Origin of the sequence: Paraburkholderia madseniana, assembly GCF_009690905.1 — a bacterium.
Taxonomy (GTDB): Bacteria; Pseudomonadota; Gammaproteobacteria; order Burkholderiales; family Burkholderiaceae; genus Paraburkholderia; species Paraburkholderia madseniana.
Window position 1 is genome coordinate 1 of sequence record NZ_VOSW01000008.1, and the last position, 115,343, is coordinate 115,343.

91 protein-coding genes and 1 tRNA gene (1 of these 92 running past the window's edge) are annotated in these 115,343 nt (G+C 60.9%); 52 read left to right on the forward strand and 40 right to left on the reverse strand.

Going from position 1 to position 115,343, the window contains the following annotated elements; genetic code table 11:
• Nucleotides 1–146: 146 nt before the first annotated feature.
• Genes bioA through bioB form a run of 4 tightly spaced genes read left to right on the forward strand, consistent with a single transcriptional unit; the run spans nucleotide 147 to nucleotide 4,522 of the window.
• Nucleotides 147–1,496, forward strand: a complete 1,350-nt coding sequence (gene bioA / locus FSO04_RS06015; RefSeq protein ID WP_154558814.1) for an adenosylmethionine--8-amino-7-oxononanoate transaminase — start codon at nucleotides 147–149, stop codon at nucleotides 1,494–1,496.
• Complete coding sequence (bioF, locus tag FSO04_RS06020; RefSeq protein WP_154558815.1) at nucleotides 1,496–2,680, forward strand: 8-amino-7-oxononanoate synthase; 1,185 nt, start codon at nucleotides 1,496–1,498, stop codon at nucleotides 2,678–2,680. The genes bioA and bioF overlap by 1 nt, the downstream gene beginning before the upstream one ends.
• Entirely contained in the window at nucleotides 2,677–3,408 is a 732-nt protein-coding gene (gene bioD / locus FSO04_RS06025) for a dethiobiotin synthase (RefSeq protein WP_154558816.1), read from the forward strand. The genes bioF and bioD overlap by 4 nt, the downstream gene beginning before the upstream one ends.
• Nucleotides 3,409–3,442: 34 nt before the next feature.
• Nucleotides 3,443–4,522: a biotin synthase BioB gene (bioB, locus tag FSO04_RS06030; RefSeq protein WP_154558817.1), complete on the forward strand. Its 1,080-nt coding sequence runs from the start codon at nucleotides 3,443–3,445 to the stop codon at nucleotides 4,520–4,522.
• Nucleotides 4,523–4,616: 94 nt separating this feature from the next.
• Here the strand turns inward: bioB and FSO04_RS06035 are convergent, their stop codons facing one another.
• Together FSO04_RS06035 and FSO04_RS06040 are read right to left on the reverse strand one after the other, a co-directional pair.
• A complete protein-coding gene (locus FSO04_RS06035; RefSeq protein WP_154558818.1) occupies nucleotides 4,617–5,642 on the reverse strand; it encodes a sulfate ABC transporter substrate-binding protein in 1,026 nt (341 codons plus the stop codon).
• A gap of 218 nt (nucleotides 5,643–5,860) precedes the next feature.
• On the reverse strand, nucleotides 5,861–6,463 hold the full coding sequence (locus FSO04_RS06040; protein WP_154558819.1) for an RBBP9/YdeN family alpha/beta hydrolase: 603 nt from the start codon (nucleotides 6,461–6,463) through the stop codon (nucleotides 5,861–5,863).
• A gap of 292 nt (nucleotides 6,464–6,755) precedes the next feature.
• On the opposite strand from FSO04_RS06040, the gene FSO04_RS06045 reads away from it, so the two are divergent.
• From FSO04_RS06045 to FSO04_RS06070, 6 genes are all read left to right on the forward strand, one after another.
• A complete protein-coding gene (locus FSO04_RS06045) occupies nucleotides 6,756–7,697 on the forward strand; it encodes a 2-hydroxyacid dehydrogenase (RefSeq protein WP_154558820.1) in 942 nt (313 codons plus the stop codon).
• Between the two features lie 89 nt (nucleotides 7,698–7,786).
• Nucleotides 7,787–8,713, forward strand: a complete 927-nt coding sequence (locus FSO04_RS06050; RefSeq protein ID WP_154558821.1) for a hydroxymethylglutaryl-CoA lyase — start codon at nucleotides 7,787–7,789, stop codon at nucleotides 8,711–8,713.
• Nucleotides 8,714–8,755: 42 nt separating this feature from the next.
• A complete protein-coding gene (locus FSO04_RS06055) occupies nucleotides 8,756–9,277 on the forward strand; it encodes a YbaK/EbsC family protein (protein ID WP_154558822.1) in 522 nt (173 codons plus the stop codon).
• 4 nt (nucleotides 9,278–9,281) lie between these two features.
• Nucleotides 9,282–9,509, forward strand: coding sequence for a DUF1289 domain-containing protein (locus FSO04_RS06060; protein WP_154558823.1), 228 nt, complete (start codon nucleotides 9,282–9,284; stop codon nucleotides 9,507–9,509).
• Nucleotides 9,506–9,991, forward strand: coding sequence for a MaoC family dehydratase (locus FSO04_RS06065; RefSeq protein ID WP_168435581.1), 486 nt, complete (start codon nucleotides 9,506–9,508; stop codon nucleotides 9,989–9,991). The genes FSO04_RS06060 and FSO04_RS06065 overlap by 4 nt, the downstream gene beginning before the upstream one ends.
• Nucleotides 9,988–10,908 carry an MBL fold metallo-hydrolase gene (locus tag FSO04_RS06070; RefSeq protein ID WP_154558824.1) on the forward strand — a complete coding sequence of 307 codons (921 nt, stop codon included), beginning with the start codon at nucleotides 9,988–9,990 and terminating at the stop codon, nucleotides 10,906–10,908. Before FSO04_RS06065 ends, FSO04_RS06070 begins: the two co-directional genes overlap by 4 nt.
• A 332-nt stretch (nucleotides 10,909–11,240) precedes the next feature.
• Here FSO04_RS06070 and FSO04_RS06075 read toward each other — a convergent pair whose 3' ends face one another.
• Complete coding sequence (locus tag FSO04_RS06075; protein ID WP_154558825.1) at nucleotides 11,241–12,140, reverse strand: DMT family transporter; 900 nt, start codon at nucleotides 12,138–12,140, stop codon at nucleotides 11,241–11,243.
• 114 nt (nucleotides 12,141–12,254) lie between these two features.
• Between FSO04_RS06075 and FSO04_RS06080 the strand changes: the two genes are divergently transcribed.
• Nucleotides 12,255–12,725 (forward strand): Lrp/AsnC family transcriptional regulator, encoded by a 471-nt coding sequence (locus FSO04_RS06080; RefSeq protein ID WP_154558826.1) that lies wholly within the window; start codon nucleotides 12,255–12,257, stop codon nucleotides 12,723–12,725.
• Between the two features lie 75 nt (nucleotides 12,726–12,800).
• Here FSO04_RS06080 and FSO04_RS06085 read toward each other — a convergent pair whose 3' ends face one another.
• Nucleotides 12,801–13,691 carry an alpha/beta fold hydrolase gene (locus FSO04_RS06085; RefSeq protein WP_154558827.1) on the reverse strand — a complete coding sequence of 297 codons (891 nt, stop codon included), beginning with the start codon at nucleotides 13,689–13,691 and terminating at the stop codon, nucleotides 12,801–12,803.
• 323 nt (nucleotides 13,692–14,014) lie between these two features.
• Here FSO04_RS06085 and FSO04_RS06090 point away from each other — a divergent pair, with 323 nt between their 5' ends.
• Nucleotides 14,015–14,974, forward strand: a complete 960-nt coding sequence (locus FSO04_RS06090; RefSeq protein WP_154558828.1) for an NAD(P)H-dependent flavin oxidoreductase — start codon at nucleotides 14,015–14,017, stop codon at nucleotides 14,972–14,974.
• A 60-nt stretch (nucleotides 14,975–15,034) separates the two neighbouring features.
• On the opposite strand, the gene icmF is transcribed toward FSO04_RS06090, so the two are convergent.
• From icmF to FSO04_RS06110, 4 genes are all read right to left on the reverse strand, one after another.
• Nucleotides 15,035–18,595: a fused isobutyryl-CoA mutase/GTPase IcmF gene (gene icmF / locus FSO04_RS06095; protein ID WP_154558829.1), complete on the reverse strand. Its 3,561-nt coding sequence runs from the start codon at nucleotides 18,593–18,595 to the stop codon at nucleotides 15,035–15,037.
• 78 nt (nucleotides 18,596–18,673) lie between these two features.
• Nucleotides 18,674–19,612 carry a LysR family transcriptional regulator gene (locus FSO04_RS06100; protein WP_154558830.1) on the reverse strand — a complete coding sequence of 313 codons (939 nt, stop codon included), beginning with the start codon at nucleotides 19,610–19,612 and terminating at the stop codon, nucleotides 18,674–18,676.
• 215 nt (nucleotides 19,613–19,827) lie between these two features.
• Entirely contained in the window at nucleotides 19,828–20,916 is a 1,089-nt protein-coding gene (locus FSO04_RS06105) for a porin (RefSeq protein WP_154558831.1), read from the reverse strand.
• 564 nt (nucleotides 20,917–21,480) lie between these two features.
• Entirely contained in the window at nucleotides 21,481–22,029 is a 549-nt protein-coding gene (locus FSO04_RS06110; RefSeq protein ID WP_168435589.1) for a hypothetical protein, read from the reverse strand.
• 552 nt (nucleotides 22,030–22,581) lie between these two features.
• On the opposite strand from FSO04_RS06110, the gene FSO04_RS06115 reads away from it, so the two are divergent.
• The 9 genes from FSO04_RS06115 to FSO04_RS06155 all read left to right on the forward strand — a co-directional run bounded on the left by FSO04_RS06115 (nucleotide 22,582) and on the right by FSO04_RS06155 (nucleotide 34,935).
• Entirely contained in the window at nucleotides 22,582–23,610 is a 1,029-nt protein-coding gene (locus FSO04_RS06115) for a bile acid:sodium symporter family protein (RefSeq protein WP_154558833.1), read from the forward strand.
• 276 nt (nucleotides 23,611–23,886) lie between these two features.
• Nucleotides 23,887–25,740 (forward strand): EAL domain-containing protein, encoded by a 1,854-nt coding sequence (locus tag FSO04_RS06120; protein ID WP_154558834.1) that lies wholly within the window; start codon nucleotides 23,887–23,889, stop codon nucleotides 25,738–25,740.
• Nucleotides 25,741–25,974: 234 nt separating this feature from the next.
• A complete protein-coding gene (locus FSO04_RS06125) occupies nucleotides 25,975–26,961 on the forward strand; it encodes a LacI family DNA-binding transcriptional regulator (protein WP_154558835.1) in 987 nt (328 codons plus the stop codon).
• Nucleotides 26,958–28,232 (forward strand): AGE family epimerase/isomerase, encoded by a 1,275-nt coding sequence (locus FSO04_RS06130; protein ID WP_154558836.1) that lies wholly within the window; start codon nucleotides 26,958–26,960, stop codon nucleotides 28,230–28,232. Before FSO04_RS06125 ends, FSO04_RS06130 begins: the two co-directional genes overlap by 4 nt.
• Before the next feature lie 5 nt (nucleotides 28,233–28,237).
• Nucleotides 28,238–29,155 (forward strand): carbohydrate kinase family protein, encoded by a 918-nt coding sequence (locus FSO04_RS06135; RefSeq protein WP_154558837.1) that lies wholly within the window; start codon nucleotides 28,238–28,240, stop codon nucleotides 29,153–29,155.
• A gap of 134 nt (nucleotides 29,156–29,289) precedes the next feature.
• Nucleotides 29,290–29,520: a hypothetical protein gene (locus FSO04_RS06140; RefSeq protein ID WP_154558838.1), complete on the forward strand. Its 231-nt coding sequence runs from the start codon at nucleotides 29,290–29,292 to the stop codon at nucleotides 29,518–29,520.
• Between the two features lie 61 nt (nucleotides 29,521–29,581).
• Nucleotides 29,582–29,827 (forward strand): hypothetical protein, encoded by a 246-nt coding sequence (locus FSO04_RS06145; protein WP_074285658.1) that lies wholly within the window; start codon nucleotides 29,582–29,584, stop codon nucleotides 29,825–29,827.
• A gap of 267 nt (nucleotides 29,828–30,094) precedes the next feature.
• A complete protein-coding gene (locus tag FSO04_RS06150) occupies nucleotides 30,095–31,066 on the forward strand; it encodes an ion channel (RefSeq protein ID WP_154558839.1) in 972 nt (323 codons plus the stop codon).
• A 281-nt stretch (nucleotides 31,067–31,347) separates the two neighbouring features.
• A complete protein-coding gene (locus FSO04_RS06155; RefSeq protein ID WP_154558840.1) occupies nucleotides 31,348–34,935 on the forward strand; it encodes an indolepyruvate ferredoxin oxidoreductase family protein in 3,588 nt (1,195 codons plus the stop codon).
• Between the two features lie 121 nt (nucleotides 34,936–35,056).
• Here FSO04_RS06155 and FSO04_RS06160 read toward each other — a convergent pair whose 3' ends face one another.
• Nucleotides 35,057–35,758 (reverse strand): copper homeostasis protein CutC, encoded by a 702-nt coding sequence (locus FSO04_RS06160; RefSeq protein ID WP_154558841.1) that lies wholly within the window; start codon nucleotides 35,756–35,758, stop codon nucleotides 35,057–35,059.
• A 111-nt stretch (nucleotides 35,759–35,869) separates the two neighbouring features.
• Nucleotides 35,870–37,138: a sensor domain-containing phosphodiesterase gene (locus FSO04_RS06165; RefSeq protein ID WP_154558842.1), complete on the reverse strand. Its 1,269-nt coding sequence runs from the start codon at nucleotides 37,136–37,138 to the stop codon at nucleotides 35,870–35,872.
• A 383-nt stretch (nucleotides 37,139–37,521) separates the two neighbouring features.
• Here FSO04_RS06165 and FSO04_RS06170 point away from each other — a divergent pair, with 383 nt between their 5' ends.
• Nucleotides 37,522–39,177 (forward strand): Na+/H+ antiporter, encoded by a 1,656-nt coding sequence (locus FSO04_RS06170; RefSeq protein ID WP_154558843.1) that lies wholly within the window; start codon nucleotides 37,522–37,524, stop codon nucleotides 39,175–39,177.
• Between the two features lie 91 nt (nucleotides 39,178–39,268).
• On the opposite strand, the gene FSO04_RS06175 is transcribed toward FSO04_RS06170, so the two are convergent.
• The 7 genes from FSO04_RS06175 to FSO04_RS06205 form a co-directional block, all read right to left on the reverse strand.
• A complete protein-coding gene (locus tag FSO04_RS06175) occupies nucleotides 39,269–40,576 on the reverse strand; it encodes a solute carrier family 23 protein (RefSeq protein WP_154558844.1) in 1,308 nt (435 codons plus the stop codon).
• A gap of 127 nt (nucleotides 40,577–40,703) precedes the next feature.
• On the reverse strand, nucleotides 40,704–42,269 hold the full coding sequence (locus tag FSO04_RS06180) for a methyl-accepting chemotaxis protein (protein ID WP_154558845.1): 1,566 nt from the start codon (nucleotides 42,267–42,269) through the stop codon (nucleotides 40,704–40,706).
• Nucleotides 42,270–42,698: 429 nt separating this feature from the next.
• A complete protein-coding gene (locus FSO04_RS06185) occupies nucleotides 42,699–43,313 on the reverse strand; it encodes a DUF2239 family protein (RefSeq protein ID WP_154558846.1) in 615 nt (204 codons plus the stop codon).
• Nucleotides 43,314–43,493: 180 nt separating this feature from the next.
• The gene (locus FSO04_RS06190) at nucleotides 43,494–45,005 is read right to left on the reverse strand and encodes a sensor domain-containing diguanylate cyclase (RefSeq protein WP_154558847.1); all 1,512 of its coding nucleotides are present in this window, start codon (nucleotides 45,003–45,005) and stop codon (nucleotides 43,494–43,496) included.
• A 208-nt stretch (nucleotides 45,006–45,213) separates the two neighbouring features.
• Entirely contained in the window at nucleotides 45,214–45,915 is a 702-nt protein-coding gene (locus FSO04_RS06195) for an NAD(P)H-binding protein (RefSeq protein WP_154558848.1), read from the reverse strand.
• Nucleotides 45,916–46,049: 134 nt separating this feature from the next.
• Nucleotides 46,050–46,925 (reverse strand): SDR family NAD(P)-dependent oxidoreductase, encoded by an 876-nt coding sequence (locus tag FSO04_RS06200; protein ID WP_154558849.1) that lies wholly within the window; start codon nucleotides 46,923–46,925, stop codon nucleotides 46,050–46,052.
• A gap of 56 nt (nucleotides 46,926–46,981) precedes the next feature.
• Nucleotides 46,982–47,554: a TetR/AcrR family transcriptional regulator gene (locus FSO04_RS06205; RefSeq protein ID WP_154558850.1), complete on the reverse strand. Its 573-nt coding sequence runs from the start codon at nucleotides 47,552–47,554 to the stop codon at nucleotides 46,982–46,984.
• Between the two features lie 464 nt (nucleotides 47,555–48,018).
• Between FSO04_RS06205 and FSO04_RS06210 the strand changes: the two genes are divergently transcribed.
• Nucleotides 48,019–49,743 (forward strand): methyl-accepting chemotaxis protein, encoded by a 1,725-nt coding sequence (locus tag FSO04_RS06210; RefSeq protein WP_168435582.1) that lies wholly within the window; start codon nucleotides 48,019–48,021, stop codon nucleotides 49,741–49,743.
• Between the two features lie 98 nt (nucleotides 49,744–49,841).
• On the opposite strand, the gene FSO04_RS06215 is transcribed toward FSO04_RS06210, so the two are convergent.
• Together FSO04_RS06215 and FSO04_RS06220 are read right to left on the reverse strand one after the other, a co-directional pair.
• Entirely contained in the window at nucleotides 49,842–52,052 is a 2,211-nt protein-coding gene (locus FSO04_RS06215) for a xanthine dehydrogenase family protein molybdopterin-binding subunit (RefSeq protein WP_154558851.1), read from the reverse strand.
• A gap of 2 nt (nucleotides 52,053–52,054) precedes the next feature.
• Nucleotides 52,055–52,516 (reverse strand): (2Fe-2S)-binding protein, encoded by a 462-nt coding sequence (locus FSO04_RS06220; RefSeq protein ID WP_154558852.1) that lies wholly within the window; start codon nucleotides 52,514–52,516, stop codon nucleotides 52,055–52,057.
• Nucleotides 52,517–52,702: 186 nt separating this feature from the next.
• Between FSO04_RS06220 and FSO04_RS06225 the strand changes: the two genes are divergently transcribed.
• Together FSO04_RS06225 and FSO04_RS06230 are read left to right on the forward strand one after the other, a co-directional pair.
• Nucleotides 52,703–53,647 carry an AraC family transcriptional regulator gene (locus FSO04_RS06225; RefSeq protein WP_154558853.1) on the forward strand — a complete coding sequence of 315 codons (945 nt, stop codon included), beginning with the start codon at nucleotides 52,703–52,705 and terminating at the stop codon, nucleotides 53,645–53,647.
• 357 nt (nucleotides 53,648–54,004) lie between these two features.
• A complete protein-coding gene (locus FSO04_RS06230) occupies nucleotides 54,005–55,369 on the forward strand; it encodes a tyrosine-type recombinase/integrase (protein WP_168435583.1) in 1,365 nt (454 codons plus the stop codon).
• A 23-nt stretch (nucleotides 55,370–55,392) separates the two neighbouring features.
• Here FSO04_RS06230 and FSO04_RS06235 read toward each other — a convergent pair whose 3' ends face one another.
• Complete coding sequence (locus tag FSO04_RS06235; RefSeq protein ID WP_154558855.1) at nucleotides 55,393–55,971, reverse strand: hypothetical protein; 579 nt, start codon at nucleotides 55,969–55,971, stop codon at nucleotides 55,393–55,395.
• A gap of 1,108 nt (nucleotides 55,972–57,079) precedes the next feature.
• Here FSO04_RS06235 and FSO04_RS06240 point away from each other — a divergent pair.
• The 7 genes from FSO04_RS06240 (at nucleotide 57,080) to mcrC (ending at nucleotide 73,731) form a co-directional block, all read left to right on the forward strand.
• Nucleotides 57,080–62,425: an ATP-binding protein gene (locus FSO04_RS06240; protein ID WP_154558856.1), complete on the forward strand. Its 5,346-nt coding sequence runs from the start codon at nucleotides 57,080–57,082 to the stop codon at nucleotides 62,423–62,425.
• An 802-nt stretch (nucleotides 62,426–63,227) separates the two neighbouring features.
• Nucleotides 63,228–64,724 carry a type I restriction-modification system subunit M gene (locus FSO04_RS06245; protein WP_154558857.1) on the forward strand — a complete coding sequence of 499 codons (1,497 nt, stop codon included), beginning with the start codon at nucleotides 63,228–63,230 and terminating at the stop codon, nucleotides 64,722–64,724.
• The gene (locus FSO04_RS06250) at nucleotides 64,721–66,247 is read left to right on the forward strand and encodes a type I restriction-modification system subunit M (protein ID WP_154558858.1); all 1,527 of its coding nucleotides are present in this window, start codon (nucleotides 64,721–64,723) and stop codon (nucleotides 66,245–66,247) included. Before FSO04_RS06245 ends, FSO04_RS06250 begins: the two co-directional genes overlap by 4 nt.
• Nucleotides 66,240–67,403 carry a restriction endonuclease subunit S gene (locus FSO04_RS06255; RefSeq protein ID WP_168435584.1) on the forward strand — a complete coding sequence of 388 codons (1,164 nt, stop codon included), beginning with the start codon at nucleotides 66,240–66,242 and terminating at the stop codon, nucleotides 67,401–67,403. Before FSO04_RS06250 ends, FSO04_RS06255 begins: the two co-directional genes overlap by 8 nt.
• Nucleotides 67,400–70,393: a type I restriction endonuclease subunit R gene (locus tag FSO04_RS06260; protein ID WP_168435585.1), complete on the forward strand. Its 2,994-nt coding sequence runs from the start codon at nucleotides 67,400–67,402 to the stop codon at nucleotides 70,391–70,393. Before FSO04_RS06255 ends, FSO04_RS06260 begins: the two co-directional genes overlap by 4 nt.
• 9 nt (nucleotides 70,394–70,402) lie before the next feature.
• Nucleotides 70,403–72,622: an McrB family protein gene (locus FSO04_RS06265; RefSeq protein ID WP_154558859.1), complete on the forward strand. Its 2,220-nt coding sequence runs from the start codon at nucleotides 70,403–70,405 to the stop codon at nucleotides 72,620–72,622.
• A complete protein-coding gene (gene mcrC / locus FSO04_RS06270; protein ID WP_154558860.1) occupies nucleotides 72,622–73,731 on the forward strand; it encodes a 5-methylcytosine-specific restriction endonuclease system specificity protein McrC in 1,110 nt (369 codons plus the stop codon). The genes FSO04_RS06265 and mcrC overlap by 1 nt, the downstream gene beginning before the upstream one ends.
• A gap of 214 nt (nucleotides 73,732–73,945) precedes the next feature.
• Here the strand turns inward: mcrC and FSO04_RS06275 are convergent, their stop codons facing one another.
• The 4 genes from FSO04_RS06275 to FSO04_RS06290 form a co-directional block, all read right to left on the reverse strand.
• Nucleotides 73,946–74,542 (reverse strand): hypothetical protein, encoded by a 597-nt coding sequence (locus FSO04_RS06275; RefSeq protein ID WP_154558861.1) that lies wholly within the window; start codon nucleotides 74,540–74,542, stop codon nucleotides 73,946–73,948.
• Nucleotides 74,543–74,556: 14 nt separating this feature from the next.
• Nucleotides 74,557–75,540, reverse strand: coding sequence for an ImmA/IrrE family metallo-endopeptidase (locus FSO04_RS06280; RefSeq protein WP_199203014.1), 984 nt, complete (start codon nucleotides 75,538–75,540; stop codon nucleotides 74,557–74,559).
• Between the two features lie 187 nt (nucleotides 75,541–75,727).
• The gene (locus tag FSO04_RS06285; RefSeq protein WP_154558863.1) at nucleotides 75,728–79,228 is read right to left on the reverse strand and encodes a YhaN family protein; all 3,501 of its coding nucleotides are present in this window, start codon (nucleotides 79,226–79,228) and stop codon (nucleotides 75,728–75,730) included.
• Nucleotides 79,225–80,493: a metallophosphoesterase family protein gene (locus FSO04_RS06290; RefSeq protein WP_154558864.1), complete on the reverse strand. Its 1,269-nt coding sequence runs from the start codon at nucleotides 80,491–80,493 to the stop codon at nucleotides 79,225–79,227. Before FSO04_RS06290 ends, FSO04_RS06285 begins: the two co-directional genes overlap by 4 nt.
• A 363-nt stretch (nucleotides 80,494–80,856) precedes the next feature.
• On the opposite strand from FSO04_RS06290, the gene FSO04_RS48245 reads away from it, so the two are divergent.
• The 8 genes from FSO04_RS48245 to FSO04_RS06325 all read left to right on the forward strand — a co-directional run bounded on the left by FSO04_RS48245 (nucleotide 80,857) and on the right by FSO04_RS06325 (nucleotide 86,453).
• Nucleotides 80,857–80,985, forward strand: a complete 129-nt coding sequence (locus tag FSO04_RS48245) for a hypothetical protein (protein ID WP_267905015.1) — start codon at nucleotides 80,857–80,859, stop codon at nucleotides 80,983–80,985.
• The gene (locus FSO04_RS06295) at nucleotides 80,978–81,436 is read left to right on the forward strand and encodes a hypothetical protein (RefSeq protein WP_233464757.1); all 459 of its coding nucleotides are present in this window, start codon (nucleotides 80,978–80,980) and stop codon (nucleotides 81,434–81,436) included. The genes FSO04_RS48245 and FSO04_RS06295 overlap by 8 nt, the downstream gene beginning before the upstream one ends.
• A gap of 172 nt (nucleotides 81,437–81,608) precedes the next feature.
• The gene (locus FSO04_RS06300; RefSeq protein WP_154558865.1) at nucleotides 81,609–82,571 is read left to right on the forward strand and encodes a DUF932 domain-containing protein; all 963 of its coding nucleotides are present in this window, start codon (nucleotides 81,609–81,611) and stop codon (nucleotides 82,569–82,571) included.
• Nucleotides 82,572–82,650: 79 nt separating this feature from the next.
• Nucleotides 82,651–83,655, forward strand: coding sequence for a YqaJ viral recombinase family nuclease (locus tag FSO04_RS06305; protein ID WP_154558866.1), 1,005 nt, complete (start codon nucleotides 82,651–82,653; stop codon nucleotides 83,653–83,655).
• A gap of 47 nt (nucleotides 83,656–83,702) precedes the next feature.
• Nucleotides 83,703–84,662 carry a recombination directionality factor gene (locus FSO04_RS06310; protein WP_154558867.1) on the forward strand — a complete coding sequence of 320 codons (960 nt, stop codon included), beginning with the start codon at nucleotides 83,703–83,705 and terminating at the stop codon, nucleotides 84,660–84,662.
• Nucleotides 84,659–85,636, forward strand: a complete 978-nt coding sequence (locus FSO04_RS06315; RefSeq protein WP_154558868.1) for a hypothetical protein — start codon at nucleotides 84,659–84,661, stop codon at nucleotides 85,634–85,636. Before FSO04_RS06310 ends, FSO04_RS06315 begins: the two co-directional genes overlap by 4 nt.
• A 90-nt stretch (nucleotides 85,637–85,726) precedes the next feature.
• Complete coding sequence (locus FSO04_RS06320; protein WP_154558869.1) at nucleotides 85,727–86,026, forward strand: hypothetical protein; 300 nt, start codon at nucleotides 85,727–85,729, stop codon at nucleotides 86,024–86,026.
• Nucleotides 86,027–86,153: 127 nt separating this feature from the next.
• Nucleotides 86,154–86,453 (forward strand): hypothetical protein, encoded by a 300-nt coding sequence (locus FSO04_RS06325; RefSeq protein ID WP_154558870.1) that lies wholly within the window; start codon nucleotides 86,154–86,156, stop codon nucleotides 86,451–86,453.
• 34 nt (nucleotides 86,454–86,487) lie between these two features.
• On the opposite strand, the gene FSO04_RS06330 is transcribed toward FSO04_RS06325, so the two are convergent.
• A complete protein-coding gene (locus FSO04_RS06330) occupies nucleotides 86,488–86,835 on the reverse strand; it encodes a helix-turn-helix domain-containing protein (protein WP_154558871.1) in 348 nt (115 codons plus the stop codon).
• A 343-nt stretch (nucleotides 86,836–87,178) separates the two neighbouring features.
• Between FSO04_RS06330 and FSO04_RS06335 the strand changes: the two genes are divergently transcribed.
• The 7 genes from FSO04_RS06335 to FSO04_RS49010 all read left to right on the forward strand — a co-directional run bounded on the left by FSO04_RS06335 (nucleotide 87,179) and on the right by FSO04_RS49010 (nucleotide 97,546).
• Nucleotides 87,179–87,859 carry a hypothetical protein gene (locus tag FSO04_RS06335; RefSeq protein ID WP_154558872.1) on the forward strand — a complete coding sequence of 227 codons (681 nt, stop codon included), beginning with the start codon at nucleotides 87,179–87,181 and terminating at the stop codon, nucleotides 87,857–87,859.
• 273 nt (nucleotides 87,860–88,132) lie between these two features.
• Nucleotides 88,133–88,324, forward strand: coding sequence for a hypothetical protein (locus FSO04_RS06340; protein WP_154558873.1), 192 nt, complete (start codon nucleotides 88,133–88,135; stop codon nucleotides 88,322–88,324).
• A gap of 820 nt (nucleotides 88,325–89,144) precedes the next feature.
• Nucleotides 89,145–90,320: a hypothetical protein gene (locus FSO04_RS06345; protein WP_154558874.1), complete on the forward strand. Its 1,176-nt coding sequence runs from the start codon at nucleotides 89,145–89,147 to the stop codon at nucleotides 90,318–90,320.
• A gap of 16 nt (nucleotides 90,321–90,336) precedes the next feature.
• Complete coding sequence (locus FSO04_RS06350; RefSeq protein WP_233464760.1) at nucleotides 90,337–92,226, forward strand: VMAP-C domain-containing protein; 1,890 nt, start codon at nucleotides 90,337–90,339, stop codon at nucleotides 92,224–92,226.
• 5 nt (nucleotides 92,227–92,231) lie between these two features.
• Nucleotides 92,232–93,257, forward strand: a complete 1,026-nt coding sequence (locus FSO04_RS06355) for an AAA family ATPase (protein ID WP_154558876.1) — start codon at nucleotides 92,232–92,234, stop codon at nucleotides 93,255–93,257.
• Between the two features lie 8 nt (nucleotides 93,258–93,265).
• Nucleotides 93,266–96,781: a CHAT domain-containing tetratricopeptide repeat protein gene (locus FSO04_RS06360; RefSeq protein ID WP_154558877.1), complete on the forward strand. Its 3,516-nt coding sequence runs from the start codon at nucleotides 93,266–93,268 to the stop codon at nucleotides 96,779–96,781.
• Nucleotides 96,782–97,141: 360 nt separating this feature from the next.
• Entirely contained in the window at nucleotides 97,142–97,546 is a 405-nt protein-coding gene (locus FSO04_RS49010; protein WP_422662162.1) for a DUF3592 domain-containing protein, read from the forward strand.
• 148 nt (nucleotides 97,547–97,694) lie between these two features.
• Here the strand turns inward: FSO04_RS49010 and FSO04_RS06365 are convergent, their stop codons facing one another.
• The 11 genes from FSO04_RS06365 to FSO04_RS06415 form a co-directional block, all read right to left on the reverse strand.
• Nucleotides 97,695–98,171 carry a helix-turn-helix domain-containing protein gene (locus tag FSO04_RS06365; RefSeq protein WP_233464761.1) on the reverse strand — a complete coding sequence of 159 codons (477 nt, stop codon included), beginning with the start codon at nucleotides 98,169–98,171 and terminating at the stop codon, nucleotides 97,695–97,697.
• Between the two features lie 55 nt (nucleotides 98,172–98,226).
• Nucleotides 98,227–98,427, reverse strand: coding sequence for a hypothetical protein (locus tag FSO04_RS06370; protein WP_154558878.1), 201 nt, complete (start codon nucleotides 98,425–98,427; stop codon nucleotides 98,227–98,229).
• Nucleotides 98,428–98,451: 24 nt separating this feature from the next.
• On the reverse strand, nucleotides 98,452–99,597 hold the full coding sequence (locus FSO04_RS06375; RefSeq protein ID WP_154558879.1) for an MFS transporter: 1,146 nt from the start codon (nucleotides 99,595–99,597) through the stop codon (nucleotides 98,452–98,454).
• 256 nt (nucleotides 99,598–99,853) lie between these two features.
• The gene (locus FSO04_RS06380) at nucleotides 99,854–101,032 is read right to left on the reverse strand and encodes an inovirus-type Gp2 protein (RefSeq protein ID WP_154558880.1); all 1,179 of its coding nucleotides are present in this window, start codon (nucleotides 101,030–101,032) and stop codon (nucleotides 99,854–99,856) included.
• A 1,608-nt stretch (nucleotides 101,033–102,640) separates the two neighbouring features.
• Nucleotides 102,641–102,844: a DNA-binding protein gene (locus FSO04_RS06385; protein WP_154558881.1), complete on the reverse strand. Its 204-nt coding sequence runs from the start codon at nucleotides 102,842–102,844 to the stop codon at nucleotides 102,641–102,643.
• Nucleotides 102,845–103,093: 249 nt separating this feature from the next.
• A complete protein-coding gene (locus FSO04_RS06390) occupies nucleotides 103,094–104,095 on the reverse strand; it encodes a hypothetical protein (RefSeq protein ID WP_154558882.1) in 1,002 nt (333 codons plus the stop codon).
• 579 nt (nucleotides 104,096–104,674) lie between these two features.
• Nucleotides 104,675–104,750, reverse strand: a tRNA-Ala gene (locus tag FSO04_RS06395).
• Nucleotides 104,751–104,838: 88 nt separating this feature from the next.
• Nucleotides 104,839–105,189 (reverse strand): c-type cytochrome, encoded by a 351-nt coding sequence (locus tag FSO04_RS06400; protein WP_154558883.1) that lies wholly within the window; start codon nucleotides 105,187–105,189, stop codon nucleotides 104,839–104,841.
• Nucleotides 105,186–105,980 (reverse strand): BON domain-containing protein, encoded by a 795-nt coding sequence (locus FSO04_RS06405; RefSeq protein ID WP_154558884.1) that lies wholly within the window; start codon nucleotides 105,978–105,980, stop codon nucleotides 105,186–105,188. The genes FSO04_RS06400 and FSO04_RS06405 overlap by 4 nt, the downstream gene beginning before the upstream one ends.
• 26 nt (nucleotides 105,981–106,006) lie before the next feature.
• The gene (locus FSO04_RS06410; protein ID WP_097390968.1) at nucleotides 106,007–106,594 is read right to left on the reverse strand and encodes a phosphoheptose isomerase; all 588 of its coding nucleotides are present in this window, start codon (nucleotides 106,592–106,594) and stop codon (nucleotides 106,007–106,009) included.
• A 228-nt stretch (nucleotides 106,595–106,822) separates the two neighbouring features.
• Nucleotides 106,823–107,266 carry a YraN family protein gene (locus FSO04_RS06415; RefSeq protein WP_154558885.1) on the reverse strand — a complete coding sequence of 148 codons (444 nt, stop codon included), beginning with the start codon at nucleotides 107,264–107,266 and terminating at the stop codon, nucleotides 106,823–106,825.
• A 37-nt stretch (nucleotides 107,267–107,303) separates the two neighbouring features.
• Between FSO04_RS06415 and rsmI the strand changes: the two genes are divergently transcribed.
• Nucleotides 107,304–108,182, forward strand: a complete 879-nt coding sequence (rsmI, locus tag FSO04_RS06420; protein ID WP_154558886.1) for a 16S rRNA (cytidine(1402)-2'-O)-methyltransferase — start codon at nucleotides 107,304–107,306, stop codon at nucleotides 108,180–108,182.
• A 210-nt stretch (nucleotides 108,183–108,392) separates the two neighbouring features.
• Here the strand turns inward: rsmI and FSO04_RS06425 are convergent, their stop codons facing one another.
• Nucleotides 108,393–108,995 carry a septal ring lytic transglycosylase RlpA family protein gene (locus FSO04_RS06425; protein ID WP_414693390.1) on the reverse strand — a complete coding sequence of 201 codons (603 nt, stop codon included), beginning with the start codon at nucleotides 108,993–108,995 and terminating at the stop codon, nucleotides 108,393–108,395.
• Nucleotides 108,996–109,634: 639 nt separating this feature from the next.
• On the opposite strand from FSO04_RS06425, the gene FSO04_RS06430 reads away from it, so the two are divergent.
• From FSO04_RS06430 to FSO04_RS06440, 3 genes are all read left to right on the forward strand, one after another.
• Nucleotides 109,635–110,279, forward strand: a complete 645-nt coding sequence (locus FSO04_RS06430; protein WP_154558888.1) for an MBL fold metallo-hydrolase — start codon at nucleotides 109,635–109,637, stop codon at nucleotides 110,277–110,279.
• A complete protein-coding gene (locus FSO04_RS06435) occupies nucleotides 110,276–110,905 on the forward strand; it encodes a 3'-5' exonuclease family protein (RefSeq protein ID WP_154558889.1) in 630 nt (209 codons plus the stop codon). Before FSO04_RS06430 ends, FSO04_RS06435 begins: the two co-directional genes overlap by 4 nt.
• Before the next feature lie 90 nt (nucleotides 110,906–110,995).
• Nucleotides 110,996–111,454 carry an Lrp/AsnC family transcriptional regulator gene (locus tag FSO04_RS06440; protein ID WP_012431468.1) on the forward strand — a complete coding sequence of 153 codons (459 nt, stop codon included), beginning with the start codon at nucleotides 110,996–110,998 and terminating at the stop codon, nucleotides 111,452–111,454.
• A 14-nt stretch (nucleotides 111,455–111,468) separates the two neighbouring features.
• Here the strand turns inward: FSO04_RS06440 and FSO04_RS06445 are convergent, their stop codons facing one another.
• The 3 genes from FSO04_RS06445 to FSO04_RS06455 form a co-directional block, all read right to left on the reverse strand.
• Nucleotides 111,469–112,713: a cation diffusion facilitator family transporter gene (locus tag FSO04_RS06445; protein ID WP_154558890.1), complete on the reverse strand. Its 1,245-nt coding sequence runs from the start codon at nucleotides 112,711–112,713 to the stop codon at nucleotides 111,469–111,471.
• 257 nt (nucleotides 112,714–112,970) lie between these two features.
• Nucleotides 112,971–113,273 carry an H-NS histone family protein gene (locus tag FSO04_RS06450; protein WP_054037926.1) on the reverse strand — a complete coding sequence of 101 codons (303 nt, stop codon included), beginning with the start codon at nucleotides 113,271–113,273 and terminating at the stop codon, nucleotides 112,971–112,973.
• A 395-nt stretch (nucleotides 113,274–113,668) separates the two neighbouring features.
• Complete coding sequence (locus FSO04_RS06455; protein ID WP_154558891.1) at nucleotides 113,669–114,331, reverse strand: HugZ family pyridoxamine 5'-phosphate oxidase; 663 nt, start codon at nucleotides 114,329–114,331, stop codon at nucleotides 113,669–113,671.
• 125 nt (nucleotides 114,332–114,456) lie between these two features.
• Between FSO04_RS06455 and FSO04_RS06460 the strand changes: the two genes are divergently transcribed.
• Nucleotides 114,457–115,343, forward strand: the 5' portion of a protein-coding gene (locus FSO04_RS06460; RefSeq protein WP_168435586.1) for an MFS transporter. Its footprint extends 325 nt past the window's final position; only the first 887 of its 1,212 coding nucleotides appear in the window; it begins with the start codon at nucleotides 114,457–114,459; the stop codon falls past the right edge of the window.

Consider the following 115,343-nt stretch of genomic DNA (forward strand, 5'->3'; position numbering starts at 1 on the left):
CTAGTGCACAGCGAGAAATAAACCGCTAATCTCGACCCCGCAAGCCTCCCCAAGGCCGCACGCAGCGCAAGAAACAACCGCAGCGCGATTGAAATGGCCCTAAAAAGCCAGCCGTGCAACGGCAAAAAAGCACCTCGGAGTACCTTTTGGAAAAGTCAGCATCCCCTGAAGACTGGATCACCCGCAGCCTGCGTGCCGTCTGGCACCCCTGCACCCAGATGAAGCACCACGAGCGCCTGCCGCTCATCCCGGTCGCACGAGGCCAAGGCGCGTGGCTCTACGACCGCGCAAACAACCGTTATCTGGACGCGATCAGCTCCTGGTGGGTCAACCTGTTCGGCCATGCCAACCCGCGCATCAACGCGGCATTGAAAGACCAACTCGATACGCTCGAACACGCAATGCTCGCGGGCTGCACGCACGAGCCAGCCATCGAACTCGCAGAGCGCCTCGGCGCGCTCACCAACAACATGCTCGGTCACGCGTTCTTCGCGTCCGATGGCGCATCGGCCGTTGAAATCGCGCTGAAGATGAGCTTCCACTCGTGGCGCAATCGCGGCTTCGTGGACAAACAGGAATTCGTCTGCATCGCCAACAGCTATCACGGCGAAACCATCGGCGCGCTCGGCGTCACCGATGTCGCGCTCTTCAAAGACGCCTACGATCCGCTCATCCGCAACGCGCACGTCGTCGCATCGCCCGATGCGCGCCTCGCACAAGCAGGCGAAACCGCCGCCGACGTCGCGCGCCGCGCGCTCGATCAGGTTCGCTCGTTGTTCGAAGCACGCGCCACGAAAATCTCGGCGCTGATCGTCGAGCCGCTCGTGCAATGCGCAGCCGGCATGGCGATGCACGACGCGTCGTATATCGCCGGCTTGCGCGCGCTGTGCGATCAGTACGGCGTGCATCTGATCGCCGATGAAATCGCTGTCGGTTGCGGTCGCACCGGCACGTTCTTCGCGTGCGAACAGGCCGGCATCTGGCCGGACTTCCTCTGTCTGTCGAAAGGGATCAGCGGCGGCTATCTGCCGCTCTCGATCGTGTTGTCGCGCGATGAAATCTTCGACGCCTTCTATCACGACGACACCGCGCGCGGCTTTCTGCACTCGCATTCGTACACGGGTAATCCGCTCGCGTGCCGCGCGGCGCTCGCCACGCTCGATCTGTTCGCGAGCGACAACGTGCTCACCGTCAACGCGCAGAAATCCGCCAGGCTAAAGGCCGCGCTCGCGCCGCTCGCCGAACATAAGCAAGTGCGCAATCTGCGACAGTGCGGCACGATCTTCGCGTTCGATGCAGTGATCGACGACGCTCAGCAAGCCAAAACATTCTCGCGCCGCTTCTTCGAAAACGCGTTGCAGCGCGAACTGCTGCTGCGCCCTATTTCGACCACGGTGTATCTGATGCCCCCCTACATCCTCGACGACGAAGAAATCGCGCTGCTCGCCTCGCGCACACGCGAAACCTTCGAAGCCACGCTCGCGGAGACCCGCTAATGCATTTGCTCGACACACTCACCGAAGGCCTCAAGGAAATCGACGCGCGTGGTCTGCGCCGCCGTCGTCGTACCGCTGACACGCCGTGCGCCGCGCACATGACAGTCGACGGCCGCGCGATCATCGGCTTCGCCAGCAACGACTATCTTGGCCTCGCCGCCCATCCGAAACTGATCGCCGCCATCGCTGAAGGCGCGGAACGCTATGGCGCCGGCAGCGGCGGTTCACATCTGCTCGGCGGCCACTCGCGCGCACATGCGCAACTCGAAGACGACCTGGCCGAATTCGTCGGCGGCTTCGTCGACAATGCTCGAGCGCTCTACTTCAGCACCGGCTACATGGCGAATCTCGCGACGCTCACCGCGCTCGCGGGCCGCGGCACGACGCTCTTCTCCGACGCGTTGAATCACGCATCGCTGATCGACGGCGCGCGTTTGTCTCGCGCTGACGTGCAGATCTATCCGCACTGCGATATGGCAGCCTTGAGCGCGATGCTCGATGCGTCGGACGCCGAAGTCAAAGTGATCGTCTCCGATACGGTATTCAGCATGGACGGCGATATCGCGCCATTGACGCGTCTGCTCGAACTCGCGGAACAGCACGGCGCGTGGCTGATCGTCGACGACGCACACGGTTTCGGCGTGCTCGGTCCGCAAGGCCGTGGCGCGATTGCAGAAGCCGCGTTGCGCTCGCCGAATCTGATTTCGATCGGCACGCTCGGCAAGGCCGCGGGGGTGTCGGGCGCATTCGTCGTCGCTCACGAGACCGTGATCGAATGGCTCGTGCAGCGCGCGCGTCCGTACATCTTCACGACCGCGTCGGTGCCGGCTGCAGCGCATGCGGTGTCGGCGAGCCTGCGCATCATAGGTGGCGAAGAAGGTGATGCACGCCGTGCGCATCTGCAGAAACTGATCGAACGCACGCGCGCGATGCTGAAAGCCACGCCATGGCTGCCAGTCGATTCGCACACTGCTGTGCAACCGCTGATCATCGGCGCAAACGATGCCACGCTCGACATAGCAGCCACGCTCGATCGTGCCGGTCTCTGGGTACCGGCAATCCGACCGCCGACGGTGCCCGTGGGTACGTCGCGGCTGCGCATTTCGCTTTCCGCCGCGCATTCGCAAGCGGATCTGGACCGGCTCGAAGCGGGCTTCCAACAACTCGGTGCGAAGGCGGCATGATTGGCTCGAGTAAAAGCGCGCTGTCGCTATTCGTCACCGGTACCGATACGGAAATCGGCAAGACCTTCGTGTCCGCAGCGCTTCTGCGCGGTTTCGTCAGTGAGGGCCTGCAGGCCGCCGCGATGAAACCGATCGCCGCGGGCGCGTTCGAAGTGAACGGCGTGCTGCATAACGAAGACGCGGATCAACTCGACGCCGCGTCGAGCGTCCTGCTGCCGCCGGAGATTCGCACGCCGTATCTGTTGAAGGAACCGGCCGCGCCACACATCGCAGCCGCGTTGGAAAACGTCACGTTCGATATCGACCACATCGTCGATTGCCATGCGCAGGCTTTGACGCGAGCCGAGATCGTCGTGGTGGAAGGCGTCGGCGGATTTCGCGTGCCGCTGACCGCAACGCAAGATACCGCCGACCTCGCCGTCGCGCTGAAGCTGCCGGTCGTGCTGGTGGTCGGCATGCGCCTCGGCTGCATCAGCCATGCGCTGCTCACCGCCGAAGCGATCGCCGCGCGCGGTCTCACGCTCGCCGGCTGGGTGGCGAACCGTGTCGATCCGGATATGACGTTCCCCGACGAAAACATCGCTTCGATTCGCGAGCATCTTGCGCGTGAATACGACGCCCCCTTGCTCGGCATCGTGCCGCATTTGAGCCCGGCTTCGCCCGAGCTCGCGGCGGATCAACTCGACATCAACCGACTCCTGCAGACGCTGCGCCACGCGCAGCGCTGAAAACCCATCACATCCATCCATGAGGATTGACGACATGACGCAACTGAACATCGCTCCGGCGCCAGCCGACACGGCCACCGCCAACAACAACGCAGCAGCAGGCACCAAGCCGATGGCCAAGTGGCGCGTCGCCGACATCGTCGCGCTGTACGAACTGCCGTTCAACGACCTGATGTTCCGCGCGCAACAAACCCATCGCGAACACTTCGACGCCAACACCGTGCAACTGTCGACGCTGCTGTCGATCAAGACCGGCGGTTGCGAAGAAGATTGCGCGTACTGCCCGCAGTCGGTGCATCACGACACCGGCCTGCAAGCCGACAAGCTGATGCCGGTCGATGAAGTATTGGCCGCCGCCAAGGTCGCCAAGGAAAACGGCGCGACGCGCTTCTGCATGGGCGCGGCGTGGCGCAATCCGAAGGACCGACACCTCGAGCCGATCAAGGACATGATCCGCGGCGTGAAGGCGATGGGCCTCGAAACCTGCGTGACGCTCGGCATGCTGGAGACGCATCAGGCGCAAGGTCTGCGCGAAGCGGGTCTCGACTACTACAACCACAACCTCGATACGTCGCCGGAGTTCTATGGCCAGATCATTTCGACGCGCACGTATCAGGACCGTCTCGATACGCTGGAACGCGTGCGCGATGCGGGCATCAACGTATGCTGCGGCGGGATTGTCGGTTTGGGTGAATCGCGCCGTGAGCGCGCCGGCCTGATCGCGCAACTGGCGAACATGGAGCCGTATCCGGAATCCGTGCCGATCAACAACCTGGTGCAGGTGGAAGGCACGCCGCTGACCGGCACCGAAGCGATCGATCCGTTCGAATTCGTCCGCACGATCGCGGTTGCACGTATCACGATGCCGCGCGCGATGGTGCGTTTGTCGGCAGGCCGCGAGCAGATGGACGAAGCGTTGCAGGCGCTGTGTTTCCTCGCCGGCGCGAACTCGATTTTCTACGGCGACCAGTTGCTGACCACCAGCAACCCGCAAGCCGAAGCGGACCGCAAGCTGCTCGAACGCCTCGGTATTCGCGCAGAAGCTGCGCAGCAGATGCCGTTGGATCAGAGCGGCTGCGAGCATGGCTGCGATAAGCGCGCGGCGCCGAACTAAAGAACTACGCGCACGAAGCGCGTGTGATAAATCGCGCGCAATAAAAAAAGGCCACCTCGTTTCCGAGGTGGCCTTTCTACTTCCAGGCAAAGATTTACTTCTTGTCGACGATGATCTGATCGAACGTCCCGCCATCGGAGAAATGCGTTTGCTGTGCTTTCTGCCAGCTACCGAACATTTCTTCGACGGTGAAGGTCTTGATCGGTTTGAACTCGCCCGCGTGCTTCGCGAGCACGTTCTTGTCACGCGGACGCAGATGATGCTGGGCAATGATTTCCTGCGCAGCCGGCGACCAAAGATAGTCGAGATACGCCTGCGCTTCCTTGCGCGTGCCGCGCTTGTCGACCACCTTGTCGACGATCGACACCGGCGGCGCAGCCAGCAGGCTCACAGACGGATACACCGCTTCGAAATTGCCCGCGCCCACACCCGTGTCGATCAACGACACTTCGTTTTCGAACGTCACCAGCACGTCGCCGATACCGCGCTGCGTGAAGGTCGTCGTCGCACCGCGGCCGCCCGTATCGAGAATCGGCACGTTCTTGAAGATGGCCTTTTCGAAATCGATCGCCTGCGCATCGGTGCCGCCGTGTTGCTTGCGATAACCCCATGCGGCCAGATACGCGTAGCGGCCGTTACCCGAAGTCTTCGGGTTCGCAATCACCACTTGCACGCCGGGTTTGGCGAGGTCGTCCCAGTCCTTGATGTGCTTCGGATTGCCCTTTCGTACGAGGAACACCATAGTCGTCGTGTACGGAGCGCTATCGTCAGGCAGACGCGCGCGCCAGTTGGCGGGTACCAGTTGACCCTTTTCGGCGAGCAGGTCGATGTCGTTCGGCTGGTTCATCGTCACCACGTCAGCCTGCAGTCCTTGCAGCACCGACAGCGCCTGCGCGCTCGACGCGCCATGCGACTGGCGAATCGACACGCTCTCGCCGCCCTTCTCTTTGTATGCCGTGATGAAGCCGGCGTTGATGTCCTTGTACAACTCGCGCGTCACGTCGTACGACACGTTGAGCAGCGACGTGTCGGCGTGCGCCGTCGAGATGCCGCCGAGCGCGAGCGTCATTGCCGTCATGCCGGCTGCCAGCCAGCGCGATGTCCCCGTCTTGCCTGCCATCTTGTCCCCGCCTATCGATGATGAAAACCGGTGGCCGCACAAACGTGCAGCGTGAAGCGGGATTCTAACGGATCGCTTACTGGTTCACTCGCGCTCAACTGCGCATTCAAGTCCTCCTTCGCTTCCTCGCTCAATGACGCGTTCAGTTGCGCGCCCGGGGACTCGATCGCTTGCCGGGCAGCGGTTGCCCAAACGCCAGGCGAAGCACTCGAACCCACTCAAACAAACGCGTGCTGCGCGACCTCGAACGTCTCCTCGCGAAAACGCAGCGGCGCCGCGCAATGCACCAACGTATCGACGAAATACTTGGCACGCGGCCACGGGCCGAATCCCGCCGCGGTGTTGATATGTCCCGCGTCGCCGAGATTGACGAACGCGCTGCCGAAACGCTGCGCGAGATCCCGCGAACCGGCGAGCGGCATCCACGGGTCGGTTTCACTGCCGATCAGAATCGACGGCACGCCGAGACGCCGCGCGTCGAACGGTCCGGCGAAGGCGAATTTCTCCGGGCTTGCAGGCGCGACGAACAGCACGCCGACCACATCGTTCGCATGCGACGCCTGCTGCAACGCGTGCGCAGTCGCGAGGCAACCAAAGCTGTGGGCGGCCAGCACGAACGGCCCGCGTTCGCGCGCGAGCAGATCGCGCAGCGACTTCGCCCAGACGGCGACGTCCGGGGCTTCCCAGTCGGCCTGTTCGACGCGCAGCGAGCGCGCGAATTGCCGTTCGAGCCATGTTTGCCAGTGCGCGCCCTCGCTGCCGTGCAGGCCGGGAACGGTGACGAGCCGCGGCGGCCATGTCGATTTGGTGCATGAAAGCATGTCTGTCCCTCGCTGCCGGAATCCGGGAAATGATTGTCCCGCCGGGCGTCGCAAGGGCGAACCAAGTTTTTGTGCTTTGTTTATCGGGCAAACGCGCGGCCATGTCGCAGGGGCAAATCGCACGCCCGTGCGCAAACGCGCGCGATTCGCGGCGAAAAAGTAGAATGAAGCCTATCCGTAACAGGAGGAGGCCCATGCCGCAAGCGTCGTCTGAAGTGCCGCGGGCGTTGCAGCCGTTCTACCGGGCCTCTCCCGTCATCCGACTCGACAACGCACGCGCCTTCCGGACCGTATGAAAATCCTCTTCTACATGCCGCATTCCGACGCCGCCGCGTGGCTTCACGACTTCGCCCATGCGCTGCCGGAAGCCGATTTGCGCGAGTGGCAACCGGGCGACACCGAACCAGCCGATTTCGCGGTCGTGTGGCGCCCGCCGCGCGAGATGCTGGCCGGCCGCGACAATCTGCGCGCGATCTTCAATCTCGGCGCGGGCGTCGATGCAATCCTCGCGCTCGAACACGAGCAGCCCGGTACGTTGCCGCGCAGCGCCCAGTTGATCCGGCTCGAAGACACCGGCATGGCCCTGCAGATGGCCGAGTATGTGACACATGCGGTGCTGCGTTACCTGCGACGTTTCGACGAATACCAGACGCTGCAAAGCGAACACCGCTGGGAAGTGCTCGATCCGCATCCGCGCGAGACCTTCACGGTTGGTGTCCTCGGCCTCGGCGTCCTCGGTACGCATGTCGCGAAAGCAGTCGCGGCGTTCGGCATGCCGGTACGCGGGTATAGCCGTAGTGCGCGGCAAATCGACGGCGTCACGACCTTCGCCGGTGAATCACAGTTCGATGCGTTTCTCGACGGCGTGAAAGTGCTGGTCAATCTGCTGCCGCATACGCCGGATACAGGCGACGTGCTGAACACGCGCACCTTCTCTAAGCTCGCGAAGAGTGCCTATCTGATCAACGTCGCACGCGGCGGGCATCTGGTCGAACAGGATCTGCTCGAAGCGCTGGCAAGCGGCCAGGTCGCCGCCGCGACGCTGGACGTGTTCCGCGAAGAACCGCTGCCGCCCGATCATCTGTTCTGGCAGGAGCCACGTATCACGATTACGCCGCATATTTCCGCGCTCACCTTGCGCGAAGAGAGCGTCGCGCAAGTCGCACGGAAAATGACGGCGCTGATGCGCGGCGAAACGGTAAGCGGCGTGGTTGATATAGAGCGTGGATACTGAGCAAAAATATCGAGCACGGATTTTGAACACCACCGAATTCATCTGAAGGAGCGCCGCCACGCGCGGGCTCATTGCATGGGAGACTCATCATGGCCTTGCCCCAACGCGTCAAAATCGTCGAAGTCGGTCCGCGTGACGGACTGCAGAACGAGAAAGAATTCGTCCCCACCGGGATCAAGATCGAGTTGATCAACCGCTTGTCGGCGGCCGGCTTTCGCAACGTCGAATCCGCGTCGTTCGTATCGCCGAAATGGGTGCCGCAGATGGCTGACGGCGCCGACGTGATGGCCGGCATCGAGCGCCGCGCCGGTACGATCTACTCCGTGCTGACGCCGAATCTGCGCGGTTTCGAAGGTGCACTTGCCGCGCGTGCGGATGAAATCGTGATTTTCGGTGCGGCCAGCGAAGCGTTCTCGCAGAAGAACATCAATTGCAGCATCGCAGAAAGCATCGATCGATTCGCGCCCGTCGCGCAGGCCGCGAAGGAACATGGCCTGCGGATTCGCGGCAGCGTGTCGTGTGCGCTGGGCTGTCCGTATCAAGGCGAAGTGCCGGTCGCGTCGGTAGTTGATGTGGTCGAACGTTTCGCGGCGCTCGGTTGCGACGAGATCGACATCGCGGACACGATCGGCGTCGGCACGCCGAAGCGCACGCGCGAAGTGTTCGAGGCGGTCACCAGGGTGTTTCCGCGCGAACGTCTGTCGGGGCACTTCCACGACACCTACGGTCAGGCGCTCGCGAACATCTACGCGGCGTTGCAGGAAGGCATCGAGATCTATCACGCGTCGGTGGCGGGGCTCGGCGGCTGCCCGTATGCGAAGGGCGCAACCGGCAACGTCGCGACCGAAGACGTGCTGTATCTGATGAACGGCCTCGGCATCGAGACCGGCGTCGACCTCGCGCAAGTTGTCGCGATCGGTGATTTCATTTCGACGTCGATCGGCCGGCCCAATGTCTCGCGCGCCGGCAAGGCGTTGCTTGCCAAAGCCCGCAGCGAGCAGGCCAACTGCGTTTGACGCAGGCCACACATTTAGCCAAATCATTCAGGACCTGAAACGATGACGGATCACGCCTCCCTCGACTCAGACGATCTCGCCGCATTGCCTGACTCCGCACGCCGCGTCGCGCTGTTGTTGCGCGAACGCGGCCACGCGGGACGGATCGTGATGCTGCCGGAAACCGGCAAGACGTCCGCCGAAGCCGCAGCCGGCCTTGGCTGCTCCGTTGCGCAGATCGCCAAGTCGATCCTGTTTCGCCGCCGCGAAGACGACGCGCCGGTACTGGTGGTCGCGAGCGGCGCGAATCGCGTCGACGAAACGAAGGTCGCGGCGCAAGTCGGCGAGATCGGCCGTGCGGATGCGAAGTTCGTCCGCGAAAAAACGGGTTATGCGATCGGCGGTGTCTGCCCGATCGGCCACGCCACCGAACCTGTCACGCTGATCGATGCCGATCTGCTGGAACTCGACAGCCTGTGGGCCGCCGCGGGTCATCCGCATGCGGTGTTCAATCTGACGGCGCAGGAACTGATTGCGTTGACGGGCGCACCGGCGATCGACGTGGCGCTGCGCGAGACGGCCTGACGCAATGACAGCGGGCATCGATAACGAAGACGACGAGGCTGCCGTGCCGTCACCGTGCATCAGCGTGTGCAGGATGGACGCCTCGACCGGTTGGTGCGAAGGCTGCTTGCGCACGATCGACGAGATCGCCAGTTGGTCTTCGTTCGACGACGACGCGAAGCGCGCCGTCTGGGACGCAATCGAGGAACGCCACGCGGAGTTCATGGCAAAGCAGGCAAAGGCGCAGCGGTGAACGTCGCACCGCGCATCGTAACGATCGGCGAGACGTTCAGCTCGACGCTCGAGCTATCGGCGGAATCGGTGAAGTCGTTCGCCACGCTCGTCAACGACTTCAACCCGCTGCATCACGACGATGCCTACGCCGCGCAAAGCCGCTTCGGCGGTTTGATCGCGTCCGGCACGCAACCCACCGCGTATTTCATGGCGCTACTGGCGACCTATTTCTCCACGTACGCGCAGCCGCTCGGCCTCGAGTTCGATATCAAGCTAAAGAAAGCCGTCCACGCGAACGATACGTTGACGATCAAGTGGCGCGTGCGCGACGCGTACTGGAAGCCGAGTCTGAACGGCGATCTGACGCATCTCGAAGGGAGCGTGGTGAATCAACGCGGCGACACCATGTTGATCGGCACGTCGACAATCCTGGTGATGCCGAAACCCGAACCATCGGCGAATGCGAACGCGAGCACAAACCCGGACACAAGCGCACCATGACCAACCTACCGGCATCGATCCGGGTCTTCGAACGCGGCTGGCTATCGTCGAACAATGTGCTGCTGGTCGATGACGCATGTGTCGCACTCGTCGATACCGGCTACGCGACGCACGCGCCGCAAACCCTCGCGCTCGTACAGCAAGCGCTCGGCGCGCGACCGCTCGATCTGATCGTCAACACGCATCTGCATTCAGATCACTGCGGCGGCAACGCGCTGTTGCAGTCGACGTGGCCGTGCCGTACCGCGATTCCCGCGTCCGAAGCCGACGCGGTGCGCGATTGGGACGAAACCCGTCTGACGTTTCGCGCCACCGGCCAGACCTGCGAACGCTTCACCTTCACCGAGACGATCGCTCCCGGCGCGCAACTGCGGCTCGGCGCGCTCGACTGGCAAGTGCTCGGCGCACCTGGCCACGATCCGCATTCGTTGATGCTGTATTGCCCGGACGAACGCATCCTGATCAGCGCGGACGCGCTGTGGGAAAACGGCTTTGGCGTGATCTTTCCCGAACTGGAAGGTGAAAGCGGCTTCGCCGAAGAACAGGCAGTGCTCGAAGCCGTTGCAAAGCTCGACGTGCGGCTCGTGATTCCCGGCCATGGCTCGCCCTTCACGAACGTCGAGCAGGCGCTGGAACGAGCGTTTTCACGCGTCGCGTGGCTACGGGCCGATCCGGCACGTAATGCGAAGAATGCGTTGAAGGTGTTGATCGTGTTCAAGCTGCTCGAAGTCCGCACGATGAGCTTCGACACCTTGCTGCGGATGCTCGACGATGCCGCCGCGATGCGCGCTGCCGCCACCATGCTCAAGCCGCGTGGCGAATGGTCCACATTGGTGCACGCGATCGTCGAGGAGTTGGCGGCCAAAAACGGGCCATTGGCGATCGATGGCGAGCGCATCGTCGCGCGCCAGGCTTGACGCGCACAGGGCTGGCGGCCGCCAGCAAGCAAGACACCAAAACCGTCGCCCCAAAAAGAAAGCCGCTCGACCATCAAGGCGAGCGGCGGAAATTCTGTCGGACGTGATCAGCGTCGATATGAATGATACGCGTGCCGGTTTTTCGATCGCATCAGTGATTTCCCTACAGAAGCTTGACACCGCCTTTTAAACCCGCATACAGACGACATTACGAAGCTTCGTAGTCGCGCGCGTTGAACGTCATTGGTCCGTCTATATGAACAATGCGACGCGCCAATTGCTCCGGAATCCGTACTATTGCCGGCTGATCCATCGGCATCCCAGCCATTCCATCAGGTCGAAGACAGGCGTTTCTGCGGCACGATCCGCCAGCCGAGGTTCACACCAGCGGCCGCAAGCAGGATCAGCACCGCACCGAGCACCTGAATCCACGCGAGCGTCTGTCCGAACGCAACCCGGTCGACGATGATCGCCACCACCGGATAGATGAAGGACAACGCGCCGGTCATCGAAGTCGGCAGCTTCTGGATCGCGCCGTAGAGCAGCACGTACATGAACCCCGTATTGACGATACCCAGCACGATCAATTCGAGCCACTGCACACCGTTGGTCGGCAGCGCATCGAAGCGCACGAACGGCGCCAGCATCACGACACCGAGCGACACCTGGATCAGCGCGATGAGGTGCGGCGGCGTGCCCTTCAGTCGCTTCGTGATAATCGACGAGACCGCGTACATCGCCGCCGCGCCCACGGCATAGGCGACCCCGACCAGATACTGGCCCGGCACCGCCAACACCGCCGGCTCGACCTTCACCACGAACACGAGGCCGATAAACGCGACCACCAGCCAGGCCACCGTCGACGCGCTGACGCGCTCGCGAAACACCAGCGCGCCAAGCGCGACCAGCATGAACGGCTGCGTGTTGTAGACGGCGGTCGCCATCGAGATCGAAGCCCGTGAATAGGCCGCGAACAGCAACACCCAGTTGATGACGATCGCCGCGCCGCCGAGCAGCGCGAGGCCGAGCATCTTCCATGAAAAGAGCTTGCGCCTGAACAGGCCGAGCACGGCGCACACGAGCGCCAGTGTCGCGCCGCCGAAAATACAGCGAAAGAACACCACATTGAACGGACTCTGCTGCGACGACACCACCAGCCAGCCGATGGTGCCGGACATCAGCATCGCCATGGTCATTTCCGCCGCGCCGCGGCGAATCTCATTTGACGCCATGATTCGACCCTCGAATTGATTCCTGCATGAGAAGCAGTGTAATTAATCCGATCGCCCGAATACAGGGCTAAACTTAAGTCGTCTCGCAAAGAAACCTAATAATCGAAGGCCGTCATGACCAAACGCCTTGCTCCCGCCACACCCGCAACGCTCGATGAAACCGACCGCGCGCTGCTCGCTGCGCTGGCGGCCGACGCCCGCCAGCCGGTCAGCGAACTGGCGCGCCTGGTTGGTCTCTCGGCGCCAAGTACGGCCGAACGCGTCCGCAGGCTCGAAGCGCAAGGCGTGATCGAGCGCTTCACCGTGCAGATCGATCCGCGCGCGCTCGGCTTCACGCTGCAGGCAATCGTGCGCGTGAAGCCCTTGCCCGGGCAGTTGCATCTGGTGGAAGACGTGATCCGGCGGATTCCGGAGTTTGTCGAATGCGACAAGGTGACGGGCGACGATTGCTTCATCTGTCGTCTCTACCTGCATTCGATCGAGCAGCTCGACGAGATTCTCTCGAAGGTGACCGAGCGCGCGGAGACCAGCACCGCCATCGTCAAGTCGACGCCGGTCGCGCGCCGCTTGCCGCCGCTAGGCTGAGCGGAACGCGCGGCCGCGCCGCGTCACCTCGCGCGTGAACGAACGGCGGCAGCGTCGCGCGCTGACCGAAGCCACTTACTGCTCGACCGCCTCGAAGAACGACAGCATTTCCGCTACCAGTTCGTCCGACGCCTCTTCAGGAATGTAATGCCCGCACGGCAATGAACGCCCGCTCACGTCCCGCGCGACGTGACGCCATTCCGCCAGCGCGTCGAAGCACTTCTCGATCACCCCCTGCTCGCCCCACAACACACGCAGCGGACAGCCGATCTTGTGGCCGCGCTCGATGTCGGCACGATCGTGTTCGAGGTCGATACTCGCCGACGCCCGGTAGTCCTCGCACATCGCATGCACGGCGCCGGGTTGCGCCAGCGCGCTGCGATAAGCGTCAAGCGCTTCGGGCGCGAACGGCGCGAGGCCCGCGTGACGGCTGCCCATTACCGCATCGACATACGCGGCCGGGTTCGCGCCGATCAGCGTCTCTGGCAACGGCTCTGGCTGGATCAGGAAGAACCAGTGGAAGTAGTGTGTCGCGAAGGCGCGGTCGGTGGCTTCGTACATCGCGAGCGTCGGCGCGATGTCGAGCAGCATCAAACGCTCGACGGCGTCGGGATGATCGAGCGCCATCCGGTGCGCGACACGAGCCCCGCGATCATGGGCGCACACGAGGAATCGTTCGAAGCCGAAGTTGCGCATCACGGCAACCTGATCAGCGGCCATCGCGCGTTTGGAATACGGTGTGTGGTCAGGGTCGCTGGGCGGTTTGCCCGAGGCGCCGTAGCCACGCAGGTCGGTGGCAATGACGGTGAAGTGCTCCGCCAGTTGCGCCGCGCACCGCTGCCAGATCAGATGCGACTGCGGGTGACCGTGCAACAACAGCAGGGGCGGCCCTGCCCCGCCCTTCACTCCGAAAATATCGACGTCGCCCACGGCGACACGAAAGGGCGTGAAATCCTCGAAGGCCATAGCGAGTCTCTTGTCGTTTGGGAGTCAAACCATTGTAGAAGCGCAATGTGTCGATGCGGGGTGGGATAGCCCACGCAAGCATAGAACCTGAACACTCCTTCCAACTGTTCCAAACGGACACGATCCGCCAGCTTCGCCTATAATCGAACGACCGTTCTTAAATTTCCGGGCGGTCATGGCAAACGCGTGGCAAATGCGTGGTGGGATTGCAGCGGCAGCACGGCTGCTGTTCAGTCTCGACGCACCACAGGCCATGGGCCGCTAAACTCACTATCGCCGGGCGCTCTACACCGCACCGGTCCGTTTATCAGGAGACTCGCACCATGGCATTGCCCGCCGTCCTGCAAAAACTCGCGCTGCCCGTCGTCGCTTCGCCGATGTTCATCGTCAGCTATCCCGAACTCGTGTTAGCTCAATGTAAGGCCGGTATCGTCGGTTCGTTCCCAGCGCTGAATGCTCGCCCGGCCGAACTGCTCGACGAATGGCTGACGCAGATTCAGGCACAGCTCGCCGAGCACAAGGCGGCTAATCCCGACGCGGTCATCGGGCCGATCGCCGTCAACCAGATCGTCCACCAGTCGAATACGCGGCTCGAGCACGACGTGCGTGTGTGCGTCGAACACAAGGTGCCGATTTTCATCACCAGCCTGCGCGCACCGGCGCGTGAGATCGTCGACGCGGTGCACAGCTACGGCGGTATCGTGCTGCACGACGTGATCAACCTGCGGCATGCACAGAAGGCCTTGGAAGCAGGCGTCGACGGGCTGATCCTGGTGGCGTCGGGCGCCGGCGGCCACGCGGGCACGACCTCGCCGTTCGCGCTGGTCGGCGAAGTGCGGCGCATGTTCGACGGCCCAATCGTGTTGTCCGGCTCGATCGCCAACGGCGGCTCGATTCTCGCCGCGCAGGCCATGGGCGCGGACCTCGCCTACATGGGCACGCGTTTCATCGCGACCAAGGAAGCGCACGCGGTCGACAGCTATAAGCAGGCGATCGTCAATTCCACGGCGTCGGACATCATCTACACGAACCTGTTCACCGGCGTGCACGGCAACTACATCCGCGAAAGTATCGTGAATGCGGGGCTGGACCCGGAGGCGCTGCCGGAATCGGACAAGACCGCGATGAACTTCGGCAGCGACAAGGCGAAGGCGTGGAAGGACATCTGGGGCGCAGGCCAGGGCGTCGGTCTGATGGACGACGTGCCGAGCGTTGGTGAGCTGGTTCGGCGTTTGACGCAGGAATATGACGACGCGAAAGCGCGGCTGGGGATCGCGCGGTAAGTGGCTTGTTAAGGTGTTTTGCTGCGGCTCTCGGTTCTGGAGTCGCAGCATGTACGGTACTTACATATTGCGGCGATACTGCCCGCCCACTTCAAACAACGCGTGCGTGATTTGCCCGAGCGAGCAGACGCGCACGACGTCCATCAGCACCGCGAACACGTTGTCGTCGTCGATCACTGCGCGCTTCAAGCGTTCAAGCGCCGCGGGTGCGTCGTCACGGTGTTGCGCCTGAAAATCGCGCAGGCGTTTCAACTGGCTCTGTTTTTCCTCGTCGGTGGAGCGGGCGAGCGCGATCGGCTGCGGCGCTTCATGCGGATGCGCGCTCAAAAACGTGTTCACGCCGACGATCGGATACGAGCCGTCGTGCTTGCGATGCTCGTACAGCATCGACTCGTCCTGAATCCGTCCGCGCTGATAGCCCGTTTCCATCGCGCCCAGCACGCCGCCGCGCTCGGTCAGCCGATCGAATTCCGCCAGCACCGCTTCTTCCACCAGATCGGTCAACTCCTCGATCACGAAGCTGCCCTGATTCGGATTCTGATTCTTCGCCAGCCCCCATTCGCGGTTGATGATCAATTGGATCGCCACCGCACGGCGCACCGAATCTTCGGTGGGCGTGGTGATCGCTTCGTCGAATGCATTGGTGTGCAGCGAATTGCAGTTGTCGTAGATCGCGATCAGCGCCTGCAGCGTGGTGCGGATATCGTTGAAGTCGATTTCCTGCGCGTGCAGGCTGCGGCCCGAGGTTTGCACGTGGTACTTGAGCTTCTGGCTGCGTTCGTTCGCGCCGTAGCGTTCGCGCATTGCAATGGCCCAGATGCGTCGCGCGACACGGCCGAGCACCGTGTACTCCGGGTCCATGCCGTTCGAAAAGAAGAACGACAGATTCGGCGCGAAGTCGTCGATCGACATGCCGCGCGCGAGATACGCCTCGACATAGGTGAAGCCGTTCGCGAGCGTGTAGGCGAGTTGCGAGATCGGGTTCGCGCCCGCCTCGGCGATGTGATAGCCGGAGATCGACACCGAATAGAAATTGCGCACGCCGTGATCGACAAAGTACGCCTGAATATCGCCCATGACTTTCAGGCTGAACTCGGTCGAAAAGATGCACGTGTTCTGGCCTTGGTCTTCCTTCAGGATGTCGGCCTGTACGGTGCCGCGCACGTTTTCCAGCGCTGTGCGGCGAGCGGCGGCGAGTTCGCCCTCCGTGAGCGGACGACCTTGCTCCTGCACCATACGCGCGATCTGTTGATCAATCGCGACGTTGAAGAACATCGCGAGAATCGTCGGCGCCGGCCCGTTGATCGTCATCGACACCGACGTCTCTGGCGCGCACAGATCGAAGCCGTCGTAGAGCGTTTTCATGTCGTCGAGCGTCGCGACGGAGACGCCCGAGTTGCCCACCTTGCCGTAGATGTCGGGGCGCTCGTGTGGCTCTTCGCCGTAGAGCGTAACCGAATCGAAGGCCGTCGAAAGACGTTTGGCCGGCATGCCTTCGGAGAGCAACTTGAAACGTCGGTTGGTGCGGAACGGATCGCCTTCGCCAGCGAACATCCGTGTCGGGTCTTCGTTTTCGCGGCGGAACGGAAACACACCCGCGGTGAACGGGAAGTAGCCGGGGAGATTGTCGAGCATCAGCCAACGCAGGATCTCGCCGTGATCGACGAACTTCGGCAACGCGACTTTGCGGACCTCGGATCCGGATAGCGTCGCGACGGTGAGCGCGGTGCGGATTTCGCGGTCGCGTACGCGGACGATGTGTTCGTCGCCGGAATAGGCGGCCACGGTTTGCGGCCAGGTTTTGAGGAGTTTGCGTTCGCGTTCGCCGAGGGCGGCGGTGCGTTGGGCGATGAGTGTGTCGAGTTGGGTTTGGGGCGTGTACGCGGCGTTTGCAGAGGCATTTGAGTCTGAGCCTGCGGAAGGAGCGGTAGCGGCGTCGAAGGCTGTGCCTGCACCTGCATCAGCTTCGGCGAGCATGCGGCGCGCTTCTGTAAGTTGCCAGCGCTCACGCGCCACCCGTGCTTGCGCGTCGGCACGCTCGCGATACGCGTGAACGGTCTGCGCGACATCCGCCAGATAGCGCACGCGTGCCGGCGGCACGATGGCGTTGCGGCCGCTCGAAAAGCGCAGGTTGTCGAGCACCGGCAGGCGGCCGCCGCCCGAGCGCAGACCGTGCCTGCGCAGCGCCTCGGCCACGTGCTGATACAGCGCGGTCACGCCGTCGTCGTTAAAACGCGAGGCGATCGTGCCGAACACCGGCATCGCGTCGGGCGCCTTCGCGAAGTCACCACGGTTGCGCTGCACCTGCTTCGCGACATCCCGCAACGCGTCCGGCGCACCTTTACGGTCGAACTTGTTGATCGCGACGAAGCTGGCGAAGTCGAGCATGTCGATCTTTTCCAGTTGACTCGCCGCACCGAATTCCGGCGTCATCACATACAGCGATTCGTCGACAAACGGCACGATCGCCGCATTGCCCTGCCCGATCCCGGACGTTTCGACGATGATCAGATCGAAGCCCGCGGCCTTGCACAGCTTGAGCACGTCTTCCAACGAACTCGTGATTTCGCTCGATGCGTCACGCGTCGCCATCGAACGCATATAGACGCGCGCGCCGCCGCCCCAATCACCGATCGCGTTCATGCGGATGCGGTCGCCTAGCAGCGCGCCGCCGGATTTTCGACGCGACGGATCAATAGCCAGCACGGCGATGGTGAGGGCGTCGCCATAGTCGAGTCGAAAACGGCGAATCAGTTCGTCGGTGAGCGAGGATTTGCCGGCGCCGCCGGTGCCGGTGATGCCAAGGACGGGGACCGCGACCGCCTCAGCGAGGACCGATAGTATTTCCTGCTCGGCCGATTTGACGCGGCCCGCTTCGTACGCGCTGACCAGTTGCGCAAGGCGGCGGAAGGTGAAGTCTGCAGGGTCTGGTTGTTCGGAGGTGCTGGCGATGCTGATGGTGCCGTCGATCTGGCTGCCTTGGAGCCCTCCACCCGCCTGCCGCCCCTTGCCGGAAAGATCGCGCGCGTTGGCGTGATCATCAGTCCGTGTCTCGACGTGCGACGCTGCGCGCGGCTCGAAACGCGGCAGCCCACTCGCCGACAAATCGGCCACCCACTCGCCAACCGGACTCTCCCGAACGGCGGCAGTGGCGCGCGCCACTTCAGCGCAGCGCGCAATCATGTCGTCGATCATGCCTTGCAGGCCAAGCCGCTGGCCGTCATGCGGCGAGTAGATCTTCTCGACACCATAACGCTCGAGCTCTGCAATCTCGTCAGGAACGATCACACCCCCACCGCCGCCGAATACCTTGATGCGCTCGCCGCCGCGCGCGCGCAACAGGTCGACGAGATAGCGGAAGTATTCGTTATGGCCGCCCTGATAGCTCGACACGGCGACGCCGTCGGCGTCTTCCTGCAGTGCGGCGGTGGCGACTTCATCTACGGAGCGGTTGTGGCCGAGGTGGATCACCTCTACGCCGCTCGCCTGGAGGATGCGCCGCATGATGTTGATCGACGCGTCGTGTCCGTCGAACAAGGCGGCAGCGGTGACGAAACGCAGGCGCCGACCCGCAGGCAGCTTGTGGCCGCCGGCGCGCTGCGGCGTGGACAGATCGGTCATGTCTCCCCCAGATCGTTACGCGTATGGGTGCTGGCAACCAGTATAGCTAAACGGGTAGGAGCGCCTCGACCGGGCCGCCTACCGCACCGCGAGCGCCTTGATCTGCTCGAGCGAAGGCCACAGCGATTCGTTCGCGAACCGCTCGGCCAGGAAGTCGACAAACGAACGCACCTTGGCCGACAGATGCCTGCGGCTCGCGTACACGACGTGGATCGGCAACTCGCGTGGGGGCACGTCGTCCACCAGCAGCGGCACCAGACGCCCCGTGGCCAGATCGTCGCCGATCACCTCGGTGCCGAGCATCGCGATACCCGCGCCTTGCAGCACGATCACGCGCTGCGCTTCCAGGTGGTTGACGATCAGGTTGCCGGTGAGGCGCACGCGCGGCGTGCCGTTGCCGGTCGCGGTCGCGACTTCCAGGGGAGCCACGCCCGCGTATTGCAGATAGTTGTGACGCGCCAGATCGGCGACGGTCTTTGGCGTGCCGTGCCGGCGCAGATAGGCCGGCGATGCGCACAGCACGAGATGGGCGGTCGCAATCTGACGCGCGATCAGCGAAGACGACTTCAGCCCGCTCGGTGAAGCCCGGATCGCGACGTCGAAGCCTTCGTCGATCAGTTCGACCACGCGGTCGGACAAGGTCATGTCGACGGTGACCTGCGGATACTGCGCGGCGTAGTCGGCCACCGCGGCCATCACATGGCTCAAGCCGAATGCCGACAGCGACGACACCCGCAAGCGCCCTTGTGGCACGACGCTCGCCGCGCCCACCACCTGCTCGGCTTCTTCGAGTTCGCTGAGCACCTGGCTCAAGCGCTCGTAGTATTCGCGACCCGCCTCGGTCGGCGCGACCCGGCGCGTCGTGCGGTTCAGCAAACGCGCGCCGAGTTGCTGCTCGAGGTGCATCACGTGCTTGCTCGCCATTGCCGCCGACATCTCCATCCGCTCGGCCGCGCCGACAAAGCTGCCGACTTCGACCACATGGCGAAACACTTTCATGCTGACAAGGGTATCCATCTCAATCGCTCGTCTCAGGAATCAATCGATGCCATTTTGCCGGGTTTATCAAAGACTGGGCGGCAAATCGGATGGACGGGGGCGCGAAAAACGGACGCCAGAAGCAGTAAAGCCCACCTTCCGGAGAAGGTGGGCTTTACAGGTATTGCCTGGTTCGGCAGGGTTGGCATCGCGCGGTACCTGCTCGCAGGCGCCGCATGCTTTACCCCAGAGGCTTAGAACTTCGCGCGCAGGCCGACGCCGTACGTGTTGCCGCTCGACTGGCTGGTAATCTTGTCGTACATATAAGCCGCGTAGATATCCGTGCGCTTGGACAGCGGATAGTCGTAGCCGACTGCAGCCGTCTGGCGGGTCTGGTCGAAGCCGCCGCCGTCGCGCGAATAGGCGTACGACGCCATCACCGTGCCCGGGCCGGCCGGCACGGACACGCCGCCCTGCGCCGTATTCACGTGCCAGCTCGAGATGGTTTGCTGGTTATACGTGTACATGTACTGCCCAAAGAACTTCACGAACTTCATGTCGTACGAGACGCCGGCTTGCGCCACGCTCTGGCTCTTCAGACCCGGAACACCCGACGTATTGAAGCTGCCGAGGTCGACCGGCACGTTGTTGAAGTTCACGTACTGGTACACGGCGGTCGCCGCGAACGGGCCGTGGAAATACAGTACCTGGCCGCTCCACTTCTTCGCGCTGTTCTGACCGGCCGTGTTGCCGAGCGCGTACATCGCCGTCGCGGACAGGCCGTTGAAGTTCGGCGACGAGTACGACACCGCGTTGTTCCAGCCCGAATCGCCTGTCACGCCCTGATCCGTCGAGTACGTCGGGAACGTGCCCAGCCCGAGGTACACGTGGGTCACCATCGGCGAGAACACGTACGAGTCGATGAACGGGTTGAACAGAATCGTCGACACGAACAGCGGCGTGGTCAGACGGCCTGCCGTCACCGTGCCGTACGGCGATTCGATACCGACGTACGCGTTACGCGAGAACGTCGTGTCGCCCTGGAAGCGGCCGAACTGGCCGTTCTGCGCACGGAAGAAGCCTTCTAACGTGAAGATCGCCTTGTAGCCGTTGCCCAGATCCTCAGCCCCCTTCAAGCCCCAGTACGACGTCGACATGCCGCCACCGGACACCTGGACCGCCGTCTTGCCGCCCGGGAATTTCTGCGCGCCGACCCATTCGTCGACCTGACCGTAGAGTTGTACGCTCGATTGCGCAAAAGCAGACGATGCACTGGCCAGCAGGGCGGCACACGCGGTTACCTTGAGGGTGGTCTTCAGCGCACTGCTGATGCTTGTTTTCATGGATTCTCCTGTCTTTGTCAAAAAAGGTGTAGCTGTGCGAAAGGGGAAGCTCGCGCGAATGATTGTTGTTGTCCGTTCGATCATCGAGCCAATCTGGGCGGGACCATCTTTGCGGACCATTTTTATGGACAAAAATATCGTGGGTTATTGCGGGTATAGCGATCTGATTAGTTTTGCCACTTATCGGCCTGATAAAGCGGTTGCCGTGTACGTCGTCACTGCATCGCCGCGGACTTTGCGGTTCCGCGCAAAGCGTTACTGACATTGCGCCCGACTGGGTGATAACGGTTCAAATGACATGCGGATGACGCGCCGCGGCGAAAACGATCAAATTTGACGACGGGAGACGATTTGCTGCCGAATGTTTTCAAAAAAGTGTGGTGTCGAAACGTCACATTGACAGGGGCTTTTTGGACGGCAGCGACGCGCAATACCACAGCAACCGGTTTGAAAGCCGGAAAAGCGGATTCGGCGAAGCATAGGAGGGAAAATCGGTGAGACGAGAGGTACGACGAGGAGCGGCGTTAGACCGCATTGCGCGGGAGCAAGACTCCCATGCTGCCGTTAGTTACGGTACGGCGAACCTTCCTGCTGACGCGGGTCGTCCCCTTGCCGCTGCACTGCACGCGGGGCGCCGCGCTCTTCGTTGTAGCGGGCGACATCGGCGCGAATCGAACCGGCGCGAACCGGCGCGTTGGGCGGCGGACGCGGCACCGCGCGCGATTCAGCGCTGACAGGCGTGATAGCGCCGGCGTACTGCATGCCGCCGCGGCTGTCGTTAGGATATCCGCCCGGCCCGGTGACACGATGCATGCCGGGGTTGTAGCCGCCAAAGCCGTTGGCGTAGTTGCCGGGGGCGAAGTTCGAACCGCCACGCGGCGAGTGCGCGTTGCTCTCGGCCATGTTGTTGCGAGCCGGTCTCGCATTGGCGGCGCCATAGTAATAGCCACCGTTGCGCGCATCACCGCGCATTGCGTGACCCGTGGCGGCATGCGAATAACCGCCACCACCGGCGCCGTGCGGTACGCCAGGCACTTTTGCATAGGCGAACGAGCACAGCGCAGTGATAACCGCGCCCAACGCCCAGTGCTTCGTTCTCGACAACCCGTCCACCAAGTGACTCACATGCCCGAAGACCTGCCTGAAGCCCACCGTTCGAGCTGCGATGGACTTGTTCTGGGACCGGCACGAGCGCTGCGTATCTGTCGCGGCGCGGGGCATCCCGATGGCCTTTGAGCGTAATTTATGGGTGTCGGCAAAGGGTGTCGAGCCAAAAAGTGTTAGGCCTCGACCGCTGTTGTAACACCTTGTTACTGCGACGTTTTTCCGCGACAGTGTCCTTGCGCGAAAGCCTTGAAACAGCTTGCTCGAGCGGCCTTTGCAAGATCCGCTGAGGGTCCTGAGTATGACGAATCCAAGCCGGTTTTTTGCCGGATTGTCAAAACGCCAGTGGACCAAACAGATACGGTCACCAATACTGGAACTGCCCGCCGGCCCGGGCATGAGACCGCCGAGGCAACGATCTGATGCGCGATGCTCATTAATCGATTCGGTAAATGAATTTGCATATTCAATCGATTTTCAACAACAATAGGCGTTTCCCATAGCCTGAGGCAGGCACATTCGCGCGCCCTGCTTTCCGCATCACCGAATCGAGATTCCGCCATGGCTCGCCCGAAACTGCTTCCCGACAATTTCACCTTGTGCCTCGTGGGCACCGTGATCCTTGCCAGCTTCCTGCCGGTTCACGGGCAGGCCGCCGTCGGGTTCAACTGGGTGACGAACGTTGCGGTCGGCCTGCTGTTTTTCCTGCACGGCGCCAAGCTCTCACGCGAAGCGATCGTTGCGGGCGCGACGCACTGGCGTTTGCATCTGCTAGTGCTGCTCAGCACGTTCGCGCTGTTTCCGCTGCTCGGCCTCGCGCTTAAACCGCTCCTTTCGCCACTTGTCACGCCGGCGCTCTACGCGGGGGTCCTCTTCCTCTGCACGCTGCCGTCGACGGTTCAATCGTCGATCGCGTTCACGTCCATTGCCAAAGGCAACGTGCCGGCGGCCGTATGCAGCGCGTCGGCCTCGAGCCTCTTGGGCATCTTCATCACCCCCGCCCTCGTCAGCCTCGTCGTCACCAATCAGGCTGCGAGCGGCGGCACCTCGCCGTGGCATACGGTGGGCAACATCGTTTTGCAACTGCTGGTGCCGTTCGTGGCCGGGCAGTTGCTGCGCCCGTTGATCGGCAAGTGGATCGAGCGCAATCGCGGCGTGCTGAAGTTCGTCGACCAGGGCTCGATCCTGCTGGTGGTGTACGGCGCGTTCAGCGAAGCCGTTGACGAAGGCCTCTGGCATCAGATCCCGCTGTCCGCACTTGGCGGCCTGCTGTTGATCAGCGTGGTACTGCTCGCACTCGCGCTGGCCGCGACGATCGTGGTCAGCAAGCGGCTCGGCTTCAACCGCGCCGACCAGATCACGATCATCTTCTGCGGTTCGAAGAAAAGCCTCGCCGCCGGCGTACCGATGGCCAAAGTGATTTTCGCCTCGCATGCGGTGGGCGCCGTGGTCTTGCCCCTGATGCTGTTCCACCAGATCCAGCTCATGGTGTGCGCCGCGCTCGCGCAGCGCTGGGGGGCTCGCGACACCAGCGGCGAAACCCGCGCGGCTCCGCGCGAGCGGCCCGCCGCCGCTGTCGCGCGACGTTGAATACGCGCGCAATGCAAACAGGACATTCATAAGCGCCCTCCCTGAGCGTCATTTGAAGAAAGCCGCCTCGTGCGGCTTTTTTGTTATTTCACGCTCAAACGCCGCCGCTGTCGCCTCAGCCGGATGGCATAGGCAAAGTCCTGGTCGTGGCACAACCGTCGCCAGCTGGCCCAAGGCCGCGACGCACCACCTCGGTGCAACGCGTCACTGAAACTTCACTTAACTCCAGGCTGAATGGGTCGATAAGACGAAGGTCGATCGCTACGCCTAACTGCCATGCAACCTCGTTCGCCCTCCCGATCCGCTACGCCGCGTATCGAGGAGTTGATCGCCCGGCGTGACTTGTCCGCCGTATTCCAGCCGATCATCGATTTCGACGACGGCGCGATCCTCGGCTACGAAGGTCTGATCCGTGGCCCCGCCGGCACACCGCTCGAAACGCCGTTCGCCCTGTTTTCGCAAGCGCTCGCCGAGGGCTGCGCGCTTGAACTCGAGCAGGCCGCCGCGCGCACCTGCATCAACGCGTTCGCGAAGCTCGATTTCGACGGCAAGCTGTTTCTCAATTTCAGCGCGGGAGCAATCCGTCAGTTGGCCGACGCGCACGACGACACGCTCGCGCTGCTGCGTCGTCGCGGTGTCGATCCGCAACGGATCGTGATCGAGTTGACCGAGCAAAGCACGATTCTGGATGTCGCCAGCTTCCTGCCGGTGATTTCGACGTTGCGCACGGCCGGCGCGCAGTTCGCGCTCGACGATTACGGCACCGCGAACGCCAGCATGAATCTTTGGGTGCGCCTGCAACCGGACGTCGTGAAGATCGACCGCTTCTTCATCCACGGCATCTCCAGCGACTCGCTGAAATTCGAAGCCGTGCGCGCGATGCAGCACTTCGCCAACGCAAGCGGCGCGCGGCTGGTGGCCGAAGGCATCGAAGACGAAGCAGATCTGATCGTGGTGCGCGACATGGGGATCGGCTGCGGGCAGGGGTTTTTCTTCGGCCGGCCGCATGCCCAGCCGGCCAGTAGCGTCACCGACGACGCCCGCGACGCACTGCGCGCCGGTCACATCGCCGTATTCCCGGAGACCACGCGCACAGCGAGCAGCGCGTCGCCGTCGGGCGGCATGGCATCGGCGAAGATGATGGTGCATGCGCCCGCGCTGCCGCGCCACGCGACCAACAACGACGTGCTCGAACTGTTCAACCGCCTGCCCGATCTGCATGCGGTAGCGGTGGTCGAACACGACGAGCCGGTTGCGCTCATCAACCGCCGCAGCTTTATGGACCGCTACGCGCTGCCTTACCACCGCGAGCTGTTCGGCAAGCGGCCATGCCTGCAGTTTGCGAACGCGTCGCCGGTGATCATCGAGCAATCGATGACCGTCGAACAGATGGCCAAACTTCTTGCAAGCGACGATCAGCGTTATCTCGCCGACGGCTTCGTCATCACCGACAACCACGGCAGATACGCCGGTCTCGGCACCGGCGAGAAGCTGGTGCGCGCGGTGACCGAGGTGCGCATCGAAGCCGCGCGCTATGCGAACCCACTGACCTTCTTACCGGGCAACATCCCGATCAGCTCGCACATCGCCCGCCTGTTGGGCAACGACGCGGGCTTCTACGCGTGCTACGTCGACCTGAACCACTTCAAGCCCTTCAACGATCAGTACGGCTACTGGCAAGGTGACGAGGTGTTGAAATTCGCTGCCGCCGTACTCGCCGACGTCTGCGACCCGACCCGCGATTTCCTGGGTCACGTCGGCGGCGACGACTTTCTGATCCTGTTCCAGAGCGAGGACTGGCAGGAGCGCGTACTGCGCGCGATTCACCTGTTCAACGAAGGCGCGCAGCGCTTCTACGCGCCCACCGACCGGCTGGCCGGCGGCATCCACGGTGAAGACCGGCGCGGCAATCCGACCTTCTTCAGCTTCGTGACGATGGCCATCGGCTGCGTGCGCGTCGAGTCGGACGGCGGGCCGTCGTTTTACAGCAGCGAGGAAATCGCGTCCGTCGCGGCGCTGGCGAAGCGGCGCGCGAAGCACGAGACGAGCGGCTTCGTGCTGATCGACGCGGATGAGAGCGTGGTGCTGTTACGCGGACAGGCCGACATGGCGGCGATGGCCGTCGACTGAGTGCGCTGGCGCGCCCACGCCCACGCCAAAGCCAAGCCACGCCCACGCCCACGCCCACGCCCACGCCTTGTTTAGTTTATTTTACTAAACAACATAAATCAGGCCAGCAGCACTGTCTACGGGTATTTCCGGGTACGGATCACACGTTCACGAGGCTGTTTTAGCCACGTTTTACTATACAATCGGCCGAACCCAAACACCGTGCGGCCGCCCCACTTGCGGCCGCTTCATTCGATGGCCACAACCATCCGCGACGTCGCCCGCGCGGCCAGCGTGTCGATCGGCACCGTCTCACGCGCATTGAAGAATCAGCCCGGCCTTTCCGAGGCCACCCGCGAACGCGTGGTCGAAGCGGCGCGGCAGCTCGGCTATGACGCCGCCCAGTTGCGGCCGCGCATCCGCCGTCTCACCTTTCTGTTGCACCGTCAGCACAACAATTTCGCCGTCAGCCCGTTCTTTTCGCACGTGCTGCATGGCGTGGAAGACGCGTGCCGCGAACGCGGCATCGTGCCTTCCGTGCTGACCGCCGGTCCGACCGAAGACGTGATCCAGCAGATGCGTCTGCATGCGCCGGACGCGGTAGCGATCGCCGGTTTCGTGGAGCCCGAAACGCTGACCACACTGGTGGCGATGCAACGCCCGCTCGTGTTGATCGACCTGTGGGCGCCCGGCCTGCGCTCGGTGAACCTCGACAACGCCGCGGGCGCCACGCTCGCCATGCGGCATCTGTTCGAACAGCAGCGCAAGCGCGTCGCGTTCATCGGCGGCTCGCTCGCGCACTTCAGCATCGCCCAGCGCGCGCTCGGTTACAGGCGCGCGTTTTTCGAAGCGGGCTTGTTGTTCGACCCATCGCTGGAACTCACGATCGACGCAGGCCTCGATCCCGACACCGGCGCTGCACGCGCGATGCACCAGTTGCTCGACGCACCCGGCCCGCGGCCCGACGCCGTATTCGCCTACAACGACGCCGCAGCGCTCGCCGCGCTGCGTGCGTGCCTCGCGCGCGGCATCCGCGTGCCCGAGGATATTGCCATCATCGGCTTCGACGACATTCCCGCCGCCGCGCATGCCACGCCGCCCTTGTCGACCATTTCGGTCGACAAGGAAGCGCTCGGCCGACGCGGCGTCGAGTTGCTGCTTGAAGATACACCCGCTGAACTCGAAGTCCGCTTGCCCGTCCATCTCATTGCCCGTGCCAGTACTTTGGTAAAAACGCCATGACGCAATCCGATCCGCTTCACCCCGCCAACGGCGCCGCCGCGCCGCCGCCCGTCGACAGCTTTCGCAGCCGCGATTTTCTCCTCGCTCATGTGCAGGACACGTTGCACTTTTACGCGCCGAACGTGCTCGATCCGAGCGGCGGCTTCTTCCATTTCTTCCGCGACGACGGCTCCGTCTACGACAAGACCACGCGGCATCTGGTGAGCACGTGCCGCTACATCTACAACTACGCGATGGCGTATCGTCAGTTCGGCGACCCACAGCATCTCGAGTACGCGCGCCACGGTTTGCGCTTCCTGCGCGAAGCGCATTGGGACGCCGAACACGAAGGCTACGACTGGGAGCTCGAATGGCGCGACGGCAAGAAACACACGCTCGACGCAACGCGCCACTGCTACGGCCTCGCATTCGTGCTGCTCGCGTATTCGCATGCGGCGATGGCCGGCATCGAGGAAGCCAGGCCGATGATCGGCGCGACCTTCGAGTTGATGGAACATCGCTTCTGGGACGCCGCCGCCGGCCTCTATGCTGACGAGGCGACACCCGACTGGCGCGTCAGTTCGTACCGCGGCCAGAACGCGAACATGCACACCACCGAGGCGCTGCTGACAGCGCACGAGGCGACCGGGCACCTCGTCTATCTCGACCGTGCGGAACGGGTGGCGTCGAACATCACGCTGCGCCAGGCGAAGCTCTCGCAAGGACTCGTGTGGGAGCACTTTCACGCGGACTGGTCGGTCGACTGGCATTACAACGAGGAAGACAGCTCGAACATCTTCCGTCCGTGGGGCTTCCAGCCTGGGCACCAGACCGAGTGGGCCAAGCTGCTGCTGATTCTCGAGCGCTATCGTCCGTTGCCGTGGCTGCTGCCGCGCGCGATTGAGCTATTCGACGCCGCGATGACCCACGCCTGGGACGAAGACCACGGTGGCCTCTATTACGGCTTCGGCCCGGACGGCACCGTGTGCGATCACGACAAGTATTTCTGGGTTCAGGCGGAGACGTTCGCGACCGCGGCGCTGCTCGCCAAGCGCACCGGCAACGAGCGTTTCTGGGACTGGTACGACGAGATCTGGCGCTATAGCTGGGCGCATTTCGTCGATCACAAGTACGGCGCGTGGTACCGCATCCTCACGTGCGACAACCGTAAGTACAGCGACGAAAAGAGTCCCGCCGGCAAGACCGACTATCACACGATGGGCGCGTGCTACGAGGTGCTGGCGCACGCACTGCCTGACGGCGCGGCCGCTGCGTCCGAATCCGCGGAGTAAGCAAAATGAGCAACTTGAGCGCAAACACCGAATTCCCCTTCTTCGTCTCGGCCGGCGACATCCTCACCGATCTCGTGCGGACCGGCGCCTCGCAATGGCTCTCGCGTCCTGGCGGCGCCGGCTGGAACGTCGCGCGCTGCGTGGCGCGGCTCGGTTTGCCGACGGCGTGTGCCGGCTCACTGGGCGTCGATAACTTCTCCGATGAGTTGTGGAACGCGAGCATTGCCGCGGGACTCGATATGCGTTTCATGCAGCGCGTGGAGCGCCCGCCTCTGCTGGCGATCGTTCATCAGACGCATCCGCCGGCGTACTTTTTCATGGGTGAGAACGGCGCGGATCTGGCGTTCGATCCGACGCGCTTGCCGGCTGGCTGGATCGGGCAGGTGAAGTGGGCGCATTTTGGTTGCATCAGCCTGGTGCGTCAGCCGCTTGGCGACACGCTTGCCGCGCTGGCCGCCGAGTTGCGCTCGCGCGGCGTGAAGATCAGTTTCGATCCGAATTACCGCAATCTGATGGAGCATGGCTACGAGCCCACGTTGCGGAAGATGGCCGCGCTGGCTGATCTGATCAAGGTGTCGGACGAAGATTTGCGCATGCTGTTCAAGACGGACGACGAGGCCGGCGCGCTTGTCCAGTTGCGGGCGATGAATCCTGCAGCCACCGTGCTGGTTACGCGTGGGCCAGAGACGTCCATGTTGATCGACGGCGCGATGGTTGTAGAGGCCCGGCCACCACGAGTGGAAGTTATCGATACGGTTGGAGCGGGGGATGCCTCGATTGGCGGTCTGCTGTTCAGCTTGATGACCGCACCGCAGCGAGCGTGGCCGGAGCACCTGGCCTTTTCTCTGGCCGCCGGCGCCGCGGCGTGCCGCCATGCTGGCGCGCATGCACCTTCTTTGGATGAGGTTGTGGCGCTGCTGTAGTTTTTTTGCCTTGTGCGGCGCGTATTGTTGTCGACATCGGTTGCCAACAATACGCGCCGCGTAGCCGAAAAACCGAAGCCCGGTCATCGTGCTAGGATGAAAAAACCCAACCCTTTGGAAGAAGGAGCGTCGCCATGGATGACATCACCTACACCAAAGGTATCTACACGGCCACCGCCTCGATAAGAGAAGTACAAAGCGACACGTGGCAGGGCATCGTTACGCTTTCCCGCGACGAGGGCGAAGCAAGCACCGACCAGGAGACCACGGTCTACGAAGTCGAAGCCACTTCGTCCACGCCCGAGGAAGCCCTCGAGGAAGCCAAGGCGCTCGCGCACCGCATCCTCGGGGAAATCGAACTCTAGGCAACCCGGCGCTGCGTCCATCGCACAGCGCCGCTTCTAAATCAACCGGCTGGAGGCGATCATGGCTGAACAGCTCTTCCTCTACGGCGTGTACTCGATTCACGTCCGCCCTCTCGAACTCAACGGCGCACGCTGGGACGCGGAATACGAAATCCGGCATCGCGAGAAAGCCGTCAAGCCGTGGACCACCGTCGGCGGCGACAACGGCTACGCGGACGAAGCCGAAGCTATCGCAGCAGCGCACCAGCAAGGCGTCGACGACATCGAACACGGCGCCGGCATTCCAAAACCGAGGGCGTTTCCGTAGACCTTCAGCGGGCGCATTGGTAGAGGCGTGTGCGTCAAGCGAGCGGAATCGCCGCATCTCCCGCACGCTCGCCCAAAGTACCGCAGGCGGGTGTTGGAAGCGCCGCCTCGGCGCCCGGGCAACACGCCGTCGATGTGCTACCTCGACGTCTGTGCAACCTGCCGTTGAGGCACGCTCTCCAACGTCCCTTCAGCGCGCCGACAATCCCCCTCCGCGCGCTAACCGGCGTGCTACGCTTTACGCGTTCTTCCTCTCCACGGGCACGCGATGGCGACCGAATCACCAGACCATCTTTCCAGCATCGGCGACGACGAAACGCGTGCGCAGAAACCTCGTACGCGCGGCAGCCGGGAATTGCGCCTGGATGATCGCGTCGTTATCGCGCACGGCATGCCGACGCCGCTCTGGCAGGATCTCTATCACCGCGCACTCATGGTCCGCTGGCCGACGTTTTTCGTCTCGCTCGGGGTCTTGTTCCTGCTGCTCAACACCGTGTTTGCCGCGCTCTACATGCTCGGCAACGCACCGATCGCCAATCAGTTTCCGGCAGGCTTCAGCGGCGCGTTTTTCTTCAGCGTCGAAACGCTCGCGACGGTCGGCTACGGCGACATGCACCCGCAAACGGTTTACGCCCACTGGATCGCAACACTGGAGATCTTTGTCGGCATGTCCAGCATCGCGTTGGCGACCGGGCTGATCTTCGCGCGCTTCTCACGTCCGCACGCCAAGATCATGTTCGCCCGCTACGCGGTCGTATGGCCGTACGAGGGCCGCATGACGCTGATGGTGCGTGCCGCCAACGCGCGTCAAAACGTGATCGCCGAAGCGCGGGCGAAACTCCGCCTCATGCGACTGGAAACCTCCACCGAAGGTTATACGCTGCGCAAGCTCTACGACTTGACGTTGGTGCGCGACCAGCATCCCGTGTTCAAACTGGGCTGGGTCATGATGCACGTCATCGACGAAAGCAGTCCGCTATTTGGCGAGACCGCCGAAACGCTCAAGGGCCATGATGCGTCGCTGTGGCTCACGCTCGAAGGGGTCGACGAATCGACCTCGCAGACCATGCAGGCGCGCCATATGTGGCGTTGTGAGCAGATCCGCTGGCAACACCGTTTCGCCGACATCATGCGTGACGAGGGCGGCGTGAGTCACATCGATTACTCGCATTTCGACGAGGTCGTGCCGCTCGATTCAGCACCTGTCTCCGCGCCTATGGCGAAGGCGCCCGCGCCGTAAAAACAGGACTGAAACGCACCAGGGCATACCCGAACCCGTCCGCCACGTGGCAGATCCATCTCAAAACTTCATTAAAACGCGCGAGCCGTCGCGCTGTTTCGCTGAACGCGTCGCCAAGTAGAAAAAAATCACTCCAATTGGCGCTAAAAAATAGAGTCTCTTTCGCCGCACCGCCTTTTGTGGCCCCCACCCCACGGCGCGCGGATGCAAACCGCAATTAATTGCATGGGATCGGAGTAAGCGCTAAAGCGCCAACTCCGATCGACATAGGAGACTCACCCATGACCGCTCGCCTGCCCATCGACGGCACGCCCGCTCTCGCCGACTACAAGCTGTCCGATAACCTCACCGCCACGCGCGGCCGGATCTTCCTGACCGGTACGCAGGCGCTGGTGCGCCTCGCGCTGATGCAACGCGCAGTCGACCGCGCGCAGGGCCTGAACACCGCCGGCTTCATCAGCGGCTATCGTGGCTCGCCGCTCGGCATGGTCGACCAGCAGTTGTGGAAAGCGAAGAAACTGCTCACGGCGAGTGATATTCGCTTTTTGCCGGCGATCAACGAAGAACTGGGCGGCACCGCGGTGCTCGGTACGCAGCGGGTGGAATCGGACCCGGAGCGCACCGTCGAAGGCGTATTCGCGATGTGGTACGGCAAAGGCCCCGGCGTGGATCGCGCGGGCGATGCGCTGAAGCACGGCAACGCGTACGGCTCGTCGCCGCACGGCGGCGTGCTGGTGGTGGCGGGCGATGATCACGGCTGCGTGTCGTCGTCGATGCCGCATCAGAGCGACTTCGCGTTGATGGCATGGCATATGCCGGTGGTGAATCCGTCGAACATTGCCGACATGCTCGAGTTCGGCCTGTACGGCTGGGCGCTGTCGCGTTTCTCGGGTGCGTGGGTCGGCTACAAGGCGATCTCGGAAACGGTCGAATCCGGTTCGACGGTCGACCTCGATGCGTTGCAAACCGAATGGACGGTTCCGCAGGATTTCGAATCACCCGCCGGCGGCTTGCATAACCGTTGGCCCGATCTGCCGAGTCTCACGATCGAAGCGCGGATGCACGCGAAGCTCGACGCGGTCCGTCATTTCGCGCGCACCAACAGCATCGACAAATGGATCGCGCCGAGTCCGCATGCGAACGTCGGCATCGTCACGTGCGGCAAGGCGCATCTGGACTTGATGGAAACGCTGCGCCGGCTCGATCTGACGGTCGCCGATCTGGAAGCGGCCGGCGTGCGCATTTACAAGGTCGGCTTGTCGTTCCCGCTGGAGATGACGCGCATCGACGCGTTCGTGTCCGGTTTGTCCGAAGTGCTGGTGATCGAGGAGAAAGGCCCGGTCATCGAGCAGCAGATCAAAGACTATCTGTACAACCGCACGCAAGGCACGCGGCCGATCGTGGTCGGCAAGAACGCCGAAGACGGCACGCTGCTGCTGTCGTCGCTCGGGGAATTGCGCCCGTCGCGCATTCTGCCGGTGTTCGCGAACTGGCTCGCGAAGCACAAGCCGGCGCTCGATCGTCGCGAGCGCGTGGTCGATCTGGTGGCGCCGCAAATCCTGTCGAATGCGGCGGATAGCGTGAAACGTACGCCGTATTTCTGCTCGGGCTGCCCGCACAACACGTCGACCAAAGTGCCTGAAGGTTCGATCGCGCATGCGGGGATCGGCTGTCACTTCATGGCGTCGTGGATGGAACGCGACACTACCGGTTTGATTCAGATGGGCGGCGAAGGGGTCGATTGGGCCTCGCATTCGATGTTCACGAAAACGCGCCACGTATTCCAGAATCTCGGCGACGGCACCTACTTTCACTCCGGCATTCTCGCGATCCGCCAGGCGGTGGCCGCGAACACCACCATCACCTACAAGATCCTCTATAACGATGCCGTCGCGATGACGGGCGGCCAGCCGGTCGACGGCAGCATCTCGGTGCCGCAGATCGCGCGTCAGGTGGAAGCCGAAGGCGTGTCGCGTTTCGTCGTGGTCAGCGACGAGCCGGAGAAATACGACGGCCATCATGACCTCTTCCCAAAAGGCACGACGTTCCACCATCGCAGCGAAATGGACACGGTGCAGCGCGCGTTGCGCGATATCGACGGCGTGACCGTGCTGATCTATGACCAGACCTGTGCGGCTGAAAAACGGCGTCGCAGGAAAAAAGGTGAGTTTCCCGATCCGGACAAGCGTCTCTTCATCAACGAGGAAGTTTGCGAAGGCTGCGGCGATTGCGGCGTGCAATCGAATTGCTTGTCGGTCGAGCCGCTTGAGACAGCGTTGGGGCGTAAGCGCCGCATCGATCAATCGTCGTGCAATAAGGACTATTCCTGCGTGAACGGATTCTGCCCGAGCTTCGTCACGGTGGAAGGTGGCAAGCTGAAGAAAGCCGCGGGCGCCGCGTTCGATCCGGCCGCGCTCGCCGCGCGCGTCGACGCCTTGCCGATTCCCGCGACGCATCTCGATGCCGCGCCTTACGACATTCTGGTGACCGGTGTTGGCGGCACGGGTGTCGTGACGGTCGGCGCATTGATCAGCATGGCCGCGCATCTGGAAGGCAAGAGCGCGTCGGTGCTCGACTTCATGGGCTTCGCGCAAAAGGGCGGCTCGGTGTTGTCGTTCGTGCGCTTCGCCGCGCGCGACGAGTGGCTCAATCAGGTGCGTATCGACACGCAACAGGCCGACGTGCTGCTCGCCTGCGATATGGTGGTGGGCGCGAGTGCCGATGCCTTGCAGACGGTGCGTCATGGCCGCACGCGCATCGTAGTCAACACGCATGCGATTCCGAACGCGACCTTTGTGCAGAACCCGGACGCGACGCTGCATGCCGACGCGTTGATCGACAAGATGCGCCACGCGGCAGGCGACGATCGCATGTCGACGTGCGACGCCCAGGCGCTCGCGACGCGTTTTCTCGGCGACACCATCGGCGCGAACATTCTGATGCTCGGTTACGCCTGGCAACTTGGCCTCGTGCCCGTGTCGTTCGCCGCGATGATGCGCGCGATCGAATTGAACAACGTCGCGGTGCAGATGAATCAACTGGCGTTTTCGATCGGGCGTGTTGCTGCGGAAGACCCCGCTGCGCTCGAATCGCTGTGGCAAGCCCGGCATCTGGCGAAGCAGACGGTGCGCGTCGATACGCTCGACGAACTGATCGCGCATCGCGAGGGTCGTCTCCAAACGTACGGTGGCGCGAGTTATGTGCAGCGGTATCGCACGTTGGTCGATGCGGCACGCCGTGCCGAAACCGCGGTCGATGCAAAGGGCGAGCGCATCACGCGTGCCGTGGCGACGACGTTCTATCGTCTGCTCGCGGTGAAGGACGAATACGAAGTGGCGCGCCTGCATACGGATGCGGCCTTCCGCGAAGCACTGGAAGCGCAATTCGAAGGTGTCGCGGGCAAGGACTTCGGCATCAAGTTCAACCTCGCGCCGCCGACGCTCACGCGTCCTCAACCGGGGGTGAATCCGACCAAGAAGACCTTCGGTCAATGGATGTGGCCGGTGCTAGGCGTAATGGCGAAATTTAGCGGCTTGCGTGGCACGATGCTCGATCCGTTCGGCCGCACGCTGGAACGCAAGATGGAGCGCGAACTCGCCGGCGATTACGAAATCACGTTGCAACGCGCGTTCGCGAAGCTCAACGCCAACAATCTGGAAGACGTCGCGAAGCTGGCCGATCTGCATGCGCGTGTACGCGGTTATGGTCACGTGAAGCTGGCGAATCTGGCGGGCGTGAAGCGCGGCGAACGCGATCTCGCGGCGCGTTTGCAGATCGAAGCAGCGACCAGCGCATCGGTGAAGAAGTCGCTGGAAGAGATGAAGGGCGCCGGGCAGTTGCGCGGGATTCCGGTGGTCGTCGCGAAGTAATTCTTTCGCTCAGTGCGTAGATGAAAAATGCCGCTTCGGGTTGAACCTCGAAGCGGCGTTTTTTTGCCTGGTGGATTTGCACCGCGTTGTGCCCAATAGCGCTGATTATCTTCCTGACGAATCAGCCACGCTTTGTGTCCAGTAGCGCCCTCACCTGCGCGACTTTCGCCGCATCGACGGGCGCAAGACCGTTGCCGCCAACGCGCACACCCGAACCGAAGTGAACCGCTTGAACTTGCGTCGCGCTCACGAAGCCGCCCACTGCATCGATGGTCAAACCGGCGCCCGCCAGCACCGTGCAATGTGAGCCGGCCGCTTGCCGTACCAGCTCACTCACGATCGACTCTGCCTGCAGCACGGAAGGTTTGCCGCCCGAGGTCAGCACATTCGTCACGGCGTCGAAACCGAGCAGCACGTCGAGCGCTTTCTGCAGATCACGCGTTTCGTCGAACGCACGATGGAAGGTGATAGCCAAGCCATCCGCCGCATCGATCGCACGTGCGAGGCCTTCGCGGTCGATCTCGCCATCCGCCGTCAGCATGCCGATCACCACGCCGTTCGCGCCCGCCGCCTTGACTGCACGCACGTCGCGCAGCATCACGGCGTAGTCGTCAGTGTCGTACACGAACGAGCGGCTATGCGGTCGCACGATCACGTTGACGGGTACGGCGCTCGCGGCAACCACCGCCTCGATCAACCCAAGGCTCGGCGTCAAACCGCCCTCGCCCATCGCGGTGACGAGTTCAAGACGGTTCGCACCGGCCTGGACGGCAAGCCGGGCGTCGGCAACGGTCGTGGCGATGACTTCAAGTAGGACTGACATAAGCGCGGCTGTGGGTCGTTAAAAACGACATGATCTCAGAACCGCCGCGCGTCCCGCCAATCTAGGCCATGAGGACCGCCGCTCACCCTCCGGAGCGAAGCATCCGAACCTCTATTCTTCGACCCAATCGATATCGCCGCACAGCACGCACGTCTGATCACCCACGCGCGTCGCCACCGACAGCGTCACACACGGCAGCGCCTCGTTGATCGACAGATACGGACGCGTCACATGCACGCGTTCAGGCGCGTTGATCGCCGCACGGAAATACGGACGACGCAGCCAGTTCGCCCCTTGCGCGTCGGCAAGCGGCAAAAAGCGCGTCTCATGCGCCGCGCGATCGGCACGCAACACGACGTTGCGGCCCGCCTGCTTGCCCTTCGCATCGAGCAGAAAACAGCGCGCGGCATGGTCGAGCGCGAGGAAATTCCAGCACACTTCCTCGAGCGGTTCGCCGGCTGCGAGCCGTTCCGCGGCACGCTCAAACGCCCGCAGATACGGCGTGAGACGGCTCGCATTGCGGCGCTCGCGCGCTTCGGCCTGATCGCGATAGCGGTCGGTGACTTCGCTGATGCAAGTCGTGGCGTGCGCCGCGTCGGCCGCCCCTGGATTCGGCCGGCCGAAGAAAAACCCCTGTACGAAGTCCGCATCGCAGGCGAGCGCCATCTGCGCTTCGTGTTCCGTTTCTACACCTTCGATCAGCACCAGCTTGCCCGCTTCGTGCAGCAGCGCCACCAGCCCCGGCAGGATCGTCGCCATATCCGCACGATGCGCGGCGTGCGACAGCATGATGCGGTCGAGCTTCACGATGTCGGGATTCAACTGCCAGATCCGTTCGACGTTGGAATGGCCCGCGCCGAAATCGTCGAGCGCAATCAGGAAACCACGCTCGCGGAATTGGCGCACGGCGTCGGCGAGACGTTCGAGATCTTCGGCGCGTTGTTCGAGCACCTCAAGCACGATCCGCCGGGGCGACAGATCGAGTCGCTTGAGGTTGGCCAGCAAGGCGGCGGCGAGATACGGGTCGGTGAGCGCGCCGGGATGGACGTTCAGGAACAGCCATTCGCGCTCGGCGCCAAGTACCTTGAAGTTCTCCAGATGCAGGGTCTGGGCGAGCCGGTCGACTTGCAGCACGTCGCCCAGACGCGCCGCCTCGCCGAATACGTCAAGCGGCGACACAGGCCGGTCGAGCGCATCGTGCGCGCGCAGCAGCCCCTCGTAGCCCACTGCCCGCATATGCGACAGGCTGAAAATGGGTTGAAACACGCTGGTCAACGTCAGCTCGCCGTGCTGCACCGAAAAACGTTCAAGCCCCGACGTCACCTCGACATCGAAGCCATGCGGCGCGCTGGCCGTCCTTTCCTGTTGCGCAATCGTCATGCAATCCTCTCACGCGAGAGCCGGGCCGGTCCGAACGCGGAAGCGAACAACCTCGGCACCGTTTCTCAAAATGTGCGTCATCGATATTCCTTAAGCAAGCTCCATGCGCACGCTGGCGCACATTCGAATGAAATTTGCATGAAAGATTGCACCGATGAACGAGCCGATGCGCCGCGCGGGGGCGCAGCGCGCACCGTTAAGGTGCATTACCTTACCTGGACGCTTGCCGACCAGGCTCGCGGGACCTTGTCGGGTTAACAATGGCGTGCTGCAGCGTCGGGCTAAACTTCGGCCTTGTGCCTCACGCACGCCTCGCGATCGATACGCGGCGGCATCGTCGACGATCGCAGAGGAAGCACCGCTATATCTCCAGAAATAGACCGATGGATATTGTCTTTACCGTACTGATTCTTTTGCTCGCCGTCGCAGCATCCGGCATCGTGACGCGGATGCTGCGGGTCGCCTTGCCGCTGCCGCTGGTCCAGATCGCGATCGGCGCCTTGCTCGCATGGCCGAGGCTCGGGCTGCACGTCACCTTCGATCCGGAAATTTTCATGATGCTGTTCATTCCGCCGCTGCTGTTCGCGGATGGATGGCGAATCCCGAAGCGCGAATTGTTCATGGCGCGCCGCTCCATCCTGATGCTCGCGCTCGGCCTGGTTTTCATGACGGTGCTGGCAGTCGGCTACTTCATCCATGCGCTGGTGCCGTCGATCTCGCTGCCGGTCGCGTTCGCGCTTGCCGCGGTGCTGTCGCCGACCGATGCGGTGGCGCTGACCGGTATCGCCGGCAAGGGCAAGATTCCCGGGCGGTTGATGCATATCCTCGAAGGTGAGGCGTTGATGAACGACGCGTCGGGCCTTGTCGCGCTGAAGTTCGCGATTGCCGCGGCGCTGACGGGAGTGTTTTCGCTGCGCGACGCGTCGATCAGCTTCGTGATCATCGCGGTGGGCGGTCTCGCGACGGGCGCGGCGGTGAGCTGGCTGTTCAGCTTTGTGTCCGCGCATTTTCTGAGTCTTAACGAAGAAGGCGATCCGGCACCCGGTGTGGTGATGACGCTGCTGATTCCGTTCGCCGCGTATCTGATCGCCGAGCGCTTCGAGTTCTCGGGCATTCTTTCCGCGGTCTCGGCCGGCATGATGATGAACTACGCGAACATCGCGAACGCCGGGCCGGTGTCGTCGCGCGTGCGCGGGAACAGCACGTGGACGATGATCGAATTCGTCTTCAACGGCATGGTGTTCATTCTGTTGGGGCTGCAGTTTCCGCACATTCTCGGCCGCGCGCTGCTCGACGCGCACGAGACCAGCGATGTGGAGGTGTGGCGCTTGATCGGCTACATCGCCGCGGTGGCGGCGGCGCTCTACGCACTGCGCTTCGTGTGGGTGTGGTTGCTGCGCTGGTTCGCGAGCCGCGGCGCGGCGAAGCACGGTATGGCGAGTGCCGTGCCGGGGTTGCGCACGGTCACGGTGACGACGGTGGCCGGCGTGCGTGGCGCGGTGACGCTGGCGGGCGTGTTGTCGTTGCCCGAGGTCTTGCCGGGTGGTGCGCCGTTGCCGGGGCGGGACCTGGCGATTTTCATTGCCTCGGGCGTGATTCTGCTATCGCTGCTGGTGGCCGTCGTGGCGTTGCCGCTGTTGTTGAGCGGCTGGCGGCGGGGTAAGGATCCGCATGCGGCGGAGGAGGCGATGGCGCGCACGATGGCGGCGCAAGCCGCGATTCGCGCAGTTGACGAAGTGCACGAAAGAGACTGCGCGGATCTGGATGAGTCGGCATCGGCATACGCGGCGGATGTCACCGCGCGAGTCATGGACATTTATCGACGACGGCTCGCGACATTGGAAGACGAACAGGAGCCGCGTGAACTGGCGCGCCGTGCCGATGCGCTGGAATTCCGGATGAAGTTGGCGGCGATGCGAGCCGAGCGGAAGGTGCTGCTTGCGCTGCGCAATAGTCAGGAAATCAATGACGAGACTTTGAACAAGCTCATGCGCGAGGTGGATCTATCGGAGACGGCGCTGACCGTGCGGAAGCGATAGAGGTAGCAGTCAGCGTTACGACGCGGCGATGGCCTTTCTCTTGATCGCTTGATCTCTCAATCACAAGAGAAAAGGCCGTCGCCCAGGTCAATCAGGCCACCGGTCCCTGCGCCGGCTTCCTTCTCAGAAGCGCGTACAAAATGATCGCGCCGAAGGTCGCGGTACCGATCCCGCCGAGCCCGAACCCACCGAGCTTCAACGAAAAATCCCCAGCGCCAAGCACGAGCGTTACCGCCGCCACGATCAGATTCCGGTTGTCGGAGAAATCGACTTTATTCACGACCCAGATGCGCGCGCCAGTTACCGCGATCAGGCCGAACACAACAATCGACACGCCCCCCAGCACCGGCCCCGGAATGGTCTGAATCACCGCACCGAACTTCGGCGAAAAGCCCAAGACCAGCGCAATCACCGCGGCAATCACAAACACCAGCGTCGAATAGATTTTGGTCACGGCCATCACGCCGATGTTCTCGGCATACGTCGTCACCCCCGTGCCGCCGGCAAAGCCAGACAGAATCGTCGCGAGTCCGTCGCCGATAAATGCACGGCCGACATAACCGTCGAGGTTCTGACCGGTCATCGCGCTCACCGCCTTGATGTGCCCAAGATTCTCAGCAACAAGAATCACCGCAATCGGCGCAAGCAAGGTCATCGCCTGCATGTTGAAAACCGGCGCGGTGAACTGCGGCATACCGAACCATGCAGCGTTCGCCACAATCGCAAAGTCGATCGGCTTGCCCATGCCGAGACCATTCGTGACGATCGCGTAAATCACGTACGCCATCAGCAAACCGACCAGAATCAGCAAACGCTGCAGCATGCCGCGCGCAAACACCGCGACCGCGCCGACGCACAGCACCGTCACCAGCGCCATCCACGAGTCGAAGTTGCTCCCGCTCACGCCATGCACCGCGATCGGCGCGAGATTCAAGCCGATCACGCAGACAATCGCGCCCGTCACCACCGGCGGCATCAGCGTTTCAATCCATCGGGTGCCGACCGCCGACACGATCAGGCCAATGATCGCGTACACCACCCCGCACGCGATGATCCCGCCCAACGCCACCGGAATGTTCATGTTCGGACCGTGGCCGCCATACCCCGTCACCGCGATCACCAGACCGATGAATGAGAAACTCGAACCGAGATAGCTCGGTACGCGCCCACCCACAAGGACGAAGAACAACAACGTGCCGATCCCCGACATGAAGATGCACAGGTTCGGATCGAAGCCCATCAGCAACGGCGCAAGCACGGTGGACCCGAACATCGCGACAACGTGCTGAATACCCATTGCAAACATCTGCGGCCACGCGAGACGCTCGTCGGTGCCGACAATGCGACCCTCGGCAGCGTTCGGCTGGGCGCGCCAGCGTGGGAAATAGGAATCGGCCATGGCGGGGGTTCTCCTCTGTCGGCGTTGTAGTGGACGGCGCCGCGAAACCGCGCCATCTGGGAATTACGCGCGAGTGTACGGAGAGGCACCAGGCCTGGCAAGGGCGGCAAAAAGCGCGCAATGAGCGCTACGCGCGCCGCGCGTCCAGCGAGAACACCGTCACCGCCGCTTGCAACTGCCTGGCCTGATCCGCCATCGACGCCGCCGCGGCCGCCGCCTGCTCGACCAGCGCCGCGTTTTGCTGGGTCACGTCGTCCATCTGCGCGACCGCGCGGTTCACTTCCTCGATGCCGGTGCTCTGCTCCTGCGACGCCGACGAAATCTCACCCATGATGTCGGTCACACGCTTCACCGCATGCGTGACTTCCGCCATCGTCTGACCGGCCCGCTCGGCCAGTTCGGCACCGCTGCCCACACGCGCCGTCGAGCTCTCGATCAGTTCCTTGATCTCCTTGGCGGACACCGCGCTGCGCTGCGCGAGTGAACGCACTTCGCCTGCCACCACCGCGAAGCCGCGGCCCTGCTCACCGGCTCGCGCCGCTTCTACAGCGGCGTTCAGCGCGAGAATGTTGGTCTGGAACGCGATCCCTTCGATCACCGCAATGATGTCGGTCATGCGCTTCGAGCCGGCCGCCAACTGGCGCATCGTTTCGACCACATCGCCGACCAGGCCGCTGCCGCGCGCCGCCACTTCCGACGCGCCATGCGCGACACCACCCGCCTGCTGCGCGTTCTCGGCATTCATCTTCACCGTCGACGTCAATTCCTCCATGCTCGACGCGGTTTCCTGCAATGCGGCAGCCTGCTCTTCCGTGCGTTGCGACAGATCAGTGTTGCCCTGCGCGATCTCGCCCGAGGCCATCAGGATCGACTCGCTCGACTCGCTGATGCCCGAGACGATGCCGGCCAATCGCTCACGCATATTGCTCAGCGCAAACAACATGCTGTGGGTATCGCCCGCACGGGTGTCGACGCGCACGCTCAGGTCGCCGTCGGCGATGCGGTTGGCGATGTGCATCGCGTAATCGGGTTCGCCGCCGAGCTGACGCGCAAGGCGTCGTGCAATCACCGTTGCGAGCAACGTGCCCGCCACGATCGCGCCCAACACCAGCGCGAGCATCACGATGCGCATGTGCTGATAGTCGGCGCTCGCCTCGTGCTGCGCTTCGTTGGCTTGCTGACGGCGATACTCGATCAGCGCCGTGATGCGATCGCGCAGCGCCTCGCTCGACGCAATCGCGCGGCGCACGAGTTCGTTGTTGTCGACGCCGGCCGGAATCGGTTCGAGACCGATCTGCTGATGCACGATGCCCTCCCACACCGCCGACTTGCGCAGCACCTCGTCGAACATCTCCTGACCCTTGGCTGTAGCGATGGTCGCGCGATACTGATCGTAGGCGCCGTGCATCTCCTTGAGCGACGCGACGATGCTGTCCTTCAACTTTTGACGGCCGGCATCGTCGGCGGCGTAGCCGAGATTCGCGGCGGCAAGATCGGAATCGATCTTGTGACGGTTCGCCTCTTCCATCCAGTAGAGGCCGTTCATGTGCTGGTCGCAGATGGCGTCGGTAATGGCATGCGTCGACGACAACGTCTTTAGCGAAGTCCCGCCGATCACGACGCAGAACCCGATCACGACGGCAAACGCCAACAGCAGCTTCCTGAATACGGTCATGCGGTCAAACCACTTCATCTCACCATCCTTCATAAGTCCTAAGGGGACGCTCGCGCCGCTGCGCCATGGCAAAACATTTCGCCATTTTTCAGATACGTGGCGACGCTCCCACCTCTTTTACGGCGTGCGTAACAGAGACTTGATGCGATAAATGGTGGGCATAACCGGGACAGGATGATGTAAGGAATGCCTGGCGCACGGGTCCGGATCGCTACGTCGACGCGCTTTGCATGTCGGCGCAATGATTGGGATTTGTCTGATATATGGGGATGAGCCTAGCTTTTAGACTTTGTTTGTTGCGTTCACCCCCATGAGCGCACGTGATGTTGATGTAACTCTCCGACTTTCCGCTCACGCTCCCCGGCGTGAGCGGCTTTTTTTTGTCCCTATGTTTCGTTGGTCGGCGCACTCGCCAGTGCGTACGGTGCGTTCGATACGCGGTTGAATTTATGGATGCGTAACGAGCGCACCTTGAGCAAGCCGCAGCGTGTGATCGCGCACATCCTCCGGCCATGCCGCGACGATCCCGTCAAAGCGCGTCCGGTCGTCGGCATAGAGCGCGCGTGTCGCATCTTCGTAATCAGGCAGATTGCCCGCGATCGCGGTCATGAAGCGATACACCGCTTCTTGCGCTGCGCGTTTGCGGTCCTTGTCCTCGCCCGCAAGTCGCGCCGCGTCGACCAGTTTGCGCAGCGCGACCGAAGCGCCACCCGATTGCCCATTGAGCCAATCCCAATGACGCGGCAGTAACGTCACCTCTCTCGCCACCACACCGAGCTTGGGCCGGCCGCGGCTGCGCGGGGTGTCGTTTTCCCCGGCGTCAGCGGTTGGTGCGGGTTGTTCGCCGGGCGCCCCGCTTGCCAGCCGCGCCAGAATCTCTTCAGGCGTACCGCGCAAATCAAACTCGACCGGGCGACTCGTGACGTCGTCGAAAACCAGCACGGGCGCCTGTTCACCGCGCGCCAGCACTTCGCGTATGGCGAGCGCCACTTCGGACAAGGAGCCCGAGGCGATGCGGCGGTGCCCCTCGAAGGCGGTGCAGGTTACAGGGTGGGGGGTCATGACAAACTCCAGAAAGATGAATTTGTCGAATTATACCCGGGTATAAATTAAGCGCAACATATTACCCGGGTGAAATTATTCAGAGCAGCGCACGCGATAGGTTCTGCGCCAATCAGCGCTGGCCCGCTGCTCGAACTCGGCGCGGCCCACTAACCGGCACGCCTGTGAAATCGTCTTGCCTCATTGCGCCGGCGACGCCACGGCACTCCGCCGATCCGCCCGCGCCGCCACCGGGTAGCAAAGCACGCGGTTGCGGCCGGCGTCCTTGGCCTCGTAGAGCGCCTCGTCCGCGGCGTTGACGAGTGCGCGGCTCGTCGCGAATACCTGGCGGCCGGTGCAGGCAATGCCGATGCTGATGGTCAGCACATGGTGCGAGCTCGCGACGTGGCGAAGTTCGAGCGCCTGAACCGCGGCGCGAATTTTCTCGGCGATGGCCGTCGCCCCGGTTTCGTCGGTATCTGGCAAGAGCACAGCGAATTCTTCGCCACCATAGCGCGCAGCGGTATCGCCCGGGCGCCGCACGTTCTGCGCGATGCAGCGCGCCACGGCGACGAGCGCATCGTCGCCGGCCGAGTGGCCGTATAGATCGTTGAAGCCTTTGAACGTGTCGACATCGATCAGCAGCATCGACAACGGCCAGTCGTTACGTTGCGCGCGGCGCCACTCCTCTTCCGCATGTTCCTCGAACGTGCGGCGATTGTTCAGGCCGGTCAGCCCGTCGGTACGCGCGAGCACGCGCAACTCTTCTTCGGCCGCGCGGCGCTGCCGCAGTTGCTGCGAGAACAGGAGAGCGAGCGCAATGATCACTACGTCGAGCGCCGCGATCAGCGTACCGATGATCCACGCGCGACGCCGCCACTCCACATAGATATCGCGCGTGGAGAGCGCCACGTCGAGAATCAGCGGATACATATCGATATGGCGGAACGCGTACCAGCGCTCGACACCGTCGATCGCCGCCGTACCGAAGAAGTCCCCGCTCGGCTGCAGAAGGAAGCGTGAGTAGTTCGCGGTGCCGGTCAGGCTCCGGCCGATAATTTTCGGATCGTAGGGGCGCCGCATCAGCATCGTGCCGTCGTTCAGCATCAGCGCCATCGACCCGCCCGCGCCGAGATTCATGCCGGCGAACAGGTGTCTGAAGTAAGTGAGCCGCATCGTGCCGACCACCACGCCGCCGAAGCTGCCGTCCGGCCGCGAGATGCGCCGGCTCAGCGCAATGCTCACGTCCTTACCGTGTACCTTGGGTATGAACGGATGGCTGACATACAGGCCGACATTGGGAGAGTCGCGCTGAACGCGGAAGTATTCACGCTCGGCGAGATTGAACGCGCGCGGAGGCGTGGATTGCGAATCGAAGACGATGTTGCCGGCCGTGTCGAGTACGAGAATCGAACCCAGGTCTTTTGCGCTGGCTGAGCCGTCGAACAGCACCATCTGGCGGATCGCCGGCGGCAAGTCCAGCACGCCGGGTTGTTTCAAGCCTTCAATGACGGCCCGCAGCGACAGATCGTAGATCTCGAGATTGCGCGACACGTCGCGTTCGACCAGCAGCGAAACGTTGAAGACCGAATCCTGCGCGCGCCGCAACGCGTCATCGCGCATCTGCGCCAATACCCACACCGCGATCGCGAGGATCGCGCTGGCCAGCACGATACTGATGGCAATCACGATGTTCGGTCGGCGCGTCACCATGAGCGTTTCATTCGAGCATGCGCTGACCTACACGCGTGGAGGAGTTGGCCGCGTCCGGAAGGCGCGTCCCGTGAAACGGTAGCCTACCAGACGCTGAGGCGCGTCGAATGAGGGAAAAGACAGGTTTTTGGCGGACTAAACGAAATTTTTCGACTACGGCACGCCTCGGGCCACGGGGCGGCGCGCGGACGTCACCCCAGCCGGGCGCTCAGCCCGCGTGCAGATCGAGCGCCGGCTCGGATGCGGCGCGGCTGAGCGCACGGAGATCGGCAACCTCGAGCACCGCTTTGGCGGCGCCATGGCGCGCGACCTCCAACATCGCCAGGCCGATGTCTTCGGTGCTCAGAATGTGGTTGGGAAACAGCGCGCGCAGCGTCGACAGAAGCGGCCTCGCCACCGTATAGAACAACCGGTACGAGCGAGTTTTCGAAACAGCGCCGTTCAGCGGCTCGATCACACCGGGCCGGAACAGGTAGACGGCCTTGAACGGCAGCCGTAGCAGCGCATTCTCCGTCCGGCCCTTGACCCGCGCCCACATGGTACGGCCGTGTTCAGTGCTGTCGGTGCCCGCACCTGACACGTAGACGAAAGTCATCTGCGGATTCAGACGGGCAAGCGTCTGCGCAGCGGCCAACGTCAGGTCGTAGGTAAGGCGCGCATACTCGGCCTCCTGCATGCCTGCCGACGAGACGCCCAGACAGAAAAAGCACGCATCGAAACCCTTCAGCGACTCTTCCACCGCCCGGTAGTCCATCAGGTCCGGCTGAATCAGCTCGTTCAGACGCGGATCGAGCTGGCCGGTGCGGGTGCGGCCAACCGTCTGGACTACCTCGACATCAGGCGCGCGCAGGCATTCGCGCAATACGCCCTGCCCGACCATGCCGGTCGCGCCGAATGTCAGAACCTTCATGATGTGTGCTCCATGATCGCGCCCGGCCAGCGCGCATTGGTCAAACCTTCGGATATGTCCCACAAGCGGGCGGTGACCGCTTTGTCCTGAGCGTGGCGGGCGATCTGAGCGTCGCCCGGCCTCCGCATGCGCGCTCAGGCTTTCGCCGATGCACCCGGAAAGGCCGGCAGCGGCGTTGGCGCGGAGAAATCGATGGCCGCGCTGACTGCTCGCCATGCTTCGGCGGCTGCAGCGCGCGCCTTGTCAGCTTCGCCGGCGAAATGCAACGCATCACTGCCCAGCAAGAGATGCGCCGGCAACGAATCGTGATACGCGAGCTTCAACACCACTTGCGCAACCTTTGCGGGATCGCCGGTTTCCTGGCCGACGTACTGGGACAGCATATCCGTGACGGCGCCGACCGACGGCACATAGTCCGGCAGCAATTCCGGCGCCTCACCCATCGCCCCCGTACCCCACTCCGTTTTCATGCCGCCTGGTTCGAGCGCAGTGACGTGGACGCCGAACGGCGCGAGTTCCTGGCTGATCACCTCAGTGAATCCGCCGACCGCCCACTTCGCGGCCTGATACGCGCTCAAACCCGCGATCCCGACACGGCCACCCACCGACGAAATCTGGATCACGTGGCCGGATCGCTGTTTCCGCAGTACCGGAAGCGCCGCACGCGTGACGTTAACCACACCATAGAAGTTGGTGTCGATCTGCGCACGAAAATCGTCTTCGGTAGTTTGCTCGAACGGCGCCAGATGACCGAAGCCCGCGTTGTTGACGACCACATCGAGCCGGCCGAAAGCATCGACTGCGGCCTGCACCGCCTCGCGCGCCGCGGCCGGATCCGTGACATCCAGCGCAACCGCGCGAACCTGCTCGCCGTAGCGCGTCAGCAGATCGGCCAACTGACGCGGATCGCGTGCCGTAGCAACCACCCGCTCACCGGCACGCAACGCCGTTTCGACAATGTCGCGCCCAAGCCCGCGGGCACTTCCCGTAACCAACCAGACCTTCGACATAATGCGCTCCTTACATTTAATTGAGCATGTACGCGCTCATTAATAAGACAAAAAATTTAGTTCTGGGCAATCGCGTGCCAGAACGCCTCAAAGCCGGCCTTGCGATAACGGTCGGTATTGGCCGGTTCGCGAGCGATGAAATCCATGGTGGTTTCGGCCAACGCCGCCATGATTGCCGACAGGAAAGCCGGCGGATGATCACGCAACGCGCCGCTCGCCACGCTTGCCTGAATCATTGCGTTGATGTCTGCGAAGGACTCCATGCCAGTTGCACGCGTGCAGTCGGTCAGACGCTCCGACACGAACAGTTGTGCCATTGCCCGGCGTTTTTGCGGTTGCGCCACGCCCCAGTCGACAAACCTGTTCCACACGTGCTGGACGCGCACGCGCACGCTGGCTTGCGTCGGATAGGTCGTCATCATCACTTCGCGCAGCTCCGCCTTGATGTCCAGGTAGAGCTGGTTCAGCAGCTCGTCCTTGTTGTCGAAGTACGTGAACAGCGTTCCTTCAGCCACGCCCGCGACTTTTGCGATGCGCGCGGTGGGCGCGGCCAAACCCTGCTCGGCAATCACCTCAGTTGCAGCGCCAAGGATGGCGTTGCGTTTGTCTTCGCTTTTCGGACGGGCCATACGGTTCGCTTCGACTACAAACAATCAATGAGTGATTGCTCAATCATATCCGCAGGTGATCTCTTGTTCAAGCCATTTTCTATTGCCTGATGCTGGCCAGCAGGTCATTGGCTCGGACACACGCCGGAAAATGAAATGAATATGTAAGATTCATGTTTTCATCATGCGCCTAAATATATTCAAATCAACAAAAAATGATGCGTTCTTCGCGCATCGTACGCAAGCTTAGTAGAGAAATACCCGAGATTTCTTAAGTCTGTAAGAATCCGATCCGATAACCAGTAAATGGGATACCGATTTATTGCCGGACGTTCGACGCACTCGCGGGATGCGTCTTAGGGAAGGCACGAGGGGTAAACCGCGCGGGGCTGCCACGATGGTCGGCAGTCAGATAGACGCTCCCATGCCCGGACCTGAGAGTCCATTGCGAACACTTCAACGTTTCGTTATTGGAGAAAAAAATCGTGACACTCAAGAACCTCACCATCAAGACCAAACTCATTGCCGGCTTCGGCATGCTGTCTCTCATTGTCGTCGCGGTTTCCGGCCTTTCCCTGAAGGCGCTGAGCGATTCGACCGAGGGGTTTTCCAACTTCGTCCACGGCATCAACGCACGCGCCGATATGGCGGTGCAGGTTCGAACCGCCGTGGACCGCCGAGCGATCGCGGCGCGCAACCTTGTGCTCGTGAGCAAACCCCAGGATCTCGAAGTAGAGAAAGCCGACGTGACGCGCGCTCACGAAGACGTGCAAACCGACCTGAAAAAGCTCAACGACATGATCGCTAGCGCGACCGATACGTCGGAGAAAGCACGCAGTCTCGTCGCCGAGATCAATCGGGTCGAAGCGGCTTATGGTCCGGTTGCCCTCAACATCGTCAATCTCGCGCTCACCAACAAGCGGGACGAAGCGATCGTCGAGATGGACGAGCATTGCCGGCCGCTGCTCGCCGCGCTGATTCGCGCGACCAACGCGTATGCCGACTACACGCGCTCACGCCAGGAACAACTGGTCAACGAGTACACGGCGCATTACGAAAACCAGCGCAATCTGCTGATCGCGATCTGCCTTATCGCGCTGGGGCTCGCCGTCGGCGCATGCGTGGTGATCACGCGTGCAGTGACGGGGCCGCTGCGTTTTGCGATCGACGTCGCGCGTACGGTGTCGGAAGGCGATCTGCGCACGCGCATCACGGTCGAGGGCAGCGACGAAACCAGCAAACTGCTGACCGCCCTGCGCGAGATGAATGAACGGCTAACGGTGACCGTCGGACGAGTGCGCGACAGCAGCACCAGCATCGCCGGCGCGGCACGTCAGATCGCGGCGGGCAATATGGACCTGAGCCAGCGTACCGAGCAGCAGGCTGCTTCGTTGCAGGAAACCGCTTCCAGCATGGAAGAACTCACCTCCACGGTTAAGCAGAACGCGGACAACGCGCAGCAAGGCAGCATGCTGGCTGCGAATGCATCGTCGGTGGCACAAAAGGGTAGCGAGGTCGTCGGGCAGGTGGTGAACACGATGCACGACATCAGCGACAGCTCGACGAAGATCGCGGACATCACGGGCATCATCGAAGGCATAGCGTTCCAGACGAACATCCTCGCGCTGAACGCGGCGGTCGAAGCCGCGCGTGCGGGCGAACAGGGGCGGGGTTTCGCGGTAGTGGCGAGCGAAGTCAGAAGCCTGGCTCAACGTTCGTCGAGTGCTGCCAAGGAGATCAAGGACCTGATCGCCACCTCCGTGGACAAGATCCGCGACGGGTCCGCGCTTGCCGGCGAGGCGGGCAAGACGATGACTGAAGTGACTCAGGCAGTCGCACGAGTCACGGACATCATGTCGGAGATCGCAGCGGCCTCGACCGAACAAAGCCGTGGGATCGAGCAGGTCAATCTTGCGATTACGCAGATGGACAACGTCACGCAGCAGAATGCGGCTTTGGTGGAAGAGGCTGCAGCGGCTTCGCGGTCGATGGAAGACCAGGGGGAACAGTTGACTGACGCCGTGGCGTTTTTTCAGGTGAAGGATGCGGCGGCTGCGGTAGCGGCGGCTCCTGCTCGGCGCGAGGCGCCGCGGCGCGAGGTGGCGGCTGCTGTTGCGGTTGCTCCGAAACGCGTTGCACGGGCTACGGCCGTTGCGCCGGTTAATGCACTTGCTACTGCGGCTGTAGATGACGGGTGGGATAAGTTCTGATCGGATCGTTCTGATTCGGGAAAGCGCCACGCTCCCGCATGACAAGCACGCGGGAGCGCAGTTAATCACGACGCTGCGCGTCGTCTTAGGTCAGCCCGTCAGGCGGTCTTTTCCGAAGCGGCAGGAAACGGCAGCGAGTGAATCCGCCTGCCGGTGGCCGCGAAGATCGCGTTCGCGACCGCCGGCCCGACCGGTGCGACACCCGGCTCGCCGACACCCGTCGGCGCTTCGCCCGACTGAACGATATGCACCTCGACCTTGGGCATCTCCGCGAACCGCAGCACCTGGTAGCCGTCGAAGTTGTTCTGCTCGACCTTGCCGTCCTTCAGCGTGATCGCGCTGTGCAACGCCGCGCCGAGACCGAAGCCGATGCCGCCTTCCATCTGTGCGGCGATGACGTCGGGATTGATCGGCGTGCCGCAATCCACTGCACAGACGACGCGCTCCACTTTCACGTTACCGTCCTTGTCGACGGAGACTTCCGCGACTTGCGCGACGTACGTCTTGAACGCCTCGGCTACCGCGATGCCGCGCCCGCGGCCTTTGGGCAACGGTTTCGCCGGATCCCAGCCCGCTTTCTGGGCGGCGAGTTCGAGCACGCCCCGCATGCGCGGTTCATGTGCGAGCAGATCGCGGCGGAAGACGAACGGGTCCTTTCTCGCGGCGTGCGCGGCTTCGTCGATGAATGCCTCGACCGCGAATGCCGTATGCGAGCTGCCGACCACCCGCCACCACAACACGGGCACGCCGGTCTGCGTGGTCGTCAGTTCAACCGAGATGTTCGGAATCGCGTAGGCCACGTTAGCGGCCCCCTCGACGGACGTCCCGTCGATCCCGTTCTTGACCATCACGCTGGCGAACGGCGTGCCGGCAAGAATCGACTGACCGACGATGCGATGCCGCCAGCCGACGAGCTTGCCGTCGGCGCTCAGGCCCGCGTCGAGCTTGTGGAAGTACATCGGCCGGTAGAGGCCGCCGTGGATGTCGTCCTCGCGGGTCCACTGCAGCTTGACCGGCGTGCCGTTCGCGCCCAGCGCCTTCGCGATCGACACGGCCTCGACGATATAGTCCGACTGGGTGTTCGCGCGTCTGCCGAAGCTTCCACCCGCATACAGCGTGTGGATCTTTACCTGCTGCGGATCGAGCCCCGCCGTATGTGCGGCGTTGGCCTGGTCGATGGTCTGAAACTGGTCGCCGGCCCAGATTTCGCAACTGTCAGCGGTGAGTTTGACAACCGCGTCGAGCGGTTCCATCGGCGCGTGAGCGAGATACGGGAACGCATAGCTGCCGGAGATTTTTTTCACCGCGCCTGCGAGCGCCTTCGTCGCATCACCGTCTTTTCGGGCGGACATACCGGGCTGCTCGGCGAGCTGCCGGTATTCAGCCATGATCGCGTCCGAGCTGCGCTTTTCGGCCTTTGAATCGTCCCATTCGACCTTCAACGCATCGCGGCCCTGCTTCGCCGCCCAGAAACCCTTCGCGACCACCGCGACGCCACCCGGCACTTGCACGACCGAGACGACGCCGGGCACCGCTGTCGCGGCCGACGCATCGAACGACTTGACCGTCGCGCCGAAGAGCGGCGGACGCTGCAGCAGTGCGACCAGCATGCCTGGGAATGTCACGTCGAGCGTGAACTGCGCAGTACCGTTGGTTTTCGGCGGCACGTCGACGCGCGGCAGTTGACGGCCGATCAAACGAAAATCCTTCGGCGACTTGAGCGTGACCGTGTCCGGCACCGGCAAGCGGGCCGCGGCCGACGCGAGCGAACCGTAGGTCGCGGTCCGGTTCGTGGCCGCGTGATGAACGCTGCCGTCGCGCGTCGTCAGCTCGGAGGCGGGCACCTGCCACTGCGCAGCGGCGGCCGAGACCAGCATTGCGCGCGCTTTCGCGCCGGCTTCGCGCAATTGCATCCACGAGTTGGCCATCGCCGAACTGCCGCCCGTGCCCTGGATCGTGCCGAACGCGAGATTCGCATAGCGCTTCGCATCGGCGGGCGCGCTTTCGACACGCACGTCCTGCCAGTTCGCATCCAGCTCTTCCGCGACGATCGTCGCGATGCCGGTGTACGCGCCCTGGCCCATCTCGACATGCTTCGCGATGACCGTGACGCTGTTGTCGGGCGCGACGCGCAGGAATGCATTGGGTGCGAACGTCGCCTCGGGCATCGTGGCGGCGAGCGCGCGGCGGCCCGTGCCCGCCCATTCGAAGCCGATGGTGAGACCGACTGCCGCGAAGGCGCCGGCTGCTTTCAGGAAGGTTCGGCGCGACGGGCGTACCGCATCCGTGAGATCGAGATCGGTCGTCATGGTCAGGCCTTCAGGGTGGCGGCGGCTTCGTGGATGGCCGCGCGAATGCGGGTGTAGGTCGCACAGCGGCAGAGATTGCCGTTCATTGCGGCGTCAATGTCGGCGTCAGTGGGCGTCGCGTTATGTTCGAGCAAGGCTGTCGCGGACATGATCTGTCCGGACTGACAGTAGCCGCACTGCGGCACCTGAAGCTTGACCCATGCGGCCTGAATGGCTTTTGCGGGCCGGCTTTCAATGCCTTCGATAGTCGTGATGCGCTTGCCCGCGATAGCCGCAAGCGGCAGCACGCACGAGCGGGTGGCCTCGCCTTCCAGATGAACCGTGCAGGCGCCGCATTGCGCCATGCCGCAGCCGAACTTCGTGCCGTGCAGGCCCGCGTCCTCGCGGATCGCCCAGAGGAGCGGCGTGGTGGGATCGGCATCGAACGTAACGTTCTTGCCGTTGAGGACAAACGATGTAGACATGGAACCTCTCCGTGGGGAAAGCCCGGACTTGGCGCCGGGTGTACGCGGCAGTGTGTACCGACTGCCTGCTGTTGCGCTTACACAATCCTGCAAATTTATTGAACAATGCTGCAAATCCAGCAGGCCAGCCGCGCTTGCCCGGCAGCGGTTGGGTATGCTCGATTCCGTCCACGGATTTTCATGCGCATGAAACAGCATTCCTCCCGGCCCGATCCTTCGGCGGCACGCGAAACCGCGCGCCGCGAACTCGCCGCGCTCATCAGCCGCTTCGCGCCGACGGACGGCACCCATCAGACGGCGATCCCGTCGCTCACGTTCTATCGCTACTCGCAGCCCGTGGATCTCGGTTGCGGCGTGACGAACTCCGCATTCGTGTTCGCGGCGCAGGGCGCCAAGCGGGTCATGGTCGCGGGGCAGGCGTACGTCTACGATCATCTGCATTGCCTCGTGACGTCCGTCGATCTGCCAGTGATGTCGCGGGTGACGCGGGCGTCGCCCGACGCGCCTTATCTGTGTGTGAAGTTCTCGCTCGATCCGCAGCGGATCGTCGAACTGGCGACGCAACTGCGTCTGCCTGAACCGGATGCCGCGTCGGCAGGCGAAGGCATCGCTGTGGCCACGCTGTCGGCACCGGTTTTCGATGCTGCGCTGCGACTTGTACGATTGCTCGATACTCCGGGTGACATTCCCGTACTCGCACCGCTCATCGAAAAGGAATTGCTCTACCGGCTGATGACGAGCGAGCAAGGGAAACGGCTGCGGCAGGTCGCGGTAAACGGGAGTCAGACGTACCGGATCGCGCGGGCAATCGAGTGGATCCAGAATCACTACACCGAGCTTTTGCGGATGGAGACGCTGGCACAGGCGGTGAACATGAGCGTGTCGTCGCTCCATCATCACTTCAAGAACGTCACGACACTGACTCCGCTGCAGTATCAGAAGCAACTGCGGCTACATGAGGCGCGCAGATTGCTGCTGCGGCATAGCGGAGATGTCGGGTCGGTTGCGGTCCGGGTCGGGTATGAGAGCCCTTCGCAGTTCAGTCGCGAATATAGCCGGCACTTCGGCGCGCCGCCGCTTCGCGACATCGCGCAGTTGAGGCGTTTGGATGGGGTGGAGTTTCGGGAGTAGGGGCAAGTCGCATGCGCGACATCTCCCTTTGAAGGCGATGGAGGCGATTGGACTTCGTTAGAAACAGAAAACCCCGCGAACCTTTCGGCTGCGGGGCTTTTGGACAATCTCGGACCACTTCGGATGTGATCTTTGGTGGGAGGAGGAGGATCGAACTCCCGACCTTCGCATTGCGAATACGAACAAGTCGGGATTCCTTTGGATAGATTGACATACATCGGCACCCGCAAACCATTGTATTTTAACGAATATCTTGAATTCAACCACCCATTGACATTGATCTAAATACCTTTGGTACCGCATAATCCGGTTACACAGCGGTTACACGGGATTGCCGACTCACAAAAAGGAGGCTCGGTGGCGAAGGTCAATTTCACTGCGGCGCGGGTAGAAGCCCATCGCTGCGCCGAAGGTAAGTCACAGTCGTTTCTCTGGGACAGTAAGACCCCGGGGCTGGGCTTGCGTGCCACAACCGGCGGTGCAAAAGCTTACATTTTCCAAGGGAAGATACATGGTTCGACGGTGCGGATCACGATCGGTGATCCGAGAAGTTGGGCGATCGATGTGGCGCAGGAGCGAGCACGTAGCCTCCAGACGCTCATCGACGGCGGCATCGATCCTCGGGAACGAGAGGCTGAGCAGAAGGCTGCACACGAGGCCCGACAGGCAGCCAAACGCCGTCAGGATGTGACCGTCGGGGAAGCGTGGGAACAGTACCTGGAGCATCTACGAACGAAGATTTCGCCCAAGACGAAGAAGCCCAGGTCGGAAAGATACATTACAGACCATATCAACCTCTCCTCGCCCGGCGGTGGTATCGCAAAACGTGGCGGCAAAGAAAAAGTGCGCGGCCCATTAGCACCGCTCATGCCGTGCAGGTTGTCCGAAATCACGGCAACGAGCATGGCCGAGTGGCTGGCGGTTGAAATAGCCCGTGGACCGACGAACGCCGCTCACGCGTTTGGTCTGTTTAAGGCATTCATTCGGTGGTGTGACACGCACGAGACGTACGCAGGCACTATATCCCACGACGCCTACACGTCGCCAAAGGTAAAGGGGATTCTGCCTCGTAGCGTCGCGAAAGACGACTGTCTGCAGCGCGAGCAGTTGAATGTTTGGTTTGGCGCCGTACGTTGCATCGCGAATCCTGTCATCAGTGCATACCTGCAAGGTCTTCTGATCACAGGCGCTCGTCGGGAAGAGCTAGCAGCATTGCGCTGGGAAGATGTGGACTTCCGCTGGCGCAGCTTGACCATGAACGACAAAATCGAGGGTACCGGCGGCAGAACCATCCCGCTGTCTCCGTATTTGGCGAGTCTATTGTTGAATCTGAAGCGACTGAACGAAACTCCTCCCAACAAGCGGCAAGCCACGCGTCTCGCCCAAAATGGCGAGCAGTGGGCGCCATCCGAGTGGGTGTTCACTAGCAGGACCGCAGCCGATGGGAAAATTGCCGAGCCGCGCCATGCGCATAACCGCGCGTTGGCCCCTACAGGTTTGCCGCATATTTCGCTTCACGGCTTGCGCCGATCATTTGGCACACTTTCGGAGTGGGTCGAAGTTCCCGTTGGCGTCGTAGCCCAAATCCAAGGTCATAAGCCATCGGCCATCGCCGAAAAACACTATCGACGCCGCCCCCTTGATCTGTTGCGGATGTGGCATGACAAGATCGAAGCCTGGATGCTCGAACAAGCGAAGATCAAGTTTGAACCGTTGAAGTGATTCCACGCGGCCTGTGCGCCGACTCACCCCAGGTCCGGTGGAGCACGAAAGGCAGCGCGGCGCCGGGTGGGATCAAGGTCGTCGGCAACCGTCAACGCCCATTCGCGCCAGGTGCTATACGCGTCTGCGGGTCGAGCGCCGCTGCCTATTTGATTGTCCAGCATGGCGAGGTACGCACGGATCAGTACTGCGAGTCGCCAATTCTCGACCTCCGAAATTAACACCTCGCGCCGCTGACTTTCCTCCTCGGCCTTTCTCAGTGCCTCCTTTCGTTGCCGCTCTTCTTCCTGGCGTCGGCTTTCAGTCTCTTTCGATTTCCGCTCGAGTTCTGCCCATTCGGCGACCCTTCGGATGGAACCTTGATGCCGATTGTCGATCGCCGCGAGAACGCGTTCGAACTGGTTCTCCAGCAGTTGACCAGGAAGATCCGCGAGCTCGGTATGCCCTGTTCCTTGCTGCTCGACAAACAGCGCAAGTTTCCCCGTGGGCGCCAGCGTCCGGAGCGGTTCACGAGACTTGTTCCAGCTGTTAATGCGATAACGGGTGCCTCGGCTCAGCTTCTCAGTGATGCGAATCTTGACGTAGGCACCTTGTTTGGACAACTTTAGTCTTTCATCGCTTTTCGCAATTTCGACTACATACCCGCTCCGCTATGTGGCAGACATCGTTGAGCAAAGAAAGTCCTCGCTTATAGCTGCATACGGATAAACGCGCCACAAGCTTCCGATGCGTTGTCGTAAGTAGTAGTTGCCCGGCATCACAAAAGTACTCCCAACTACCATATACAGCATCCGCGTCCGGCGGGTATCGCTTCCCCGGATTAGTTTGTTCCAAGTCATGTTTCTTCTTTAGGCGATTGGCTCGAGCGGCATCTTTTTCCATTTGCTGTCGCAGCCCGCGGAGAGCGGGATGCCAATGCGCTTGCGGCTCCTGCGCAACCCCAATGGCAACGCCAGCGTCGCGTCGAACTCGCACGAGGGGCGGCGCACCTGGGTATTGCATTTGGCAAACCGGTTGCGCTTCGATCGACGGAGTCGACGCAGCCACCGTCTGCCGGGACGAGACAGGCGGAAGCGCGGGTCGCTCGACCGGTCGCCCTAGTTCCGTGCGTGTCCAATGTCCCGGCGCAGGCACTGGAATCTGAAGGGCGTCACATACTCGCCGAACCTCTGTTCCGGAAATACCGTGTTTCTTGCCAACGTGCACCATTGGAGCAGCCCGTACGTCTTCGAAAAGTTGCTCACGATCGAATGAATTCGGATCACGGTTGTTTAGCATTGCCAGCTCCCCTGCACACACTTCGAGCAATATGTTCGCATTGGCTAGAGCTACGCTAGGTGGGGACAAGACACAACAGCAGAGTTTACGCTCGCGCCCTATACCGTCCTTATACTCAAAATACCGAAGCAACCAACCCGCACCCGCCGCTCGTCATGCAGCGGGTATCGCGGCACGGCGCAACATAAGGAACGGAGCCACGTGGGCGGCGACTCCCATTTGGCACGTCATCTGCAAAACGAAAACGTTCCGCTTGATACTGGGGGCTTGAGTTAATGAACTCACCGCACTAAGCTCATGCGGGCCGATAAGAGAACTCAATGAGATCGATTACCTGGTGCCGCCAGCGAAACCCAATTCCGTCACAGTGGGCCAATTCCGCGTTCAATTGAGCGCGGCGCGGTATAGAAGGTCGATCCACGGGGAGAAAACATGAGCGCCAGCACCAACGCCCACTTGCTACACGTAGTCAGCGATGGGATCGGAAGCGCCGACGCCGGACTTGCTGGTGAGCCCGAGCCGATCGCCTACCTCGAGCACATCCTAGACCGCGAGCTCCAGCTCACCCTGCGCGGCGTGGAGCTCGGATCTGAACGCGACGACTCGATGCGGCAGCTCACGGAAACCACCGCCACCCTCTATGACGGCCGCATACTGCGCGAGCTGATCCAGAACGCCTACGATGGCTCCGGCGAACATCCGACCGCCGAAATCCTCATCAGACTCGACCTCTCCGCCGGCTCGCATGGCGTCCTTGATGTCGCGAACAGCGGAGACGGCTTCTCGCGCGACGATGTCGATTCCATAGTGAATCCTGCTCGAAGCCGGAAGCGGCCCGGTAACTCGATTGGGCACAAGGGGCTCGGCTTCCGCAGCGTCACCCTTGTCAGTCAAGATCCCCAGATCTATTCGGCCCGCCGACCCCGGCGCGGACCGGGATTCGACGGCTTTTGTTTCCGGTTCGCCTCGGAGCACGCACAGCGCGAGCGTCTGCGGCGATTCGCCACGCCGGAACTCGCCGAGCAGGCCGTCGGCAAGACGCATAGCCTCCAACTACCTCTCGCCATCGCCGAGCCGCCGACGGATGTCATCGGCTACGCCCACGCCGGCTTCGCGACCGTCGTACGCCTGCCATTAATCGACGATATTGCCGCATCTAACATGGAGAAGGAGTGGCAGGCGCTCTTTGACGAGCGCGCGCCGCTGACCCTCTTTCTCACACGCGTGGTTAAGCTCACGATTGAGAAGGTTGACCGAGACGGGCAGGTGACCCGCCGTGAGCTTGTCCGACGCCAGCGCGGAATGCGAGGCCTGCCGGAAATCGCCAACCTCTCGCTCGAAGAGGTGGAGGCTGATGGCCGCATCTTCCTTTTCGCGAGCCGCATAGTGAGGCGCCAACGCTTTCTCGACGCGGTCGAGCGCGCGATCGAGCAGCGCCATAAGGTGGAAAAGTGGCGTGACTGGGTTGGCGACCCGACCGTCAGCATCGCGATCCCACTGAACGCGGACGGCAAGGAAGGCCGTTATTACGCTTTTCTACCAATGGAGACCCCCTCCCCGTTCAACGGCTACCTAGATGCACCGTTCTTTCCAGATCCTGACCGCAAGGGCCTGAGCCTCGAGAACGCGCTCAACGACGAGTTGGTAGACGTCGCGGCGGAGATGTGCCTCGCGCTACTACGCGGCTTCGCCGGCTCCAACGCAACCCGTTCGGCTCACGTACATGGAGCCGTCGACGCAATCACCTGGTCCGACCTTGACCGCATCTTCGCCGCCGCAGAGGCGGCGGAGTTACAGATTACCAAACTGCCACTGCCAGTTGTCAGTCGCGCAGACACCGACCGGCGCTGGAGTACGCTCGACCACGTCTTTGACTGGGCCGATCAAAAATATAGATCGCTAGCCGCGGTATGGATGGCCAAGGTCACGGGCGCGCACCTCCTTCGTCGAAACCTAGGAGCCCGGCGTGTAGAGGTGCTGCGCACGCTAGCGGACGAAGCTGAACTTCCCCTTGAGCCGGACGCACAACGCCTCGCGAGTTGGATACCGATGCTTGCGGCCGACCTGGGACGCCAGCGGAAGGCAACCAACCGCCAGTGGGAGGACTTCTACGCGGACCTCACCACCAGACCGGACATCCTCGCCTTGCTCAAAGGCCAGCCGATCTTCAGGAACGAGTCACGCAGGATCGTCCGCGCCGAGGGCGGGCTCTCGGACGACGGACGTCCCGTCCAGTTCTTCATCAACGCCGATCCGACCCGAACCACCCGCAAGAAAAAGCGGCTGGAGGATACAGGCGTTTTCCCCCCGAGCAGCATCACCAAGGGAATGGAGTTCGCTGATCCGACTCTCGCGTGGCCCCCCGAAGTGGTGGCCGCCTTCGTCAATGCTGGTCTCGCAAGCGAGTTCCGTCTGGTTCAAGTGGTCTCGCGAATCGGAACACTGCTCGGGGCAGGTCCACGGCAACGAGACGCGCGGGAGGCGCTCTTTTGGGCGTTCCGCTCCTGGAGGGCACACCGCAGCGACGAGTTCGACAAGGTACTCCGCAAGGCAGCCCTCTGGGTGCCGCTTGCGGCCGGCGGGATCGCGAAAGCGAATCAGGCCTACTTCTCCGCAGGATGGCGCGACACGCTCGGCGATCTCCTTACAGAGCTGTGCATGGAGGCTGGCCAGGAGCGACAGATCGCCGGGGTCGCCAAGCACTTATTGCCCACATGGACGAACTGGCCGCTCGGCCGCGAAAGCGCCCAGGACTGGCGAGACTTCCTACGGCACGCTGGCGTAAACGATGGCCTACCCTGGCACCGCACCCCCGAGGTACGGATGGACTGTTGGATGTGGAGCAGCCTCAAGTCAGGGTCTCTCGGCCAACAGAACTTCGAGAGGGAGTTGGGTGTCTACTGGCGAGAGGAGGTCGCACGCTCCACAAGCAGGATCACCTTCGCTAGCGGCGCCTACGTCACCCCGGGCGTTCCCTATCTATGCGGGCAGGATCGCTACGACACGCTGAGCGGACCGGCGCGGCTAGCCTACGGACGGCTAGCTATCCAAGCAATCGCGCGCCTCCCTGAAACCGCGATGACCTTCACAGTGAAGCGCGAAGGCCCTCGCTCTGAGACCGTAACATGGCCAAGCGGAATTCTGGCCTTCCTACGCTCCGCCGCATGGCTTCCGGCTTCCGGCAGCGACGAATTTGAAGGATTGCGCGTGGATCAATGCTGGCTGGGCACGCGCACCGAGGTGCCTCGATTCGTCCGTCGAGTGGATCGCCCCGTCAGAGAGCTTATCGAGAGCAACCAGAAGCTCCGGCAGGTCCTCTCGTCCTGGCTCGGCATGCTCAACTGGGCGGACCAAAAGAGCGCGCCCAAGCGGATCTTGGCCCTTGGGGAGATGCTGGCTAGCGGCATTTCCGATGCCTTCCTAGACGACTTCCGGAAGGCGTATCGCGAGGCCTGGTCGCAATACAGCCAACTCACTCCCCGCCCCCTATTCCAAGGCGAAATTGAACTTGCGGTCGACACCAAGGGTGGCCTGCGATCACTCTGCGTCTCAAAGACAGCGCCGCCCAAGGAGACGATCTACGTTGACGACGGCTCGCAGCCTACCTTCCAGCAGGTGCTCGTCTCCCTAGGCCACCGCACGCTCGAGGTGCCACCGGTCTCAGCAGAGAGCTGCATCGCAGCGCTCGGCACCGACCTGGGATGTAAGGTGCAGCCGATCCAAGAGGACGTCCTTACGATCGAGACCGACAATGAGCGGTTTGCTCCCAGTGCCGAGAACCCGCTTCTTGTCGACAGGGGACGAGAGTGGATCGCCGACGTCGCCGTCCTAGTGCTCGAGGTCAGCTCCAACCTTAATAACCAGAACACGCTCCGCGCCCGGCAAGCGCTCAGCGACGCGGTCCGACGCGTTAGGCTGCGGTTCGTGGAGCGGATCACGGTTGCCGTGGACGGAAACCCTAGCTCGTTGCCGCCGGAACTCGATGGCATCCTTCCCGTTCCGAACGATGACAATCCAACCATCATCGCAGCGGGAAGCGGACTCGACTGGCCTACTCTCTCACGAGTCGCAGCTGCGGTGCCTCTCGCGATTGGGAGGCCAAATCTCATGGACGCGTTCCGCTTTACCTTTGTAGCGCTCGAGAACGAGATGTCACGGGAGGGTGACGACCTGCGCACGCCCACCGATCAGGAACTCGCCCGTGTGCTCGGTCGACCGGTCCCACGCGTTGTGGAGCTGCTTCGCTCGCTGCGAGCGACGACGCCACGCCTGCTAAAGTTCCTCCTGCCGATCCTCCACTCGAGGGGGCATGCCGAGGCCGTGGCTGCGCTATCCGAGGCAGCGGACCGACTGACCGATGATGGCGACGTCGTGGCAGCGCTGGCGAACGCCGGCATGGCCGCCGCCCCTGCAGCGGAGCTCGTGGCGAAGTGCCGGGACGCCGACACGCTGAACGGCCTCAGACGCGATCTAGGTATCAGCTTCCGCGTCCTCAACACCAGCCTCGTCGCGCTCGGCTACACGCCGCTCGACTTCGGCGACCGCCTCGCGGAACGCTTCTCGATGCGGGTGGAGCAGCGCCGCAGTGAACTCGAGCGCGTTGTACGCGACGCCCACAAGGCAAAAGTCGACCAAGTCGGTGGGCTCGCGGCCTATTCGACCGACATCGGCCTCACTTGGCTCATCATGCCCAGCGACTGGGCCCACGAGCACGATGACGTCGACGGCGCGATGGTCGACCAAGAGATCGACCAACAGACTGCCGAACGTTTTAGCCCGGGTCCGTTCGTAACTTCGGAACTTCCCGACCGCCTTCGCCAGCACAACCGGCAGCTGCTCGCCTGTATGGCGGGCGAACTGCGGCGCCTCGTGCGAGCCTGGGCTAGGCAGAATTCGGCGACCGTTCCGGAGGCATGGACAGGCGCTGCCGAGACCCTCGGTCGCGCAGCGGTGACGTCCGGCACCTTCGACTTCGACAAGCTCGACGCTGACACGCTTGTCCCGGCGCTCCACCGGGCAGGCCTTTGGCCGGCCGGAATGCTCGCTAGCCGAGATGCCGGGGCCATGAATCTAACGACAGACGACCTTGCCTTCGAGGAACGGGAGGAACGCGAGCGCCAATCCCGCCAGCAAAAGGAGCGACGAAGTCTCCGGTTCGGCAACACGGAAATCGACGGTGGCGCCGACGGCTGGCTAGATGCGGTCGCGAAGGCGATGGAGAACGCGCTGAGCAGCCGCGATTTCCGCGACCGGTCGGGGCTCGCCGCCCTCCATCCTTTCGGACCAGGAGAACCGCAGAAAAGACCAAGCCGAGGCGGAGGAGCCAGACGAGACGACCCTCAATACCTTAGCCAAGAGCAGCGCGACCTGATCGGCTTCGCCGGCGAACTCGCAGCCTACCGTCACCTCCGCTCCAAGCACCGCAACTTGCGTCCGGAACACTGGGTCTCGTCAATGGGGAGACGATACCTTGGCCTTACTCCACTCGACGACCAAGGCTTCGACTTCAAGGTGTCGGATTCGAAGGGCTTCATCCACTACGAGGTTAAGGCGCACACAGGCGACCCGGGGTACGTGGATTTGGAGCGATCGCAGGTTACCGCGGCCGTCTCGATGCGTGGCGAAGGCGCGAACCGCTGGCACATCCTCTACGTCGTGAACGTGCGAACCCCTACCGTCGCTGTGTACGAGTTGCCCAATCCGTATTCGGACGACGCGGCCAAGCTCTTCAGGGAGAGCCACCGGCAGGGTGTACGGCTCGCGATCAGAAGGGAGTGATGCCCAGATTCGGTCGATGACTTAGTTCACACGAAGGTGCTTGCGCCTACGGCGAACCCTGCGCGTTCAGATATCGCGACAGACGTGCCGCACGAACGGCTTTCTTGGGTGCACTGCCTTGCACGATTGTGAACGGAACGTCATCGGTGCGACGTTAATCACGCTCTGCATGAACCGATTGAACGTGTGAAGTGCACGATTTGATAACCGTTACTACGCAACACTTACTGTTGACGAACGCCGTGGCGAACATCTGATTGAAGTAGTCAACTGACCCGACTCGCCCTCAAAAGCCGCAAGTCATCTTCTTTCATCTGTTGCCTTTGCTATGCGGCGCTCGTCGCTCCATTCCCTGCAGGAGCCCTCCCGGCTGACGCCGGCCCAAGATCCCGCTCGTCGGCCCGCGCGAGAAGCCAATGCGTAAGCTAAACTTTCGACCTTGCGCAGCCTTGCTTTCCAGCCCTATTTCCGGCAATAAGCGCAGCCCATGTCCACCAGTCAGGTGAGGACTGGATTCTGATCACCAAGGAGCTCACCGACGAACTGAAGGTCACCGCTCGGCGGTCTAAAGTCCGGTGGCCGCCAAGGCGACCCCGGCCCCCAAGGTCTGCGTGACGTGGCGATTTCGGGGTTGGAGATTGACGGCTGGATAATGCAGCAGCCTTAACTGGAAAAAGCGTGTTTTAGGCGGACAGCGATGCTGCCGGCAATAGTGGACGATGAACCAGGAACCAACCGGGTGTTTCCCATTTTTTGCATCGGGCCATCGCTCGCTCGAAAAGAATATCGAGGACAAGCAACAATGAGCGATCAACAAATCACACTGAGTCAACTGGAGAGTCACCTTTGGGAGTCTGCCAACATCCTGCGCGGCCCAGTGGATGCGGCTGACTTCAAGACCTACATCTTCCCGCTGCTGTTCTTCAAGCGCATCTGCGACGTTTGGGATGAGGAATACCAGGAGATCGTCGACGAGACAGGCGACGAGCAACTCGCCTGGTTCCCTGAATCGCACCGATTCCAGATCCCTGAGGACTGTCACTGGAATGACGTCCGCACCAAGGCAAGCAACGTCGGTGCGGCGTTGCAGCGTGCGATGCGCGAGATTGAGAGGTCCAACCCTGACACCCTCTATGCCGTGTTTGGCGATGCACAGTGGTCGAATAAAGACCGGTTGTCGGACGCTTTGCTCAAAGACCTGATCGAGCACTTCTCCAAGCTGTCGTTTGGCAACCAGAAGGTCGATTCAGACCTGCTTGGCGACGCCTACGAATACCTGATCAAGAAATTCGCCGATGCCACCAACAAGAAGGCGGGCGAGTTCTACACCCCACGCAGCGTGGTGCGGCTGATGATCGACATGCTCGATCCGAAGGAAGCGGAAACCATCTACGACCCGGCTTGCGGTACCGGCGGTATGTTGCTGGCCGCTGTGCAGCACGTCAAAGAAATGCACGGCGACGTCAAGCGTCTATGGGGCAAACTGTACGGGCAGGAAAAGAACCTTACCACCTCATCCATTGCGCGGATGAACCTGTTTCTGCACGGCATTGAGGACTTTCAGGTGGTGCGCGGCGACACCCTGCGCAACCCGGCCTTCTTCGAGGGCGACCGGTTGGCCACCTTCGACTGCGTGATCGCCAATCCGCCGTTCTCGCTGGAGAAGTGGGGCGAGGACCAGTGGTTGAACGATCCCTTCGGCCGCAACTTTGCCGGTCTGCCGCCCTCATCAAGCGGTGACTTCGCCTGGGTACAGCACATGGTCAAGTCGATGGCTGACGTGACCGGCCGGATGGCCGTGGTCCTGCCCCAAGGAGCACTTTTCCGCAAGGGTGTTGAGGGCAGCATCCGCCAGAAACTGCTGGAATTGGATCTTATCGAGGCCGTGATCGGGCTCGCGCCCAATCTGTTCTACGGCACCGGGCTCGCCGCGTGCATCCTAGTCCTGCGCAAGCGCAAACCGGCCAAGCACAAAAAGAAGGTCCTGATCGCCGATGCCTCACGACTGTTCCGCCGAGGCCGTGCGCAAAACTATCTGGAGCCCGAGCATGCAGCGGACATCCTCGGCTGGTATCGCGGCTTCACCGATGTGCAGGACGCCGTCCGGGTGGTCACCCTCGACGAGATCAAAGCCGAAGGCTGGACGCTGAACATCTCGCGCTACGTCCTGCCGCCGCTGCAAGAAGACATCCCGCCGCTGCCTGACGCCATCGCGGCGTTCAAGGATGCACTAACCCGCTGTCGCGAGGCCGAAGAGCGGCTCGCGCAGGTCATGATTGGTGAGGGATGGCTGCAATGAGTCACCCAAGCAAACGCATCAGCCAGCAAGAGCTGGAAAGCTACCTGTGGGGCGCCGCCGTGCTCCTGCGCGGCCTCATCGACGCCGGTGACTACAAGCAGTTCATTTTCCCGTTGCTGTTCTACAAGCGCGTGTCCGATGTCTGGGACGAGGAATACCAGGCGGCGCTGGCCAACTCAAGTGGCGACCTCTCCTATGCCCAGTTCGCCGAGAACCATCGCTTCCAGATCCCTGCAGGGGCACATTGGGATGACGTGCGCCAGGCCCCGAAGAACGTTGGCGCTGCCATCCAGAAGGCCATGCGCGCGATCGAGACAGCCAACCCAGATCTGCTCGACGGCATCTTCGGTGACGCGCCGTGGACCAACCGCGAGCGTTTGCCTGACGAAACGCTGAAAAACCTCATCGAGCACTTCTCGACCCAGACGCTGTCGGTGGCCAATGTGCCCGAGGACGAGCTCGGCAACGCCTACGAATACCTCATCAAGAAGTTTGCAGACGATTCTGGACACACGGCGGCCGAGTTTTACACCAACCGCACCGTCGTCCACCTGATGACGCAACTGCTGGCTCCGCAGGCCGGCGAGTCGATTTACGACCCCACCTGCGGCACCGGCGGCATGCTGATCTCGGCGCTGGACCAAGTGAAGCGCTCCGGCGGCGAATACCGCACGCTCAAGCTCTACGGGCAGGAGCGCAACCTCATTACCTCGTCCATCGCCCGCATGAACCTGTTTCTGCACGGCGTCGAGGACTTCGAAATCATCCGGGGCGACACCTTGGCCGACCCGAAACACATCGAGGGTGACCGCCTGCGCCAGTTCGACGTGATCCTGGCCAACCCGCCGTATTCCATCAAACAGTGGAACCGCGAAGCCTGGCGAAGTGACAAGTGGGGCCGCAACTCCCTGGGCACGCCGCCGCAGGGCCGCGCCGATTACGCATTCCAGCAGCACATCCTGACCAGCCTCACGGCCAAGGGCCGCTGCGCCGTGCTCTGGCCCCACGGCGTGCTGTTCCGCAACGAGGAGCTGGCCATGCGGACCAAGATGATCGAGAAGGACTGGGTGGAAGCCGTAATCGGCTTAGGCCCCAACCTGTTCTACAACTCCCCAATGGAGTCGTGCATCGTCATCTGCAACCGTAAGAAACCTGCTCCGCGCAAGGGCAAGGTGATCTTCATCGACGCGGTGAACGAGGTCACCCGGGAACGCGCGCAGAGTTTCCTGAAACCCGGACACCAGCAGCGCATCCTGACCGCCTACAAAGCCTCTGCGGATGTGCCCGGTTTCGCCAAGGTCGCCACCCTGGCCGAGATCGGCGACAACGCGGGCAATCTGTCGATCCCGCTGTATGTGAAGCGCGTTGCCGCCGCGCCCGCGACCGACAGCAATGGCGATGCGGTATCGCTGCGCTCCTCTTGGGAGAAATGGCAAACGGATAGTCGGGCTTTCTGGCAACAGATGGATGCGTTGGTGGAAACGCTGGATGGACTGATCACGGAGGACGTCGAGCGTGTCTGATAACAAGAGATTGAAGCCGGGCTGGAAGGTCTGGCGCTTCGACCAGATGGCGACCAACGTCAATGTCCGCATCGACAACCCGTCCGAGTCCGGAATGGAGCACTACGTTGGCCTCGAACATCTGGATTCCGACTCGCTGAAGATCCGCCGCTGGGGTACGCCCGACGATGTCGAAGCGACCAAGCTGATGTTCAAGAAGGGCGACATCATTTTTGGACGCCGCCGTGCTTACCAGCGCAAGCTCGGTGTCGCTGAGTTCGATGGGATTTGCTCAGCACATGCGATGGTGCTGCGCGCCAAGCCTGACGCCGTTCTTCCCGAATTCCTACCGTTCTTTATGCAGAGCGCCCTGTTCATGAACAGGGCGGTTGAAATTTCAGTTGGCTCGCTTTCCCCGACGATTAACTGGAAGACTTTGGCAGTACAAGAATTCACGCTTCCACCCAAGGACGATCAAGCTCGCCTGGTCAATTTACTCCTGGCTATGGAGCATGTGACCACTTGTCATGAGGCCATTGCACGTCACGCTGATCATTTGAGTCGCGCACTTCTCAGTGATGTTCTAAATCGTGAATGGCCAGTTGTCGACCTTGGCTCAGTCGCTCAGAGCACCCAGTACGGCCTTTCAATCAACGCCGGATCGGACGGGCAGTATCCGATGCTGCGAATGATGAATATTGAAGACGGGCTTTGCGTCGAAAACGACATCAAGTATGTAGACCTCAACGACAAAGACTTCGAAGCCTATCGACTCGTCCACGGCGATGTGCTTTTCAACCGGACCAACAGCTACGAGTTGGTTGGCCGAACAGGGGTCTACGAACTTGAGGGCGATCACGTTTTTGCTTCGTACCTTGTGCGGATCAAAACGAACCCTGAAAAGCTAGAGCCGAAGTTCCTCACTCTTTACCTGAACTCTGATTTCGGACGTCGACAAGTTCTTGCTTACGCGACGAAGGCAGTAAGCCAGGCAAACGTGAACGCCAGCAACTTGCTCCGTGTGCGCCTTCCTTTGCCGCCGTTGGAAGTACAGCAACAACTGTTGGATGAGATAGAGAACGCTAAGTCTGCGGAAAAAGCGGCAACGGGACGTCGTTTTTCTGCCGAAGAGATGAAGAAGCAGTTGTTAGCAGAAATTGCGGGGGGCGCAGAGTGAGTCCTTTCAACGAATCAAATACCGTCGAAGCCTACGTCCGCGACCTGCTCGCCGGCCCGATCAAGGCCACGTCTGTCAACACGGTCCGGGAACTCCTCGCCAGTTATGGCCCCAGCCCCAAAGGCATCGGCTGGCGCTACGCGGCACCTGCTGAAGTGCCGCGCCAGATTCAGGAGGTGCTGGTCGAGTCGTGGCTGCAGGATGCGCTGATCCGCCTGAACCCGGAGATTGCAGCCCAACCCGACCGTGCCGACGAGGTGCTCTACAAACTGCGCGCCATCGTGCTGTCGGTGCGCTCGGATGGCCTGATCCGTGCCAACGAGGAGATGACCGCCTGGATGCGCGGCGAGCGCTCCATGCCCTTCGGCCAGAACAACGAACATGTGCCGGTGCGGCTGATTGACCTGGACGACCTGTCGCAGAACCAGTACATCGTCACCCAGCAGTTCACCTACCGTGCCGGCCCCACCGAGCGTCGTGCCGATCTGGTGTTACTGGTCAACGGTCTACCACTGGTCCTGATCGAGGCGAAAACGCCTGTCAAGAAGTGCATCAGTTGGGTGGATGGCGCGGTGCAAGTGCACGACGACTATGAGAAGTTCGTGCCCGAGCTGTTCGTCTGCAATGTGTTCTCGGTGGCCACCGAGGGCAAAGCCTACCACTACGGCTCCATTGGCTTGCCAGTCAAGGATTGGGGCCCGTGGCATCTGGATGGCGACGGCGATGACGGCCAACACCACCCATTGAAATCCCTCAAGCTGTCGGCCGAGAGCATGCTGCGGCCCCACGTGGTGCTGGATATCCTCGGCAGCTTCGCCCTGTTTGCCACTGACAAGAAAAAACGCCGCATCAAGATCATCTGCCGCTACCAGCAATACGAAGCGGCCAACAAATTGGTCGAGCGCGTGCTGGCGGGTTACCCGAAGAAGGGCCTGATTTGGCACTTCCAGGGCTCGGGAAAGTCGCTGCTGATGGTGTTTGCTGCGCAGAAGCTGCGCATGCACGCCGGCCTGAAGAATCCCACGGTGCTGATCGTGGTAGACCGTATCGACCTTGACACCCAGATTACCGACACATTCACGGGCGCAGACATCCCCAATCTGGAAAAGGCCGACAGCCGCGAGAAACTGCAGCAAATGCTGGCGCAGGATGTGCGCAAGATCATCATCACGACGATCTTCAAGTTTGGCGAGGCGACCGGCAGCCTGAACGACCGCAGCAACATCATCGCGCTGGTGGACGAAGCCCACCGTACGCAGGAAGGCGACCTGGGCCGCAAGATGCGAGAGGCGCTGCCCAATGCGTTTCTTTTTGGCCTGACCGGTACGCCGATCAACCGCGCCGACCGCAACACCTTCTATGCCTTTGGTGCCGACGAGGATGAAAAGGGCTACATGAGCCGCTATGGCTTTGAGGAGTCGATCCGCGACGGCGCCACGCTGAAGCTGCACTTCGAGCCGCGCCTGATCGACCTGCATATCGACAAGGCCGCCCTCGACGCCGCCTACAAGGATTTGACCGGGGGCCTCTCGGACCTGGACAAGGACAATCTCGCCAAGACAGCAGCCAAGATGGCCGTGTTGGTCAAAACTCCCGAGCGTATTCGTAAGGTATGCGAGGACATCGTTCAGCATTTCCAGACCAAGGTGGAACCGAACGGGTTCAAAGGCCAGATCGTCACCTTCGATCGCGAGTCCTGCCTGCTGTTCAAGGCCGAGCTGGACAAGCTACTGCCACCGGAAGCCACGGATATCGTCATGTCGGTGCAGGCCGCCGACAAGAAGGAACACCCAGAGTACGCCATCTACGACCGTACACGCGATGAAGAAGAACGGCTGCTCGATCGCTTCCGCGACCCGGCTGACCCGCTGAAATTGATCATTGTTACAGCCAAGCTGCTGACTGGCTTCGACGCGCCCATCCTCCAAGCGATGTATCTGGACAAGCCGCTGCGTGACCACACGCTGTTGCAGGCGATTTGTCGAGTGAACCGAACTTACTCTGAGCAGAAAACCCACGGACTGATCGTGGACTACCTCGGCATCTTCGATGATGTGGCGGCGGCGCTGGAGTTCGACGATCAGAGTGTTAAGCAAGTGGTCGGCAACATCCAGGAGCTAAAGGACAAGCTGCCGGAAGCGATGCAAAAGTGCCTGGCGTTCTTCACCAGTTGTGACCGCACACAGCAAGGCTACGAGGGCTTGATCGCTGCGCAGCAATGCCTCCCCAACAACGAAGTCCGCGACAACTTTGCAGCCGAATACAGTGTCCTCAACAAGATCTGGGAGGCACTGTCACCGGACACCGTACTGGGGCCGTTTGAGCAGGACTACAAGTGGTTGTCGCAGGTGTACCAGTCGGTGCAGCCGTCTAGCGGCCACGGCAAGCTGATCTGGCATTCACTCGGCGCCAAGACCATCGAGCTGATCCATCAGAACGTGCACGTGGACGCGGTGCGTGACGACCTGGACACCTTGGTCCTCGACGCGGATCTACTGGAAGCCGTGTTGTCGAACCCCGATCCCAAGAAGGCCAAAGAGATTGAGATCAAGCTCAAGCGCAGGCTCAGAGGGCACGGTGGCAATCCGAAGTTCAAGCAGCTTTCCGAACGGCTCGACGCTTTGAAAGACCGCTTCGAATCCGGCCAGATCAACAGCGTGGAGTTTCTGAAGCAACTGCTGGAGATCGCCAAGGAAACCCTGCAGGCGGAGAAGGACACCCCACCCGAGGAGGACGAGGATCGCGGCAAGGCCGCCCTGACTGAGCTTTTTAACGACGTCAAGACGGCCGAAACGCCCATCATGGTCGAGCGGGTTGTGGCCGACATCGACGAAATCGTTCGGCTGGTGCGCTTCCCCGGCTGGCAAGGCACGCAGGCCGGCGAGCGAGAGGTGAAGAAGGCGCTGCGCAAGGCTCTTTTTAAATATAAGTTACACGCGGATGAGGAGCTGTTCGAGAAGGCCTACAGCTACATCCGGCAGTATTACTAAGGGGGCGGAATGGCGGACCAGAAGTACGAAAATGCATCGGGTGCTACATGGTTTGTCGGCGCCAGTTACGGCGGTACTGATGACCAGACGCCGCGATTCCTGTCCGAGGGCATTTGGGAGAACGGATTCGACGACAAGCACCTCGACCTGGTGCGATCGATGCGACCTGGCGACCACATTGCCGTCAAATCATCGTATACGCGTAAGCATGATTTGCCTTTTGACAATCGCGGTCATACGGTTTCCGTGATGGCCGTCAAGGCGGTTGGCAAGATCACAGAAAACTTGAACGATGGCAAGCGCGTGCGGGTCGACTGGACCCAGGTCGAGCCGGTTCGGGAATGGTACTTCTACACCCACCGAGGAACGGTGTGGCGAGTGCTGCCAGGCGAGTGGATGACTGATGGTTTGATCGCTTTCGCGTTCGAAGGCAGGCCGCAAGACATCGACCGCTTCCGGAATGCGCCCTATTGGCGGGAACGATTTGGAAAGACTGCGCCCAACAAGCACAGATTCGGCTGGACGGAGTTTTATGAAGCGGTGGCCGAGAAGATGCTCGCGTACGCCGAGAACCGGACGCCGCTCATAGAGGGCATTCACGAGATCGCTTTGCGCGTGCCCGGTCTCACTTACCTGCACGACAAGTTTCCGGATGGCAGCAGCAGCCCATTGCGAGACATTTGCCCTTTCACGGCAATGGGCACATTCAACCGAACGATGACCGATGCCAACCGGAAAACGATAGCCGGAGAGCTCGCCAAGTTTCTTGGCGTCACCGTCCCCGCTCCTGAGTCTTTCGAGGGCATTCCTGTTCTCAACAACCAGCGTTCCTGGTTCTTCCGTTATGCCGACAATCGCGGCTCAGGCGACATCGATGCTTTGTGGAAGGTGTTTGCCGCAGCAAGTCGCATGGTCGAGGGTGAAGGATCAGAGGTACGTGCGGACTTTGCAGCGGCCTACGACAATGCGATCGAGGTCTGGGGTGTCGCTTGGAACCTATCAACGGGCCTTTACTGGAGCCACCCCTGGGAGTTCGCGACGCTCGACAGCCAGTCCCGCAACTACATCAACAAGCGGCTTCGGCTTCAAGTCGCAACCAGTCGACCGCAAGCGCCTTGCGAAGCCGAGAGTTACCTGAAGCTGCTGGATGACCTGAAGTCTCGATTCACAGAAGACAGCTACCCCGTGCACAGCTTTCCGGAGTTGTCACTGGAGTCGTGGCTGTACAAGGACCCTGTCGAAGAACCTACGCCGCCCGGCGACGTGCATGACAACGGAGCTGGGAACGAAATATCGGAGGATGAGGCTGCACAAGGAGCTGTCCAGGCTGCGGCACCGATTGTGCCGTACTCGGTCGATGACATCCTCAGAGATGGGTGCTTCCTCGAACGGGAGGAGATCAATAGCCTCATAGACCGCCTGCGCGCCAAGAAGAACCTGATCCTCCAGGGGCCGCCGGGCACCGGCAAGACTTGGCTCGCAAAGCGTCTGGCTTTCGCGTTGATAGGGCAGAAGGATGAAAGCAAGATCCGCGCGGTGCAGTTTCATCCGAACCTGTCTTACGAGGATTTCGTTCGGGGTTGGCGACCCACCGGCGATGGTAGGTTGTCCTTGGCCGATGGCGTCTTCATGCAGGCCATCGAGGCCGCTTCGAAAGATCCGTCGTCGAAGTTCGTCGTGGTGATTGAAGAGATCAATCGTGGCAACCCGGCACAAATCTTCGGCGAGCTGCTGACGCTACTGGAGGCGGGCAAACGCACCCCCAGTGAAGCGCTTGAACTCTGCTACTCGGATGCGGACGGCAGGCACCGCCCAGTCCATATCCCAGAAAATCTCCATGTGATCGGTACCATGAACATTGCCGACCGGTCGCTTGCGCTGGTCGATCTGGCGCTACGCCGCAGGTTTGCTTTCATCGGGCTTGAACCCAGACTAGGGAATGCTTGGCGAAACTGGGTGGTCGAAAAGCGCAACGTCGAGCCGGCCTTAGCGGCCGATATCGAACGACGGATTGGCGAGTTGAATGATCAGATCCATGCCCGACTGGGCAAGCAGTTCCGAATCGGCCACAGCTATGTCACTCCCGACCACCGGTTGGAGGATGGGGGAACAAGGCAGTGGTTCCAGCAGGTGGTTGAAACGGAGATCGGGCCACTGCTCGATGAATACTGGTTTGACGCCGCCGACGAAGCACAAAAGGCGTGTGCGAGGCTGACAGAGGGCTGGTAATGGAAGCTGCCGCAGAGCACGTCGGGAACGCACCGGACACTGGATACATCGGACGCGTCCCGGTTCGTAGCCTATGGCTGCTTATGCTCTACGCGTCGGACTTGTTTCGCATGCGGGGCGTAGGCCAGGTCGGACTGGAGGATAGCCCGGATGATTTGCCGGATCTGGTCGCGGAGATCCTTGCCCGCGCGGTGGAGTTGAGGCAGCGACGCCACCTCAGCCTTGGCTATAGCTCTCGGGAGGCCGTGCTCAATCGGGTTCGGGGCCGAATTGATCTGCTGACGACTGAGCGGCATCAGCTTTTGTCACGCGGGCTGGTGGCGTGCCGATTTGACGAACTGACAATCGATACACCCCGGAATCGGTTCGTTCGTGCCGCCCTCGAAGCGGTCTCACGATGTGTGCGCCGAAAGGACACGGCACACCGTTGCAGGTCGTTGGCCAGCGGCATGAGGTCCATGGGCGTATCTGGTCACGCACCGACCCGAGCCGCGATGAGCGTGGATCGTTTCGGCCGGCACGACGCAGATGATCGGTTCATGGTGGCAGCGGCCAAGCTCGCATTTGACCTCGCTCTTCCCACCGAATCCGCCGGCGCGAACGTGCTGTCTCTGCCGGAACGTGAGGTCACCTGGGTACGCCGGCTCTTTGAGCGCGCTGTCGGCGGCTTCTACGATGTGGTGCTCTCTCCGCAAGGATGGAACGTTCAGTGCGGCCGTACTTTGGGCTGGCAAGTGAGGCAAAAGACTCAGGGAATCGACAAGATCCTGCCCTCGATGAAAACGGACGTGGTGCTCAGCCACACAGCAACCGGTCAGCGAATCGTCATCGACACGAAGTTCACCTCGATCGTAACGAGCGGCTGGCACCGAGATGAAACTTTGCGCAGCGGCTATATCTACCAAATCTACGCCTACCTTCGTTCGCAGGTCGGTCGCGGTGACGCGCTTGCAGATAACGCCAGCGGATTGCTTCTTCATCCGTCTGTTGGCAGCACGGTTGACGAGACTGTATTCATCCAGGGCCACAGGATAAGATTCGCCACCGTTGATCTGACGGCATCCACTGCTGACATCCGATCGCAATTGCTGCGTTTTTCTCAAGGATGAGCCACGCCCCCCCAAAAGTCGGGAGATCCTGAGGCAAAACGGCCTCTGAGTCCACTTTTTTTCGGTTGTGGTCGGGTAGCTTAGTCGAGAGCTGGAAGCAAGAAGCCCCGTATGCTGGTCTGTTGCCGTTTGCCCTTGCAGTCGTGTGATTTCGGCGCTCGATATCATCAACGATACCCGAGTTCCAGCCACCGCATGGCCGCAGCTTCGAGCTTCACGCTACCAATATCCAGCCGGAATTAGTTTGCAAGGTGGTGATGTAGGACGATAGACATTCGACGGCGTGCGCCTCGTCGCGTCCGGGGCCGAATGCCATACTTAGCACCCCATCTCCGTCGCGCCCTTTGGCGCATCGCGGACCGATCTCGTGAAAGCCGTATCTCGCGATCATTTGAAGAACCAAGGCCTCGAAACACAGCACTTTGCCCGCGAGCGACGTTTTCACACTTCCTTCCGGGAGAGCGGACAAAGCTTTGATAGCCCGCTTGTCACCGGTCACTAACAAGGCTCCGTCAAGCGTAATAGCTTTTGCAGCGAGAATCGCTTCGCCCGCGTCGATGCCCGTCGACGAAATTTCCAGCAACGCTGCCGTGTCCACGTCCGCATCTGCGATCTTGGTCACGCGCGCGTAGAAAGCCTCAAGGGATGCCAAGGCTTCAGGTGCGTTCTTGAGTCGCTTCCGCAGTGCATACACCGACGAAGACAGGACCCAGATTTCCGCGTGGGCTACCCCCAAATGATGCGGCAGTGCATCCAGCAGATCACAACGAGCAAGCTTGGAAATGATGTCGTTATCGGACAGAACAATCACATAGCGCCCGATAACTAGGTCTTAGTCGCAACGGCTCGTGTCAAGAGGGACGCTTGATCATCTGACAACTCGTCCCAATCGAGATTCGACGTCAATTTTGCATTGACTGCCCCGGGACCGCCGCAGTTTTTCAGAAAGCTCAACGCCCGATTTGCGAGGGGGAAGTTGTTGGCAGCAAAGCCATAGTTGAGCACGATATGCCCAGGATCGATCCGCTTCTCCGCCCCTAGCCGTGCAGCCCCATACGCGAGCGCTTGCGCATCTAGGTAGCGGCTATTAGACGTGTACTTGACGTTCGAGCCGTTCAGCAAATAAATCGCGAAACTGTCGGCCTCTCTTTCGTCAGCATCACCACCTCCCGCCGCTTTGAGCTCTGCGTCGATCAGGGTACCATCGGCGTCGCCAAGGTGGCCCAAAGCAATGTGTCCGATCTCGTGAGCCAGATGAAACAAAAGATACGCGGGCGCGGCGTTACGTGACAACACAATCGCTGCACGTCCATTTTGCTTAACGGCAACGGCGTCCATTTTTTTGCCAGGCAGCGAGCCGATATGCAAAACGGGAATACCGGAAGCAAAGCAGAAGTCAAGCAATGCGTCCAAGTCGACCTGTGGTCTACCTTTGAGGATATTGGCCCTCAGTTGCGTCGGGTCACTCGGCGGCGAAACATATTCCGTCGACATTGCCTGCACAGCAAGCTTTGCCATACCTGTCGCATATTCCGCACTGAGCCTAATGCTGTCTTTGTCGACAGCCTTGCTATGCTTGAACTTCCGATGTGCGGATTGAAAGCGAACGGTCGCTGCGGTGTCGCGAAGCGACGCCAAATCGAAATTCAAACTCCGGGCGAGAATAAGCTGCGCCTGGAGTAGGCCGCTCGGATCGCGAGCGATTTCATCCTCCCACCAATCTGGCAGCAGACTCTTTACAAACGACTTCTTCAGTCCTTGCTGACTCAGGCGGGAGTACAGCGACTGCATCGGGCTGTTTGCAGGCATAGCTTCCTCCCTGTCATCAAAAGAATGAGTCACCGAAGCGCACCATTGGCGCAGTCCGCCGTCCGTCCGGCGGACTGCGCCAATGGTAGCTTGGATTTCGGCACCGAGCAAGAATTTCTTGAATTTCAGTAAGTTAGCACGCTCTCTTCAGGCCTAGCGTCAAATCGACGATGACCCTGGTCGACCGCTACAGGCTCACAACAGCCAATGCACTTTCAGACACGTTTCTATGGGCAATCTCGGCTACGTGCCGGTGATGAGTAAACACCACAACCTGGCCCTCTGCGGAGAAATCGGCAAGCGCGCGAAGAATCAACCCGGCGCGGTGATCGTCCGATGTCATCAATATGTCATCCAGTATCACAGGCAGATCAACGCCAGAGGCACGCCGTAATCCCAAGGCGGCGAGACGCAAGGCCAAATAAAGTTGATCGCGAGTGCCTTCGCTCATTCCTTCAACGCGAAGCCGTGCCCCATTGCCTCGCTCGGCAAGCAGTGCTGGGCGATCGTCTGAGTCATCGCTGACGAGACGGACGAATTCGCCCCCTGTCATGCGTTCAAAGTATCCCGATGCGGACAAAAGCATCGGACCCTGAGCACGATCACGGAATCTCTTCAAAGCTTCGGCCAACAAGGCGTGCGCGACGCGCGAGCGAATCCAAGGGGACATGTTGGCACGTACGCTTGCGGCAGCACGTTCCATCGCCTCCCGGGCGGCAATGGCAGTGTCGGCACCGTCGATCGCGCCCAAAGCGCGACGCGCCGCTTCCTCGCTCTCTCGCGCAACCCGTAGTTGCTCTTCCAGCTGCCCCTGCTCCAAGGTACAAGATATCTCGTCAGCGTCCATGCGCGCGGCATCGTGATCGACGAGCAACACCCGCAGCTCCTCGACCGTACGCCTAGAGGCCTCCGCGAGCTGGCTGCTGGCGCGGTCGAATTCCAACTGCGCCTCACGCTTACGGCGTGATTGTTCCTCTACTTCAGGTAGTAGAACGGGCGATTCCACTCCTGCTGCTAGACACAAACTCGTAAGAATCTCCTCATGTCCCGAAGCTGTCTGCTCATGCCCAAGCTGTCTCTCGAGCGCGCTTTCAAGTGCGTTCTGTGCCAGGGTTCGCGAGGTTTGCACCTTCTCTGCCAGCTCCAGACGGGTGGACAGGCTTTCGATGTACAGCCGAATGTCGACGAACTCTGGATCACCGAGCGTCTTAGCGATCGCCAGCGCTGTATTTTCGAGAATCGAAAGTGCCTCTCGCGCCCGACGCTCCTTCGCTTCGGCCGTTGCGAGGCGATCTTTGGCGTCCTGAAGCTCCTGAAACTCTGCGAGACGAGCGTGCGCCACAGCCACGCTATCATTGTGCGTGAGCAGTAAGTCAGTCAGCGCGGGCCTCAGCGCATCCATGGCAGACTGTAACGTAGCCGTGAGTTGCGCCTCACGCACGGCCGACTGTTGCCTCTGCTGATCCCGCTCGAGCTGTTTGCCGGCGGCGGTGTTAAGTGCCTTCTCGCCCTGCTTGATCTCCTGCTCAATCTCGGCCGCAGTCGCGGAAAGAGTGCTCAACACTGGATCGGTTGGCGGCGACGCCAACCCGGTGCCAAGAATCGCATCACAAAGCTTTGCCACTAGACCCCGTTCAGTAACTTGAAGTTGCTCTAGCTCGTCGAGTTTGGCCGCTACCATTTCACAAGCTGTACGCGCGGGAGCCAGCAACGCTTGCCAGTCACGCAACGCCGTGGGCGACAAATCAGGCAGTTGGGCCGACGCAAGTATTCGACGCCACTCGGTTTGACGGTCTTCTTCTTCACGACCAATATCCTCGAGCTGGCGCTTTAGCTCGTCTCGATCGCGCTCCAGCGCAGCGATAGTCTGCCGGGTCGACTGCAATTGTGCGGCTCGTTCTGTGTCGCCCGTCAATTCGTCGACCAGACGATCTGCACCGACCACGGCACCTTCGTAAACTTCGGGCAATGGCTTGCCAGCTGTAAACGCATCCAACGAAGGATCCGTGCCGTCGATATACACAGCGCGCACTAGAGACCAACCAAGGTCCCGGTGAGAACGAGCCTGCCGGACATCATCCGGTGTAGAGACAGAGCCTTGCTCGAGAAGGCGGTCACGTCGCTCGATTTCCGCACTCAAAGCACCCGAAACCTCGTCAATGCGCGTCTCCCGCTCCTCGCGCCGTGTTGCGTTACGCCTCTGCTGATTCATTGCGTCATCGATCTGTGCATCCAGCAACGGTCGAACACGTTGCAACGCGACTTCATCGGCCAGCCCGACGGCTACCAAAGCAGCCGTCGTCGCGCGGCGGGCCGCCTTGATCTCTCCAGGCAACGCCGCCAGACGCTTAAGCACTGAGTCGTTGCGCACCAATTCAGCCTGGGCAATTCGCAACGCTGTCCGAATCTCCGGCGACGGCAGTACAGCCCCAACGGGATCGGACGCTTCAGAATGCTGACGTGCCGCCGCAAAGTGTTCATCGAGGGCGAGCTGCGCTCGTTCAACATCACGCAAACGTTGTTCGGCGCGTACCTTGGCAGCGGGCGTCGGGATTCTTTCAAGAACCTTGTCTACCGTTAGCAAAACGTCAATCCTAGCCGCCAGCTCGGTCACGCGAGCCGTTTCGGTTGCCACCTCTACCACGGCCTCGGCCACATCGGTGTTGTGTCGATTGACAGTTTCCATTGACGCAGCTAGACGTTTGACCGCGGCTCCGACATCCAGAATGGCGGTATCGGAAGCAAGCGTATCAAGCGCCTTGCGTTGCCGCTCAGCATCCGCGGCTGCGACTTTGGCGTTGTGATTTGCAGTCCCCAGTCCGGATTCCGCGGCCACCCGATCTGTCGTTGCGGTCGCCGAGAGTAACGTGACTGTCTGCAGGGCTTGCAGCGAGTGTGACGCATGCTCGAGCGTATTCAGCAGCGGCGCCACGGCGCGCAGTTCTTTGATGAGCAATTGCGTGCTGTTCAATTCGAAACGCAGTACATCAAGCGCCGCCACTTCGTCGGCTGCGGCCCGATGCTTCTTGAAAAGCTCCGCCCACTGGGCGGGTCGGATGAACGCCTGCTTGTATTCGGTGTGGCACTGATCATACGCATTCAGCGCTTCGTTGATGCGTGCGTTCTTGCCGCGAGCACCCGGCATAAAGAACGTACGAGCCGACTGTTCCAGACGATCGAGGATCTGCGGGATGCTGCGCACGCCAGCACTAGCCTCAAAGAGCGCAGCTCCAATCTCCCCTTCCCCCTTCAGAAGCGCCTCGCCACCTTCGCGCAGGCGCAGATGATCAAGCCCAAACATTGAGTCGTACTCCTCCTTCGTGAGACCGCATGTCAGCAAGGCCTCGACCTCTGGTGGAACCGCCCCGTCAGACATCGAACCCCCAAGATCAAAATCCGTGAAGTGCAGCGTTGCACCGCGGCCCTTGCGACGCATCAACGAATACTCGCGGCCCTGCCGATCGACAAACACGCCACCTATGCGCATGTCTGGATGTGCGTGAACGAAATTGTCCTTGCTCTGCTGTGCAATTCCAAAGCGCAGATCAGAGATAGAGCGAAGCGCAGAGGACTTACCGGCTTCGTTCTGACCGTGCACAAGCACGAGTTTTTGTCCGGCTGTGCCGAAATCAAGTACACGGTTTGTAAAGGGGCCGAAGGCCTGAAGGTGCAGTCTAACGAGCCTCATTTCGCACGCTCCTCTGTGTCTATACCGGAGAGCTGGGCCAGGACGGTGGCCTCCGCGTCGGCGAGAAGAGTCCGAATTGCATCGGTATCCAATGCATTCGGGTCGGCGTCCGCAAGTCCACTGGGCAACGCCCGCATGTCACCGAGCTGCGCCGCAAACCAAGCTTTCATATCGGCTTCATTGGCACCAATCGCGTCGACGAGCCTTACAACCTCACCGATCGCGTCAGCGCGCTCAGCCGCAGCCACACGATCCAGTGGAGATCTGAGTTCCAGACGAACCTGCTCGACCCACACGTCCACCTCGTCCATGTCTTGGGTAGCGGCCTGAATAGCCGCGGCAAGCGAACCGGGTTGTTCGGCCTCGAGACGATGCAGGGACGACTCTCCGTGAACAAGCAACCGAACGGCATGAAGACGGTCGCGCGCACCGGCGATCAACTCTCCAACTCGTGCGAGAAAATTTTTCGCCAGCGCATCAACGGTCGCAAGCCCCGATGCATCGAGGTACAGGTAGTGCCAACGTACGACATCGAGCGGAACGAACTCCGCTGCCGTAATGATGCCTCCTTCGACGGTAACCAGCTCACACCCCTTCGGCCCAGTCTCCTTCGCATGGCGGCCTTGCAAATTGCCCGGGAAAACAATTCGGGGACCCGACTCCCGAACCACTTCCCGCGCATGGACATGGCCAAGTGCGAAATAGTCGTAGCCCTTGTCCACAAGCGCATCTATCGACGTCGGTGCATACGTATCGTGGCCCTCGCGGCCTGTCAAACTGGTATGGAGAACGCCGATGTTGAACCGCCCCGGCACGGGGGGTGGGTACTGCGGTACCAGATCTTCGGGAACGGCACGATGGGGAAAGCTACGCCCATGTACGGCCACCGCTAGGCCCTCAAAGTCAAACGTTTCGCTTTTAAGTGCACTGAACACGTAAACGCCTTCGACTTCGGGGAGTTGCTTCGTAATCTGGCTTTCCGCGTCGTGGTTACCTTTGACAATAAAAACAAGGATACTGGCCCGGCGCAGCCGCACCATCTGGTCTCGAAAGAACAAGCCGGTGCGAAAGTCGGCCCAGTTACCGTCGTAGATGTCGCCAGCAAAGATAACTAGCGCGACGCCTTGCTCGATGGCGAGATCAACGAGAGCGATCAACGACTGGCGCGTAGCTCCGCGCAGCCGCTCCACCGGTGCACCGTCATAACTATCGAGCCCTCGTAGTGGGCTATCGACATGGAGATCAGCAGCATGAATGAATTTCAATCGGTGCCCTCCGGGTTAGTGCCCCAACGACCGCGCATAGGCTTGCGAAAGAATACACCAATGAAGCCTGATGCTCTTAAGGCACAGCCCGCGTGCTCCCGCCGATGGGGAAACCTCGCTGGATACGCGCTGCTGGCAAGGCAAATTTCCAGAGATCGCAAATTTTGATCAATGCAAAGTGCGTAATTCAACAGCGACTCGGAGATTGGCAATTAGCTCCAAAAGTTCATAATCAGAGGGAATTGCAACCCCGGCAAACCGGACGATTCCAGAAATTTTCAGACCTATATCACTGTTCTGAGCGAAAGCAGCACACGCTCCGCCAGAGCGACCCCGCCTTGGCGTCCTGTCTCAGGAGCCACCGTGATACCGAACACTTCCCCCTTCGAATACCTCCTCGCCTACGCCATCGTCTTTATGGCGGGCATTCTGACCACGATTGCACTGCGCAAATACACCGAATGGGTACACAGGAACATCCAGCATGTGTGATCCCTTCTTCGACCCAGATGATCCTCATGAACCGGACTGGAGCCGCGACGAGGGAGGGCAGCACGAACCGCACTCCTCTCATGACCCATACGCGAACCACATCCCGCCTCCGCCCAACCCGACTACGGAATGCCCGGATTGCCAGTCCGGGCGCATCGACACGCTCAATCATGCCCGGAAGGTAGGCGGCGCGATCGGAACGGCCGCCGGCGCAGGCGGCGCCGTTGCCATGGCACTATCCGGCGCAGAAATTGGCGCCGCGGTTGGTGTGATCGCGGGACCTGCCGGTGCAACCTGCGGTGCGATCGCCGGCGCCATCATCGCCGGACTGTTTGGCGGTGCAGCGGGTTGCGCAACGGGTGCGACCTTCGGGGAGATCGTCGACGCCAACGTGCTCGATAACTATCGCTGTCTCGCCTGCGGCTACACATTCAGCATTAGAAAGGCCTGAGTTAGCTGCCGCAATTGCGTTCCCGCATCTGTCGACGTGGTCCAACGCCCCTGTTCCGTTCCTCCGCTCCTCACGCGATACGCGTTGAACCGCACCTTCCCTGTTCACTGCATACCGGGCCCGGTTTCTGCCGGGCTTTTATGGCGTCTCTTTTTCAGACAAGGAATTAATCATGCATCTCGTCCAGACAATGGCTTACGTCAACGAAGTCCCATGGCACGGCCTTGGTAACCAGCTTGCTCCCAACCAGCCGCTCGAAGTGTGGGCGCAGCAGGCGGGTATGAACTGGAAGATCGAAGAATCGGAAGTCCGCTTCGTCGCCGGCAACATGGGCCTCGGTTCCATCCACCCCTTCCCCGAACAGAAAGTGCTCTACCGCTCGGACACGAAGGCGCCGCTGTCCGTCGTGTCAAGCCGCTACCAGGTCGTTCAGCCCGCCGAGATTCTGGAGTTCTACCGTGACCTGACCGAGGTGGGCGGATTCGAGCTTGAAACGGCCGGTGTGTTGAAGGACGGCAAGAAGCTCTGGGCACTCGCCCGTACCGGCCAGTCCGTTGCGCTCAAGGGCAAGGATCAGGTCAACGGCTATCTGCTGCTCGCCACCGCGTGCGATGGGACGCTCGCAACCACCGCGCAGTTCACGTCCGTCCGTGTCGTCTGCAACAACACCTTGGCCGTTGCTCTGGGCGACAGCACGGGCGCCGTGAAGGTACCCCACCGCAGCCTGTTCGACGCGCAGGCCGTCAAGCGCCAGCTCGGCATTGCAATCTCGTCGTGGGACGGCTTCATCGTCAGGATGAAGGCGCTCGCCGAACGCAAGGTCGGCGATTCCGCGGCCGAAGCCTTCCTCCGTCGTGTACTTACGTATCCAGCGGGCGGCCCGAACATGCCAACCCCTACAACCAACGACAGCGCAATCAAGGCGGTACAGGCACTGTACGCCGGCCGTGGGAAAGGTGCCACGCTACCGTCTGCTGCTGGTACAGCATGGGGTCTGGTGAATTCCATCACGGAATTCGTCGATCACCAGCGCCGCGCCCGCAGCGACGACCACCGGCGCGACGCCGCGTGGTTCGGCGCAGGCGCCACGCTCAAGCAGAAAGCATGGGACGAAGCGATGAAGCTCGTCGCATGAAGTCTCCATCCCTGTTGTTACGTCATATATGCCCGGCCGGGGTTTTCCCCGCCGGGCTTTTTCACATCTGGAGGTTCTCATGTCTCGACCGGAAAAGGCTGGACCTGCCAGGAACCGTCCGGCATTGCGTCTCGTGGAAACGAAAGATCTTCCACGCGAGGAATGGCTTGAAGTAAGAAAGAAGGGGATCGGTGGTTCGGATGCTGCCGCCGCCGTTGGCCTGAATCCATACATGAGCTCCCTGGAGTTGTGGCTCATTAAGACCGGCCGGGATGCCAATCTGGCGCGCCCGGATCCGGACGATACGACGGAGCCGGTGTACTGGGGCACCCTGCTGGAGCCGATCGTCGCAGCGTCGTACACGAAGCAAACCGGCAACAAGGTTAGGCGGATCAATGCCGTGCTCCAGCACCCGACGGTCCCGTTCATGCTGGCGAACGTCGATCGCGAAGTCGTCGGCAATCGCGACATGCAACTGCTCGAATGCAAGACGGCCGGCGAGTTCGGTGCGCGACTCTGGCGAGACGGTGTGCCGGAGTATGTGCAGCTTCAGGTGCAACACCAGCTCGCGGTTACGGGCAAGCAGGCAGCCGATGTCGCCGTGCTGATCTGCGGCCAGAAACTCGAAGTGCATCGCATCGTTCGTGACGACGGGCTGATTGCCCGGCTGATCGAACTCGAAGTTGCGTTCTGGCAGTATGTCGAAACCGATACGCCACCGCCAGCGGATGGATCGGAATCGGCTGACCGTGCGCTGCGCTGTCTCTATCCGGGCGCTGGCGGCACAGTTGATTTCACGGGCGAACGGAATCTGTCGGCGACGTTTGCCGATCTGGTTGCGGTGCGTACCGAGATCGAAACCCATCAGCAGGTCGAAGCCAAGCTGAAACAGGCCATTCAGCAAGCGATGGGCGAAGCCGATCATGCGATGTTCGAGACGGGTTCAGTTTCATTCAAACGCAGCAAGAACGGTTCCGGCACCGACATCAAACGGCTGCTCGCCGATCACCCTCATCTTGAACCGCAGTACGCCCTCACGAAACCCGGTTCGCGCAGATTTCTTGTTTCTTCCGCGTCCATCTGATGTCCCTGCTTTTCCCTTCCCTCTGTTTACCTAAATAGGAGAGTGTGATGCTCAAGGGCCTTTCAATTACCCCACCTGTCATAGGACGAATTTCTATTGGACGTGTCGTTGAACGCAACGGCAAGCGCCTTCCGGAGAAAGACGATCAGTTCACGCTCACCACTCAAGTTCAGAACCGAGACGGCTGGATGCTTCACCCGCTCAACGAAAAATTAAGAAAGGTCAATACCGGCAAGCTGAGGTCGATCCCAGTCCGGTTCCTGTTCGGCGATCCCGATCTCAACCTGCGCGCAGAGTATTCGCTATTCGACAGGGAGACTGGTCGCCCGCTGTGCGTTGGTAACGGCGAGACTTGCCGGCGTGCCGGTGACGACAGGATCGAGTCGTTACCTTGTCCGTCGCCGGACGGCTGCGCGTTCGGACAGACCGGAAACTGCAAGCCCTATGGGCGCCTGAATGTGCTGATCGGGGATGAGGACGAGATGGGTTCGTTCATCTTTCGCACCACGTCCTACAACTCGATCCGAACATTAGCCGCGCGCCTTCACTACTTCAGTGCGGTATCCGGCAATTTACTTGCCTGTCTGCCACTGGAACTGAAGCTGCGAGGCAAGTCGACCACTCAGAGCTACCGGTCGGCGATCTACTACGTTGACCTCGGTGTGCGATCGGGCAGTACGCTCGAAGACACGCTGATGCAGGCGCGCGAGCTCGATGCGCGTCGGCGTGCGGCAGGGTTCGACCAGGCAGCGCTCGATATGGCGGCCCGGGCGGGATTCGCCAACGGCGCATTCGAGGACAGTGTCGAGGAAAGTGCGGCCGTAGCCGAGGAGTTCTATCCGGGTGTCGAATCAGGCAACGAGGCCTGCTCGAGCAGGCACGACGGGAAGGACGTGGAGAAAGTCGCAGACGATACGTCGTCGGAGACGATCGGGAAACAGGGCGCGCCGACCCTGCGCGACAAGCTCGACCGGCGAGCGGTTCTGTTGGGAGGAACAGCGGCATGACCAGCGTGCCTGGTAGTCCGGTCGGCCGCTCGAATCGCGATCCGTCGTGGCTGACGTTCGCGCTAGCGGCCGCAGCAACCGCAACGGCGATCTGCATGTCTCTACTGGCCGGGTGGCAGCGCGGCGGCGATCTGCCGGAGCGGCTCGTCTGGGTGGCGATCGGTGTCGTGCTGGTGGTCTGTGCACACCTGCTTCCCGCACTGTGTCGCTCCTCGCCATGGTCGGTACGCGGCGTCGGCGTACTGCTCTGGGTTGTGTGCATGGCGACCGCATGCTTCGGTCACGCTACCTTCTTCGTGCTGGCGCAACAGCACGCGGGGGAACGTCGAGCTTCGTCCTCCGTCCAGCCGAACACGGAAGCCGTACCGGCTGGTCGTAGCCTGACTGCAATCATGACCGACCGAGCCAGCGTGACCCGGAAACTGGCGAACGCCGATTCGCAACGCTGTCTACAAGAGTGTGCGGCCCTGAAGGTTCGACGTGTCGTGCTGGCCGCGAAACTCGATGCGCTCAATGCTGAAGCCGACGATGTCCGGCGACGACAGGCGGTGGATGACCTACGGGAGGAGCAGCGTGACGCACTGACGGTCGATCCAGTCACGGGGCGACTGGCAACGTTACTCGGGACGACCGCAAGTCGCGTCGATCTGCTTTCGGGACTAACGTTTGCCGCCGTGCTTGAAGGCGTCGCCTGCCTGCTCTGGAGCGTCGCACTTAAGCCACGGCAAACGGCAGTCGCTACTCCCCCGGTTGTCGATCCGGCCGCATCGGGTCACGAGCCCGTCACGTCCAGTCACGGTATCGACGATGCGCCGGTACCGCCAGCAGAGACCGAAGTCATGAGACTGGCCCGCGACGTTGCTGCCGGGAACGTCCGTGCGACCGTTTCCGACATTCGGCGCCACCTCGGTTGCTCGCAAGCCAAAGCCACCGTGTTGCGCCGGCAGCTCGCGGAACACACCACTACGCCCTAATCCGGACAAACATCCGGATTCCCTCTGTACCCCTTGAATCCGATTTGCCTCGGAGGCAGGCGTTCGTCCATTGCTTGGAGAAACACTTTCATGAATCCGCTATCTGCAAGACCCACACCCCGCCCGTTAACAGTCGGGCGTCTCTTCGCCACTCACGGCGCGCTCGAGGCGGTGCGCGCCGCCAACGCGTCAGTCGGCGACCTGCTGACCCGACACCTGCACGGCGACTGGGGCGACCTTCGTGCAGAAGACCGCAGGCAGAACGATGTCGCGCTTGAGAATGGCCTGCGTGTCTTGTCATGCTACGAGCTCCCCGGAAACGGCAAAGTCTGGATCATCACCGAATGGAACCGCTCGGTGACGACCGTACTACTGCCCGACGACTATTGAGCGGCGGGATCTAGCTTCCAGCCATCCGCGCGACTTTCATCTGTCGTCGATCCGCCCTACCTACCATCTCTCTATTACCTACCGTCGAAAATGTCCCGACGGCAGGCGAAACAACGCTGGAGTCACCATGCAATCCAATGACATCTACCGCGACAAGGTCCGCTTCAAGGCGGGCCGTGCTACCGTCACCCCGGCCGCCGCGGCTGCACTTGAACTGGCGAAAGTGCACGACATCCTGCTGCTCGCGCGTCACATCCACGGCGACTGGGGCGACTTAGGCGAGCGCGACCGCTTGCAGAACGAACTCGCCGTGCTGCTCGATCTGGGCATCCGCTCACGTTACGCACTGCCGACAGGCTCAGTCATCTGTGTCACTACCGAGGCAGACCGTTCCGCGACCACGATGCGGCTTACTGACTGTGGATAGCGCACAAGCGACAACATCAGACGCTGGACACCCTTCAGCGCCGTGCCAGCCTACCTGTCAGCCGTTCCACGATCTCCACGATCATTTCCCGGTCCCTGACACCCACCCCAGCGAGCAAGCCTGCCAGGTGCTTTGCCTGGTCGCTCGAACGGCTACTGACCTCCGTCAGCAGATCCGCAATATCGCAATCGAAGATCTCAGCCAGTTCCACGAGACGCGCCACGGTCGGCATGACGAGGCCGCGTTCCATGCGTGACACCGCTTCGTTGCCGATTCCCAACTGTTCTGCGACCTGCTCCTGAGTCAGTTCACTGGCCGCGCGATGTTTCGCAATAGCCCGTCCTACCGCTTCAGCCAATCGCTCCAGGTCTGTGTCCGGCATATGCTCTCCCTTTCGACCTGAATGGTTGAGCATCGCCCTTGTTGCATGAAGGACTTATAGGGTTGACAATACGCTTAGTAGGTTGAATATCAGAATTGCCGAGCCAGAATCTCGCGACTGATGCCGTATCGCACTGCTTGATCTCGAACTGACCGGTCCGAATGTCGACGGGATGAATCGGGTCACGAATCCTCGTGGTTTAACAACCGTTCGCATCCGCCGTAACACGACGCGACACTCCCCGCGCGGGGGGCGATTACCCGCGACATCGCGCCAAGGAACTTAATCCCAGACGTGCGACGAAATCAGTAGTTAACTATCCAACCAATAAGGACAGAACTAAATGAACCACCCACGCAACGCCGGCGCCGTCCGGCTAGGGCTATGCGTCGCCATGACTGTCGTTCTGGCTGCGTGTTCGCACAGCGCACCATCAGAAAGCGACGCCAAGGCTGTAATCAAACAGCGATTGGCCGATTGCAAGTACTTTACGATCGACAGCTTCGACAAAACGAACGGCACTCCGATCGACGAGAACGACTACAACGTCGACGTGAAGTACACGGTATCCCTGAAGCCGGGCAGCGACATGTCGGATCGTCTGAAAGAGGACGCAAAACTCTTTCAGCAGTATCAGCTAATCAAGGCGGATTACAGTGCTCGCAAAGATGAACTCACAAAAACGTTCAACACGACCATGGCAGCGCACAACGGCGACCCGAGCTTCAACGACGCCGCGGCCAACGATCAATATCGTCAGTCTCTACAAACGGATCCGCAGTTGGTCAAGGACATGAATGATGTCAAAGATATCGCGGCCAAGATCGGCCCGGTAAGTGGCTCTGGCCTGTTCCAGAAAGCGATCGTTCAAGAATGTCCAAACCTGCATGTCTCAAATGGATTCATGCTCACGTTCTTCGGTCCCAAAATCACGCTTGACCAAATGGCTGATGGCATGAGCGCTGAGTTCACCGAAACCATCCCGATGATGAGGACGGACAACGGGTGGCAGGCCACGCGGTAGTCGGTTCACACTGCGGTCGAACTGGTGTGCAGACAACAGGATTTGCAGAAACAGATAGCAATATGGCATCTGATTCGCAATATCGACCGTGACCCGCTAGCAAGCGGTCCACGGTTCGGTTCAGCGAAGTCGTCGGGATCCCGTGAAAGTTCACGGACTCTTCTTTTTTTGCCTGTTTTGATCCTCCCGGCAGGGGTACATCGCAACGTGCGCTCCCTGCATCGCGCGCTGATAATATCCTGACACGAAAAGTCATCCTCGGTTCGGGCAGTCATGGATTATCGCGTCAGCTACGAACACAGCCTGAAGAACAAACCGGACGAATTCATCGTCCACGTTCCATCGCAGCTCGTCGAAGATGTGCCAGCAAATGTGCCGCGCGTACTTCTGCCCGAATACATCACCGAGCTGATCCTGAAGCGCTCGGCCCAAATCGGAAAGATCCGCCATCTGCGGATTCTCTGAAGACGCCCAACCTGCATCTATCCAGGGACGTCGTTGTTTGAAAGGCTGACCGTCCTCGTGTGTCGGTATGTGTCGTCCCCCGCGTGGGGCAGCAAACGGCCGAGGGCGTGTGGAAACTCCATTTTTGCCGCTGACGGCGAGGTTGCCGGTCGGGTCGATCAAGTTAGATGCGTCGAGCTTGCGCTAATCGAACATCGCGAGCGCAAGAAGCCCCTCAGGGCTTCAGCTTCCAGCCATCCTCATCCCGGCAACCCAAAGTATATTCATGACGCGCTTCAGGTTGTAGGCCAATACCTGGAGACATAATTTTCTGGGGAACCAATGAGCCACCACTAATTGAGCGGCCAGAAAAATGGAACCGCGCAGCGGGCTCGCACCGGCGCATCGGTACTACGGCTTTGTCGCGCGCTACGTGAAGTCTAAGTAGCTTTGCTTACAGATGACCGTCAAGTTGGTGCGGTAGCTCACACAAGAAGGACGGGTAATTCGACCTTTACTGCATACCAACCGGATCGCCACAGAATTCACTTGACGGCTGCGCATCAGATTCACCGCTGTGACGCGAAGAGTCACGGTGAAAAAGGTTCTTGCACCTTTGCAACAGTAATCTACAGTGAGTCAGTGTCATCGAAGAATCGCGGCTAACAGTCAGCACCCGCTGTCAAGTTGCGTCTGAAGACGTTTTCCTTGCTGCGCAGCTCTCGGGCCGCCGACGTAGACGCATGGTCCGGTGAGCACTGCCGGTCTTTTGACGACAGCTACCGACCTTGGTCAGTTGCGATATCCGTGTAACGATCAAAGAAAATTGGGTGGCTGTCCCATGAGTAAAACCGTCCTATTTGTCCATGGCACCGGAGTACGCAAGGCCTCCTATGAGCAAAGCGCCGCGCGTATCGCCCATGGCCTTAAGCGGGTAGCCCCCACCGCGAAGCTCGAATCTTGCCTCTGGGGCGACGAACTGGGCGCCAAACTGGGCCTGAATGGGGCTTCGATTCCGGAGTTTTCCGGCGTCAATGCCGCGCAGCCCAGCGAAGACCAAGTACAGGCGCTTTGGGAGCTTCTCGGCCACGACCCGCTCTTCGAACTTCGTGAATTGGCTTTGCGTGATCAAAGGACGCTTGTGTCGCCGGCCGCACAGGGTATTAAGGTGCAATTCCTCGAGCAGTTGCGTTTGCTCGGCCATGACGCCACCGCTCTGGGCCTTCTCGAAGGTCGAGCGTCTCTCGTTCAATGGGCAGACGCGACTACATTAGTCGCCGATGCCCCGGCACTCAAGGCGGCTCTGGTCGCGGCACCGAATGTCGATACACCACTGCGGGTGGCAACGGCGCGTGCGGTCGTCGCCGCCTTGCAGCAGAAACTGGACGACGAGAACATGCCAACTCTTCGTCGAGCATTGCGAGACCAAGTCGTCGATCGATGCGTCGACCATTTCGGCGGGCGCGAACTCGGCGTCAAGGACTGGATCACGAGCCGTGTCGTTGGTCTCGGTTTGCGGTGGGCCACGACTCGCGCGCGGCGCAATCGCGACTCGCTTTTCAGCGCTGCATCACCGACGGCGGGCGACGTTTTACTCTACCAGGCGCGCGGCGCTGCGATTCGCGCGTTCATCGAGCAGCGCATAGGCGACTGTGGCGACAACGTCGCAATCCTTGCGCATAGCTTGGGTGGCATTGCTTGCGTCGATGTTCTAATTGAGTGCCCACTGCCCGCAGTAAAGTTGTTAGTGACCGTCGGATCGCAAGCTCCGTTTCTCTACGAAATCGGCGCGCTCTCGAGTTTGCCCTTCGGCACTCCGTTGCCGAAGCATTTTCCCGAACGCTGGATCAATTTTTTTGACCGCAATGACCTGCTGAGCTACTGCGCTCAACGCGTATTCGGTGATCGTGCTGTCGATTACGAGATCGCGAGCCGCCAACCGTTCCCACAGGCTCATAGCGCCTACTGGGACGAGCCTGAACTCTGGCAAAGGCTAAAGCCCCATTTGCTTTCGTGATGCGTACATGAACAATATGCTCCCGCCGCCCGCCGAGGTTCGAGCCATTATCGTAGGCATCGAAAGCTATCCAGGCCTAGGGGCGAGCTTCGACGCCCCGGGTGCGGCCTCTGGAGCGCTGGCGTTTGCGAGTTGGCTTGTCCAGCGCGGCGTGCCTAAGGACGCAATCGAGCTTTGGTTGTCGTCGCGCGATGGCTCCGAAATACGAGAGATATGCGCGACAGCCGGGCTTGAGTCGGTTATGGCTCACGAATTTCGCTGGAGTGAGTTCCGGCACCGGTATGCGGAACCACGTGGCATGTTTTCCAACGGACGCTTCCTTATGGTGTACTTCTGCGGTCACGGAGTGATTTCGGGTCCGGAGCACAAGCAATATTTGGTACTTCCGGAAGCAACGGAACAGCAGTTTCACTGCTTCGAAACCCAAAATTGGCTAAGGCTTTTTACCAGCTTTGGATGGGAGAACTACGGACATCAACTGTGGATCATCGATGCCTGTCGCAGCAATGAGTGGGGTCCCTCGATGAAGCCCGTACGCAACGAATGGAATCCCGGGGACGGAAGCAGCATTCACCGATGTGCGCTATTCGCTTGCGCGGAGGGAGAATCGGCCGCACTTAATTCGAAATATGGGCCGCGATTCACAAAGGAATTATTAGCTACCCTCGCTGATACTCCGACGCACGAGTGGCCTGCGTTCGACGAGGCGCTGCGCGCGACTGCCAAACGGTTGCGTGACGATCCCAATTCGCGCCAGCGCCCGACGTACTCCTTCAATGAAGACTGGTTCGGCCACCCACTACTAGGTCCCGATTTTGCCCGGCCGCGTTTGGAAGATGTGCTCTCTGGCATTCCATGGTCGCTCGAGCGCTTCATGCCTTATGTTAACCGCTCATTGCCTATGATTCACATTCCGGCCGGACCACTTGACCTGCAGACGGCGCTCGCATTACTTCGCGACCTGCGACCAGTCGACGGTGTGCCGCCCTTACTCGATTTTGCCGAGCGAGTGGCTCGTGCAAGTTGCTCCGAGGCCCTACGGACCTGGATCGAGTCTCAAGTGACGCCGCAACAGAGCGCTCAACTGGACGCCCGCTTGGCTACCGACTCCTGCCGTGCACGACTTGCCTTGTGGTACCGGGACGACGGGCCGCAATCCTGCATCGAGGCCGAACTCGACGTCATCGACGCTGGTGGGGGTGTGCGACCTTGGCCACGCATGCCCGCGAAGGCGGTGACCGAGCAGACCGTGCATGCTGTTTTCGGAGAATGGCTCCAAGCCGTGTACGACCATGTCGGAAATCTGGACGTTGAGCTAATTATCGAGTTGTATCTTCCGCGCTCAATGCTCACCGCAGCGGCGTATGACACCGCCATCATCCCACTTGCTAACGACGAACTGCGCCTTGGTGAAGATCAACCGACTTTGCTTCACTGCACCGACCGCTACAAGGCGCGGGCCAAACGCATGCGATGGTACAAGCGCGCCCCCGAAATTCTTGACCGGCTCGTCGGGCACGCAGCTGATCCGCTCCTCTGGGCACTCCCCGGAGAAGACGCAACGGAACTTCTTAATCTGTTCACATCGGGTGCCGCAACAGCGCCCGTATGGCTCGGATTCGATCCCCACGCCCGCAGAGACGAAACACCGCTCGATGTTGCAATAACCGAAGGACTACCGGCAGTGCTTTGGGTGCGTGCGCAGGCCACCGACGAGATTATTGCAATGCTCAAGGCTGAATTGCGGGATCTGCTGAAGCTGGGCACGGACGAATTGCCAAACCGGCTGGCGCATTGGCGTGAGCGGCAATGCAGCGACGCCTGCCGCACTGTCGCATTTCTTCTGGATGACCCAAAGCAGCGCTTGCCCGCAATTTGGACGCAATGGTCACAACCCAAAGGATGAGCCGTATGGACGACGCCGCTGACTGGAAAATTTATCGAGGCACTCGCATGCCAGGCGACGCTCTTTTGCACCTTCCCGATCCGCCACCCTGGCGACCCCGTCGCAGCAAAGTAACCGACGAGCGCTGGTGGCCGGCAACCCAAAAGGACGACCTCCGATTGCCACCTGCCGCTCTCCAACGTGGTCGTGTTTTCCACGCCACTGAGCGGATCGTCGAGATGATTAATGCCGCGCTTTACTTGAGGCGTCCCTTGCTCGTGACTGGGCAGCCCGGAAGCGGGAAGTCTACGCTCATCGATGCGGTGGCGTATGAACTACGAATGGGCGCGCCTTTGCGCTGGTCGGTCAGTTCGCGCAGCACTCTGGGGGACGCTCTCTATCAATACGACGCGATCGGTCGGTTGCAGGAACAGGACGCTAGTATCGGCAAATTCATCACACTCGGGCCGCTCGGCACCGCACTGTTGCCTACCGCCCGACCGCGAGCGTTACTGATCGACGAAATTGACAAGAGCGACATCGACCTGCCCAACGACCTGCTCAATGTGTTCGAGGAGGGCGAGTTTGAAATTCCCGAGCTTCGACGCCTCGGCGACGAGGCAGCAGTGCAAGTGTTTACGTCCGATCCCAATCAGCTGAGTGCATCGATCAAGGGTGGAAAGGTCGCATGCTGTGAATTTCCCTTGATGGTCCTCACCAGCAATGGCGAGCGGGAGTTTCCGGCGCCGTTTCTACGGCGTTGCCTTCGCTTGCAAATGCCCAACCCAACAGGAACGCTGCCTGAGGACGATAATGAAGACTGGAAGCGGCTCGACGCAATTGTCAACCTACACTTCACGAAAAGCGAACGGGTGGCTGCGGGGGACATCATCGAAGAATTTAAGGCACACGCAAGCCACCGTAAAGATGTCGCAACCGATCAACTTCTCAACGCTATCTACTTCGTGATGAGCTCGCAGATCGCTCCCGGCAAGTCGCGTAGCGAAGTCCTTGCCGAATTGATGCGTGAGCTAGTCACTCCCGGAACTTGAGGCGCGACGTGTCGATCGCCGATCTCACGCGGGCAATGCATCGCATCGGACTGCACATCGGCTTCGTCGATCTTCGCGATATCATCTGGCTTGCTGAGAAAATTACACCTGCACAACCCGAACCGGCACCACTGTTACGGATTCCTCCAGATGACGTCGCTACAAACCCGCGGTCGCGTATCGAAGCTGATTTCCCCGCCAAGCAGAGGCCCACGGCCGTAACTCACACGTTACCTCAATCAAGTCCAGAGCAAGCAGCCTTGTATGGCGCCAGCGACATGGGGACCGCAGGGGGGGCCCGACGCGTGCAATTGCGCGGAATACCACCGCTGCCGGAAGCCCTCGCCATCGGGCGTGCACTGCGCCCGCTATCGCGCCGGCGTATAGGCACGGCCCGTGTCCTCGACGAACGTGCCACTGCGGAATTTATCGCCGACACGGGTGTCCGCGCCGCGATATGGCGCCCGGCGCGCGAGCGCTGGTTCGATATCGTGCTCGCCGTCGAGGAGGTGCCGTCACTCGCCGCCTGGCGACCTCTGATTATGGAGTTCGAGCGGCTCTTGCGGCGACAAGGCGGCTTTCGCCGCGTCACGCGTTTGTCTTTGCACGCACAGAATGGGACTGTCAGGACCCTCAGCGAAAGTGGTCACGAAGTACTCGTTGGAAGCATCCAAGACAGGCAGGGACGTAGCATTGTTCTGGTCGCCTCGGACTGTACCTCGTTCGCCTGGAGACATGGGATTTTGGGGAGCTGGCTGCAGACCATCTCTGTGCGTGCTCCTGTTGCGCTCGTGCAACTCCTACCGCAGTCGTTGTGGCCAAACACATCGGTCGGCTTTGCGGAACTGCGAACCGCGGCGCGAGAGGTAGGCACTCCAACTGGCCTGTTGCGCATACAGCGGCCTAGCTGGGCCGAGGGCGAATCTGGCGTGGTGATGCCGGTGTTCGCGCTGAACCCGGCCGCGGTGCTTGCGTGGGCGCGGATGGTGACCGCTGCCGGCGACGCGTGGGCCACCTCAGCGTTGTTGCCGGTGTCGGCAGACGGCGTCGATGAGCCGGCGCCCGACGGTACGCTATCACCCAGCCTGCGCGCAATGGCTTTTCGCGCCAGTGCGACGCCAGATGCGCAACGTCTGGCCGCGTATTTTTCCGTCGTCAAACCACTAACACCCCCCGTCATGCGCGTCATTCATCATGCGATGTTGCCGGCTAGCGGTGCTGTCGCGCTCGCGGAGGTATTTCTCGGCGGCCTGCTACGACCCGTGTCGTCCGAATCGCCCACAGCAAGCGTTGAAGAAAGGGGGTATGACTTTCATCCGGGCTTGCGCGACCTGCTCGAAGTCAGCCTGACACGGTCTGATTTCGTGCAAGTCAACCTCGCACTGCACGACTTTCTCCAACAGAAGACTGGCACCTCGTTCGACTTTTTTGCCCTGCTCGAGGACGACAGAGGTACCACACGGCTTCCAGCCGGAGCGCTACCGTTCGTCCAGTTTTCACGTGCCGCGGCAGCGCGGTTCCGTGGAGGGAGTGCATCGCCAAGCGGCCATTCGACGCGCGGCCAGACAATAGACGCTTCGATGGCTGTAACGCGACTAGCTATCTCTCAAGTCGGATCGGCACTAACCTTCGTTCTTTCTGGCAGAGGTCAAACCGAAACGTTTTTGACTCAACAAATACCGTTTGATCAAGAGATGTTGCAAAAACTGATGGTGGCCGTCCGATCGAATGAATTCCAGGCGTCGTCTCGATTGGCGCGTATGCTGGTGCATCCGGACCTCCAGGACCTCATCGCTGCCGACCACGACGCGGCGCTGATTGAACTGATCCTGCGTGATGGAGCGGAAGTCTTTCCGTGGGAAGTGCTTATTCGCAACGACAATCCTAGTGACCCTCCGCTCGCGGTCACCCGGGGGCTCACACGCAAGCCAAGCCACCTCGCGACCCCAGAGGTACTTCGAGCGACGAACGCGCTGATCGTCGATAATATTGTCCCGTCCCCCCGTGTTGTTGGCGTTGGAGTAGAACCGATCGAGGCGATCCTCAAGCAGGTGCTGCCAGGGGGCGTAGTAAAGGTGCGCGAGACGGTATTTGAAGACGCATCGGTTGATAGCGAACTGCGCGTCTTATATATCGCAGCGCACGGCATGCTAGGGGAGCACCGGGATCAATACGAAATTGCGCCGAGCTTGGAGATAGTGCTCGATTCAGGCTCAAGGCTCACCTTGCGCGAGTTTCAATCGTTGTCGCGCATGCCGGAGCTCATTTTCCTGAATTGCGATTTAGCGGCGGTAATGGCGCCCGAACTGTTGGCCAGAGGCGCCCAAGTCGTAGTGGCTCCGTACGGTTTCGTCAATAACCATGACAAAGTAGCACTAACTTTCGCCACCGTCTTTTTCGAGGCTCTCGGGGGCGGTTTAGTCCTGATTGAGGCAATACGCGAAGCCCGCCGTCAGTGCTTTAACCGACATCCCACGGACGAAACTTGGGGCCAGTTCCAGTGCTTCGGCCGTGCGGATTGGCGCCTGCTCGGCGGCCAAACGGATTCGCTTCTTGCCCAAAACGCATGGGCCGCTGACTCATCAGTGGTTCCTGGTGGTCCAGATAAAGAACTTGCGCGTCCAATAGACCAACCGACGATCGCGGACTTCACTGTCGACATTGATGTATCCGATATGCCACCCGCTCAAGCGGCGCAGGCACTCGTGAACCGCGGTATCACCAAGCACAAGCGTGGCGACAGCGTCGGGGCGATCGCCGACTTCACTGCCGCCATCGAGCTACCCGAAGCACCACCTGCTCAGGTGGCGCGGGCATTCAATAACCGCGGCGTCGTGAAGGGTGCACGTGGCGATGGTGCCGGGGCGATCGCCGACTACACGGCCGTCATAACACTGCATGGCGCCCCGGTCGATGCAGTGGTGACCGCACTTAATAATCGTGGCTCTGCGAATAGCGCGCGTGGCAAAAGAGCTAGTGCTATAGACGACTTTACTGCCGTTATTGATCTGCCCGATGCGCCGACCGATGGACTGGTGGCAGCGTACTATAGCCGCGGCAGCGTGCTTGGCGGCCGCTTCGGTAGCATCGCCGACTTCACTGCCATCATCGAGTTGCCAGATGCACCACCAACTTATGTAGCTCGATCGCTCATCAACCGCGGTGTGGCGAAGGGATCGTATGGCGACAGCGAAGAAGCGATCGCCGACTTCACTGCCGCCATCAAGCTACCCGATGCCCCCCCCGCTCAGGTGGCGCAGGCACTCGTGAACCGCGGCATGATGAGGCACACGTCCGGCGACAGCGTCGGGGCGGTCGCGGACTTCACTGCCGCCATCGAGCTACCCGAAGCACCACCTGCTCAGGTGGCGCGGGCATTCAATAACCGCGGCGTCGTGAAGGGTGCACGTGGCGATCGTGCCGGAGCGATCGCCGACTATAAGGCGGCCGTCAAGCTACCCGGTGCGCCAGCCGACACAGTCGAAGTGGCAACTCGGAACTTGACTGGTTTGGGGAAGCAATAAACGTCGCCGTGCAGCCGTGTTGGCAAGAACGCTACCCCTTGCGGCAACGAATTCCACTGCGTGCGCGAAAAAATGTCGAACGCGGGCTGCCAAGATCGCCCATCCTGATGTCTTGATCTGGCGCATGGATAATCTGTTGAGCTGTCCAACCCCAGCTCTTCTTCCTTAGTTTCGCGCCGCAAGTTGAACGGATTATTGATTTCGCTCACAACTACAAGGAAAGTGGTTTTCTTAACACACGACGTCGATCGGGCCCACTCAACCCCTTCTTTTTTGTGTTTCACCATTCCCATGGTCAGCAGCCTTGCGCTGCGGGGTCTTTGATAGCTGGTACTGACAAAGTGTCGAGCAGAACTGGGTATGGACCGACGGGACGATAGAGATCGCATACGTTCACGAAGCTATGGACCGCCACGCCCACAGGGAGACTGGCTGGACCTACTCATATTCAGTAAATGGGCGGAATATGAGGCAAAAAGCACGGCGCTGAACAATGCGTATTTCGTTCATATGTTCTCATCCAGGCAGCGCGCCGAAGTTGATGAATACACGCGGCCGGTCGGAAGTCCAGTCTCCGTCTACTACGACCCAACCGAACCGCAAAAATCCGTGCTCGACTTTCCACTAGATAGTTCTCAGGTGTGGCCGTTGGAGTCACTCACCTTGAGCCTATCGGCTCCGAGTATTGGCACAGCCTTGCTGGCTTCATGCTTTAGAAGGTTGGCGCCGAAATCAAATGCACCGAGGACCGAACGTCTGCGATGAGGCTGCGGCAAGACGCGATGCGGCTCGCCGACTGGCGACCAGCCGCGCTGCACCGGAGGTGAGGCAGAGAACCCCGACTGGTCGAAGTAGATCAGGCGGCACGCCCCATCGCGAGCCGCCTGCTGCAGCTTTGAGAGCATATCTGTCTTCACCGCGAACTCCTGCTCATCGCGCTTTTTTTAAGCGAGTAGCGGCCACGTTTGTAGGAGAACCCTTGATGCCTGAGTGCAGCCGACAACGTTTCCAGCCGGCACGGCAACGGCTGGCCATGAACTTCCTCAATGCGCAGCGCAATCTGCCTGAGCGTCATCGATTCGGCACGCGCTGCTTCGACGGCCGTGGCGATCAGGGCATCAGACAATGCGCGGGGACGCCCGCCTTTATGTCCGCGCAGCAAACCACAGAGGCCATTGTCGTTCCAGGCGTGCGCCCAGTTGTACACCGACTTGTCGCTCACATCGAGTTCGAGCGCGATCTCATGAACCCGCCGACCGCGGCCGAGCTCCAGCAGACCCAGCCCACGGGTTCGAAAGTCCTCATGTGGATGCTTGAGCGACAGCTGTTGCAAGGTCTTCTTCTCCGGCTCGGTCAGTTCAACGGCACATTTCATCGGCAGGCACGTCATCAGGATCACATTGCCTGTCAGACCCCATACTTTGAAATTCGTTTACTCGTCGCACTTATCGCCCCATCGTCAGCGTATGCGCCTTCGCCATTGGCTTGACACGAACCATCTGACCGTCGTCTTTCGCGAAATAGTGAACCACGTAGTCGACAAACGTCGCAACTTGTACGGAATCGGCGTTGTCAAGCCGACCAATCGCGCACTGTCCCCGCGCCTTGATTTCAGCTTTTTCGGGCCGCACGTGACAGTCGTCCATCAACCCCTGTCCACTCTGCCCCGCCTAGCTGCGAGCATTGCCGAAGCGGCCAACATATAGACGATTCAACCGGATAGCTTTGGGTTGTCCGCACTGAAGGAACTGCCGGATCGACGCCAGATTACGCTTCAGACGACCCGCTACAACAGCCTCGTGGATCTTCGCGACGAGTAAGTCGTCTTCCGACATGGCAGAACCAAGGCTCGCGTCGGTCGCGACCGACTCCCCCTCGGCGATGGTCGCAGCGTGAGTGGCAGTCTGCTCAACACGACCAACCGGTGTCGCTTTCGGTATGGGCGAGACCGCTTCCTGTTGCGACATAGTCGCATTTCGATCGGACACGACTGCCTTGCGACCGAGCACGACCGCCCCGAATCCTGCGATATACCAGGCGAAGCAGGCTGTGCCTTCTAGCACGACTACTTGCGCGAAATCCAGCAGCAGATTCAGCCGCGCTTCGCTCGTACCGAGCCACTGTGCGACCAGCGAGGTCACGGGATCGGTCCGGCGCGACTCCCCCAGCTCTTCCGCGCGACTGGCCTGGGCGCGCAACCAGTCTTGCTCGGTCTCGCGACGCTTCGCCTCATTCGCCTCGGCATTCAACGCTACAAGCTGGGCCGAAAGTGCGGCCTTCCGGGCACGCAAGCCCCGGCAATCGCCTAGGCAGGGACGCGCGTCAAAATGCGCCAGATCCATACTGACGGCAGCGATGTCCTGCGCGATAGTCGTGAGACTACGACCGGGTGGCACGTCCACGACTGGAGATACAGCGACCACCGGAACGGTTTGCGCCCGCTGATCTGCGGCGTGCTGATGCGCAAACGCAAGGACGTCCACCTGGCCCCTCAGTACCACGAACAGAGCGACGAGCCACAGAGCGACCAAGGCGATTCGTGCGGACAACGGCACGAATCGCCAGAGCATCGGCGCCAGATGCGCGCAAAGGACTGCCCCAAGGGATACTGCAACGCTCCAGGCCTGCTCCGGCACTGTACCGGCACGCTGCAGGCCAGCGAACACGGCGATTCCCAGCGAAATGGCGGAGGTCAGCAGCGCCACCGCCAACGCGATCTTTTGCATTGTGCCCGGCGTAATGACAGCGGATGTATCGGTTGGAGTATCAGGACTACCCGTCGGCCGGTTGAGATTGATGTTACTCATGGTGCTCATCGTTCTGATCCTTCTCGCGCCGAAAAGGCACGATGAAGACGTGTGGTTGCGCCAAATTGAATCAGCGGTCCATCGGCAGCCAAAAGACTCGATGCTGGCGCCGTCTCGCGCGAACGACCAACAGCGTCATGAATGTAGGTATGCACGCGAGAGCCTATCTGCATTAGAATGGCCGCCAGGAGCCGATTGCAGCCCTCTGCCGACCCTCGATCAGCCGTCGCCCGCGCCAACCGCATCAAAGCAGTCGCGCGCCCGCTTAATCGTCCAGATCCGTGTCAGGGCTCATCGCATCCGTACCTGTGTTATCGAGCGAATCAGCCAGCGTGATGTCCGCCGGCTCATCATCGAGCTTCGGCTTCTTACTACGTGGACGCCCTATCTTTTTTTTGTCCTTGACCTGACTGGTGCCGAACAGATGACAGCCATCAAGCCGCGCTTTCAGGAACTGGTCAGCCTTGGCCATGTAGCGGATGTTCGTGCGCAGCGCTTCACGTTTGGCATCGTCGTCCCAGTTGATCTCGCCCGTGCCAATCCCATGCCCGTACTTCTCATGGAACAACTTGTTGGCGTTGCTGTTCCAGTATCTCCCCTTGCCACCCGTAACCTTCACCCAGTATTCGCCGATCTGCTTTGCGATGTGCACGTCCCGGCATGAATCAGCCGAATAGAAGATCAGCATGTGCAAGTGCAACCCCGACTCTTCGCCTTCCTCGATCTTCCAGATGTAGTCCACTATCCCGCGCAAGAGCTTGTTCGTACGGCAATTGTTAAAGAACTTCTTGCGATGCTGCTGGATTTCCTCCAGCGTGACGCTGGATCGATGCTTCTCTTCGTAGCCGAAGTGCAGCATCAGCACAAGCTGACGAGACCTGTTCGCGAATACCTGCTGCTCAATCGCCAGCCCCTTCGCTTCGTTGCGCTCAGCGTTGCGTCTACGTACCCGAAGTTGCTCACGGAACTTTGACGACCCGACGATCTCAGCAACCTTTGCGAGCACGTCATTGAACAGTTGCAAGGGCGTCTTTCCCGTACCGGGATCAGGCAAGTTTCCCCGAAAAGGGAAAAAGCTTGGATGCAACTCGAGCGCCGCAAATGCTTCGCATAGCGCCTCCACATGCGGACTGAAAACGTAACGCTCGGCGAAAGCGTAAAGTTCGAAGAACACCATCACGTCGGAAAAGTACCGTTTGCCCAAGGACGTTGCTATTGGTACCAGCCTATTCTTGCCGTCACGTTCCCACGTGAAGCCCACTCCACCCTTGCTGAACTCGATCTCACGTACCAGAGCTTCCATATCAGCCAGCAGTGGACCCATCAAATCAAAATCACGGTGTATTTCAACACCCTCCTTGCCTTCGATCTCTTTTCCTTCAGTATTCTTTATCAAATCGCTGTATTTGTAGATCTTGCTGAAATCATCTTCTTCGTAAGACATAACTGATCACCTGTCCAGGCTAGTGCAGAGAGCGCATCCGGGTGCTGCTCTCTGCTGGTTTTGTTCGATTAGTTCGGGGCAAGTGCATCACCTGTACAACGTCACTACTGATCCTCTTTCATCATTGGAATTACTACGTGGAACAACGCATCTGCTTCGCGAAAGAAAGGAGTAGTTGAACAATAACAAACCAATCTCTTTTTCGTGAATCAACATTCACCAATGACACGAAGCATCCACACCAAAACATCAACCACAACACTCATTCAATGAAAATACTTACATCATCAATTCATCCATTCTTATATCGCTTATTTCTTATACCCCTCCCTCTCATAGTCTCCATAGTCCATTATTGCCTCTCTCCTTTCTTAATTTCATAGCCATCAATCTTCTTTTCATTATCTGCTCACCTGTTATTTGCCCCTTATTTATCCCTCCTTTCTCTTATTACATAAGACCCATAAATCCCATCTCTCAACATCTAAGCGATTCGCGCAATCCCGTCGATTCGAAGTACGGACCACATGGCAGATTCACTCTCCTTCTTCATATACATACTTATGACCGGATAAATAGTCGATATAAGTCCTGCCGACCACCAAGATAACTTGGTTCGGTCAGCATCCGAAAAGTGTCCCCACTGGTGTGCCAGATGTGGGATGAAACCCCGTAATTGTCGTAGATTGTGTTTATCGATCTAACTTGTGTACATTCGACACACCTTGTGTCGACTTTCTCCTCTCCAATTGTGCTCTGATGCTGATCCGGGAGCCCTTATGTCGTCACGACGTTTGTCAGCCCGGTACATTGCACTGCTACGTCAAACCTCTCTTTTGCATCTAATCGTTTCGTTGTCCAATTGCTCTACTACCGAAGAGCTACACGCCCATTGCCGCAACTCGGGCAACCTGCTATAGCAGATTTTTCAATGTCACATTGAATTGAAAACTGTTTCAACTCAGCCCCCTATAGAAACTCCATATCACCGATACGAATTTATCCCGGATTGCGCAAAACCTCGGTCAAATTTTACCCATCCAGTTAAGCATTCTAAATTGACACCCTCTCCCCAGCGATTAAGATCCGGCTAGAAAAAATCATGAAAAATACTCCGACTGCCAACGCACTATAGAGAAATAACGGTGATGATCAAGAGCATGAGAAAAGCGTTATGCCACGACCTCCATCTCAATCAATCTCAATCCTTCTCAATCCTTCTCAATCCTTCTCAATCCTTCTCAATCCGGCTAATATATTTTTCCGGCTTGCGAAAATAGAACAGCGTACGAAGGCAGATGTCGGAAATCTAGAAAACCAAAAAAAGCCGGAGCGCAATCCGCTAGCTTTTGGGTAAATAGATTGAGCGTTGTGGTTTCTGCGTGGAAAGGAGCTGCGTTAGGCTGAGCTGCGGAAGCATCATGCCAACGTCAATGAAAGCATGTTGTCTTTGGCCTTGCCGGTGTGCCACCTCTGCCCATCGATGCCCTGCGCCGCAATAATTGTTCTGTACGACAGACACATTGGCTGATGCCGGACAAACATCTCAGTATGGATTTGCTGATAGCCTGACGCCGAGACTCCGGGTTCAGGTGCGGTGCCCCGTGCTTAACGGCCGATCAACTGCTCGAGCGCGTCGGCAGGCCAGAGCAAACGGCGGTTCGGTAACTTGACAGGACGCACACCGTGGTAGCTGCCGGTCTGGCTATAACGCTTGCGGATCGAGTCAGGCAGGCAGGAGATCGCGGTCGCGAATTCTTCCGTCGTCAGGCGACGACCGTCAACAGCGAATGCCGGAGTTTGGGAATTCATAATCAGCTCCAAGAGATCGAAACAATAGGGTTTCGCGCTGCATCAAGCCGAAACTGACGATCGATATCAATTGATCCCAGTCGCTACGACTCTACGCAAATCGCTTGGGGCAGAGACTACTGACGGCGAGACAGTCCGTCGACTGATAGTGTTTTATCGTGCGCAACGTGGAATATCGTGCTCTATCGTGCGCACCGCGGCATATCGTGATCAAAGGGGACGTCCGGCGGCGAGCAAGCGCATTAGCCATCAAGGCGCACGGGACCTACGGCGTGCCAGGAATTCGCCCAGCGCATGTCGGGTAAATGGGTGTGGCGTTGGACGACCCTCTTTCAAGTACACCACCTGTCCGTTTTCAACGCCGCAAAGCGGGTAGAAATCCTTCGGGCAATCAGACGCCAGTTTTGCCAATTGGGTATAGACCGCTCCGACGTCGTAGCGGTCTGGACCAGCGAGATCTTGAGCATGCAGAATCGCCTTTTCAATCTCAGACCTTCTCCCCCGGCGCGCCGTCTTGTGCACCAAATTTTCCTGCACTGATGGCGCGACGGGCGAAATGGTTGCATCTCGCAATTGCCCCTCAGTCTGGGCGCTGATTGGCTGCGCAGGGCGCGTGGCGTTTGGGTCAGTTGCGCGATCTGAATCCGGATGCTCGACTGACGTCAGCGAATGAGAAATGCCCGAGCTGTCAAGGAACGCAACGATGTCGGCAAAATCGAATCCGATCTCCTCGACAAGCTGGGAATATCGCGTATTGTTAACCGGCTGCTGCGGACACTCTCTCGCGTAATCAGCCGTTGTAGGCCCAAGATTGCGCCATCGCCCCCCAGAGCTAATCATACGAAGCCCGCCACCGTTCAGACTAGGGACTTGAGACGGAGCATCCACCTCTATCCTACGGATATGAAAATTCTTGTCGAATTCTTCCCACTGCCAATACCACTTGGCCTCTTCAAATAAAAACGTGATGCCGTCCTCTCGCGCGGCATCACTCCGAAGTGGATATCCGGTGCCGCGTCGATAATCTAGCCATCGTGGGTGCAATGGATCGTCCGTGTTGTCCAGACAACAATGCAGTAATGATGCGGCTCCGCTGTAGCGAACAGCATTTTCACAAGGATTTCGCAGCGAGTCAGGATCATCTGGCGTCACCAGTCTCCCCCCATCTGGCGTCGCTAGCCTCACCCAATCTGGAAGCTCCGTATGACTGGCAATCGCGCACAAGACACGATCTAACGAAATAAACTTCATGCGCCGATGCACAATTCTTGCTCCGAGAAAGCACTAGGTTCGACCACTTCGAGCTCAGGATGCTCTTTGACGGGACGCTGGGCAGTCACGTTCGGTCATCGCTGAAACTGACGCCTGCTTGCTCCAGGATCCAAGCTTCGATTTTATCGTGCCACATGCAAGCAGGCCGCGCGGACAGCCAGTGATTCCGTGAATGGAGTGGGGGAGACAAACCCGAAAATCTACCTCGGCCTGCCCCCGCGAGCAGAGGTCGCTCGGGGTGGTTACCTTGTGCATCCATGAATTCGATAGTGACGACTCCAAGCGGCTCCGCCCAACACACTTGAGCACCGAATGAGTTGCTGCAGAGCAGCCGTCACCTATCTCGTTGCATTGGGTTCAGGTGAAGCGCAGGCGGTGCACTGCGCGCTGAACCGATCTGACTGATTGGCTAGAGGAGCAAAGCGACCAACGCGTGCCGGGCTCACCGCATGGAACGAAATGGATCAAAGTTGACCAAATCCTGTTACACAGCGGTTACACGGACTGCATAAACAGAAAAGGGTTACAGGCAAATCACCTGTAACCCTTTGATATTCTTGGTGGAGAGGAGGAGGATCGAACTCCCGACCTTCGCATTGCGAACGCGACGCTCTCCCAGCTGAGCTACCCCCCCAACGTGCAAACAATTCTAGCACAGGCATTTTGCGTTTTGCCAAGCCCCCGCGGCGGTAAAACCCGGAGGCAAAACGGGCGGCAAAACATCACTTCGACGGCGCCCCAGCCAGCACCCAATCCACTACCGTGCGGATGTCCGCATCGCTCATCGATTGATGCGCCGGCATCGGAATCATCCCCCATACACCGGAGCCGCCGTCCTTCACCTTGCGCGACAATTTTGCCGGCGCTTGCGCATCGCCCTTGTACTTCGTAGCGATCTGCTGGAACGACGGACCGACCAGTTTTCGGTCTACCGCGTGACATCCCATGCAGGCATTCGAGTTAGCAACGATCTGACCACGCGGTGCATCGGCCGCACGCGCTGAAGAGGCAAAAGCACCGGCCAACGCGCTAGCCGTCAACATCGCGACAACGAAAGCAACGCCCCGCTTCATGGCGTCGTCGCCTTCGGATTACCCGGATGCACCGCGTTCGAATTGCTGACCGGCGCCGGCGCCTGCTGATCGAGCGGACGCGAACTCACCGATGAATCGGGGATCGCACCGACAGTCGGCGCACTCGCGTCCGGCTGCGAAGCGGCAACCGGTGCGGTCGCCGCCGCAGCGGCAGCAGCCGCCGCTTCCTGCGGCTGAATGTACTGGAACACCTTCACGACCTGCGTGACACCCGGCACGCGGCTCGCGACGTCGGCGCCGCGATTGCCTTCGTCCATCGTGACAAGCCCCATCAGATACAGCGAGCCGCGCTCGGCCACGACCTTGAAGTTGTTCGCCGAAATGTTCTTCTCGGCGATCAGCGCGGTCTTCACACGCGTTTCCAGGTACGTATCATTGGTGCGCGACGAGAACGAGCTGGCCGGCATGATCGCCAGTTCGTTGACGATCGTGTTGACGTTGTTCAAGCCACGCACGATGCTCTCCGCGCGTTGCTTCGAGACGTCACCCGCCACTTCGCCGGTCAGCAGCACGCGGCGGTTGAACACCGTCACATTGACGTGCGCGTTGTCAGGCAAGTTCTGGCTGATCTGCGACATCGCCTTCACCTGCAACTCGCGATCCTCGGTCTGCGCGCCGAGCGTGCGCCGGTCGGTCGCCACCAGCGCGCCGCCGCCCGCCGCGCCGGCAACGGCGAGAAAGCAACCCTGCAACGTCGCGGACAGTCCCGCGGCGAACCCGACCACCAGCACGGTTCTCACCAGTGTCTTCTTGACGCGGAATACGCTCATCAACTAGCTCTCCTTCGGAATCAATCTCAGTCTTCGCCCAGCAACATGGCATCGATGCCGTCGCACAGACAATGGATGGTCAGCAAATGCACTTCCTGAATACGCGCGGTGCGATCGGACGGCACACAAATGTGAATATCGGTATCGCCCAGTACTTCCTGCATACGGCCGCCGCCTTTACCGGTCAGCGCGACCACGATCATTTCGCGTTCGTGCGCGGCCTCGATCGCGGCCAGCACATTGGCGGAATTGCCGGACGTGGTGATCGCCAGCAACACATCGCCTGGCTGGCCAAGCGCCCACACCTGCTTCGAAAAAATCTGCTCGAATGAGTAATCGTTGGCGATGGCAGTGAGCACGGACGTGTCGGTGGTCAGCGCAATTGCCGGCAAGCCCGGGCGCTCACGCTCGAAGCGGCCGATCAGTTCGGCGGCGAAATGTTGCGCGTCGGCCGCCGAGCCGCCGTTGCCGCACGCCAGAATGCGGCTGCCGTTGGCAAGCGCAGCGAACATCGTGTCGATCGCAGCGGCGATCGGCATCGACAGGGTTTCGAGGGCTTCGAGTTTGACTGCCGCACTGTCGCGGAAGTGTTGTTGAATGCGTTCGACTGACATCGAGTCTCTATTTTCTACCGCGAATGGACCGCAATGCGCGGCCGTGTTGTGAAGTCGTATTGCGAAGTCGTGCCGCTTCGGTGAACCGTGCCGGCAACACAGTGCGGATGCGCAAAAACATCGCGAAATGCGCTACCTCGTCGCTGCTTTCTATACGCCGGTGTGGTTCACGAGGCCCGCACGCGAGCGCAAGTTTATCGCACTCACGCCTGTTCTCCCCGCACTGCATCAGACTTCGTCGGCGCGAAACGCATCGCGCAGCCACACGAGCCGGCCCGCTTCGAACGCAATCACGTCGAAACGGCACGCGGGCTCATCATGCGAACGTCTGCTGCGGGTTGCCAGGTAATACCGCGCGGCTCGCACGATCCGCTGCTTCTTTTGCCAGCCGATGCTCGCTGCCGCGCCGCCATACTGCTGTTGCGCACGCGCGCGAACTTCGACGAACACCAGCGCGCCGTCACGGTCGCGCATCACCAGATCGATCTCACCGCCCCGGCACAGCACATTGCGCGCAACGAAACGCAAACGCTGCCGCTGCAAAAACTCCATCGCACGCGCCTCGAAAGCCGCGCCGACGAGTTTGGACCCGGTTGGTCTCGAAAAGTTGTGGCGGTCGGCCCGCGCACTCACCTGCCCTCCATCCGGTTCACGCACCGCTGCGTGGCACAATGGCGGCCTCGTTCTGTCTGTCTACGTCTTCTGTCTCATGACTCCTCTCTCCGAACTCGCGCAAGGGCAGCAGTACCCTGCCGCCGCGCTGTATGTGGTGGCCACGCCAATCGGCAACATCGCCGACGTCACGCTGCGCGCGTTGCATGTGCTCGGACTGGTGGACCGCATCGCCGCCGAAGACACCCGCAACACCGGCCAATTGCTCGCGCGCTACGGCATCTCGAAGCCGCTCGTCGCGGTTCATCAGCACAACGAGCGGGCCGCGGCGCTGCGCCTGATCGAACACCTGCAAGCGGGCGAACGCGTGGCCTACGTATCCGATGCGGGCACGCCCGGCATCTCGGACCCCGGCGCAAAACTCGTCGACGCGGTGCGCGAAGCCGGTTTCCCGGTCATTCCGCTGCCCGGCGCAAGCGCGCTCGCCACCGCATTAAGCGCGGCCGGCGACTGGGTCGCGACGTTCTCGTTCCTCGGCTTCCTGCCGCCGAAGGCAAAAGCACGCGCCGCGGCACTGCAAGCGCTCGCGAACCATCCGCACGCGATGGTGTTCTACGAAGCGCCGCACCGGATCGTCGAAACGGTGCAGGCGTTGGCCGACGCATTCGGCGGCGAGCGCAAGCTGCTGATCGCACGGGAATTGACGAAGTTACATGAAGCGCTGCACCGCGGCACCCTGGCCGAAGGGCCAACGTGGCTCGCGGCCGATCCGAACCGGCAACGCGGTGAGTTCGTCCTGGTGGTGGAAGGTGCGCAGCCGGAAGCCGCTGGCGAACACGATCACGACGCGTTACTGGGCATCCTGTTGGAAGAGTTGACGGTGAGCAGCGCGGCAAAAGTTGCGGCAACCCTCACCGGTGCATCGCGCAACGCGCTCTACGCGCGCGCTTTGGCGCTTAAGAAAGACGAGGAATAAAGCGGACGGGAAGGGATGTGCGCCAGCGGATCAGGCTCGCAGCGCGAGCCAGGACCGCAAGGAATGAGCGGCTGCGTGCAGCCACGGTTGATGAGCAGAGACAAAGGGCCGCGCGAAGCGGCCCTTTGTCTTTCGGCGAACAACGGCGCGAGTTAGCGCCATGTTGCCCGGCGTCACGAGCGCGTCAGAGGCGCGCCCGCGGCCCCTGCATTATTTCTCTGCGCTCGAACCTGAGTTCGACGCCAGCGTTTCATTCAGTTCAGCGCGTGCTTCCTGACTCGTCAACCCTTCGATCTTGACTCGCGCCGTACCGGCATGACGCATGTCGAGCGCGGCGGCGGCGGCCATCGACAGGTCAATGATCCGGCCACGCGCATATGGGCCACGGTCGTTGATGCGCACGACAACCGAGCGCGACGTAGCCGGATTGGTCACGCGAACATACGAGCCGAGCGGCAACGTGCGATGTGCCGCGGTCAGCGCGTGCATGTCGAAACGTTCGCCGTTGGCCGTGCGGCGGCCATGGAAGCCGCGGCCGTACCACGAGGCGCGACCGGTCTGCTGAAAGTCCGCAATGCCCGAACCGCCGTCAGTCAGCGGCTTGGCATCGGCCAGCGACGAGCCTTTGGCGGCTGCGTCGGATGCCGGCGCGCTACCGAAAGCTTGCGGGCCGAAGGAACCTCCCTGCGCATTCTTCGTGCTCAGCGGTACGCCGCTTTCCGACGTGTTGCTCGCGCCCGGAGGCGTGGCGCAACCGGCCAGCACAAAAAAGGCAAAAAGAGTCCCCAGACCACGGGATAACCGAGTTTTCATAAGACGTGCAATCAAATTGTCGAGCCGCATCACGCGAAAAGTTGAGCGTGTTGCCTGCGACTCCGGCGGCAATGGACGACAACGCGCCGCGCAGAAAAGCGCAGTACGTCAAAGCCCGGATGCGGCTTACCCAGCCGCTACCGCACGGTTAATTTTCACGTCTGGCGCAACCTGTCCCCGGCAGCCTGACCAGACCCCACATGCCGCCATCGAACGTGGCAAACACGTTCTTGCACGCGGAACTCAGCGCGCAGGAACAGCGGCGTAGGCCCCACCCAGCGTCACGGAATTTAAGTCCGTTGCAGGCGCGCGGCGCCTGGCTGGGTAAGACGTGTGCATCGAATGCATCGATACCTGATGGCCGCCCAAAACTGCGACAGCCCATACTTGAGTGGCAATCCGCGTGCCCATTTTTGATGGGGACGCATCGCCGTGTGGCATGCACAATTCCTTGTGCATGGAGGCCATTATACCCAAAAGAAAATTTTGGGATGGCAAGCGACTGAAAACCTTGATGAATTTTCACTCTTGCTGCAAAAATGGGCAGCTCAAAGCCCGCTGCAGCGGGGCCTCAGCGCCCTCGACGAGCGTCGACGAGACGCCGGTACAATCAACGTTTTTCCAGCGGCGCCGTCATCCATGAAAGTCACCTTGATCCCCGTTACGCCGTTCCAGCAGAACAGTTCGCTGCTCGTTTGCGAGGCAACCGGACGCGCGGCCGTCGTCGATCCGGGCGGCGACCTGGATGTCATCCAGGGTGAAATCGCACGCCAGAATGTGACGGTCGAAAAAGTATTCCTCACGCATGGGCACATCGATCACTGTGCCGGTGCGAAGACACTCGCCACGCACTACGGCGTGCCGATCGAAGGGCCGCATCCCGACGAAAGTTTCTGGCTCGACAAGCTGCCGGATCAAAGCACGCGCTTCGGCTTTCCTGCTGCCGAGGCATTCGGGCCGGATCGCTGGCTGCAAGACGGCGAGACCGTGCAATTCGGCGACGAAACCCTCGAGGTCTATCACTGTCCCGGCCACACGCCAGGCCACGTGGTGTTCTTCAGCCGCGCACATCGGCTCGCGCTGGTGGGTGACGTGCTGTTCGCCGGATCGATCGGCCGCACGGATTTTCCGCGCGGCAATCACGCCGACCTGGTCCGCGCGATCCGCGAAAAACTCTGGCCGCTCGGCGACGACGTCACCTTCGTTCCGGGTCACGGTCCCACCTCGACGTTCGGCACTGAGCGCCGCACCAATCCGTATGTCGCCGACGGAGTCAAAGCATGAGCAGCGAAATCTACGTGAGCACCGATGTCGAAGCGGACGGCCCGATTCCCGGCCCGCATTCGATGCTCAGTTTCGCCTCCGCCGCGTACACGGAAGACAAGCAGTTGATCGCCACCTTCTCCGCGAATCTCGAATTGCTCGACGGCGCCAAGCCGCATCCGGTGCAGGAAGCATGGTGGAAGACGCAGCCGGAAGCGTGGGAAGCCTGCCGCAAGGATTTGCAGGATCCACTGGCCGCGCTGACGGCCTATGTCGAATGGGTGGAGGCGCTGCCGGGCAAGCCGGTGTTCGTGGCGATGCCGGCCGGTTTCGACTTCACCTATATGTTCTGGTACATGATGCGGTTTGTCGGCCGCTGCCCGTTTTCGTGGTCGGCGCTCGACATCAAGACACTGGCCTTCGCACTGACTGGCCTGCCGTACCGCAAGAACATCAAGCCGCGCTTCCCGAAGCACTGGTTCGACGAACATCCGCACACGCATGTCGCGCTGGATGACGCGATCGAACAGGGCGCGCTTTTCTGCAACATGCTCAAGGATCTGCGCGCGGTCCAGGCAGCCACGCTGGTGGCCGCTAAAGATGGGGACGGCTCAGGACAAAACGCCGCTGAGGAACCGGCAAATTAGGTAATCTCCCTCGCCGAAGCCGTTTTACATTGCGTTTCGTTTTCGAGACCTCTACCATGCGTTGATAGGGCGACGCCAACGGAGGCGCAGTTGACACTCGATACGTTCTCTCAAAAAATCCTGCGCCTGCTGCAGCTCGACGCACGCCGGTCCGTGCAAGAAATTTCCGACCAGGTCGGCCTGTCGAGCACCCCGTGCTGGCGCCGTATCAAGGATATGGAGCAATCAGGGGTGATCCAGCGCTACACGGCATTGCTGGATCGCGAAAAGCTGGGGCTGCACGTCTGCGCGCTCGCGCATATCCATCTCACGCGCCACACCGAGGGCGGGGTCGAACAGTTCGAGCGGGAAATCGCTACCTGCCCGGAGGTCACCGAGTGCTACAGCACGACCGGCGAATCCGATTACATCCTCAAGATCGTCGCGCCGGACATCAAGGCGTACGACAGCTTTCTGCACGAACGCATATTCAAGATTCCCGCAGTCGCGCAAGTGCGCACGAGCGTCGTGCTGCGCGAGATCAAATTCGATACGCAATTGCCGCTGTGAGACTGTAACCGCACTCACGTGGCGCTATGCGGTTGCTCAGCCTTGGCGCTGGCGATGGCCTCGCCGGGCCCTGCTTCCGTCGAGACGCCGCTTTCGGCCTGCAGTACGTCCACCCCCTGCAGCACGTCCAGCTTGCGGGCACCGAGACGGCGCCTGAGCGCGTCAAGATCGACACGAGCCAGACACGGCACATCGCTTTCGGCCGTGCGTGAGCCCGGCGCCGGCAAAACCACTTCGACATCGAGTCCCGTGCTCAAGTAGTGCATATTGACCGACGCTGCCTTCACGTCACCCACGGCGAACGCCGCGTTGACAACGGCAACGACCCGCTCCCGGGTCGGCAGATTGACGGGCGGGCGCGCAACCGCGTCGTTCTCCGGGTCGACATGGATCAGCGCGTCGAGCACGCGGTTGTCGGCCAGCACGCGCAAGCGCGCCGATTCGGCGATGTAGTGCCCTTCCGATACCGAGATCAGCGGGTCGACCAGAATATGCGCATCGACAAGCGCAAAGTCACCCATCTTGCGGGTGCGCATTTCATGCACGTCGCGTACGCCGGGCGTCGCGAGCAATAGCGCGCGCATGTCGGTGGAGGTGGCTTCGTCGAGCGCGCGGTCGGAAAGATCTTGCAGCGCGTCCCAGCCGAACATCCAGCCCATGCGCGCCACCATGAAACCGACAATCGCCGCGGCGATCGGATCGAGCAGACGCACGCCTGCGAGGCTGCCGATAATGCCAATCGCGACCACCAATGACGAAGCGGCGTCCGAGCGTGCGTGCCATGCGTTCGCAATCAACATCGCTGAACGCACGCGTTGCGCTTCGCGCAGCATGTAGCGAAACAGGCTTTCCTTGAAAATCAGCACCAGCACAGCCACCGCGAGCGCGCTCATATGCACGGCAGGGATGCTTTGCAAATCGGCGAGACGCGTGCCGGCACGCCACAACATACCGACGCCGACCACAATCAGCAGCGCACCCAAAAACAATGACGCAACCGTTTCATAGCGGCTATGTCCGTAATTGTGATCCGCGTCGGGCTTGGCGCCGCTGTGCCGATTAGCGATTAGCACGACAAAATCGGAAATCAGATCGGCTAACGAATGGATACCGTCGGCGACCAGCGCCTGCGAATGGGCAAACACCCCGATGACGATTTGCAGCGCCATCAGCACCGTATTGAGCGCAATACTGACAAAGGTACTTTTGCGCGCGACGCGATGTTTCTCGACGGACTGGACGGCGGCGGTGGAAGGCATCTCTGAAACGACGTGAAGAGTTCAATGCCTGTATTCTACCCGGCCCATCTTGATATGCACTGGATAAACCACAAAAAAACCTTTTAAATCAGACGCTTATCTAAACGAAAAGCATTCGCATTCCAGTTTCATGGAACGCGTGTGACAAAGAGTCACGGCAATTTGCAGCGACAATAAAAAAACCGCGCCCTGACGGTACGCGGTTTTTTTCTGGTAACAGCAGGCGCTATATGCGCCACTGATTGACCGTATAACTATTACTTCTGGATCAGAAATTTCTCGCGATCCAGACCTGCGATCCAGCGCGGCGGCTTGCCGCGGCCCGACCACGTGCTACCGCTATCCGGATCACGATACTTCGGCGCGACGCCTGCACGCGGACGACCGGCCTTAGCAGCCTTGGCACCACGGCCACCACCGAGTTCAGTCAGCGAAATGCCGTAATCGGCCATTTTCTGCTTGATCTCATTCAACACTTCTGCATATTCACGCGACTTTGCTTCTTCGATCTGCTTTTCGAGCTTCTCGCGCTGGGCGAGTAGTTCCTTGTAGGAAGACATAGGTTCCCTTGTGGTTTGGATAAATGACTGCCAGTCTTAAGCCAGCTTGCCCTTTGAAGTGATCATGCCTCGGAATTTGATGGCGAGATTAACACAAAATAGAAAGACTACAAAAGCGCCGTCGTAAAATTAATCTCAATTCGTTTCAAAAAATTTCACTCCGACGCGATGTTACGCAGACCCTTTCAAATAGCTAATTTTCGCATTCCGCTGAAAAGCATGGTCGCACATCGATCATTATTGGATTAATTATCAAAAAATGAAATTTAAGATAAAAAAATTGTCCCAACATTTCATGCCATGAAAGCTTTAACATGAAACGTCGGAACATATTACGACCCGTGCTCTGCCTTGTTATTGCGGCATGAGTGTTTTCCCGAAACAGCAATCGAAACTTAATTAGCGTGGCGCTGGATGCAATCTTCGAGCGCCGCATGCAAGGTTTCGGTATTGCGTTTCGCATCGTCGAAGACAAAACGGGTACGCGCGCCGTCCAGCTTCAGATCAGCGCCATAGCGATCGACGCCGAGCAGTTGAAGTCCACTGGCGCCCGGGGAATGACCGGCGAAATGTTCGATCAGCGCATTTTCTTCATCGAAGCCGAGTGGCGGCAGTGGATCGAGTTCGGCGCCGTCGAGCCAGCCCATCGCACCGAAGCCGCCGATGTAGCGCAGCCGCTCGAGCCTCATTGCCCAGAACGTGAAATCGCCGAGAACCAGATACCGTTCGGCGTCCGGGTGATAGCGCAGATAGCGCTGTACGACTTCGGGGGTCGAGTCGACCGGTTCGAACGTGCCGAGCAAGGTGACGCGCTGGCCGCTCAGCACGTCGCCGTCCGGTGCGTCGACGACCAGAAAGCCGGCGCGCGGGTCGGCGTGCAGGTTGTGCGTATGCTCGGCGAGCCGGCTCACGAGGATCGTCGGACGATGCCGCGGATCCGGCGCGAACGGCAGCACCGAAGGATAAGGAAAGCCTTCCGGCTGACGCGCGTGAGTTGCGAGCGTACCGATAGCGGCCATATGAAGCAGATGCAGCGGTGCGTGAGCGGGAATGTTCAAGTTCGCGTTCCTCGATGGCCAGGCATTGGATCGATCTGCTCCAAGCATAAGACAGCGCGCTTCGTTAGAATCGGAAATTCGCTTTCAACGCGCTTTCTCACGCGTTCTCCCTCCTCGAGATTTCCGTGTCCGACCGCTCCGCCGAATTCGTCACTCTCCCCGCTGCTCATCGCGATCTCTCCGACACCGCGCGGCAGCGCGCCCGTATCGCCACGATGGCGCTGTTCTTCATCGCCGGCATGATGTACGCGTCTTGGGGCGTGCACGTGCCGACAGTGCGCGACCGCTTCCATTTGAACGCGGCGATGCTCTCCTACGCACTGCTTGCTCTCGCCGGTGGCTCGATCGGCGCAATGGCGGCGAATGCGTCCTGGATTGCGCGGGTCGGCACGCGCCGGGCCTGTCTGACGGGCGGTCTGGTGATGTCGGCATGTGCGGTGCTGATCCTGATCGTGCCGGCTTACTGGATGTTGCTGATCGTGCTGGCCGTCTTCGGTGCGGGCATGGCCACGCTCGACGTCGCGATGAACGCGGAAGCCAGCGCTGTCGAGAAAACGCTCGGCAAGCCGATCATGTCAGCGCTGCACGGCATGTTCAGCGTCGGCGGAATGGTCGGCGCGGCGGTGGGCGGCGTCCTGTTGTCGCGCGGCATGGCGCCGGCTGTGCATCTCACGCTGGCCGCGGCGATCAGCGCGCTGGTGCTGATTGCGGCCTGCCCTTCCGTACTGCCGCACGTGCCCCACGCCGACCATCCCGACGCCGCCACGCCGCGCGCCAACCGCTGGCGATCGCCGGCCTTGTGGGCGCTCGGTGCCATGGCGCTGGTCGCGCTGATCGCCGAAGGTGCGATGTACGACTGGGCTACCGTCTACATGCGCGACGTCGTGCTGTCCACGCCGGCCCTCGCGAGCGCGGCCTACGCGGCGTTTTCGGGCGGAATGGCGGCGGCGCGTTTCGCCGGCGACGCCGTGCGCGCCCGCTTCGGCGCACCGCAACTGGTGATGGCGAGCGC

What these genes read in the sequence shown, in the direction of transcription:
- bioF (WP_154558815.1), top strand. Translation starts at nt 1,496, where the DNA reads ATGCATTTGCTCGACACACTCACCGAAGGCCTCAAGGAAATCGACGCG.
- bioD (WP_154558816.1), top strand. Translation starts at nt 2,677, where the DNA reads ATGATTGGCTCGAGTAAAAGCGCGCTGTCGCTATTCGTCACCGGTACC.
- bioB (WP_154558817.1), top strand. Translation starts at nt 3,443, where the DNA reads ATGACGCAACTGAACATCGCTCCGGCGCCAGCCGACACGGCCACCGCC.
- FSO04_RS06035 (WP_154558818.1), bottom strand. Translation starts at nt 5,642, where the DNA reads ATGGCAGGCAAGACGGGGACATCGCGCTGGCTGGCAGCCGGCATGACG.
- FSO04_RS06040 (WP_154558819.1), bottom strand. Translation starts at nt 6,463, where the DNA reads ATGCTTTCATGCACCAAATCGACATGGCCGCCGCGGCTCGTCACCGTT.
- FSO04_RS06045 (WP_154558820.1), top strand. Translation starts at nt 6,756, where the DNA reads ATGAAAATCCTCTTCTACATGCCGCATTCCGACGCCGCCGCGTGGCTT.
- FSO04_RS06050 (WP_154558821.1), top strand. Translation starts at nt 7,787, where the DNA reads ATGGCCTTGCCCCAACGCGTCAAAATCGTCGAAGTCGGTCCGCGTGAC.
- FSO04_RS06055 (WP_154558822.1), top strand. Translation starts at nt 8,756, where the DNA reads ATGACGGATCACGCCTCCCTCGACTCAGACGATCTCGCCGCATTGCCT.
- FSO04_RS06060 (WP_154558823.1), top strand. Translation starts at nt 9,282, where the DNA reads ATGACAGCGGGCATCGATAACGAAGACGACGAGGCTGCCGTGCCGTCA.
- FSO04_RS06070 (WP_154558824.1), top strand. Translation starts at nt 9,988, where the DNA reads ATGACCAACCTACCGGCATCGATCCGGGTCTTCGAACGCGGCTGGCTA.
- FSO04_RS06075 (WP_154558825.1), bottom strand. Translation starts at nt 12,140, where the DNA reads ATGGCGTCAAATGAGATTCGCCGCGGCGCGGCGGAAATGACCATGGCG.
- FSO04_RS06080 (WP_154558826.1), top strand. Translation starts at nt 12,255, where the DNA reads ATGACCAAACGCCTTGCTCCCGCCACACCCGCAACGCTCGATGAAACC.
- FSO04_RS06085 (WP_154558827.1), bottom strand. Translation starts at nt 13,691, where the DNA reads ATGGCCTTCGAGGATTTCACGCCCTTTCGTGTCGCCGTGGGCGACGTC.
- FSO04_RS06090 (WP_154558828.1), top strand. Translation starts at nt 14,015, where the DNA reads ATGGCATTGCCCGCCGTCCTGCAAAAACTCGCGCTGCCCGTCGTCGCT.
- icmF (WP_154558829.1), bottom strand. Translation starts at nt 18,595, where the DNA reads ATGACCGATCTGTCCACGCCGCAGCGCGCCGGCGGCCACAAGCTGCCT.
- FSO04_RS06100 (WP_154558830.1), bottom strand. Translation starts at nt 19,612, where the DNA reads ATGGATACCCTTGTCAGCATGAAAGTGTTTCGCCATGTGGTCGAAGTC.
- FSO04_RS06105 (WP_154558831.1), bottom strand. Translation starts at nt 20,916, where the DNA reads ATGAAAACAAGCATCAGCAGTGCGCTGAAGACCACCCTCAAGGTAACC.
- FSO04_RS06115 (WP_154558833.1), top strand. Translation starts at nt 22,582, where the DNA reads ATGGCTCGCCCGAAACTGCTTCCCGACAATTTCACCTTGTGCCTCGTG.
- FSO04_RS06120 (WP_154558834.1), top strand. Translation starts at nt 23,887, where the DNA reads ATGCAACCTCGTTCGCCCTCCCGATCCGCTACGCCGCGTATCGAGGAG.
- FSO04_RS06125 (WP_154558835.1), top strand. Translation starts at nt 25,975, where the DNA reads ATGGCCACAACCATCCGCGACGTCGCCCGCGCGGCCAGCGTGTCGATC.
- FSO04_RS06130 (WP_154558836.1), top strand. Translation starts at nt 26,958, where the DNA reads ATGACGCAATCCGATCCGCTTCACCCCGCCAACGGCGCCGCCGCGCCG.
- FSO04_RS06135 (WP_154558837.1), top strand. Translation starts at nt 28,238, where the DNA reads ATGAGCAACTTGAGCGCAAACACCGAATTCCCCTTCTTCGTCTCGGCC.
- FSO04_RS06140 (WP_154558838.1), top strand. Translation starts at nt 29,290, where the DNA reads ATGGATGACATCACCTACACCAAAGGTATCTACACGGCCACCGCCTCG.
- FSO04_RS06145 (WP_074285658.1), top strand. Translation starts at nt 29,582, where the DNA reads ATGGCTGAACAGCTCTTCCTCTACGGCGTGTACTCGATTCACGTCCGC.
- FSO04_RS06150 (WP_154558839.1), top strand. Translation starts at nt 30,095, where the DNA reads ATGGCGACCGAATCACCAGACCATCTTTCCAGCATCGGCGACGACGAA.
- FSO04_RS06155 (WP_154558840.1), top strand. Translation starts at nt 31,348, where the DNA reads ATGACCGCTCGCCTGCCCATCGACGGCACGCCCGCTCTCGCCGACTAC.
- FSO04_RS06160 (WP_154558841.1), bottom strand. Translation starts at nt 35,758, where the DNA reads ATGTCAGTCCTACTTGAAGTCATCGCCACGACCGTTGCCGACGCCCGG.
- FSO04_RS06165 (WP_154558842.1), bottom strand. Translation starts at nt 37,138, where the DNA reads ATGACGATTGCGCAACAGGAAAGGACGGCCAGCGCGCCGCATGGCTTC.
- FSO04_RS06170 (WP_154558843.1), top strand. Translation starts at nt 37,522, where the DNA reads ATGGATATTGTCTTTACCGTACTGATTCTTTTGCTCGCCGTCGCAGCA.
- FSO04_RS06175 (WP_154558844.1), bottom strand. Translation starts at nt 40,576, where the DNA reads ATGGCCGATTCCTATTTCCCACGCTGGCGCGCCCAGCCGAACGCTGCC.
- FSO04_RS06180 (WP_154558845.1), bottom strand. Translation starts at nt 42,269, where the DNA reads ATGAAGTGGTTTGACCGCATGACCGTATTCAGGAAGCTGCTGTTGGCG.
- FSO04_RS06185 (WP_154558846.1), bottom strand. Translation starts at nt 43,313, where the DNA reads ATGACCCCCCACCCTGTAACCTGCACCGCCTTCGAGGGGCACCGCCGC.
- FSO04_RS06190 (WP_154558847.1), bottom strand. Translation starts at nt 45,005, where the DNA reads ATGGTGACGCGCCGACCGAACATCGTGATTGCCATCAGTATCGTGCTG.
- FSO04_RS06195 (WP_154558848.1), bottom strand. Translation starts at nt 45,915, where the DNA reads ATGAAGGTTCTGACATTCGGCGCGACCGGCATGGTCGGGCAGGGCGTA.
- FSO04_RS06200 (WP_154558849.1), bottom strand. Translation starts at nt 46,925, where the DNA reads ATGTCGAAGGTCTGGTTGGTTACGGGAAGTGCCCGCGGGCTTGGGCGC.
- FSO04_RS06205 (WP_154558850.1), bottom strand. Translation starts at nt 47,554, where the DNA reads ATGGCCCGTCCGAAAAGCGAAGACAAACGCAACGCCATCCTTGGCGCT.
- FSO04_RS06215 (WP_154558851.1), bottom strand. Translation starts at nt 52,052, where the DNA reads ATGACGACCGATCTCGATCTCACGGATGCGGTACGCCCGTCGCGCCGA.
- FSO04_RS06220 (WP_154558852.1), bottom strand. Translation starts at nt 52,516, where the DNA reads ATGTCTACATCGTTTGTCCTCAACGGCAAGAACGTTACGTTCGATGCC.
- FSO04_RS06225 (WP_154558853.1), top strand. Translation starts at nt 52,703, where the DNA reads ATGAAACAGCATTCCTCCCGGCCCGATCCTTCGGCGGCACGCGAAACC.
- FSO04_RS06240 (WP_154558856.1), top strand. Translation starts at nt 57,080, where the DNA reads ATGAGCGCCAGCACCAACGCCCACTTGCTACACGTAGTCAGCGATGGG.
- FSO04_RS06245 (WP_154558857.1), top strand. Translation starts at nt 63,228, where the DNA reads ATGAGCGATCAACAAATCACACTGAGTCAACTGGAGAGTCACCTTTGG.
- FSO04_RS06250 (WP_154558858.1), top strand. Translation starts at nt 64,721, where the DNA reads ATGAGTCACCCAAGCAAACGCATCAGCCAGCAAGAGCTGGAAAGCTAC.
- FSO04_RS06265 (WP_154558859.1), top strand. Translation starts at nt 70,403, where the DNA reads ATGGCGGACCAGAAGTACGAAAATGCATCGGGTGCTACATGGTTTGTC.
- mcrC (WP_154558860.1), top strand. Translation starts at nt 72,622, where the DNA reads ATGGAAGCTGCCGCAGAGCACGTCGGGAACGCACCGGACACTGGATAC.
- FSO04_RS06280 (WP_199203014.1), bottom strand. Translation starts at nt 75,540, where the DNA reads ATGCCTGCAAACAGCCCGATGCAGTCGCTGTACTCCCGCCTGAGTCAG.
- FSO04_RS06285 (WP_154558863.1), bottom strand. Translation starts at nt 79,228, where the DNA reads ATGAGGCTCGTTAGACTGCACCTTCAGGCCTTCGGCCCCTTTACAAAC.
- FSO04_RS06295 (WP_233464757.1), top strand. Translation starts at nt 80,978, where the DNA reads ATGTGTGATCCCTTCTTCGACCCAGATGATCCTCATGAACCGGACTGG.
- FSO04_RS06300 (WP_154558865.1), top strand. Translation starts at nt 81,609, where the DNA reads ATGCATCTCGTCCAGACAATGGCTTACGTCAACGAAGTCCCATGGCAC.
- FSO04_RS06305 (WP_154558866.1), top strand. Translation starts at nt 82,651, where the DNA reads ATGTCTCGACCGGAAAAGGCTGGACCTGCCAGGAACCGTCCGGCATTG.
- FSO04_RS06310 (WP_154558867.1), top strand. Translation starts at nt 83,703, where the DNA reads ATGCTCAAGGGCCTTTCAATTACCCCACCTGTCATAGGACGAATTTCT.
- FSO04_RS06315 (WP_154558868.1), top strand. Translation starts at nt 84,659, where the DNA reads ATGACCAGCGTGCCTGGTAGTCCGGTCGGCCGCTCGAATCGCGATCCG.
- FSO04_RS06320 (WP_154558869.1), top strand. Translation starts at nt 85,727, where the DNA reads ATGAATCCGCTATCTGCAAGACCCACACCCCGCCCGTTAACAGTCGGG.
- FSO04_RS06325 (WP_154558870.1), top strand. Translation starts at nt 86,154, where the DNA reads ATGCAATCCAATGACATCTACCGCGACAAGGTCCGCTTCAAGGCGGGC.
- FSO04_RS06330 (WP_154558871.1), bottom strand. Translation starts at nt 86,835, where the DNA reads ATGCCGGACACAGACCTGGAGCGATTGGCTGAAGCGGTAGGACGGGCT.
- FSO04_RS06335 (WP_154558872.1), top strand. Translation starts at nt 87,179, where the DNA reads ATGAACCACCCACGCAACGCCGGCGCCGTCCGGCTAGGGCTATGCGTC.
- FSO04_RS06340 (WP_154558873.1), top strand. Translation starts at nt 88,133, where the DNA reads ATGGATTATCGCGTCAGCTACGAACACAGCCTGAAGAACAAACCGGAC.
- FSO04_RS06345 (WP_154558874.1), top strand. Translation starts at nt 89,145, where the DNA reads ATGAGTAAAACCGTCCTATTTGTCCATGGCACCGGAGTACGCAAGGCC.
- FSO04_RS06350 (WP_233464760.1), top strand. Translation starts at nt 90,337, where the DNA reads ATGCTCCCGCCGCCCGCCGAGGTTCGAGCCATTATCGTAGGCATCGAA.
- FSO04_RS06355 (WP_154558876.1), top strand. Translation starts at nt 92,232, where the DNA reads ATGGACGACGCCGCTGACTGGAAAATTTATCGAGGCACTCGCATGCCA.
- FSO04_RS49010 (WP_422662162.1), top strand. Translation starts at nt 97,142, where the DNA reads ATGGACCGACGGGACGATAGAGATCGCATACGTTCACGAAGCTATGGA.
- FSO04_RS06365 (WP_233464761.1), bottom strand. Translation starts at nt 98,171, where the DNA reads ATGACGTGCCTGCCGATGAAATGTGCCGTTGAACTGACCGAGCCGGAG.
- FSO04_RS06370 (WP_154558878.1), bottom strand. Translation starts at nt 98,427, where the DNA reads ATGGACGACTGTCACGTGCGGCCCGAAAAAGCTGAAATCAAGGCGCGG.
- FSO04_RS06375 (WP_154558879.1), bottom strand. Translation starts at nt 99,597, where the DNA reads ATGAGCACCATGAGTAACATCAATCTCAACCGGCCGACGGGTAGTCCT.
- FSO04_RS06380 (WP_154558880.1), bottom strand. Translation starts at nt 101,032, where the DNA reads ATGTCTTACGAAGAAGATGATTTCAGCAAGATCTACAAATACAGCGAT.
- FSO04_RS06385 (WP_154558881.1), bottom strand. Translation starts at nt 102,844, where the DNA reads ATGAATTCCCAAACTCCGGCATTCGCTGTTGACGGTCGTCGCCTGACG.
- FSO04_RS06390 (WP_154558882.1), bottom strand. Translation starts at nt 104,095, where the DNA reads ATGAAGTTTATTTCGTTAGATCGTGTCTTGTGCGCGATTGCCAGTCAT.
- FSO04_RS06400 (WP_154558883.1), bottom strand. Translation starts at nt 105,189, where the DNA reads ATGAAGCGGGGCGTTGCTTTCGTTGTCGCGATGTTGACGGCTAGCGCG.
- FSO04_RS06405 (WP_154558884.1), bottom strand. Translation starts at nt 105,980, where the DNA reads ATGAGCGTATTCCGCGTCAAGAAGACACTGGTGAGAACCGTGCTGGTG.
- FSO04_RS06410 (WP_097390968.1), bottom strand. Translation starts at nt 106,594, where the DNA reads ATGTCAGTCGAACGCATTCAACAACACTTCCGCGACAGTGCGGCAGTC.
- rsmI (WP_154558886.1), top strand. Translation starts at nt 107,304, where the DNA reads ATGACTCCTCTCTCCGAACTCGCGCAAGGGCAGCAGTACCCTGCCGCC.
- FSO04_RS06425 (WP_414693390.1), bottom strand. Translation starts at nt 108,995, where the DNA reads ATGAAAACTCGGTTATCCCGTGGTCTGGGGACTCTTTTTGCCTTTTTT.
- FSO04_RS06430 (WP_154558888.1), top strand. Translation starts at nt 109,635, where the DNA reads ATGAAAGTCACCTTGATCCCCGTTACGCCGTTCCAGCAGAACAGTTCG.
- FSO04_RS06435 (WP_154558889.1), top strand. Translation starts at nt 110,276, where the DNA reads ATGAGCAGCGAAATCTACGTGAGCACCGATGTCGAAGCGGACGGCCCG.
- FSO04_RS06445 (WP_154558890.1), bottom strand. Translation starts at nt 112,713, where the DNA reads ATGCCTTCCACCGCCGCCGTCCAGTCCGTCGAGAAACATCGCGTCGCG.
- FSO04_RS06450 (WP_054037926.1), bottom strand. Translation starts at nt 113,273, where the DNA reads ATGTCTTCCTACAAGGAACTACTCGCCCAGCGCGAGAAGCTCGAAAAG.